Source organism: Methylobacterium sp. 1030, assembly GCF_040544715.1.
GTDB lineage: Bacteria > Pseudomonadota > Alphaproteobacteria > Rhizobiales > Beijerinckiaceae > Methylobacterium.
This window is the reverse complement of the sequence record NZ_JBEPKM010000012.1, coordinates 1-113,654: the sequence shown is the minus strand read 5'-3', so window position 1 is coordinate 113,654 and position 113,654 is coordinate 1. Positions and strand designations below refer to the sequence as shown.

Genomic DNA, 113,654 nt, shown 5'->3' with positions numbered 1-113,654 from the left:
CGCAGCGACACGTAGCGCAGGCCGAGGCCGTTCGCAGCCAGCGCCGCCGCGACGGCGCCCGCGGCCTGCCCGTAGGCCTGGCTCATGTAGCTGAAGCCGAGGAGCGCCAGCGCCAGCATCGCGCCGCTGGCGACGAGACCGCGCAGCATGTTGACGAGGGCCACGCCGCGGAAATTGCCGTGCCGCTCGATCATGGCGGCCGGGCGGAACTCCAGCGCGCCGACCAGCGGCACGACTGCGAGGATGGCCAGGGCGCGCTGGACCTCCGGCTCGCCCAGGAGGACGCTGCCGAATACGCTGAAGGCCAGGATCAGGATCGCCGCCGCGCCCGACAGGATCAGGTTCACCGTGAACACGCTCGCCAGCAGGGCCCCGTCCACCCGGTCCGCCCGGACGATGTAGCTCGACAGGCCGCAGGAGCGCAGCGTGGACAGCAGGCCCGCGATCGCGGCGGCGAGGCTGAAGATGCCGGTCTCGTGGGGCGTCAGCAGCCGCGCGAGGGCCAGCGAGGTGCCGAACTGTGCCAGGAACAACCCGCCCTGGCAGAATCCCATCCAGGCCAGGCTCCGGCGCTTCGAGAACGCGGGCGGCGCCGTCGCTTCCGGCCCCTCTCGGAGTTCTGCCATGGGATCCTTCGGACGCGACAGGGTGGCGGCGGCGCTGGCGGCGGCCAGGGCGCGATCGATCGGGACGGCTTAACAGTGCCCGGTGGACCGCGGCAGCTGGCCAATCGGAGGACCGTGCCCACGCCCGATGGCCGAGGTCAGGTCGGGCCGCCGTGCAGATCAGGCGCTGCAGAGAGGCCCGAGAACTCGCCCGCTCCCGAGTCCGGGAATCCGATTTGACTGTATCGGACGCACATATCCGTGTTTTGCCCGCGTCATGAACCAGCACGTAATATATTCATCTTACCGAACGCACTTCGAGCCCCGTTCACGCTGGCAGCACCGTATGCCGAGGCCGAACGAAGATATCCAAATGTGCAAGCGGCGCGCGGCACGGTCGGGATGATCCGATGTTTCGGCCGAAGACCTCGCGGAACAACTTGAAGGTCCGGTCGAAAGGCTAAACGGGTCGCATTCCGTCACGGCGTGCGCGTGCCCTATTCCGCGTTATCGTCGATGGAACAGTAAATCTCCGCAAGATTTTCCCGGCTTGACGGGTCGGTGGGATCGAATACCCGAGATCATCGTCCGATGCCGGCGCGGATCCGGACTTTTCTATAGCCCGTCAGAGGATCCAAGCGGCCGTCGCTGTGCGTCGAGGACGCCGGATATTGCGCCGCCACAACTGCACGACATTCGGTTCCGCATCCAAAAGGCGTAGCCGCCCCTACGGCGCACGGATCGAGAAAGTGCAATAACATTACTATACATTGTCTGTGACTCGTTTTAGAAGGTCGCAATTCTGGCAGTATTTATGGAATAATGCCAAATGAAAATCAGCTTCACCGTATGTACTCGCAACCGTGTAGCGTCCCTTATGCAGACGCTCGACTCGGTGGTCCGCGCGATCGAGGCCGCGCCCGAAGCTGAGGCCGAGATCATCGTCGTCGATAACGGGTCCGAGGACGGCACGGACGCGGCGTTGAAGCGCTGGTCCGCGTCAATCTCGATCGATCGACGCGACGTTCTGCTCCTCACGCAGGCGCGCCCAGGTGTCGCCGGGTCTCGGAACGCCGCGATCGCGCGCGCGTCCGGAGACATCATCGCGTTCATCGACGACGATTGCGTCGTGTCGGACCAGTATCTGCGAGATCTGATCGCGCACTATGCCGGCGACACGGAAAGCGTCATCCGCGGTGGCCGCGTCGAGCTGGGATCTACCCAGGACATCGACTTCACCACGAAGACCGAGGCCCTGGCCAGCCGGCTGACGTACCCGGCTCATCCCGGCGGCTTCGTCCACGGCTGCAACATGACCTGCAGCCGGGCCGTCATCGAGCGGATCGGCGGGTTCGACGCGGCGTTCGGCCCCGGGGCGACGTTCCGCGCGGCGGAGGACACGGACTTCATCTACCGCGGCTGGGCGGCCGGCGTGGCGGTCGAGTACGTGCCCGACATGAGCGTCAAGCATTTCCACGGGCGCCGGGACCCGCGCACGATCGACCGGCTGCACTGGAACTACCAGTTCGGCAACGGCGCGCTCTACGCCAAGCACATCGGCCGCAGCCCGTGGCTGATCAAGCACCTGTACTGGTCCGCCCGCAACGCCGCCCGCGAACTGGTCGGGGGCCCGTGCTTCGACGCGCAGCTCGGCCTGACGTGGCGCGCCATCGTGACCGCCAATCTGAGCGGCGTCCTGGCCTTCGCCTGGCACAGCGCGCGGACGCTGCTGACGCGCCCGCCCGCCCGGGCCTAGGGGGCGGAACGCGCCGGCGGGAGGCGCGGGAGTGCCGCCCGCTCAGCGGGCCGGCGCGCCGCCGGGCCGCGCGAGGCGCGTCCGGCCGAGCATCCGGAGCGTGACGCGCCGCCCGAGCTTCATCGCCGGGTAGAGAAGCCGCGCGCGTCCGGGGCTGCGCAGCAGCCGCGCCAGGAGCCGGCTCGCCGCGCCCCGGTCGTCGCTGAGGCGCGACAGCAGGACGAGGGCGTCCGCGCCGTAATAGAGGTCCGGGCCGTGCCGGACGACCATGCCCTCGTCGAGGTCGTACCCGCGCCGCGCGATCTCGTCGACTAGGGGACCCCCGCTCCGGGCGTCCACCAGGGCGACGGTGCCGACCGACCGGCGCAGGGCCATGAGGTGCACGTAGTTGGAGCAGAACGGGCATTCGCCGTCGTAGACCACCGTCAGGGCGGCCTCGGTCGAGGGGGCGGTCATGGCGTCAGGTCGATCCTGTGCTCGGCTTCGGACACCACGCGGCGGACGGGGACGCCGTCCTGCAGGCTGAAGCAGACGGATTCGCGCCGGTACACGTAGGCGACGATGTCGGCCATGGCGAGGGTGTCGAAGCCGGCGGCGTACTGGAGCGGGACGAAGAAGTGGTGCGGATAGACCGCGTAGGGGAACAGGCCCGTCCTGTCGCGGATCGCGCTGACGAGGCGGTGGTAGCCCCGGACGTAGGCGTCCAGCGCCGGACCGTCGATCTCCGACTTCGAGTATTCCTGACCCAGGCCGTCCGGTGCGGTCAGGACGGGAACGTCGCAGGTCGTCGAGGCCGTGACCTTGCGGAAGACCTGCGTGCCGCCGTTCGGGTTGTCGAGGGCGAAGGCGTTCGCCGCGTCGGGCGCGCCGTAGGCCATGTGGGCGAACGGGTAGGAGTAGAAGGTGAAGAAGTTGGTCGGCACGTAGTGCCGCTGGCCGGTCCGGTCGACCGCCTCGAAGTACATCTTGTTGTTGGCCAGGGTGTCGTACCAGCCGAGCCAGGCCTGGGTCATGAACGTGTTGCCGGTCAGGATGAACAGCACCGACAGGATCCCGACCGAGACCGGGGGCCGCTCGTAGTGCCGGCTCACGACGACGGCCGCGATGGCGAGGTTCAGCATGATCCAGGGGGCGAAGTTGGCGCCCATGAGCACGATGATCGACAGGTGCATCACGTCGAAGCCGAGGAGCAGCAGCAGCAGCCAGCGGCGCGGCATGAGGATCCCCACCAGGGCGATGCCCTGACCGACCAGGATGAGCGTGTTGGTCAGCGCGCTCGAATGGCTCAGGATCGTGCGCATCGCCTCCACCAGCACGGGCCAGCCGGCGTAGGGGACGTGGTTGTTGTCGAGGCCGACGATGAAGATCTTGCCGGGATCGTTGTTCAGCAGCCAGGAGAACGGCCCGTCGTCGAGCGTGACCTTGGCCAGGAATGACGAATAGTAGTTGCCGAGGTGGATGCTGATCGCCGCCGCGATCAGCACTTTCGAGAACATCGCGCTGGCCGACGCGACGTCCGACCGCGCCGCGGCGCCGAGCCCGCGCCAGTCGCGCAGACGCGCCGTCCCGTGGGCGATCAGCAGGCCCGCGACGAGGCAGAAGCTCACCTCCGCGAGCGGCACCACGTCGATGATGTGCCCGTGCCAGAGGCCGGTCACCCGGATGACCGCCTGCTTGCTCCAGACCAGGTAGGTGGCGCTGATCAGGGCGAGCGAGGGCCAGCGCAGGCAGAGCACGCCGCCGGCCACAGCCGCGACCCACAGCGCCGCGATGGCCGTGACGGCGACGGTCGCCTTCGCCCCGGGCAGAATGACGGGGAAGAGCGGGTAGTGGATCAGCGCGTAGCCGCCCGCGATCACGCCGATCATCTGCAGCAGCCGGACCGACGCGAGATCGGCGGCGGCGAAGCGCACCCGCGTCATCGCGAGGGCCAGCGCCACGGGCAGCACCACGCCGTAGTAGTTGTTGATCGCCGTGACGCCGTGCGAGATCTTCAGCAGGACCAGCAGGGCGCCGATCTGCGCGAGCAGGATCAGGTAGTAGCGCGCCCGCTCCGCCACTGGTCGCACGAGGCGTCGCAGGGCGGTGTCGAGGGCCTTGTCCGGGCCGGTGATCGGGAGCGTGCTGCTCATCGTCTGTCTTCCGCCGCGCTGGTGCGACCGCCGCTGCGCGCAGCGACGACCTCTCATCCTCAAGGGCCCGCTTTGACGGGGCGGCCAGCGGCCGAACGGGGTCCGCCGTCATGCGGGCGTCTCGAGGAGGACCCGCCGCGGACCTGTCCTGCCGCCCCGGGTTCCTGCCTCGCCGGAGAGCTTGGCACTTCACGGGGGTGTGAGAGGCTGCAAAGAGGGCGATCGCCCCTACGCCTTTCGGCTACCCCGACCGTCCCGGCCCCCGGGCTCTACCCGCCGCTGCGCGCGGTGGGACGGGCGTCAGCGCGGCGCCTGTCCCGCCAGCGGTGAGGTCTCGTCGACGAATGTCAGCTTGGCGGCGACCCGTTCCGCCAGGACCCGGCGGCGCGCGGCGAAGAGGGGCTTGAGGATCGGGTTGCCTTTCAGGAAGGCCGCGATCCTGGAGCGGGACGTGAAGATGGTCGATTCGAAAGGTTTCCGCGAGACGGCGTTCGGGACGAGCGCGCGACCGCATGTCAGAGCGCCGCGCTCGAAGAAGTAGGCCCAGTTGTCCGACGTCACCGCGACCGGGCGGTTGGCCCGCAGGATCCCCTCGGCCGCCGACCGGGTGATCACGTAGGCTGCGGCCGTGCCGAGGCTGCTCATGTCCATGGGCAGGCACAACCGGTATTCGCCGATGGTGACGGTGTCGACTGAGCTGAACGGCCCGACCGTCTCGGCCCAATTGAAGAGCAGGACGACGTCGCCCGGCCGCAGGGCGGCCTCGATGCCGGCCACGATCTGATGGATCTGCGGCGGCAGAACGACGTCATCCTCGACGATGAGCGCGTGCGGCAGGTCGAGCGCGATCATCCGCTCGTAGGCGCTCATGTGGGACAGCGCGCACCCGATCTGACCGGCCGTCAGGTCGGGTTGGAACGGGGCGTTCGGATCCGGGACCGGGCCTTCATAGCCGGTGATCTCGCAGCGCGGCCCCCACACCTCGGCGAGGTGCCGGGATAGGTAGGCGTGCCGTTCGCGGAACCGGGGCAGGGAGATCCCGAAGCAGTACATCGTAGTCACCTCTGATGGGGCCCGTCGGGCCGGCCGCGTTCGGCGGCCGTGATCCTTCCCGACCGCGTCCTCCGGCTCTGGCCGTCCGGATCTGCGCCGGGGTCCGGACGGCGCTCCGGCCTGCGAGCTCAATCGCGGGCGGCCGGGTCGCTCCCGTCGACGGTCGGCGACCGCACCACCGGCAGGATCGCCGCCAGCAGGAGTTGGTGGAGACCGTGATTGACGAAGAGCGGGCACTCGAAACAGACCAGGACGAAGAGCTGGCTCATGAACAGGATCGGCCACGCCTCGACGTAGCCGGAGGAGCGCGCGAAATGGGCGATCACCCGGCGCGCGGTGTCGAGCAGCGCGGCCGTGAAGAGGACCAGGCCGACGATCCCGAACGCTACGGCCGTGTCGATGAAATTGTTGTGGAAGAACCACAGCTTCTGCTTCGTGACGAAGTGCAGGTAGGCGGCCGTGGTGAGCGGGCTCTCCCAGTAGGCCTTGTAGCCGATGCCGATGAGCGGCTCCCGCCAGAACTGGTCGAGGCCGAACTGCCAGAGGATGGTGCGGCCGGTCAGCGTGGTGTCCTTGCCGAGATCCGACAGCACGCTCGCCGAGATGTCGGCGCCCCGCGCGGCGACGACGAGGATCCCGACGCCCGCCAGGGCGATGGCGATGCCGAGGCAGAAGCCCGTCACGTGCTTTCCCTGGCGCCACGCGAAGATCGCGGCAAGCGGCAACAGCCCCGCGGCGGCCGCTACCAGGGCGGTGGCCGAGTGCGTCGACACGAGGAGCGCCAGGGCCAGGCAGAATCCGAACGCGGTCAGGAGACGGTTCCAGCCCTGCAGGAACAGGCAGGCCGCGCAGAGGATCTGGAGGCTCGACAGGGATCCGAGGACGTTCTTGTGCGAGTAGATCCCGGCCCAGTTGCCGTCCGTCCCGCGCGTCAGGGCGGGCGCCGCCACCGTGAGAAAGGCCGACAGGAGCTGTCCCGCCAGGAGGCCCAGGAAGACGATCCTGACGAGGCGGGACAGGCCCATCGTCGTCCGCAGGGTGATGCCGGCCACGATCGTCGCGAGCAGCTGGAGCCCGTGATAGGCCGAGAGGCCGGGCGTGAGGGACCACAGGGCGGACGCGATCGCGAGGAGCGGCCAGCTGAGCAGCAGCAGACGGCTGCCGAACAGGGTGGCGGCGAGGTCGCGGCGCATGACCAGGAACGCGAAAGCGATCAGGTCGCTGCCGATCCAGATCGCCTTGTCGACGCCCGGCAGCTTGATCTGCTCGCCGACCACCGGGGCGAAGAGGAACAGGACGATCCACGCGGCGGCGGCCACGCCGAGCCGCGGCATGGCCTCGGCCCCGCCATCGCCCGGTGCGCCCGAATGGGCCCAGCGGTGATCCGTTCCGTACGGCCCGCCCGGCGACCAAGCGAGACCGCCGGCAGGACCGTGTCCGAGGCCCGTCAAGTGTCGTGGAAACGCCATCGCTCGATCTCAGACGCCCCGGGTGAGGCGGTGTCCCATCCGCCCCGCGGCCTGACACCGCTCGAGGCTGCCGCGGACACGCCCCCTCGCGAGTCGACGCTATCCCGGGCATCCCGGACTCAAGAACTCGACCAAACGAGGTAGCGGCGGCGCGGCGCTCGGTGACGACCGGATCGATGCGCGGTCCCGCCGGGCCGATGAAACAGCTCGGCCGGGCCTCGTGGGATAAGATGCCGCACCGAAGATCGGCCGCCGCGACGTGAGCGGCCCGGTATCTTCGGCACCAATGTCTGAATTCATACATTTCTCCACGTTGAGGGCACCGAAATCCGGTGTGCGGCCCGCTCTCAATCGAAGATCTGGGCAGTCGCGACGGAACTCACGGGACGATTAGGCACTTGGGAGATCGATAAATCCTGGAGGAGCGTTTGATGAAGGTCTCTCATCTGGCCGGCGCGGTTGCGCTTCTGGCCCTCGCTGCCGGGCCCGCCCTCGCGGCCCCGTGCAACACCGGAACCACGAAGTCGAACAGCCCCGATCAGCAGGCATCGAATCCCAAGAGCTCCGACGTCGACAAGTCGAGCAAGAATCTCGCTGGCGGCAACCAGCCCGCGTCGCCCGGCACGGTCGGTGCCATGAACAACGTGGGAGCCAACCAGACCGCCGACCGTCAGGCGCAGACGGACGCCGGCTCCAAGTCGAACTCGACCGATCCGGCCGCCGCGAACCTGGCCGGCGGCAACCAGCCCGCGTCGCCCGGCACGGTCGGCGCCATGAACAAGGCCGCCGCCGATCGGCAGACCGCCCCGGTCTCCGGCAACGATTGCTGATCCGAACCGACATAATCCCAGCAGACCGGAAGCCCGCCTCGCACCGTCGAGGCGGGCTTTCGCGTTCCCGAGCACCCCCGAGGCCCGACCCACGACCGGAACCGAGCGTGACAGTTTGAGCTGGTCGAGTTCGGCTGTATTTGGCACCGAAACCGGGTAGATTCGGCAATCGGTTCGGGGGAGGAGAGCGACGTGCGTGGTCGCCGGGCGCTGCTGCTCATCGGAGGGGTCCTGCTCGCTGCGGCCGGTCTCGCGGTCACGCCGACGGGCGCGCGCCTCCGGGCCGATGCCGGCCCGATCGTCGCCGAGGTACGGGCGCGCGTCGCGGCGCTGATTCCCGAGCGGCGAGAGAACCTGTCGGCGGCGGCGCAGCTTCCCGCGCCGCGCACCGCCATCGAGGACGGCCGGACCCTGGTCCGGCTGACGCCGGCCGAGCGCGCCCGGATCGGTCTCGTCGCCGAGGCGCGTCCCGCCGTCCTGCACCCCCAGGAATTGACCGCCTACGGCAGCGTCCTCGACCTCGCCCGCATCACCGAGCTGACCAACAGCTACGCCGGCGCCGTGGCGGCGCTCCAGACGGCCCGCGCCCGGGTCGAGGTCTCGGCCAGCGCCGCCCGCCGGGCGCGGACCCTCGGCGCCGGCGTGGTGGCGGTGGCGCAGATCGAGACCGCCGAGGGCACGCTCCTGACCGATCAGGCGTCGGTCACGGTGGCGGAATCGCAGTTGCGCACCTTCGCGGCGACGGCGCGCCAGGAATGGGGGCCGGTGCTCGGAAAGGCGATCATCGAGCGGTCGCCGCTGGTGACGCGCCTGATCGAGCGGGCCGATTTCCTCATGCAGGTGACGTTGCCGCCGGGGGAGACCCTGCCGGAGGCGCCCAAGGCCGCTTTCGCCGAGGTGCCGCCGCAGAGCGAGCGGGTCGCTCTCCGGCTGGTCTCGCCGGCGACGCGGACCGATCCGCGGATCCAGGGGCAGAGCTTCTTCTATCTCGTCTCCGGCGACAGCGGTCTCCTGCCCGGGACCAGCACGATGGCGTTCCTGCCGGCGCCGCGCGCGGTGAAGGGCGTCCTCGTGCCGGAGGACGCCGTCGTCCACGGCGAGGGTGGCACCTGGGTGTATCGCGGGACCGGCGACGGCGCCTTCGTGCGTCACCCGGTGCGGCCGGACGCGCCGATGTCGGCCGACGCCTTCGTGGTCGAGGATCTGGCGGATGGCAGCGAGATCGTGCTGCGGGGCGCGCAGGCGCTCCTGTCCGAGGAGATGAAGAGCCGCATCCGCGTCGTGGGCGACGACGATGATTGAGCCGCCCGCTGCCGCCGGTCGCGGCGGTCCGCAGGCGGCCCTCGTCGGTTTCGCCGTCCGGCTGCCCAGGGTGGTCCTGGCCCTCGCCTGCGCCGTCCTCGTCTTCGGGCTCTACGCCCTCTCGGGGGCGCGCTACGACGTGTTCCCGGAATTCGCGCCGCCGACCGTGACCATCCAGACCGAGGCGCCGGGCCTCGATTCGGAGCAGGTCGAGGTGCTGGTCACGCAGCCCGTGGAGGTGTCGGTCGGCGGCCTGCCGGGCCTGGAGACCCTGCGCTCCACCTCGATCCAGGGCCTGTCGGTGATCACCGCCGCGTTCCGGTCCGGCAGCGACGTCGACCGCATCCGCCAGCGGGTCAACGAGCGCCTGGCGGCGCTCGCCGGCCGCATGCCGGCCGGCGTGGCGGCGCCCGCCATGACCCCGTTGACCTCCTCGACGCTGACCGTGCTCCTCGTGGGTCTCACCTCCGAGACCCGCGACGCCATGGATCTGCGCCAGGTCGCGGAGTGGACCGTGCGGCGGCGGCTCCAGGCGATGCCCGGCATCGCCCAGGTCTCGATCTACGGCGGCGGCGTGCGCGCCCTGCAGATCCAGGTCCGCCCCGACGACCTGATCCGCTTCCAGATCGGCCTCAACGACGTCCTCACGGCCGCCCGGAAGGGGACCGGCGTGCGCGGGGCGGGCTTCGTCGACACGCCGAACCAGCGCGTCCTGCTCCGGACCGAGGGGCAGTCGCTCACCCCGGAGGCGCTCGGGCAGATCGTGCTCCACAACGACGGCGGGGCGAGCGTGGTGCTCTCCGACGTGGCGACCGTCACGGCCGCGCCCGAGCCGGCGATCAGCGCGGCCCTCGTAGACGGCAGGCCCGGCGTGCTGCTGATGGTCGGCGCGCAGGTGGGCGTCGACACCCGCGCCGTGACCGCCCGCCTGGAGGCGGCCCTCGACGAGCTGCGCCCGGTCCTGAAGCGCGACGGCGTGAGCCTGCGGGCCGACCTGTTCCGGCCGGCGAACTTCGTGGACGTGGCCACCGGCAACGTGATCGAGGCGCTGGCGCTCGGCGGCGTGCTGGTGGTGGTCGTGCTCCTCGTCTTCCTCGCGGACTGGCGGGCGGCCCTGATCAGCGCCACGGCGATCCCGCTGTCGCTGATCGCCGCCGCCCTCGCCCTCCAGGCCTGGGGCGAGAGCCTCAACACGATGACCCTCGGCGGCCTCGCCCTCGCCATCGGCGAGGTCGTCGACGACGCGGTGATCGGCGTCGAGAACGTCGCGCGCCGCCTGCGGGAGTCGCGGGGCGGACGCCGCGGCCTGCCGCGCGTGGTGCTCGCCGCGATGCTGGAGGTGCGGACCTCGGTCGCCTACGCGACCCTCGCGGTGATCCTGATGTTCCTGCCGGTCCTGGCGCTGACCGGCGTCGCCGGCCGCCTGTTCGGGCCGCTGGCGCTCGCCTACATCGCGGCCGTCGTCGCCTCGCTCCTCGTGGCGCTCACGGTCACGCCGGCCCTGGCGCTCCTGCTCCTCGGGGGCCGGATGGGGCGCGACGCCGGCGCCGCGCCGCCCGATCCGCCCGTGGTGCGCTGGAGCCGCGCCGCCTACCTGCGGCTGCTCGCCGGGATCGGGCGGGTGCCGCGGGTCGCCATGGCGGGCGCCCTGCTGGTCACCCTCGCGGGCGCCGCCGTCCTGCCGACCCTCGGCGCGGTGTTCCTCCCCGACCTGAAGGAGGGGCACATGATCCTGCACATGGTCGCCATCCCCGGCACCGCGCTGCAGGAATCAGAGCGGCTCGGGACGCTGATCACCGGCGACCTGAAGGAGATCCCCGGGGTGCGCGCCGTGGCGGCGCAGATCGGCCGGGCCGAGGCCGCCGAGGACACCGCCGGGCCGCACTACAGCGAGATCCACATCGATCTCGAGCCCGGGCTCGACGGCGCCGCCCAGCGCCGGGTCGAGGGCGCCATCCGGCAGCTGATCGCCGGCTTCCCGGGGGCCGCCTTCTCGCTCAAGACCTTCCTCACCGAGCGCATCGAGGAGACGGTCTCGGGCTTCACCGCGCCGGTCGTGGTCAACGTGGTCGGCAGCGACCTCGACCGGATCGAGGCGGCCGCCCGCTCGGTGGCGCAGGAGCTCTCGGAGGTGAAGGGCGCCCGGGACGTCCAGCAGGCCTCGCCGGCCGGGCTGCCGCAGGTCACGGTGGCGCTGCGGCCGGTGGATCTGCGGCACTGGGGGCTCGACCCCGTGGAGGTGCTGGAGGCCGTGCGCACCGCCTACCAGGGCGACACGGTCGGCCAGACCTATCGCGGCAACGCCGTGTTCAACGTGCTGGTGATCCTCGACGCCCGCGTGCGGGACCGCCTCAGCGCGGTGGGCGACCTGCCCCTGCGGACGCCGGGCGGGCGCTACGTCCGGCTGTCGCAGGTCGCCGACGTCTACGAGAGCGCCGGCCGCTACCAGGTCCAGCATCTCGGCGCGCAGCGGGTGCAGGCGGTGACCGCCAACGTCGCCGACCGCGACGTCGCGGGCTTCGTGGCGGCGGCCAAGCGCAAGATCGCCCGCGAGGTGCGGCTGCCGGAGGGGGTCTACGTGACCTTCTCGGGGGCCGCCGAGGCGCAGGCGGCCGCCCGCCGCGACCTGCTGGTCCATGCCGGGATGGCCGGCTTCGGCATCGTGGTCCTGCTGGCGATCGTCACCGGCTCGGCGGCGAACCTGCTCCTCGTCCTCGTCAACCTGCCCTTCGCCTTCGTGGGCGGCGTCGCGGCCGTGGCGCTCACCGGCGGGGTGCTGTCGCTGGGTTCGATCGTCGGCTTCGTGACCCTGTCGGGCATCTCGCTGCGCAACAGCGTGATGCTGATCGCCCATTACGAGCAGATGGTCACCCGGGACGGGCGCGCCTGGGACGCCGCCACGGCGGCGGCGGGCGCCGCGGACCGGATGGTGCCGATCCTGATGACGTCCCTGGTGACGGGCCTCGGCCTGCTGCCGCTGGCGCTCGGTGCCGGGGAACCCGGCCGCGAGATCGAGGGCCCGATGGCCCTCGTGATCCTCGGCGGCCTGATCACCTCGACGGTGCTGAACCTGCTGGTCCTGCCGGTGATGGCGCTGCGCTACGCCCGGTTCCGGCGCGCGGACCCCGCGGATCTGGAACTGACCGCGGTCGGGTCCTGAGGTCGCGGTTCGCCGGCGGCCCTACCACCAGCTCGCGCGGGTCTCGGGCGCGGGCGGCCGGCTGCTCGCCGCGGGGCGCAGGGAGTGGTCGAGGGCGGCGAGCACGCGGCGCACGGCCTCCTCGTAGGTCGCCGCCACCGGTTCGCGCGGCCGGGCGAGCGCGACCGGGACGGTCTCGTCGAGGCGCCCGGGCCGCGGGCGCATCACCACCACCCGGTCGGCCAGGGTGACGGCCTCCCCGACATCGTGCGTGACGATCAGGATCGTCGGCTTCGACTCGGCCCAGAGACCGAGGAGCTGGTCGTGCAGCCCCTTGCGGGTGAAGGCGTCGAGGGCCGAGAACGGCTCGTCGAGGAGCAGCACCCGCGGCCGCGCCACGAAGGCGCGGGCGATCGCCACGCGCTGCTGCTGGCCACCGGACAGCTCCCGCGGCCAGCGACCGCCGTGCTCGGCGAGCCCGACGCGCTCCAGGGCGTGGGCGACGCGGGCGCGGCGCTCGGACCGGGACAGGTCGGCGAGGCCGAAGCCGACATTGCCGGCCACGTCGAGCCAGGGAAGCAGGCGCGGCTCCTGGAAGACGACGCCCACGCTCGGATGGGGCGCGCGGATCGTCTCGCCGTCGACCGCGACGGCGCCCGCGCTCGCGTGGTCGAGCCCCGCGATCAGCCGGAGCAGGGTCGTCTTCCCGCAGCCCGAGCCGCCGATCAGCGCGACGATCTCGCCCTGCTCGACCGACAGGTCGATGCCCGCGAGCGCCTGCGTGCCGTCCGCGTAGGTCTTGGAGAGGTCGTCGACGGTCAGCACGGGCGTCTCTCGGCGGGCGTGGCGTGGGGATCGCGGCGCGGGGCGGCCTCCCGGTCCGCGGCGCGCGTCCGGGCCGGAGACGCGGTCACAGGCTGTCCCGCACGGTATCCTGCCACCGGGTCAGGGGAGCTGTCAGCGTGACCAGGGCCATGTCGGCCGCCTTGCCGACGAGGGCGAAGGCGATGATCGCCGCCACGATCTGATCGGGCTTGCTGAACTGCTGGCCGTCCACCAGCAGGTAGCCGAGCCCCTCCGAGGCGCCCATCAGCTCCGCCGCCACGACGAACAGGAAGCCGAGGCCGAGCCCCGTGCGCAGGCCCACCAGGGTCGCCGGCAGCACGGCCGGCAGCAGGATCCGGCGGGCGAGGGCGAGGCGGGACAGGCGGAAGATCCGGCCGACCTCGACCAGCTTGCGGTCGACCGAGGCGATCGCGCCCGAGACGCCGACATAGACCGGGAAGAACACCCCCACGGCGATCAAGAGGACCTTCGGCGTCTCCAGGATGCCGAACCACAGGATGAAGAGCGGCACCCAGGCGAGCGACGGGACGGCCCGCAGCGCCTGCAGGCTCGGGTCGAGGAGCCAGCGCAGCGGCGGGACCGTGGCCACGAGGGCGCCGGCCAGGATCCCGGCCGCCGCGCCGCAGAGGAAGCCGAGGCCGACCCGCACGAGGGTCGCCTCGACATGCATCCAGAGATCGCCCGAGACGGCCAGGGCCCAGAGGGTCGCGGCGATCCGGCTCGGCGGCGGGAGCAGCCGCCCCGACCCCGCGCCGCTCGCGACCGCGATCTCCCAGCCGATCGCCAGGACGAGCGGCAGCAGCAGACCCAGGCCGGCGCGACCGCCCCGCCGCAGAAGCGGCACGCGGCCGCTCACTGTCCGGCGACGGGATTGAAGCGCGTGTCGAGCAGCCCGTCGACGGCGGCGGACACGTCGGTGCCCGCCGGGATGATCCCGGCCTGCTGCAGGGCGGTGCCGGCCGCCTTGATCGACTGCGCCTGGGCCGGGCCGATCGCCGGTTGGGAGAGGTCGGTCCGCTCGAGCTGCCGGGCGATCACCGGCTCGGGCAGCTTGGTGGCCGCCACGAGGGCCGCTGCGAGCGCCTGCGGGTTGGCCAGCGCGTAGGCGCGCGCCCGCTCGTAGGCCGCGATCACCGTCCGGACGAGGTCGGGATGGGCGGTGGCGAAGTCCTCCCGGACGTCGAGCAGGCCCCAGGTGTTCGCCGCGGCGTCGCGGTAGACCAGCACGTCGCCGTTCTCGATCTCGGCCGCCGCCATCATCGGGTCGAGGCCGGCCCAGGCATCGACGTCGCCGCGGTCGAGGGCGGTCCGCCCGTCCGCGTGCTGCAGCAGCACGAGCTTGGCGTCGCGCTCGGTGAGGCCGGCGCCCTGGAGCGCGCGGATCAGGAAGATGTGCGGATCGGTGCCCCGGGTGACGGCGACGCGCTTGCCCTTCAGGTCGGCGGGCTTGGTGATGCCGCTGTCCTTGCGGGTCACGAGCGCCGTCCATTCGGGGCGCGAGTAGGCGTAGATCGCCTTGATCGGGTTGCCGTTGATGCGCGCCACGAGGGCCGCCGCGCCGGCCGCCGACCCGAAATCGATGGCGCCGGCGTTCAGGAACTCGAGGGCCTTGTTGGAGCCGAGCGACTGGACCCAGCGGACCTTGATGCCGCGCGGCGCCAGCGCCTCCTCCAGGAAGCCCTTCTCCTTCAGGAGCAGGCCGACCGGGTTGTAGGTCGCCCAGTCCAGGCGGATCTCCTTCGGGTCGTCGGCGCGGGCCTCGCGCGGCGCGAGCGCGCCGAGGCAGGCCAGGGCGAGGCCGGCGGCCAGGAGGGATCGGCGGGTGGAGCGCATGGTCGGGCCTGATGTCGTGGCGAAACGGAGGGCGGGGTGCGGGGCCGGCGCGGGGCAGGGGATCCGCGCCGCGGCGCGGTCCCGAGCGGTCTCGTCCGGGCGGCTGGGTTCAGGGGCGCGGCGCCGTCGGCGAGACGATCGGCCGGGCGCATCCGGCGCGTCCGAGACCCGGGACCGCCCCGATCGCGCGATCCGCGCCGACACATCCCCCGGCTGCGGGATCACGCCCGGTCCGCCCCTGCGTCTTCATCGTACCTGCGCGGCCCTCGGCGTGACTGTGAATACAAGATCCTGTCGGCCGGTCGCGGAGTCAACAAAAGGGCTTTCTCTACTTCGCGGCGTCGAAGCAAGAATTTTCGGTCGGCCGACCCAGGACGAGAAGAAATTACGCGTCCGCGCGCGCGAGGAGCGGCGTCTGTCCTCCCGGGCCGCGCCGCGGCCACGCTGGAGCCGCGCGGCCCGCACTCACGTGAGACCGCGGCTTCGGGCTGACGGGTCCTTCCGGCGCCCGAAGGCGTGCCAGGGTGGCGGCTGCCACGACGGTTGAACCGCCGGCGCTCGACTGTCGGAAGCGATCCGCGCCCGCGCCAGGACTGTAACCGTTGCCGCATCGCCGAGCGACGTGCAGAGTTCGATGTCTCCGGCACGGGGGGAACTCTGTCATGGTCTCGAGAATCGTCGTGATCGGCGGCGGCTTCGCCGGTCTGTGGGCCGCCGCCGCCGCGGCGCGCGCCCGGACCGAGTTCGGCCTCGGCGACCGCGTCGCGGTCACGGTGATCGCGCCGGACCCGTTCCACGTCATCCGGGTCCGCTGCTACGAGGCCGATCTCGGCGCCCTGCGCGTGCCCCTCGACGACGTTCTCGGGCCGATCGGCGTGGAACGCCGCGAGGCGCGCGCGATCGACATCGACCCCGCGGCGCGCACGGTCACGGTCGAGTCCGCGGCGTCGTCCGCCGCGTCGTCTGCCGCGTCGTCTGCCGCGTCGTCGGGCGTCGTCGAGACGCTGGCGTACGACCGCCTCATCCTCGCCGCCGGAAGCCTGCTGTGGCGTCCCGAGATCCCGGGGATCGCGGGCGCCTTCGATGTCGACACCTTCGCGGGGGCCCAGGCCCTCGCGGCGCATCTCGATCGTCTCGGTGACGCGGGCGGGCCGGATGAGGCTGGCCGCTGGACCGCCGTCGTCATCGGCGGCGGCCTGGTGGGACTGGAACTCGCCTGCGAGCTGCCCGCCCGGCTCGCCGCTGCCAGGGACCGGGCCGGGGCCACGGGTCCGGTGCGGACCATCCTGATCGATCACGCGCGCGAGGTCGGGAGCGCCATGGGCGCGGCGGCCCTGCCGGGGATCCGCGAGGCCTTGCGCGATGCCGGCGTGACCTGCATCGGCGGTGCGCGGGTCGGTGCGGTCGATCGCGCCGGGGTAACGCTGGCGGACGGGACGCGCCTGCCGGCGTGGACGAGTGTCTGCGCCACCGGCATGCGGGCGAGCCCGCTAGGCGGCACGCTCGGCCTCCCCCTCGACCCGCTCGGGCGCCTGCCCGTCGACGCCTTCCTGGCCGTCCAGGGGCTCGCTGGCGTCTACGCGGCCGGCGACATCGCCTCGGCTGCGGCGGACGATGCCGGTCATCGCACGGTGATGTCGTGCCAGCACGCCCGGCCGATGGGTCGGTTCGCGGGTTTCAACGCCGTCTGCGATCTCGCCGGCCGGCCGGAGCGGCGGCTGCGCTTCGCCGCGCCCGACTACGTCACCGTGCTGGATCTGGGCGCCTGGGGGGCGGTCTACACCGCCGGCTGGGATCGCGGCACGCTGGTCTCGTCGGGCGCCGCCGCGAAGGCGACGAAGCGGATCATCAACGGCACGCGCATCTATCCGCCCCTCGACCGCGACGCCGCGTCCATCCTGGCCGCGGCCGCGCCGATCATCCAGGCCGCGCCCGCGACGCAGGCCGCGCGATGACGTCGGCCCGATCGCGGCCGGTCCGGGAGTCCGGTCGTCGGCGGTCGATATCCTGCCGAAACCGCTCGAAGTGCCTCGGAAACTGGAACCGAACCGGCGGAAGATTGTCGAGCCTTCCCGTCCGGGCCTGCCGAGACTGATCGGGCCGCCACGAACTGTCCGGGATTGGCGCCGCCGCGCCGCCGATTAACCACCCATTAACCATACCGGAGATTGTATTAGCTATTGCCAAAATCCCGCCAGGGTAGAGCCATCATGGTCGCGGCCCCCACAGCCACGTGGTCCCACATCCTCTCGCAGGTCGCCGACAGCCTGGACCGCTTCGTCGAGGGACCGTCCGCCGAGATCCTGAAGCTCAAGCCGTCCTTCGACACGGTCGAGGGGCCGGCCGCGCTGTCCGCGCCGCGCATCGAGCCCGTCGCGCACCCGCCGATCCTGCCGGAACCCGCGGTCAACGACGCGGGTCCCGCGCCGGTCCCCTGCGAGTCCGAGGCGGTGTCGGACTGGATGAGCACGCTCGACATCATCACCGGCATGGCCGGCCGCGCCGAAGCGCAGAAGCAGCGCCTGCAGGAGCAGAGCATGTCGCACGAGGCCGCCCTGGCCGCCGCGCAGCGCGCGCTGGCAGAGACCCGGCACCGCCTGCAACTGTCCGAGATGCGCGTCCGCGAGGTCGAGGCCCGCGCCGATATCCGGCTGCAGCGCGTCCAGGCCGAGGCGGACGCCCAGGTGCAGGACATCCGCGCGGAGGCCGAGGCGCGCGTCCGGACGATCCGCGCGGAGGCCGAAGCCTGGGTTCGGGCCGCCGAGGAGCAGGTCCGCGTCGCCGACCTGCGCGCGGAGACCGCGGAGAAGTGGCTCGGCCGGATCGACGCGGCCGCCAAGGCGCTCCTTCTGGGCGGCCACGTGAGCCGCGGCCCGGCGGGCGCCTGAGGCCGAGTGCCGGGGCCGGGCCATGTCCGCGTCGGGCACCCGGCCCCTCCACGGCGCCGCTTCAGGCCGTTCGCCGGGACCCGTTTCCGGACGCGCTCCGCGCCGAGGACGGAGCGCCGCGGTCTCCCGCGCGGTCGAGGCCGGATCGCCGATCCGCGGGTGGACCGTACCGATCCGGTCTGTCGCCGTCGCGGCACTCGCCCTGGCGCTGCCCCTCTGCGGCTGCGTCTCCGGCCGCGCCCCGTCCGCCGACATCGCCGTGGCGGAGCCTCCGACGGCCGCGCCGGCCGCGGCGCGGCCGCCCGATCCGGCCCTCGACCCGGCCATCGTCGCGGATTCGTCCGGGTGGCGCCTGCGGCTCACCCGCCTCTGAGGCGCGGCCTTCCCGGCACGGCCGATCTCTCGGCGGCCTCCGCGCCCGCTCAGAGTCCGAACGTCACTCGACCGCTTTCATCGATCCGCCAGGCCGGGTTCCAGGCGATCTCCCAGGCATGTCCGTCCGGATCGCTCAGATATCCGCGGAATCCGCCGTGGGGCGGTTCGTCGGCCGCGCGCAGGAGCGTCCCGCCCGCCGCGACGAGCCGCGCGATGGTGGGCGCGACGTCGCCGCGGTTCGGGACATTGTGGGCGAGGCAGAACGCGCTCGGGCTCGGTTCGCTCGCGCGCCGCATGTCCTGGTCGAGGTTGGGGTTCTGCCAGGTTCCGAGCATGAACCCGTTCATCTGGTAGAAGACGATCTCGTCGTTCTCGAACACGGGAGCCCAGCCGAAGCCGTCGCCGTAGAAGGCGCGCGACCGGCCGAGCGATGAGACGCCGAGCGTGATGACCGAGATCTGCTGCTGCATCGTCGGATCCTAGCATCCGACACGGGCGCGTCGCGCGAAATGTCGAAGGCCTTGCGCCGTCGACACGATGCCAGTCGGCCAGCGCACGCGGTGGACGGGCCCATTGTCCGGCCGCGCGCTCGGCGCCGACGCGCCGCTCTCTCGATCCTCAGTCTTACAGAATGTTCACGTCGTCGAAGGGCAATTGTCAGCCAGGCAGCGCAACCCGGGAAGCGATCAGGGATTGACGAGGGAGAGCAGAGTTGAAGAGCTCTCAGGCCCCGGCAGGGGCGATTCACTTCAGGGAGTCGAGACGATGATCGATCCTGGCACTTTCCGCGAAGCCATTCTCGCTGTGGTTGTTCTTGGAGGAGGGGCTCTCGTGGTCGAACAGTACATCCGCACCCGCGCCTGGCCGCGCTCCCGGCAGAATGGCCCGGATTGCGGGGCGCGCACGCGCTGAGCCGCGCACGATCCCGAACGATCCGGCGACGGAGCGGAGATCTCCGAGGCGGTCGGCACGAACCTCGAGGATCTCCGCGGCGGCGCGCGCGGGAGCGTCCGCCCGGATCGCGGCTGCCGCGCGGCGGCCGTGACGGAGGTCGACCGGGTTCGTCCGATACTGCCGGACGTCGCAGGTCGTAAGCAACGCGGTCCACGAATATTGCTCGCCGACCGCGTCGTCGCCTATTCTCGACGCTGAAGGCCCGCCAGGACCGGCCGGCGAATGAGGGCGCGATCATGGGCGCGAACCGGCGACACGCGGTCCCGGACTTCTCGGGCTACCCGGACCTCGTCGTGATCTATCTCGGGATGAAGGTCCGCACCCTGGCCGGCGTGAAGACCCTGCTCGGCTTCGGGCCGCGGATCGACAGGGTCGGCGCGGCGCGGCCAGAGGGCCTCCTGCACTACGAGAACAACATCATCTTCAGCCTGCGCCCGCTCCATGTCGGCATGCGCTGGTACTGGCGGGACATGGACAGCATGGTCGCGTGGTCCAAGTCCGAGCCGCACCGGATCTGGTGGCGGGATTTCCTGCGCGACACGCGCGGCGTCGGCATCTGGCACGAGACCTACCACATGCGCGGCGGCATGGAGGCGATCTACCACGACGTGGCCGAGCCGGTCGGATTCGCGGCCTTCATGCCGATGCAGGAGGCGAGGGGCTCGCTGGCGGCCCGGCACGGGCGTTACGCCTCGTCCGACCTGCGCGACCTCCCCGCCGACAACGCGCCGGACGCCGCAGTCCCGCGCTGAGGCTCCGGCCGCCCGGCCGGAGTTCCGGTGCGGCGGATGAGCCGTGCGCGACGCGGGGTCCGCCCGTGCGCACGGTTCGGCTGGACACCGGCCCGCGCGGAAGGCACGGAGCGGATCAGGCACGATGACGGTCGGTTCGATGAGACAGGGTACCCTGCGCCTCGGCGCGTTCTTCTACGCGACCGGCCACCACGTCGCGGGCTGGCGCCATCCCTCCAGCGAGGCCGACGGCGGGCTCGTCCTGGAGCGCTACGTCGGCTGGGCGCAGCGCGCCGAGGCCGCGAAGTTCGACCTCATCTTCCTGGAGGACGGGAGCGGGATCCGCGACCTCGACCTGCGGTCGAGCGAGCGCACCGCGCGCTCGACCCATTTCGAGCCGCTGACGCTGCTGTCGGCCCTCGCGGCGGTGACGCGCCGGATCGGTCTCGTCGCCACCACCTCCACCAGCTTCAACGAGCCCTTCAACGTCGCGCGCCGGTTCGCCTCCCTCGACCATCTCAGCGGCGGGCGCGCCGGCTGGAACCTCGTGACCTCCGCGACCGACGCGGAGGCGGCGAATTTCGGCGGCGACCGGATCGGCCGTCACGCCGACCGCTACGAGCGCGCCGAGGAATTTGCGGACGTGGTCCTCGGCCTCTGGAACACCTGGGACGACGGCGCCGTGATCATCGACCGCGCGAGCGGCCAGTTCTCGAAGCCGGACGGCTTCCGCCCGCTGGATCACCGGGGCAAGCATTTCGAGGTCCGCGGTCCGCTCAACATCTCGCGGACGCCGCAGGGCCAGCCCGTGCTGGTGCAGGCCGGCGCTTCCGGGCCCGGCAAGGACCTCGCGGCGCGGACCGCCGAGATCGTCTTCACCGCGAACCAGACGCTGGAGGAGGCGGTCGAGTTCTACGGCGATCTCAAGGGGCGCATGCCAGGCTTCGGTCGTGCGCCGGATGATCTGAAGATCATGCCCGGCCTGTTCCCCGTCGTCGGGCGCAGCGAGGCCGAGGCGCGGGCGAAGTTCGAGGCGCTGCAGGACCTGATCGACCCGGTGGTCGGGCTGGCGCTGCTCGGTCGCATGATCGGCGGCCACGATCTGTCGGGCTACGATCCCGAGGGGCCGGTGCCGGAGTTGCCCGAGACCGAAGGCATCAAGTCCCGCCAGCAGCTCATGTTCGACCTCGCCCGCCGCGAGGGCCTGACCCTGCGCCAACTCTACCTGCGCATCGCCGGCGCGCGCGGCCACTCGCAGATCGTCGGCACGCCGGCCCAGATCGTGGACGAGATGGAGGCGCGGTTCCGGGCCGGCGGGGCGGACGGCTTCAACATCATGCCGCCGACGCTGCCCGGCGGCCTCGACGACTTCATCGCGCTGGTCCTGCCGGAGCTGCGGCGGCGCGGCCTGTTCCGCACCGAGTACGAGGGCCGGACGCTGCGGGACCATCTCGGCTCGCGCCCGCCGGCCGGGTTCGGCCCCGGTCGGGCCGCGGTGTAGCGGCGGGCCTCTTCCCGGGTCCGATCGGGCGAGGCGTCGCGACCCCCTGCGGCGTCTCGGACCGCATCATGATTGCGCACAAGCTATCCCCGCTGTGGTACAGCCACGCCACGAGGGCCGAAGGCCGCCATCGGCGAGTCGTGACAGGGGCGACCGGGCATTGACGGATCAGCAGGAACGCACGCGTTTCGAGGCGGAATTCGCCCGGACCGACGCGAGCACCGACCCCTTCGTCTCCGCCGTCCGGGCGACGCGGATGCCGATGCTGATCACCGATCCCCATCAGCCGGACAACCCCATCGTCTTCGTCAACGCCGCCTTCTCCAAGCTGACCGGGTACGGCCACGACGAGATCATCGGCCGGAACTGCCGGTTCCTTCAGGGGCCTGAGACCAGCAAGGCCGACATCGCGAAGATCAGGGCGGCGATCGCCCGCCGCGTGCCGATCGAGATCGAGCTCCTGAACCACAAGAAGAACGGCGAGCTCTTCTGGAACCGGCTGCTGATCTCGCCGGTCTTCGATCGCGCCGGGGAGCTCACCTACTTCTTCGCGTCGCAGTTCGACGTGACGCTGGAGCGGGAGAAGCTCGCGCGGATGCAGCGCGACCGGGAGGCGCTCGAGCAGGAGATCGAGCGCCGCACCAGCGACCTCACCCGCAGCGAGGAGCGGCTGCGATTCATCCTGAAGGCCGGACGTTTCGGCTCGTGGACCCTCGATCTCGCCGACATGCGGCTCGTGGCCTCCGAGACCTGCAAGGAGAATTTCGGGCGGGTGCCGGGCGAGGCGTTCAGCTACGAGGACCTGATCGCCGCGATCGAGCCCGAGGACCGGCCGCGCATGCAGGCCGCGGTGCAGACCTCGATCCGCGAGCACAGCGACTACGACATCGAGTACCGGGCGCGCACGCCCGGCGGCGAGCTTCGCTGGCTGCAGATCCGGGGTCAGACCTTCTACGACTCGGTCGGGCAGCCGCTGAGCATGGCCGGCGTCTCCATCGACGTGACCGAGCGCAAGCGCGCGGAGGAGCACCGCGCCCTCCTGGCCGACGAGTTGAATCACCGGGTGAAGAACTCGATGGCGACTATGCAGTCGATCGCGCACCAGACCCTGCGCAACGCCGCCTCCCTGGAGGAGGCGCACAGGACCCTCGACGCGCGGCTGCACTCGCTCTCGGCGGCCCACGACGTCCTGACCCGCCAGAGCTGGATCGGGGCCACGCTCGACGTCATCGTGGAGGGCACCCTCCAGGCGTTCCGGGGCGGGGCGGGACAGCGCTTCCTGATCAACGGACCGGAGGTGTGGCTGACGCCGCGCCTGACGCTCGCCTTCACGATGGCGCTGCACGAACTGGCGACCAACGCCGTGAAGTACGGCGCCCTGTCGAACGACCGGGGGCGAGTGGTCCTGAACTGGGACGTGGTCGACGGGGCGACGCCGGCCCGTCTCTGGTTCCGCTGGGAGGAGGTCGGCGGACCCGCGGTGACGGCACCGGCCCGCGGCGGGTTCGGCACGCGCCTCATCGAGCGGGCGCTGGCCGCCGAGATGGGCGGCTCGGCCGAGATCGAGTACCGCCCCCGCGGCGTGGTCTTCACGCTGGACGCGCCGCTGCCCGACCGCGCGCCCGCCGCGGCGGAGGCGACGGGCTGAGGATCGCGTCCCGCGGGCCCGCCGCCGGTCAGGTCATGCGGGTCAGGACGGTCTCGTTCCAGAGCCTGCGGTGCAGGAACGCCATCGCGGCGTGGCCGAGCACGACGACGAGGAGCGTGAAGCCCAGCCAGTAGTGAAACAGGTCGGCGGGCAGCATCATCCACTCGATCTTCGTTTCGCGCGCCGGCATGACCGGGATGCCGTAGGGCGCGAAGGGCTTGCCCGATCCGTACTGGCGCAGCAGCGCGAGGCTCGGGACCAGGACCATCAGGAGATAGATCAGGCCGTGACCGGCCGCGACCGCGCGCCCCGGCGCGCCCGGATGGGCGGGGCGCCGGTGAAGGTTCGCGAGGCCCCACACCCCGCGCAGGAGCACGAGCACGAACAGGGTGAAGCCGAGGGTGAAGTGGCTGCCGCCGACGAGGCGGGTGAGCGCCGCATCGCCGATCGTGACGTAGAGCAGCGCCCCGGTGAATTGCCAGGCGAACAGGGCCGCCATCACCCAGTGGAAGCCGCGGCTGACGCGACCGTACCGCTCCGGCGTGTCCAGCCAGACGGTCCGCGATGCGGTGGCGTGGCCGCTCTGCTCCGTCACGCGGCGTTCTCGGTCCAGAGGTCACCGGCCAGGCCGTCCCCGCGCAGGATCTCGGAGGCCGCGCTGGTGAGCGCGTGATCCGGTCCGGGCTGGCGCAGGTAGGTGGCGAGATCGCGCGACAGCCGCTCCAGCGGATGGCCGCGCAGGAAACCCTGGAGGCCGACCGAGCGCTGGGCCAGCTGGAGGATGTCGAGGCCGGCGCGCTCGACCGCGAGGCGGACCAGGTTGATGTAGGCGACGACGCGCTCCGGCGGCATCGCCGCGTCCGACGCGACCTGCGCCCCGCGCTCGACCCACAGACGCGCGCCCTCGACCGCGATAGCGCCCTCGCCGAGGCGCGCCAGCTGGTGCGGATCGCTCCCCCGGCCGAGGCGGCGCAGATGGCCGCGCCAGGCATCGAACACGGCCTCGATGCCGCCGAGCTGCACCGCCGCGAAGCGCCACGCGCCGCCCGAGAAGGCCGGCTGCCGGAAGTAATCGTCGGGCTGGCCGAGGATATCGTCGGCCGCGAAGGCGAGGCCGGTGAAGTCGATCGTGCCGGTCGCCGAGGCGCGCATGCCCTGCGCCCGCCACGCCGAGAGATCGGACCGCGTGCCGGCGTCGAGCGGCACCACCATCATCGCCGTGCCGCCCTGTCCCGGATGCCGGGCGGTGACGAGGGCGCGGGTGACGAAGCCGGCGCCCGACGCGTAGGTCTTCACGCCGCGGAGATGGCCGTCGACGTCCGAGGCCTCGATCGTGAGGCCGCCTTCCCCCGGCTCGGTGTTCCAGACACCGAACAGGTGGCCGGCGCGCGCGTCGGCGAACAGGCGGACGCGCTGGGCGGGTGAGCCGTAACGGGCGACGAGCTGGAGGGCGTTGACGTGACCCTCGTAGAGCCGGCCGAGAGCGAGGCTTCCGTAGCCGACCAGCCGCAGAACCTCCGCCAGGGCACCGGCGCCCGGCTCCGTCCCGAGGCCCGCGCCGCCGTGATCCACCGGTACGGGCGCGGCGAGCAGCCCCAGGCGGGCGAGATCGGCGATATCGTCCTGTGGGAAGCCGTCGTCGTGATCCTGGGCGTCGGCGCGCGCGGGCGCCGACGCGGCGATCGCGCGCGCGGCCGCCTCGGAATCGTAGACGGGATCCAGGCGGGTCCACTGATCCATGCGCCTGACTCCTCTCAGAGCGCCACCGCGTCGACATCCAGGCGAATGGCCGCTGAGGGGCGGTTGCCCACGGTCGCGCGCTCGGGTCTCGTCACGTATGGGCCCCCATTGCCCGCAGAAGATGCGGAAGATCCTAAAAAACTAACCTAAGACTGAGCCATCCTTTCCCCGGCCGCGGCTGCGACCAATGCGACCGTCGTCGATCCGGGCTGCTCTCAGTTCAGCGTCCGGTTGGCGCGCAGCCGCGCCACGGCCAGGTCGACGAACGTCCGCACCTTCGCGGGCGCGTGCCGGCCTTCCGGGTACAGGACGTGGACGGGCAGCGGCGCTTCCTCGTAATCGGCGAGCACGATCTGCAGCCGGCCGTCCCGCAGGTCCGGGCCGATCTGGTAGTTCAGGACACGCGCCAGCCCCCAGCCCGACCGTGCGGCGCCGATCGAGACCTCGTTGGTGTTGCCCTCCAGAGTGGGGCGGACGACCACCCGCTCGTTCCGGCCGAACCGCCACTCCGGCGACGCGAAGGCCCCGGTGGAGACGGCGATCCGGTGGCGCTTGAGATCTGCCGGGGTCGCCGGCACGCCGTGCCGCGCGAAGTAGTCCGGGGCGCCGCAGATGACGTGGCGCACCGACCCGACCCGAGCGGCCGTGAACCCGGAATCGGTCAGGTGGCCGATGCGGATCGCCACGTCGATTCCCTCCTCCACCATGCTGACCGGCCGGTCGACGAAGAGGGTCCGCGCCACCATGGTCGGGTAGGTGTCGAGGTAATCGGTGACGATCGGGAGCACGTGCATCCGTCCGAACAGGACCGAGGCCGTCACCGCGAGCGTGCCCGACGGTGTCGCGTTGGAGCCGGCCGCCGCCGATTCCGCCTCGGCGATGTCGGCCAGGATCCGCCGGCAATCCTCGTAGTACCGGCTGCCCGCTTCCGTGAGCTTCACGGAGCGGGTCGTCCGGATCAGGAGGCGGGCGCCGATGGTCTCCTCGAGCGCCGCCACGGCGCGCGTCACGGCCGGCGGGCTCATGTGCAGGAGGCGGGCGGTCTGCGCGAAGCTCGCCGTCTCGGCGACCTTCGCGAAGATGCGCATGGCCTGCCACCGATCCATAGCCTCGCTCCGGGTTCTCGCGGCCGTGTCGCGACGCTCACGCCCGATCCGGCCCGCCGCGTCGGCGTCCCGGCCGATCGGTCAGAAGCCGAATTGGCTCAGGTCCGGATGGTCGTCCGGCCGGCGCCCGAGGGGCCAGTGAAACTCGCGGTCCGATTCCGCGATCGGCAACGCGTTGATGCTGCTGTGCCGATAGCGCATCAGCCCGTCCTCGGCGAGGCGGACCTTCGTGATCGTGCTCTGCGCGTCGAAGGGCGGCAGCGGCGGACGGACAGGATGGGCTCCTTGTCCTCGGGGAAGGTTCAGCCCGGCTCCGGTAGCGGCGCAGGATGATCCGCCGGCGCCGGTCCCGCGAGGCGGAACACGGCGCGCGCCGTGCCGTCGCGCGCGTCAGAGCGCCAGCTGCACCCGGTCCGTGCCCTCCGCGGGCACCGCGGAGCAGATCAGCACCTCGTCCTCAGCCACCGGTGCGCTCGGTTCCCTCAGATAGGTCACCGCGCCGGCCAGTAGCTTGGTGCGGCAGGTCCCGCAGCTGCCCTCGCGGCAGCTGAACTCCGGTGCGAGACCCCGCGCCTCGGCGAGGTCGAGGAGGCTGCCCGAATCCGGCGTCCAGCGCGCTTCCTTGCCGGTGTCGAGGAAGGCGACCGGCACCGTCTCCGTGGAGGCCGGTGGCCGCGGAGGCACGGCCGCCGCCGTTCCGGTGTCGCGGATGAGCCCCGATGGACCGAACGCCTCCGCGTGGATCCGGTCGTCCGCCACGTTGTAGCCGCGCAGGCCGTCATAGAGCGCCTGGGTGAAGGCCGACGGGCCGCACAGGTAGAAATCGTAATCCGCGAAGGCCAGGAACCGCGTGAGCAGGGCCATGTCGATCCGGCCCGCGGCCTCGTAATCGACGCCAGCCGCGGCATCGGAGACATCGCTCAGGACGCGCACGATCCGCACGGCTCCCTGCGCCGCCGCGGCGAGTTCGGACAACTCCCGGTCGAAGGCGCGCTCGGCGCGGGTGCGGGCAGCGTAGACGAGCGTGGTCGGCCGGATCTTGCGGGTGCGCAGGCCCTCGTAGACCACGTGCCGGAGCATCGCGAGGAGCGGCGTGATCCCGACGCCGCCGGCGAGCAGCACGGCCGGGCGCGCCGCGCTCGCATCGAGGGTGAAGCCGCCGCCGGGGGCGCGCGCCTCGACGATGTCGCCGACCTGGACTCGGTCGTGGAGGTGCCGCGAGACGGTGCCGTCGCGCTTCACGCTGATCCGGTAGGTCGGGTCCGAGGGCGCGACCGAGAGCGTGTAGGTTCTTATGACTGGCGCGTCTGCCCCCGGCAGCGTGACGCGGATCGGCAGGTGCTGGCCCGCGCGGTGCGGGAGCCGCCCGGCCCCGTCGTCCGGGGTCAGGTGGAAGGACCGGATCGTGCGGCTCTCGTCGACGATCTCGGCTACCCGGAACGGCCGCCACTGCGTCGCGCGCTCGGCCGCCCGGACGCGGTCGGCGGCCTCCGCCCAGTCGCCGGTCATCAGCGCGTTCGGCGACCAGCCGTCCGGCCGGAACGACCAGCGCAGCGGCAGGGCACCGCGTCGGCGGATCACCCGGCGCGGCCGGAAGCTCCAGAGCCGCTCGGCGCCCTGGAAGGCCGCGATCTCGGGCGAGTCCAGGATCACCGCGGCGTCGCCGGTCAGCTGCAGGAGATCGCCCGTCTCGAAATCGGTGAAGACCAGGCCGGCCCTGCTGTTCAGGAAGATGTTCCCGAGCGTGGCGAAGAACAGGTTGCCGGCGAAGTCGGGGATGGTCAGCGTGCCGTCCGCGGCGATGCGGACGAACCCCGCCTTGCCGCCGCGATGCGAGACGTCGACCTGCCGCCGGCCCTCCCGGTCGGCGTAGGAGGCCACGAAGAACGTGTCCGCCGCCGCGATCAGGCTGCGGGCTTCCGGGTCGAGCTCCGCGCTCTCCTCGGCGGGGGCCGGAGCGGGGGCGCCCGGCTCGCGGACGAAGCTCATGTCGCGCAGCTGGATGTATTGCGGGCAGTTCCCGAAGCTCTGGTCGACGGCGAAGTGCAGGACGCCGCCGGCCGTGGAGCGGACGAGGCCGTTGACGCGGTTGCGGCGGCGGCTGTCCAGCGCGATCCCGAGGAGGCCGATTGCGTCGCCGTCGCCCGTGCCGTCGAACGCGGGGTCGGCCGGGTCCGGCCGCGCGGCGATGTCGAGGGTCGTGGCGGTCGGCGAGGAGATGAAGCCGGGACGGCCGGCCAGGAGCGTGGCCCAGGCGTCGCCCTGCCGGTCGACGCTGCCCAGCACGATGAAGGGGATCTCCGCGAAGAAGGCGCGGTGCTGATCGGGCATGAAGTCCCGCACCACCCGCTGGCCGACCACCGCCATCCGGTCGGCGGCGCCGACCGTCTCCTGGATGGACGTCTCGCCGGCATGCCAGGTCGGCAGCGTCGCAAGGGTCTGACCGTCAGCCATCTTCGCGCCCTCCATCTGCATCCGCTCCCGGGCGCGGGTGCGCCCGGGGCCTTCCGGTCACGCCGCGGCCGTGAGGCCCGCGGGGGTCTGGGCGAAGGGGACGAAGCCCGGCAGGCCCTCGATCCGGCGCAGGAAGGCCTCGACCCGCGGGTAGCCCGACAGGTCCACGTTCCCCTCCGGGGCGCGGGCGAGGTAGCTGTAGACCGCCACGTCCGCGACGGTCGGCCGCTCGGCCGCGAGCCAGTTCCGGCCATCGAGATGCGCCTCGAGCCGCCCCAGGAGCGTGTGCGCCCGGGCGATCACCTCCTCCGGATGGAACGTGGCGCCGAACACCGTGATCAGCCGCGCGGCCGCCGGCCCGTAGGCGAGTTCGCCCGCCGCGACCGAGAGCCAGCGCTGGACCGCCGCCGCGGCGCGCGGATCCTCGGGCAGCCAGTCGGATCGGCCGAGCCGCTTCGCCACGTAGACGAGGATGGCGTTGGAATCGGAGACGATCACGCCGTCGTCGTCGAGCACCGGCACCTGACCGAACGGGTTCATGGCCAGGAAGGCCGGCGTCTTGTGTCCGCCCGCCTTCAGGTCAACCTCGATCAGCTCGTGCGGGGCCTCGACCAGGGAGAGGAACAGGCGGGCCCGATGCGCGTGGCCCGAGAGGGGATGGTGGTAGAGCTTCATGACCGTGGATCTCCGTCGGGGGCCGGGATCGCCCCAGGCCGTGTGAGGAGAATGCCGCCGCGTTCGGGCGAGCAGAATAGGCGTTCTCCGCAGTTCATAATTCCGGAAATCGGAATAATCGCGCGGGCCAAAGGTGCCGAGCGATCCTGCGCCGGCCTGGCGCGGCCGTTATCCGCCTCGCCTCCGCGGGTACAGGCGCCGCGGAGGGGCCTGGCGCGGGCGCCGATCCGCGACCCGGGAAGCAATCATCAAGACGCCGGTTCCGAAAAGACTGCGCGGGACTTGACACCGAGGCCATTACCGAGGAGCCTAGTTTTCAGGCGCGGGGCAAAGCTGCCCAGTTTCGCGCCAATACGTCACCATCTTTCACGGCGATGCCGCCCGCAGTGCTTCCGCACTGGCGGGCTTTTTGCGTTCTGAAGGATTGCATGGGCCTCAGCCATCACCGCATCGGAATCCTGTTCTCCGCGGACGGACCCTACGGTCTCGTCGGGCGGGCGATGCTGAACGGCGCGCTCCTGGCGGTCGACGAGGTGAACGCGCGGGGCGACTGCGTCCTGGAGCCGGTGATCCGCGATCCGCAGGGCGCCCTCGCGGGCTACGTCGCCGGCGCCGAGCGGCTCCTCGACGCGGGGATCCGCCACGTCGTCGGCTGCTACACTTCGTCGAGCCGCAAGGAGATCATCCCGATCTTCGAGAAGCGGGACGCGTTGCTCTGGTATCCGTCGCATTACGAGGGCTTCGAGACCTCGGCGAACGTGGTCTACACCGGCGCGGCGCCGAATCAGCACATCGTCCCGCTGGTGCGGCACCTCCTCGCCCGGGGCGGCCGCACGGCCTTCTGCGTCGGCTCCAACTACATCTGGGCCTGGGAGAACAACCGGATCCTGCGGGAGACGCTGGCGATCGCCGGCGGCGACGTCGCGGGCGAGCGCTACCTCGCGGTGGGCGAGACTGCCTTCGATCAGGTGATCGCGGCGATCCTGGCCGCGAAGCCGGACTTCGTCTTCAACACGCTGATCGGCATCTCGGCGTACCGGTTCTTCCGCGACTTCCGGAGTGCCTGCGCGGCGCGCGGCATCGACCAGGCGCGGACCATGCCGGTGGCGAGCTGCAGCCTCGCCGAGCCGGAACTGGAGGCGATCGGGCCGGAGGCGGTCGACGGCCACCTGTCCTCCAGCGTCTACTTCACGTCGATCGACACGCCCCGCAACCGCGCCTTCATGGCGGCCTACGCGGCGCGTTTCCCCGAAGGCCCGACCCCCTCGGCGGATGCGGAATCCTCGTACATCGCGGTGCATCTCCTGGCGCGGGCGCTGGCGCGGGCCGGGACCGAGGAGGCCGCGACGGTGCGCCGGGCAGCCTGCGCCGACGAGTTCGAGGCGCCCCAGGGACCGGTGCGCCTCGACGAGACGACCCTCCACGCCTGCCTGACCCCCCGGATCGGCCTCTCGACGGCGGCGGCCCGCTTCACCATCGTGGCGCAGGCCGAGGCGCCGGTCGCGCCGGACCCCTACCTGGTGCGCAGTGATCCGCGCGTCGTGCCGGTGAGCCGGCGCCCGCACCTGAAGGTGGTGCCATGACGACGCCCCGGCTGATCCAGAATTTCAGCGGTGCGCAGGCCCTGCTGATCGCGCCGCCGAGCACCGCCACGGACGTCCTGGCGGGCACCCTGATGAAGCTCGGGCTGACCGTGGCCTCGGTCCTCCCGGCCGGCGAGGCGCCGTGGCTCGATTTCGAGATCCTCGACCCCGAGCACCACATCGTCATCGTGGACGGCGACCTGCCGCTGCCGGGCCTCGCGGCGAGCGCCGTGCCCGACCTGCCGCCGGTCCCGGTGGTCGGGCTCGTGGGCGTCGAGGCGCCGAGCCGGCTCAAGGGGCTGCTCCAGCTCGGCGCGACCGGCCTGCTGCGCAAGCCGATCCACGGCGCCTCGGTCTACGCCGCCCTGTTCCTGGCGGTGAACGAGCACAACCGGCGCCGTCTCCTCGAAGAACGGCTTGCCCGCCACGAGGAGCGGCGGCGCGGCCGGCGCCACGTCGTCAAGGCGATCCTCCGGCTGATGCAGGAGCATGGCCTCGACGACGACGCGGCCTACGAGACGCTGCGGCGCGACGCCATGCGCGCCCGGCAGCCCCTGGAAGCCTACTGCGAGGCGCTGGTCCGCGCCCGTCCGTCCGTCGCCGCGCCGGCCCTCTCGCCGCGGCTGGCCCGATCCTGAAGCACGCACTCCACCCCGTAGACGAGGACGACCCGATGACGAGAACGCCCCGCGGATCCCGCCTGTCCGCCCTCGCGGCCGCCCTGCTCGCGAGCGTATCCCTGGCCGCCCCGGCGGCGCGCGCCGCCGACCCGATCAAGCTCGGTGTCCTCGAGGACCAGTCCGGCGACTTCGCGGTCGCCACCATCGGCAAGGTCCACGGCATCCAGCTCGCCGCGGACGAGATCAACGCCGCGGGCGGCATCGCCGGGCGCAAGCTGGAGCTCGTGATCTACGACACGCAGTCCGACAACACGCGCTATCAGGAATTCATGCGTCGGGTGCTCCAGCGCGACAAGGTCAACGCCGTCTTCGCGGGCTTCTCCAGCGCGTCCCGCGAGGCCTACCGGCCGATCGTCGACCAGCTCGACGGCTTCGCGTTCTACAACAACCAGTACGAGGGCGGCGTCTGCGACGGCCACATGGTCGTCACGGGCGCGGTGCCGGAGCAGCAGTTCTCGACGCTGATCCCGTGGATGATGGAGAAGTTCGGCAAGCGGGTCTACACGATCGCGGCCGACTACAATTTCGGTCAGATCTCGGCCGAGTGGGTGCGCAACATCGTCAAGGAGAACGGCGGCGAGATGGTCGGGGAAGAATTTATCCCCCTCGGCGTGTCGCAATTCTCGCAGACGATCCAGAACATCCAGAAGGCCAAGCCCGACATCCTGATGACGCTGCTCGTCGGGACGGCGCAGGCCTCCTACTACGAGCAGGCGGCGGCCGCGAACCTGAAGGTGCCGATGGGCTCCTCGGTCAATATCGGCCAGGGCTACGAGCACAAGCGCTTCCAGCCCCCGAGCCTCGCCAACATGTACGTGACCACGAACTACATCGAGGAGGTCGACAGCCCGTCGAGCAAGGCGTTCCTGGCCAAGTGGAAGGCGAAGTTCCCGAACGAGCCGTACGTGAACCAGGAGGCAGAGAACTCCTACCTCGCGGTCTACCTCTACAAGCAGATGGTCGAGCGGGCGAACGGCTCGACCAAGCGCGCCGACCTGCGCAAGGTCATCGCGGCGGGCGACGTCTGCGTGGACGCGCCGGAGGGCAAGGTCTGCATCGATCCGAAGAGCCAGCACGCCTCCCACACGATCTACCTCGCGAAGGTCGACGAGAAGCACGCGATCTCCTTCCCGAAGACCTGGGACAACATCCAGCCCTACTGGCTCGGGAAGGCCGGCTGCGACCTGACGCAGAAGGATCCGATGGCGCAGTACACGCCGAGCAACCCGCCGAAGCCCTGACCTGCCGGGTCGGTCATCCGCGCGCCGCGGCCCCGGGCCGGAGACGACGCGACATCGCCGGGGCCGAGGCCCCGGCCCACAGCCATCACGATCGGGCCTCCGGATGGATCTGCTGACTCACGCCTTCACGTTCCTCTACCAGATCGGCGATGCGTTCTCGTTCCTGGTCCTCTCCGCCTGCGGCCTCGCGGTGGTGTTCGGCATGATGGGCGTGATCAACCTCGCGCACGGCGAGCTGATCATGTGCGGCGCCTACGTCACGGCGGCGTCCACGCGGGCCGGGCTGCCGCTGCCGCTGGGCATCCTGGCCGGCGCACTCGTCGCCGGGGCCGTCGGCATGGTGATGGAGCGCCTCGTCATCCGCCATCTCTACGGGCGGCCCCTCGACACGATCGTGGCGACCTGGGGCATCAGCCTCGCGGCGACGCAGGGCACGCTGATCCTGCTGGGCTCCAGCATGCCGGGGATCGGCACGCCGCTCGGCAGCTTCACGGTCGGCGGCTACTCCTACTCGACCTACCGCGTCGTGCTGATGGTCGCCGCCGTGGCGGTGCTGGCCGGGCTCTACCTCGCCTTCAACGCCACCCGCTTCGGCACGCTCGCCCGCGCCACCATCCAGGTGCCGCACATGGCCGAGGCCCTCGGCGTCGACACCCGCACGGTCTACGCCCTGACCTTCGGCCTCGGCGCGGCGCTGGCGGGCCTCGCGGGCGGGCTCTACGCGCCGACCATGACGATCGTGCCGACCATGGGGACGACCTTCATCATGGAGGCGTTCGTCACCGTGGTGGTCGGGGGCGCCGACATCTTCCTCGGGACGGCACCGGCGGCCCTGGTGCTCGGCACGGTGCGGGCGCTGCTCACCACCTGGCAGGGCCAGCTGTTCGGGCAGATCGGGCTCCTCGTCGCGGTCATCCTGGTGATCCGGGTGCTGCCGCGGGGCATCTCGGGCCTGATCCTGCGCGAGCGGGCGTGAGGCCATGGCGATGACGCTGCTCCGCCGCCTCGAAGGCCCGCAGACCCTGGGACGCGGGCCCGCCTTCTGGACCGTCTTCGCGGTCGCGGTCGCGGCGGCCGTCGCTTACCCGTGGTTCGCCGACGGCTACACGGTCGGCAACACCGCCTACTTCTTCTGCTGGGTATTCATGGCCCTCGGCCTGTGCCTGATCTGGGGCTACGGCGGCGCGCTCAGCTTCGGCCAGACCGCCTTCTTCGGCCTCTCCGGCTACGCCTACGGCGTGCTCACGCTGAACGTCGGCGCCGCCTACGGCTTCACCCTGGCGGCGCTGGTTCTGGCGGTGGCGCTCTCGGCCGTGATGGCGGCGCTCCTCGGCTACTTCCTGTTCTTCGGCCGGATCGGCGGGGTCTTCCTCGGCATCATCACCCTGTCGGTGACGCTCGCCCTGGAGCGCTTCATGGCGCAGACCGCCGGCCCGGAATGGAAGATCGGGGCGGCACGCCTCAACGGCTACAACGGCATGAGCGGCATGCCACCCCTCACCGTGCCGTGGTTCGACGGCGACCTCGTGCTGTTCCCCGACGTGGCGCTCTACTACGGGCTGCTGGCTCTCCTGATCGTCGTCTACCTCGCGCTGCGCATCCTGGTGAACGCGCGGTTCGGCAACGTGCTGGTGGCGATCCGCGAGAACCCGGAACGGGCCGAGATGCTGGGCTACGACGTGCGGCGCTACCAGCTCGCCGCCTTCGTGATCGGCTCGGGCCTCGCGGGGCTGAGCGGCACGCTCTACACTGCCTGGGGCCAGTACATCACGCCCTCCAGCATGGGTCTCACCGCCGCCGCGCTGCCGGTGATCTGGGTCGCGGTCGGCGGCCGCGGCGACCTGACGGCGACGCTCATCGGCACGCTCCTGGTGCTCGGCGGCTTCCAGGCGCTCACGATCTACGGCAGCCAGTATGCCCTCGTGGTGATGGGCCTGCTCCTCGTCGCGGTGGTGCTGGCGGCGCCCGACGGCCTCGTCGTGGCGGCCCTGCGCGGCCTCGGCCGCCTGCGTCGCCGGGAGGCGGGCCGATGACGCCGCTCCTCGAGACCCGCAACCTCAGCAAGCATTTCGGCGGGCTGCACGTCACCAACGACGTGAATTTCGCCCTCGCGGCGGGGGAGATCCACTGCCTGATCGGACCGAACGGCGCCGGCAAGAGCACCTTCTTCCGCCTGCTGCTGGGCGAGTACACGCCGGAGCGGGGACAGATCCTCTACGCCGGCGAGGACATCACCGCGCTCAAGCCCTTCGCGCGGATCCGGCGGGGCATGAGCGTCAAGTTCCAGGTGCCGGGCATCTTCCCGAGCCTGTCGGTCGCACACAACCTGGAGATCGCCCTGCAGCACCACCTGGAGGGCGCCTCGCTCGGGACGGAGATCCGGCGGCTGCTCGCATTCCTCAACCTCACCGCGGCGGCCTCCGACCGGGCCGGCGCCCTCAGCCACGGGCAGAAGCAGTGGCTGGAGATCGGCATGGCGATCAGCCTCAAGCCGCGCCTGCTCCTCCTCGACGAGCCCACAGCCGGGATGTCGCCGGACGAGACCTTCGCCACCGGCGAGATGGTGCAGGCGCTCAACCGCGACGGCGTCGCGGTGCTGGCCATCGAGCACGACATGGCCTTCGTCCGGCAGATCGCCCAGCGGGTGACCGTGCTCCATGTCGGGCGCATCTTCGCCCAGGGCACCACCGAGGCGATCATCGCGGACGAGCGGGTCGCCGCGATCTACCTCGGGGAGGCGGACGCGCCGCCGCTGCGGAGCGTCGCCGATGCCTGAGCCGCTCCTCACGACGACCGGCCTCCGCGCCGGCTACGGCGGCAAGCCCGTGCTGCAGGGCGTCGACCTCGCGGTCCAGCCCGGCGAGATCGTGGCGGTGATCGGCCGCAACGGCGTCGGCAAGTCGACGCTGATGCGCAGCCTCGTCGGGCTGCTGCCCGCCTCCGCGGGCGGCATCGCGTTCCGGGGCGCGGCCGTGGAGGGGCTCGCCGCCCACCGCCGCGCCCGCCTCGGCATCGGTTACGTGCCCCAGGGCCGCGACGTGTTCCCGCGCATGAGCGTCGCCGACAACCTGACGGTCGGCGCCTCCCTGCTGCCGAAGGGCGAGCGGCCGGATTACGAGCGCGCCTTCGGGCCGTTCCCGATCCTGCGGGAGCGGCGCGGGCAGCGCGCCGGGACGCTCTCGGGCGGCCAGCAGCAGCAGCTCGCCATCGGCCGCGTCCTCGTCGGCGGCCCCGCGCTGATCCTGCTCGACGAGCCCTCCGAGGGCATCCAGCCCTCGGTGGTGCAGCAGATCGGCCGCACCCTGGTCGATCTCAACCGCCGCACCGGGGTGACGATCGTGTTCGTGGAGCAGAACCTCGACCTGATCCGCGCCATGGCCCAGCGCAGCTACGTCCTGGACAAGGGCCGGATCGTCGCGGAGCTGACGGCCCGGGATCTCGACGACCGCGACCTCGTGCGGCGCCACCTCGCCGTCTGACACCAAAGTCCGACAACCAAGGGAGAGACGACCATGCAGTGGCTCGACCAGTCCATCATGGCCCGCAAGGGCGTCGCGGGCGGCAAGCCCGGCCAGGAGCACACGATCACCGAGGCCGAGCAGGGCCGCTACCACTACGTCTACGGGCCCTTCGCCGAGCCGGTGCTGACCGTCGATCCCGGCGCCGTCGTCACGGTCGAGACCCACGACGCGTTCGAGGGCAAGATCCGCCACGAGACCGACAGCCCGACGCAGATTCTGAACTTTCCCTACCTCAACCCGCAGAACGGGCCGATCTACGTGAACGGCGCGGAGAAGGGCGACTGCCTCGCGGTGGCGATCCGCTCGATCCGGCCGCGCGGCCCGCAGCCCTGCGGCACGACGCTGATCATGCCGGAATTCGGCGGCCTCGTCGCCACCGGCGACACAGCGCTCCTCAACCCGTCCCTCCCCGAGCGGGTGCGCAAGCTCGAGGTCACAGCCGAGACCGGCGTGCGCTGGAGCGACCGGATCACGCTGCCCTACCAGCCGTTCATCGGCACGATCGGCACCTCGCCGGAGATCGAGGCGATCTCGTCGCTGCAGCCGGACTATTACGGCGGCAACATGGACCTGCCGGACGTGGGCGTCGGCGCGGTGATCTACCTGCCGGTGAATACCGCGGGCGCGCTCCTCTATCTCGGCGACTGCCACGCCGCGCAGGGCGACGGCGAGCTCTGCGGCGTCGCGGTGGAGCACCCCACCCACACGACGGTGCAGATCGACCTGATCAAGGGCTGGACTTTCCGCTGGCCGCGGCTCGAGACCGCCGACTTCTACATGACGATCGGCTCGGCCCGGCCGATGGAGGACGCCGCGCGCATCGCCTACCGGGAGCTGGTTCGCTGGCTCGCGGCCGATTTCGGGTTCGACGAGATCGACGCCTACATGCTGCTCACCCAGTGCGGGCGCGTCCGGCTCGGCAACATGGTCGATCCGAAATACACGCTCGGCGCCTCGATCACGAAGGCGATCGCCCACGCCTGATCGGCGACGGAGGAGGACGGCATGGATCTCGGGCTGAGAGGCCGCCGCGCGCTGGTGACCGGCGGCACCAAGGGGATCGGCGCGGCGATCGTCGACCTGCTGGCCGACGAGGGGGCCGCGGTCGCCCTCTGCGCCCGCAACGCCGCGGAGGTCGCCGCCAAGGTGGCGGCCCTGCGTGCCAGGGGCGTGGCGGCGACCGGGCGCGCCGTCGACGTCGCCGATTCCGCGGCCCTGCGCGGCTGGGTCGCGGAGGCCGCGGAGGAGCTCGGCGGCCTCGACATCGTGGTGCCGAACGTCAGCGCCCTCGCGGTCGGCGGCGACGAGGCGGCGTGGCGGAGCGGCTTCGCCGTGGACATGATGGGCACCGTCACGGCGGTCGAGGCGGCGATGCCGTACCTCGAGCGCTCCGAGGCGGGCGCGATCGTCGTCATCTCCAGCGTCTCCGGGCGCGAGATCGACTTCGCGGCCGGTCCCTACGGCGCCTTCAAGGCCGCGCTGATCCACTACGCGCAGGGCCTCGCCTTCCAGCTCGCGCCCCGGAACATCCGCGCCAACTCGGTCGCGCCCGGCAACACCTACTTCGCGGGCGGCGTCTGGCACCAGATCGAGACCGGCAACCCGGCGCTGTTCGCCGAGGCGCTCCGGCTGAACCCGACCGGCCGGATGGCGCGGCCCGAGGAGGTGGCGCGCGCGGCCGTCTTCCTGGCGAGCCCGGCCGCCAGCTTCATCACCGGAACCAACCTCGTGGTCGACGGCAGCCTGACCCGCGGCGTGCAGTTCTGACGCCGATCGGCCTCGCCCCGCGCCGGGACACCTGGGGCTTCCGAAGCACACCCGGCGCGTTCAGCACGGTCGTTCAGCGAGGAAGTCCGGAGATCGCGAGGACTCACCACACTTGCGACGCATTTCGGCCGCTCTCAACCCGGTAAAGACAAGCTTGCCACGCGCGCTGGCACGCGGCACTCTCAAGCTTGGCCGTTCGCGCGGCGGTGGCACGCCGCGCGGTCGCGCCGGGCTGCAGGACAGGGAAGTCCAGGGCGATGATGACGGACGATCGCGAGGCCGGCGGGCTCGACGGGCGCGGGCGCCTCGGAAGCGAGGCGGGAGTTCTCAGCCGCCGGTCGTTCCTGGCCGGCTCGGCCCTCGGGATCGGCGCGCTCTCGCTCGGCGGGTGCGGGACGACCGACACCCTGCTCATGGCCGAGGCGGCGAAGACCTACGGGCCGATGCCGAACGAGAAGTTCCCGATCCCGGCGGTCGACGTCAGCAAGGTCAACCCGAAATACTACCGGCGGACCGTCCAGTACGCCTCGTCGGAAGCGCCCGGCACGATCGTGGTCGATCCCGCCAACTACTACGTCTACCGCATCGAGGGTGACGGCACCGCCACCCGCTACGGCGCCAATGTCGGCCGCCAGGGCTTCCTGTGGAACGGGAACGCCTATGTCGGCCGCAAGTCCGAGTGGGCGACCTGGACCCCGCCCAAGGAGATGATCCGGCGCCAGCCCGAGGCCGCGAAATACGCCCGCGGCATGCCCGGCGGCCTCGACAATCCGCTCGGCGCGCGCACGCTGCACCTCTACCAGAACGGCGCCTATACGCTCTACACGATCTACGCCAGCAGCGACGCCGAATCGATCGGCACGGGCATCACCAGCGGTTGCGTCGGCCTGCTCAGCCAGGACATGATCCACCTCTACGCGCGCACGCCGGTGAAGACGAAGGTGGTCGTGCTGCCGGCCTGAGGGCCGGCCGCGCCCGCGCCGTCCCCGCTTCCCGGCGGCCCCGACATCCTGCAGGATCGGGGTCCCTGAGGTCCGACAGCGCGCCGGGAGCGCCCGCATGGCCTACGCGACGACGATCGAAGGCACACGCTTCACCTTCCCCGACCTGCGCAGCCTGCTCGCCAAGGCCACGCCGGAGCGCTCGGGCGACCAGCTCGCCGGGCTCTGCGCCGACGGGCCGGTCGAGCGCCTGGCCGCGCAGATCGCCCTCGCCGACCTGCCGCTCAAGACCTTCCTGGCCGAGGAGCTGATCCCCTCGGACCAGGACGAGGTCTCCGACCTCATCGCCCGCCGGCACGACCCGGCGGCCTTCGCGCCGGTCTCATCCCTGACGGTCGGCGCCTTCCGCGAGTGGCTGCTCGCGCCCGCCGCCGACGCGGACGCCCTCTCTGCCCTCGCGTCCGGCCTCACGCCCGAGATGGTCGCGGCGGTCTCCAAGATCTGCCGCCTGCAGGACCTCGTCGCGGTGGCCGCCAAGCGGCCGGTGGTGACGCGCTTCCGCTCCACGATCGGCCTGCCCGGGCGCCTCGCCACCCGCAACCAGCCCAACCACCCGACCGACTCGTCCGAGGGCATCCTGCTCTCGGCGCTCGACGGACTGCTGATGGGCTCGGGCGACGCGGTCATCGGCGTCAACCCGGCCACCGATTCCCTGCCGGACTACATCCGCATCGTCGAGCTGCTCGAGACCCTGCGCTTGCGCCTCGACGTGCCGACCCAGCACTGCTGCCTCGGCCACGTCACCGTGGCGATCGAGGCCATGGCCCGCGGCGCGCCCGTCGACCTCGTGTTCCAGTCGGTGGCGGGCTCGCAGAAGGCCAATGCCGGCTTCGGCGTCGATCTCGCCGTCCTGCGCGAGGCCTCGGACGCTGCCCGCGCGCTCGGCCGCTGCCCGGAGGGCGGGCAGCTCATGTACTTCGAGACCGGCCAGGGCTCGGCACTCTCGGCCGACGCCCACTGGGGCGTCGACCAGCAGACCATGGAGGCGCGCGCCTACGCGGTGGCGCGGGAGTTCGACCCGCTGCTCGTCAACACGGTCGTGGGCTTCATCGGTCCCGAGTACCTCTACGACGGCAAGCAGATCATCCGCGCCGGGCTGGAGGACCACTTCTGCGGGAAGCTGCTCGGCCTGCCGATGGGCGTGGACGTCTGCTACACCAACCACGCCGACGCCGACGGCGAGGACATGGACGCGCTCCTGACCCTGCTGTGCGCGGCCGGGGTCAACTTCGTCATCACGGTGCCGGGGGCGGACGACGTGATGCTGAACTACCAGTCATTGTCGCACCACGACGCGGTCTACGCCCGCGAGACCCTGGGTCGCCGTCCGGCCCCGGAATTCGAGGCGTGGCTGCGGGCCGTGGGCATCACGGACGGGCAGGGCCGGCTGGCCAGCGCGACGGGCGCGCTGCCCCCGGCCCTGGCGGAGGCGTCCCGGCTCCTGCCCGGGCGGGCGGCATGAGCGGCGAGCCGGCCCGTCCGGGCCCGCCGACGCTGCGCGACCTGCGCGGGCTGACCCAGGCGCGCGTCGCGCTGGGCGCGCACGGGGCCGGCCTGCCGACCGGCGCGGCGCTCGCCTTCGGGCTCGACCATGCCCGCGCCCGCGAGGCGGTGTGGACGCCCCTGGACGCGGCCGCGATCCGCGAAGGGCTGCGGGCGCAGGGCCTCGACGCGGTGGAGGTCCGCTCCGCCGTGACCGACCGGGCGGAGTACCTGCGCCGGCCGGACAGGGGCCGCACCCTCGATCCGGAATCCGGGTCGGTGCTCGACGGGCACGGGGCGGGCTTCGACGTGGCGATCGTGATCGCGGACGGGCTGTCGGCGACGGCGGTCGCGCTGAACGCGGTCCCGGCGGCGGCGGCGCTGGCGGGGCGGGTGCGTCGGGCCGGCTGGCGCCTCGCGCCGGTGGTCGTCGCGAGCCAGGGACGTGTAGCGATCGGCGATCCGATCGGTGCGCGACTCGGGGCGCGCTGCGTCGTGGTTCTGATCGGGGAGCGGCCGGGCCTGTCGGCCTCCGACAGCCTGGGCTGCTACGTCACGTTCGGCCCGGCGCCGGGGCTGCCCGATTCCCGGCGGAACTGCATCTCGAACATCCGGGAGGGCGGCCTGGCGGTCGAGGCGGCCGCCGCGCAGATGGAGGCGCTGCTGCGGGCGATGCTGGCCCAGGGCACCAGCGGCGTCGCGCTGCGCCGGGACGATCCCGCAGACCCGAAGGCGCTGCAGGCCGCGCGGGACTGACCGCTCGGACGACCCGGGCGGACGTCACGCGCGCTCCGCGGACGGGCTGCATCCGAACTGGGACCGGTAGCAGCGGGCGAAATGGGCCGCGCTCGTGAAGCCGCAGGCCGTCGCGATCTCCCCGATCCTGAGCGGGCTCTGGCGCAGAAGGCGGCGTCCGTGGGCGAGGCGAATCGCCCTGTACTGGGCCGAGAAGCTGAGCCCGAGCTTGTCGAGGAACAGCCGGTCGAGGTGGCGCGGGCTTATCGCCGCGAGGCGCGCCATGGCGAGGCGGCCGAGCGGCGCCTCCACGGTCTTCTCCATCGTCTCCAGCACCGCCAGCAGAGCCGGATGGTGGATTCCGTAGCGCTCGACCGCGGAGGCCCGCTGCGGGTCGTCGGCGGCGCCGATGGCGGTGTGGAGGAACCAGTCGGAGACGCGCCGGGCGAAGGCCTCGCCCATGCGTTCGGCGATCAGGGCGTGGGCCATCTCCAGGGGCGCGACGCCGCCGCCGCAGGTCAGGCGATCGCCGTCGGCGACGTAGCGCGCCCGGCTCAGGCGCGCCTCCGGGAAGGTCTCGACCGTGGCACCGGCATATTCCCAGTGGAGCGTGAACGCGCGATCGGCCAGCAGGCCCGCTTCGGCCATCAGGTAGGGACCGCCCGAGATGCCGCCGATGCGGACGCCGAGCCGGGCCATCCGCCGCAGGGTCGCGTGGATCTCGGGCCTGTCCCACCCGGTCGGCTCGCCGCCCGCGCAGACGAAGAGGGTGTGAAGGTGGCCGCGCTGGCGCGGCAGCGCCTCGGTGGGGACCTCGGCGCCCGACGAGGCGGCCACTGAGCCCTCCGACTCGCCGAAGTAGCGCAGGCGGTAGAGCGGGCGCCCGGCAAGTTCGTTGGCCGCCCGGAACGGCTCGCACCCCGAAGCGAAGGACAGCAGCGCGAAGCCGGGCACGAGGATGAAGCCGATCTCCTGCGGGCGGTCCCCGGTCTCCGCCTCCATCTCGCACGCCCCCTCCGCTCCTCGATGGCTCAAACGTGCAGGAAGCCGTCCGTTTCAGTCAAACGCCCGCCTCGGCATTGATCATGCTGCGTGCCGTTACCCCGTCCCGCGCGAGATCGCTTCCGGATGCCTCGACCTGCCGATCTTCCTCCGTTCCGCGCCGCCGCGGCGGCCCGTCCCGGAAGCGAGCGGGAGTGTCGGCCGTGAGCCGCCGCTACGACGTCGCCGTGCTGGGTCTCGGCGCGATGGGCAGCGCCGCGCTCTATCAGATGGCGAAGCGGGGCGCCGCGGTCATCGGGCTCGACCGCTTCGCGCCGCCCCACGCGCTCGGGTCGAGCCACGGCGAGACGCGGATCACCCGTCAGGCGGTCGGTGAGGGCGCCGACTACGTCCCCTTCGTCACCGCCTCGCACCGCATCTGGCGCGAGCTGGAGGCCGAGACGGGCGAGACCCTGCTGAACGCCTGCGGGGCGCTCGTCATGGCCCCGGGCCACGGCGTCTCCTCGCACCACGGCAAACCGGACTTCGTGGGCCGGTCCATCAGCGCTGCGGAGGGCGCCGGCATCGTCCACGAGGTGCTGACAGGGGCGGAGGTGGCCCGCCGCTTCCCGCAATTCCTGAACCTCGCGGGCGACGAGAAGGCCTATTACGAGCCGGGCGGCGGCTACGTTTTCCCGGAGCGCTGCCTCGCGGCGCAGCTCGGCCGCGCGGGTGCCGCGGGCGCCGAGATCCGCACCAACTGCACCGTGGTCGGGTTGCAGCAGGACGGGAGCGGCGTCCGCATCGAGACGGCGGAGGAGACCATCCTGGCCGACCGCGCCGTCGTGGCCGCGGGCGCCTGGACGGCCCCCCTGCTCGGGAGCCCGTTCGACCGGCTCCTGACCGTCCGTCGCCAACTGCTGCACTGGTACGCGCTCGCGGACGAGACCGCCTACGGGCCGCACGCGCCGGTCTTCATCTGGATGTACGGGACGAGCGACACGGAATACCTCTACGGCTTCCCGCCGCTCGACGGGTCCATCAAGGTCGCGACGGAGCAGTACAGCACCACCACCACCGCCGACGGGGTGGAGCGCCGCGTCGATCCGTCGGAATCCGACGACATGTACCGGCTGCGCGTCGCGAACCGGCTGGCCGGCGCGACCCCGGAGGTCGTCCAGGCCGCCGCCTGCGTCTACACGGTGACCCCCGACCGCGGCTTCATCATCGACCGGCATCCCGCGATGGAGCGGATCCTGGTCGTCTCCGCCTGCTCGGGGCACGGCTTCAAGCACTCGGCCGGCATCGGCGAGGCCGTCGCCGCGGAGCTGGCTGGGACCGGTAGCACCGTCGATCTCAAGCCCTTCGCTCTGGCACGTTTCAGTTGATGCGCCGGCCAATGGCTCGTGGATTGCTTGAAACCATGCCAAGATCCGTCGACCCGAGCAGGAAAGATCCGATGCGTCTCACCGTCCGCACCCTTCTGACCACCGGTGCGCTGGCCGCGCTCGCGGCGTTCTCGACCGTCGCGCTGCCCGGCCGGGCCACGGCCGCCGACGGCGTCGACGCGATCAAGAAGCGCGGAACGCTGATCGTCGGCGTGAAGGCGGATTACAAGCCGTTCGGCTTCCGCGACCCGAGCGGGACCATCATCGGCCTGGAGCCCGACCTCGCCGCCGACCTCGCCAAGCGGCTCGGCGTGAAGCTCGAGCTCGTGCCGGTCGTCTCGGCCAACCGGATCGAGTTCCTGCAGCAGGGCAAGGTCGATCTGCTGATCGCCACCCTGTCGGACAAGCCGGAGCGCCGCCGCGTGGTGCAGGCGATCGACCCGAACTACTATTCCGACTTCGTGAACGTCCTGCTGCCCAAGTCGTCCGGCATCACCGACTGGGCGCAGCTCAAGGGCAAGCCGCTCTGCGCCACCTCGGGCGCTTGGTACAACAAGGACGTCGCGCGGACCTACGGGGCGGAGATCGTCGCCTTCGACGGGTCCGAGAAGCCGCTCTTCGCGCTCAAGCAGGGCAACTGCATCGGCTACGTCTACGACCAGAGCATGCTGCAGGGTAAGCTGCTCGACGACGACTGGAAGGCCAACTACGCGCTGCCGCTCAAGGGCATCCTCGACGCCCCGTGGATGATGGCGGTGGCGCAGGGCAACACCACGCTCCAGGCCGCGGTCGAGGACGCCACCAAGGACTGGATGAAGACCGGCTTCATCGTCAACGAGGAGAAGAAGTGGGGCATCGAGCCGACCGCTTACTCGAAGGCGATGCACGAGAAGTACAAGAACGCGACCAACTGATGCGGTTCTGCGCGACAACACCGAGCGTTAGCCCGCGATGATCGCCACGATCCAGGCGTGGTTCCAGCAGCTCTACGAGACCACGGGCTTCAACTTCACGGTCTTCTACGATCCCTACGACTGGGGCCGGTACGTGGCCGGCCTGCGGATGACGCTGCTCCTCGGGATCAGCACGATCCTGGCGAGCCTCGTCATCGGCGCCGTCGGCGCGCTCCTGCAGAGCGGGCCGTCGCGCGTCCTGCGGGCGCTGGTCAACGGCTTCGTGGTGGTCTTCCGGAACACGCCGCCGCTCGTGCAGATCTTCTTCTTCTATTTCGGCCTCGGGACGCTGCTGCCGGACATCCGCTCGGCGGACGGGCTGCGCGCGCCGATCCTCAACAACGTCCAGTGGGCGATCATCTCGCTGTCGCTGTTCGCGGGCGCGTTCAACGTGGAGATCTTCCGCTCCGGCATCGAGGCGGTGCCGCGGACCACGGTCGAGGCCGCGGAGGCCCTGGGCTACACCCGCTTCAAGGCCTACCGGTACGTCGTCCTGCCGCTGGCCCTGCGCGTCTGCCTGCCGGCGCTCAACAACAACCTGATCAACCTCCTCAAGACCACCACGCTGGCCTACGCCATCGCGGTCCCGGAGACGCTGTACGCGGTCAAGCAGATCTGGTCCGAATCGCAGAACGTGCTGGAGATGATGCTGGTGCTGCTCGCGACCTACGCGGTCCTCGTCGGCGTGCTCGTCTGGATCATGCACCGCTGGGAACGCGCCCTGCGGATCCCGGGATACGGCCGATGAAAGCTGCCGATCCGCGGGGCGGGCGACCGGGCGACCTGCCGGTGCTGCTGCCCTTCGCGCTCCCGAGGGACCGCGCGGCGGCGCGCCTGCGCCCGGCCCATCTCTGGCTGCTCACCGCGCTCGCCCTCGTCGCCGTCCCGGCCTGGGCGCAGGGCGGGGCCGCCGCGCTGTCGCCGCTGGAGGTGGTGATCAAGTGGGCGCCCCTCCTGCTCACGGGCTTCGCCTTCAACGTCGCGATCTCGCTGATGGCGATGGCGATCGGCACGGTGGCGGGCATCGGGCTCGGTCTGGCCATGCTGGCGGAGGGCCGGGTCCTGCCCCGTCTCGCGTGGTGCGCCACGCAGGTCTTCCGCAACGTGCCCTGGCTGGTCCTGCTGTTCTTCGTGATGTTCCTGGTCCCGTTCCAGGTCACTGTGTTCGGCGTCCGCGTGCCGCTGCCCGACTGGGTCAAGGCGACCTTCGGCTTCAGCCTGCCGGTCATGGCCAACGTCGCCGAGATCGTCCGCGGTGCGGTGCGCTCGGTGCCCAACACCCAGTGGGAGGCCGCCGAATCCCTGGCCTTCACCCGGCGCCAGACGATGTGGCGCATCATCCTGCCCCAGTGCGCGAAGCGCATGCTGCCGCCCTGGATGAACGTCTACTCGCTCATCGCGATGGCCACCGTGCAGGCCTCCATCGTCGGCGTCACCGAGATGCTGACGCTGACCGCGCAGGTGCACGCCGCCGAGGGCGGCCGCCCCGAGCTGTTCGCGCCGCTCTACGGCTTCGCGCTGCTCTGCTTCTTCCTCTACTGCTACCCGATCGACCGGTTCACCGCCGCCCTGGAACGCCGCTTCGAGACCCGCTGAGACCATGACGCGCGCGACCCTGGCCGCCACCCCGTCCCCGAGCTGGACCCCCGATCAGCCGATCGTCCGCGTCGTCGACGTGCACAAATCCTTCGGGACGTTCGAGGTGCTGAAGGGAATCAGCTTCGACGTCCGCAAGGGCGAGGTGGTGTGCATCATCGGCCCCTCGGGCTCGGGCAAGTCGACGCTGATCCGCTGCGTCAACGCCCTGGTGCCGGTGAGCGCGGGCTCGATCCAAGTCGAGGGGATCGAGGTGACCGATCCGCGGCTCGACAAGCTGGCGCTGCGCCGCAAGGTCGGCATGGTGTTCCAGCAGTACAACCTGTTCCCGCATAAGACCGCGCTTCAGAACGTGATGATGGCCCCCATCCACGTCCTCGGGCAGGAGAAGCGCGAGGTCGAGGCCCGGGCGCGGGCGCTCCTCGCCAAGGTCCGGCTCGCCGGCAAGGAGAACGCCTATCCGGGCGAATTGTCGGGCGGCCAGCAGCAGCGCGTGGCCATCGCCCGCTCGCTGGCGATGCGGCCGGACGTGATGCTGTTCGACGAGGTCACCGCCGCCCTCGATCCGGAGACGGTCAAGGAGGTGCTGGTGACGATCCGGGAACTCGCCGAGGAGGGCATGACCTGCATGCTCGTAACGCACGAGATGAACTTCGCCCGCGACGTCGCCGACCACATCTACTTCACCGACCGCGGCGTCATCGTCGAGCACGGCCCGCCCGCGACCTTCTTCGCCTCCGCCCAGGACGAGCGCACGCGCCGGTTCCTGTCGCAGGTGCTCTGAGCCCGCCGGGGTCAGGGCCGCGTCAGCGCGGCGCGGCCTCCCGCGCCACGATGTGGTCGGCGATCGCCCCGGCGGTGGTGAGCCAAATGGCGTCGCGGCGGTCTGCGATGTGCCGGAGCGCCTGCCGCAGGGGCCGCAGCCGGTGCGGGCGCCCGACGATGTAGGGATGGAGCGCGATGCCCATCACCAGCGGCGCGCCCCGAGACTGCTCCAGCATTTCTTCGAAGGCGTCGACGATGGCTTCGGCGAACTGGCGGCCCGTCTCCTTGCGGGCGACGATCGCGGGGATGTCGTTGAGTTCCTGCGGGTAGGGCACCGTCAGGATGCGGCCGCCGCCGCGGGTCTTGAACCAGGTCGGCTGGTCGTCGTGGTCCCAGTCGAGCAGGTAGCGGTACCCGGCCTCGGCGAGGAGATCGGGCGTCACCCGCGACTGCGAGATCCACGGCCCGAGCCACCCGGCGGGGGGGCGGCCCTCCCGCGCGGCGATCTCGCGGGTCGTCTCGGCGATCAGGGCCCGCTCCGCGTCCTCGTCGAGGGTACCCTGCCGCTCGGCGTTGGTGCGTCCGTGGCCGACGATCTCGTCGCCCCGCGCCCGGAACGCCTCGATCAGCCCGGGGCAGTCCCGGTAGAGGTTGCTGTTGACGAGCACGCTCGCCGGCATCGCCAGAGCGTCCAGCATCTCGGCGATCCGCCACGCGCCGACCCGGTTGCCCCAGTCGCGCCACGCGTAGTTGAGCACGTCCGGCTGCGGGCCGCCGGGCGCCAGCTCGGCGCCCAGGCCCTCGCCGAACGCGAAGGTCTCGAGGTTCAGCCCGACATAGACGGCCAGCCGCTTGCCCTCCGGCCAGTCGTAGACCGGGCGGTCGGGGAGGGCGCTGTAGCCGTAGCGACCGTGTCCGGCATTCGTGTCCATCAGAGCCCCCGTTACGCCGCACCGAGATAGGCCGCTTCCAGCCCCTTGTCCGCCGACAGCTCCGCGGCGGTTCCGCGCGCGACGACCCGGCCCTGCTCCAGCACGTAGCCGCGGTCGGCGACCGTGAGGGCCAGCGCCGCCATCTGGTCCACGATCAGGATGGTGACGCCCTCGTCGCGCAGCTCGGCCACGGTCGCGTAGAGGGCGTTGATCATCGCCGGGGCGAGGCCCAGCGACGGCTCGTCGAGGAGCAGGATGCGCGGGTGCGCCATCAACCCGCGGGCGATGGCCAGCATCTGCTGCTCGCCGCCGGAGAGCAGGCCCGCCCGGCTCGCCGCCCGGTCGCGCAGCCGCGGGAACCGGTCGAGCAGGCGCTCGACCTCGGCCGGGTCGATCGGCGACCCGCGCCCGAAGGCGCCGAGGCGGATGTTCTCGACGACGGTGAGCTCCGGGAAGACCTGCCGCCCCTCTGGCACCAGGACGAGGCCGCCGCGGGCGATCCGGTGGGCGGGCAGCGCGTCGACGCGCCGGTCGTCGAACACGACCGATCCCGCGACCGGGCGCAGCAGCCCCGCCAGCGCCCGCATCGCCGTGGACTTGCCGGCGCCGTTCGCGCCCAGGAGCGCGACGGTCTCGCCGGGCCGCACGTCGAGATGGACGCCGTCGAGGACGGGCGCGGCGCCGTAGCCGGCGGTCAGGTCGAGGACCGAGAGGACGGCGTCCGCCGGTCCCTGCCACGGCGCGCTCCGCGGCCGGGCCGGGGTGTCGGCGCCGCCGAGATACGCGCGCAGCACCGCCGGGTCGCGCCGGATCTCAGCGGGCGTGCCGCGCGCGATCGGGCGGCCGGCATCCATGACGAGGATGTGGTCGGAGATGCCCATCACCAGCGGCATGTCGTGCTCGACCAGCACCACCGCGACGCCGCTGTCGGCGATCCGGCGGATCAGCCGGGCCAGCCGGTCGGTGTCGGCCCGCGACAGGCCGGCGGCGGGCTCGTCGAGGAGTAGCACCGCGGGGCTGCCGGCGAGCGCTCGAGCGATCTCCACGAGCCGCCGGTCGACGTGGGGCAGCTCGGCGGCCGGGCGGTCGAGGGCGCCCCGGTAGCCGACGAAGGCGAGGAGCGCGGCGGCCGTCGCGCGGTCCCGCGCCCGCGCGCGGCGCCACAGCCGGCCCGGCGCGAGGCCGAGGGCGACGTTGTCGGCCACCGGCAGCGAGCCGAACAGGCGCGTGGTCTGATAGGTGCGCGCGATGCCGGCGCGGGCGACGACGTGGGCCGGCCGCCCGGCGAGGTCGCGCCCGCCCAGCCGGATCGCCCCGGCGCTCGGGCGGTAGAAGCCCGAAACCATGTTGAGCACGGTGGTCTTGCCGGCCCCGTTCGGGCCGATCACGCTGGTGACGGCCGCCGGCCGCGCCGTGAGGTCGACGCCGTCCGCCGCCGTGATGCCGCCGAAGCGGATGCCGAGGCCCTCGAGGACGAGGGCCTCGCGCGCCGCCGTGCCGGGCAGCGGCACCTCCTCGCCCTCGGCGGCGGCCGGCGCGTCCCGGCCCCGGGGCAGCAGGCGGGCGAGGCTGCCGACCAGCCCCGAGGGCACCAGCCACAGCACCGCGAGGGTCGCGACGCCGAAGAACAGCAGGCGGTACTCGGCGAGGCCGGACAGCGCCTCCGGCAGCAGCACGGTGACGAGGGCCCCGAGGAGCGGGCCGAGCACCGTGCCGGCGCCGCCGACGATCACCGAGAGGACGAACAGGATCGACTGCGAGAACGGGAACGAGCTCGGCGCGATGAACAGCATCAGCGGCGGCAGGACAGCCCCCGCGAGGCCGGTCAGGGCGGCGGAGATCGCGAAGGCCAGGGTCTTCACCCGGACCGGGTCGAAGCCCAGAGCCGCCGCGGCGACGTCGGCGTCGCGCACGGCGCGCATCGCCCGGCCGAGGCGGCTGCGGGCGAGGATGTCGAACACGGCGAGGCTCGCCCCGGCGGCGAGCACCGCCAGCACCGCGAGGCCGGCCGGCGAGAGCGGCTCGCCGAGGAGGCTCGGCGCGTCGGTCACAACGAGGCCGTTCTGGCCGCCGGTCAGCTCGCCGCCCTCGATCAGGCCGTGCTCGACGATGAAGCCGAAGGCGATCGTCAGCATGGCGAGGTAGGGGCCCTTCACCCGCATCGCCGGCACCGCCACGAGGCCGCCGACGAGCGCCGCGATCAGGGCCGCCGCCGGGAGCGCCAGCCAGAAGCTGACGCCGTGGAGCGTCAGGATCGCGCTCGCGTAGGCGCCGATCGCGTAGAAGCCGGCCTGGCCGAAAGAGATCAGCCCCGTCAGGCCGAGGAGCACGTTGAGGCCGACGCCCGCGACCGTGGTCAGCGCCATGAGGGCGATCACGAAGTGGCTGTAGCCGGCGGTCAGCGCCACGAGGCCGAGCGCGGCGGCGGTGAGGCCGGCGATGCCGAGCCGCATCGCCGGGCCTGAGCGCAGGTACGGCATCGCGTCAGACCTTGTTGACCGCGGCGCGGCCGAGCAGGCCGTCGGGGCGCAGGGTGAGGGCCAGGATGATCACCGAGAACACCACGAGCTGCGTGTAGGTCGAGCCCAGGGTCGCGGTGACGCCGGCCTCGACGAGGCCGTAGAGCAGCCCCGCCAGGATCACCCCGGTGGCGGAACCGATGCCGCCGAGGATCGCGACCGCGAAGGCCTTGATGCCGAACAGCGTGCCGAGCTCGGCCGAGACCGAGAAGAGCGGCGCGATCAGCAGGCCCGCGATGCCGGCGAGCACTGCCGAGAGCGCGAAGGCGCAGGCCACGGTGCGGCGCACGTCGATCCCCATCAGCCGGGCGGCGTCGGCGTTCTGCGCCACGGCGAGCAGGACGCGGCCGAGATCGGTCTTCCGGAACACCGTGCGGATCGCGAAGGCAAGGGCGATCCCGACCACCGGGATCACGAGCTGCAGCGGGTAGATGCCGGTCCCGAGAATTTCCACCGGCTTCGTGGCCAGCGGCGAGGGCAGGCTGCGCGGCTCCTTGCCGAAGGTGAACAGCACGGTGTTGTCGAGCACGATGCCGCCCGCCACCGTCGCCAGGAGCCACGCGTCCGAGCCGCGCGCAACGAACGGGCGGACCAGCGCCCGCTCGACCACGAGGCCGAACAGGGCGCAGCCGGCGAGCGCCAGGACGATCGCGGCCGGCATCGGCCAGCCGAGGGTGACGCCGAGCGCGTAGGCCAGGACCGCGCCCAGGGTGACGACGCTCCCCTGCGCGAAGTTCACGGTCCCCGACACCGCGTAGGTCACGTGGAAGCCCAGGGCCACGAGCCCGTACATGCTGCCGAGGCCGAGGCCGCTGACGAGGATGGAGGTCAGCATCGCCGGGCTCAGTTGGTCACCGCGACGATCTCACCGTCCTTGAAGCGGGTGAACACGTAGTCGTTCGGCCCGAGCGCGTCGTGCTGGCCGGGCGCGAAGGGCGTGGCGTAGGTTTTGATCAGGCCCGGATAGGTGCCGATCTTGTAGAAGCCGTCGCGGACCTTCGGGCCCTCGGTGGAGCCGGCGGCCTGGATGGCGAGGGCCAGCAGGTGCGTCGCGTCGTAGGCGTTGGCGATGCCGACGGCGGGGGTGACATCGGCCATCGACTTGATCGCCGGGTACTTGGCCTTGAGCGCGTCGAGCACCGCGCTCGCCTTCGGCGACGCGTTGCCCGCGAAGGTGAAGGTCTGGATGAAATGGACCTTGCCGGCGCTCGGGCCGGCGAGCTCGTCGAAGCGGCCGCCCGCCGGGCCCCAGTGCGAGACGACCGGCACCGACCAGCCCATCCGGTCCAGCGACTTCACCACCTGGGCCGAGGGCCCGACATTGCCGACGAGGAACAGCGCGTCGGCCCCGGCCTCCTTCAGCCGGGACAGCTGGGGCACCATGTCGACGTCGTTGGCCTCGTACTTCTCGATGCCCGCCGCCGGGAGGTTGGCCGCCTGCAGGGCGTCCTTGAGGCCCTTCTGGTTCGACTCGCCCCAGGCGTTGTTGACGAGGATCATGCCGGGCTTCTTCGCCCCGTAGGTCTTCACCGCGTAGGCGACCAGCGCCTCGTCGACGAGGGCGTCGACCGCGGAGACCCGGAAGGCGTAGTTGTCGGCGGCGCCGTTGCGGGTGATGCCGGTGCCGGCCGCCCAGGGGCCGATGAACGGCACCTTCATCTGGTTGGCGATCGGCACGATCGCCATCGAGACCGGCGTGTCGAGGCCGCCGACCACCGCGACGACGCCGACCCGCTGGATCAACTCGCGGGTCGCCAGCACGCCCTTGGACGGGTTGGCCTCGTCGTCGCGGGCCACGAGCTCGAGGGGGCGTCCGAGGACGCCGCCCCTGGCGTTGATCTCGTCGATGGCGAGCCCGATCCCGCGGGAGATCGCCTCGCCGGATTTCGCGGACTGGCCGCTCAGGGCGGTCACGAGGCCGATCTTGACGGTGTCGGCCGCCTGCGCGGTCGAGACGGCGAGGCCGAGCAGCGCGCTCGTCGTCACCGCGAAGCGGCGCAGGGTCGGGGGCAGGAAGGAGGCCATGGCATGTCTCCGAGGGCGGGGCGCAGCCTGCTTTGCGCAACCTCCATGCCACCAGGAATTGGCCGCTTCGGCCGCTGCACAGACCGGTGCCTGTATCCTCGGAGGCAATCTGTGCTCAATCTGGCGTCAAAGTGCATACACTTCCTGCATGCACGGGCCGGCCTTTTGCGGCACGTTGGGCCGACAGGAGGCCTGCATGACCGACATGACCCACGATGCGGCGACCGCCCGCGATGCCGCCAACGTCACCGCCTATCTCGAGGCCTCGATGGTGCCCGATCCCGAGACGGCCGCACGCTACATGGCCCCGGGCACCCGGATCGTGTTCACCGGCGCCCGGGTGTTCAACCATCCGTCCGAGGTCACGGCCTTCAATGCCGGCCGCTACGCCTGGGTGAAGAAGCGGATGGAGCGGCTGGACGTGGTGCCGGGCGACGGCGTCACCACGGTCTACAGCCTCGGGACCCTGTACGGCGCGTGGCCGGACGGCACGCCCTTCGAGGGCAACCGCTACGTCGACCGCTTCACCGTGCGCGACGGGCTGATCGTCGGCATGGAGGTCTGGAACGACAGCGCCGAGCGCCTGCTGACCAAGCACGGCCTCACGGCCTGACGCGGCGGGCTCAGGCCCCGCCGCCCGCGACGTAGGGCGCCAGCAGGCGTGCCAGATCGCGCTCGCGCGGGGCCGGGGGCACGATCCGCGCCCGGTCGGCGACCGCGTCGAGGTGGTGGTCCATGAGCGCGGCGGCGCGCTCGGCATCGCCCGAGACCAGGGCGGCGACGATGTCCCGGTGCTCGCTCACGGCGCAGTCCGAGGAATGCGGGCGGCTGTAGAGGGACAGAATCAGGGCGCAGCGATAGCCGAGTTCCGCGACGTACCGGATCAGCACGGCGCTGCCGGTCATCTCGGCGAGCATCAGGTGGAACTCCGTGGCGAGCCGGATCGACAGCGCCTCGGGGCCGCCCCGTGCGGCCTCCTCGCGCGCGATCTGGTCCAGCAGGACCTGACGCTGCTCCGCGCTGAGCCGCCCGGCGAGGCGGCGGACCACGAGCCGCTCCAGGCCGAGGCGCACGTCGAAGGTGTCGCGCGCCTCCTCCCAGCTCGGCGTCGCCACGACGGCGATGCGGTTGCGGCGCAGATCGACCAAGCCTTCCCCGGCCAGCCGCAGCAGGGCCTGCCGGGCGATGGTGCGGCTCACCCCGAACCGCTCGCCGAGGGCGTCCTCCGGCAGCCGGTCGCCGGGGGCGAGCGCCCGTTCCACGATGGCCCGCCTCAGGGCCTGGCAGATCGCCCCGACGCGATCGCCCTCGTCTCCCGCCTTCATGGACGGCGTCCGGACTCTGTCGCCCGTGTCCGTGCGGATTGATCCGTCATGATCCTCTCTCGACGCGATCCGGCGCCCCGCATCCGGTCCCGTGCCGGCTGGGCTCTTCGCAGACCTGGGACCCGAGGTGCAACGGTCGCGCCAGCGTCGTCGGCGACCGTCCGCCGTGCGCGAACTCCGCCGATCGCGCTTCCATCCGCGTCCGTGGGCGTCCCGTGCGGGACCGGCGCGATCGCTTCCGACAAAGTCGCCGCCACGGACGTCTCGCAGATCCAGTCCAGCAACCTGTTCGGTACCCAGATCAGCGGGGAGGATGGAGCCACTTTCTGGTTGAGAAATTTTGTAGCCACTGTTTCTATAAGTAGAATAGTGGTCACGATGTTCTTTTTTGAAGCTCAATCAAGATGAAGGATTGACATGCGAAAATTGATATACAACTCTCGTGAGGTGCGTTTAGAGGGAGAATGGCAGGTATGCTACCTGAGGTTGGTGCCGGTGCGGGAGAATTTTCTGACTCGTCCTTGAGAAATTCAATCAAGATCGTCTGCGCCTACGTGATCCGGAATCCGGTATCCCCTGTCCAACTCTGTGAGATTTTAGCCAGTACGTACGAAATGCTTAGCCAGATCAGCGCGGGACCGGCGCGCGCGGTCGCGACGCCCGAGGCCGCCACCGCGCGGGAGATCCGCGCGTCCATCCAGGCCGAGGGCCTGATCAGCTTCATCGACGGCAGGTCCTACAAGACGCTCAAGCGTCACCTGACGGCTTACGGGCTGACACCGGAAGAGTATCGCGCCAAGTACGGGCTGCCGCGCGACTATCCGATGGTGGCTCCGGGTTACGCCGCCAAGCGCTCGGAGATCGCGCGATCGCTGCAGCTGCGACACAGGGCGGGATAGGCCCTCTCAATCGCGTCCGGAGCGGTTCGCCGCGATACACGCGGTCAGGCGGGGATCGGGCGACCCGGATCGATCACGGAGTCCGGCCAGGGATTCTGCCCGTCGCTCAGCCAGCGCAGCGTGTCGGCCCAGAATCCGCCGCTCCTGCGCGCGTGGAACAGGCCGAAATGGCCGGGCGCCTCCGCGCCGATCGCGGACGGGGTCAGCTGTACCTGGATGCGCGGGCTCGACACGTAGTAGCCGAGGGCCCGGCGGATCGCCGCCGGCGTGCCGAACGGGTCGTCCGGCGTACCGACCGCCAGGATCGGGGCGCGGACGGCGGCGAAGCGGGCGAGGAGGGCGGGGCGCTCGGCGGCCGGGTAGCTCGCCTCCATGCGCCGCCCGCGGAATGCCCACTCGTAGGCCACGCCGGCCGGCAGATCCTCGAGCCATCCGAGCCGACGGCCGGGAAAGTAGCCGACGACGGCGGTGACGCACGGCATCAGCAGGTGCCACTTCGCGATCATGCTGAGCCTCTCGCGGGCGCGATAATCGCGGCGATAGGCGAATTGCGCGCCGACGGTGAGGATGCGGTCCACCGCGCCCGCGGCCTCGGCGAAGCCGGGGAGGAAGCCGCCGATGCTGTGGCCGACGACCGTGAGCGGCCCCGCCTCGCGCTGCCGAATCCATCGGACGGCGGCGTCGAAGTCGAGCTCGCCCCAGTCCCGCCAGCGGATGCCGGATCCCCTCAGGCGCGCGGGCCGCGATTCGCCGATGCCGCGGTAATCGTAGGTGAGCACGACGAAGCCCCGCTCGGCCAGGAACCGCGCGTAGGCGTAGTAGTAGCGCGCGCGGACGCCGGTCGCCGGGTTGACGACGATCGTGCCCCGGCCCGGCGACCCGCTCGCGCCCGGGCGCCAGAGGTGACCGCGGAGCCGGTAGCCGTCGCGGCAGGCGATCGCCACGGGTCGCGCGTCGACACCGGCGGTCGCGGCGGGCGCGTGGCGGACGGGCGTCATCGGACCCCCTCGGCGGTGGCCGCCGGGACCGGACGATCGTCGATCGGGAGGTGGAGGAGCGCGGCGATCAGGCCCGCGAGGGCCGTGGCGAGCCAGACCCCATCGTAGGATCCGGAGACCTCCAGAACCACGCCCCCCAGCCACGCCCCGAGGAACGAGCCGATCTGGTGGCTGAGGAAGACGATCCCGAACAGCGTCCCGAGGTGACGGATCCCGAAGACCCGCGCCACCAGGCCGCTCGTCAGCGGGACCGTGCCCAGCCAGGTCAGGCCCATCACGGCCGCGAACGCCAGGACGACAGCCTCGGATTTCGGCGCGACGAGGAAGGTGCCGATCGCGGCGGCGCGGATGAGGTAGAGCCAGACCAGGACGTGCTGCGGCCGGTACCGGCCGCCGAGCCAGCCGCACCCCCAGCTCCCGGCCATGTTGAAAAGGCCGATCAGCGCCAGCGCGGTCGCGCCCAGGCCCGCCGGCATGTGGCAGAGGGCGAGGTACCCCGGAAGGTGGGTCGCGATGAAGGCGAGCTGGAAGCCGCAGGTGAAGAAACCGAGCGTCAGCAGCCGGTAGCCCGGGTGCCGCCACGCCCGCAGGAGCGCCTCGGACAGGCTGCCGGCCGCCGAAGAGCCGTCCGGCACGCCGGCGCGGGGCGCGCGGTCGAGCGCGACACCGAGCGGCGCGAGCGCGACGATGATCGCCGCGAGCGCGAGGAGCCCCGCGCTCACGCCCGCGACCGCGGTCACGGACTGCGCGAACGGGACGAGCAGCACCTGGCCGAGCGAGCCGCCGGCGCTCGCGAGGCCCAGAGCCGCGCTGCGACGCTCCGGTGCGGAGGCGCGACCGACCGCGGTCAGGACGACGCCGAAGCTGGTACAGCTGATCCCGATCCCGACCAGCAGCCCCAGGCCGAGCAGCAGCGTCGGCGCCGCCGGCGCGAGCGCCGTCAGGACGAGGCCGCCCGCGTAGACCAGTGCGCCGAGGGCGACGACCGGCGCGGCCCCGTAGCGGTCCGCCGCCGCGCCCGCGAAGGGCTGCGCGAAGCCCCAGACGAGGTTGTGCAGGGCGATGGCGAGGGCGGTCGTCGCCACCGGGATGCCGGTCTCGAGGGAGAAGGGCCCGAGGAACAGCCCGAAGGTCTGCCGGATGCCCATCGCGCCGCTCAGAACCAGGCCGGCCGCGACCGCCACCGGCACCACCGGCAACCCGCCCCGTCGCCCTGCGCGCGCGCGCCCGATCGTTGCCATCGCGGCCTCCGTTGGCTGTCGCCTTCGGAGACGGTCGCAGCCGGTGGCCGGCGCGACAAACGAGAAGATTTCCACGGGCAGTGAACGCCGCTCACGGGCGGGGCGCGCCGTCCCGGTCCCGTCGGGCCCTCAGGCGGCGCCGGTCGGGAAGCGCCGCTTCTGCTCGGCCGCGAACCGGCGCGCCTCTGCCAGCAGCCAGGTCCGGAACAGGTCGGGCTCCGGCCGGTCGTCGTCGCCCTCGGCGCTCACGAGCCAGTGGGAGGTCGCCGCCGGGACGGCGGGGCCGACCCCGACGAGCGTACCCTCGCGCAGCTCCCGGTCCATGAGCGCCCCCCGGCCGAGGGCGATGCCGAGGCCCGCGGCCGCGGCCTGGAGCGCCATCGCGAACGTGTCGACGTGCAGGGTGTCGGCCGAGGCCAGCTCCACCGCCCCCGACGCGTCGCTCCAGGCCTGCCAGTCCTCGGTCGCGGAGGTGACGTGGATCGTCGTCGCGCGCCGGAGGTCGAGGGCGCCGTCCGGACCGGTGACGGCCCCGCGCTGGGCCGGGCTGCAGACGGGGAGCAGCCAATCCTCGAACAGGCGGACGCTGCGGTGGCGCGGAGTCGGAACCCGGCCGAGACGGAGGGCGAAGTCGAAGCCGTCGATCGGGAAGCCGACCTGCCGGTGGGAGGTGTCGATCCGGATCGCGATCTGCGGGTGGCGGCTGCGAAAGGCCGGGAGCCGGGGCAGCAGCCACCGCGTCGCCAGGGTCGGTGCGCAGCTGATGGCCAGGGTCCTGCCGGACCGCGGCGTGGGCAGGCGGCGCGTGCCGATCAGGATGAGGGACAGCGCCTCGGACACGTAGGTCAGGTACTCGGCCCCCTCGCGCGTCAGCGCCAGCCGGCCCGGCTCCCGGACGAACAGCTTGACGCCCAGCGCCTTCTCGAGGCCGACGATCCCGTGGCTCACGGCGCTCGGCGTCAGGTTCAGTTCGGACGCCGCGCGGGCGAAGCTGAGATGGCGGCCGGCCGCTTCGAAGAGCCTGAGCGTGGAGAGGGGAGGCGTGCGGGGCCGCATGGGATCGTCGGGGTGAGCCTGCCGGTCGCCGGGGCAGCGACGTCGTCGTCCGACGGGGAAGCTAGCCCGGATGGTGTCGCGTGCCCAAGGCGGTGCGTGCGCCCGGCCGGTCAGATCAGGCGCAGGATCACCTGTCCGGTGACGGTCTCGAACACGATCAGGCGACCCCGCCCGTCGAAGACGGCCGCGGCGTCGCCCTCGGGAGCGAAGCGCGCGCGCAGGCTCCCGCTGCCCTGCCACAGGACGGCCGGTCCGCGGATCCGGTTCGCGCCGGGCACGCTGGCCCAGAGCGTCCCCTCCTCGGTGGCGGTCGCGGCCCAGAGGCGGCCGTTCTCCGCCGCGACTAGGCGCGGCGGGTCCGCGGGCTCCGCGCGCGCGGCGGCCTCGATCAACGCGCGCTCCTGCTCCCGGGAGGCCGTCGTGAAAGCGTGGGGATGCGCCCGCAGGTGCGGATGCGCGCCGGTCCCCTCGAGGGACCAAGCGACGGCCTCGGTCAGGCCGAGCACGCCGACGCCGCGATCGGGCGGCGTCCAGAACCGGCACGTCACCGCAAGGGTGCGGGAGGACAGGCTCCACCACTCGATCAGGCCGTCGTGCCGGGCGTAGATCAGGGCGCTCGCGTCCGCGAAGGCGGCGAGCAGCAGCGGCCGGCCCGGTTCGGTCATGGGCAGGCGCCAATGGTGCGCCAGGGCGCCGTCGGAGCCGGGCGCGCCGCCCGCGCGACCGAGGAGCGAGGCGGTGTCCAGCCGGACGAGCGCCTCCCCGTCGAAGACGAGCCAGCCGGTCTCGTCCGCCTGACCATGCCAGTGCGTGATCGGCAGCGGACCGAGCGGCAGGAGCCGTCCGGTGCCGGCGTCGAAGAGCTGGACGTCGGGGCCGTCGAGCGTCTCGCGCAGAACGAGGGCCCGGTCGCCCGCGCCGAGACGCGCGAAGCCCGTCAGGCCATCCACCTGTCCCCGCCAGCGCTCGCGGCCGGCGCGGCCGAGGAGGCGCACGAGCCCGGAGCGGTAGCCCAGGAGCAGCCGCCCGCCCGACAGGAGCGCGGCATCGGCGATCTCGGAGAGCGCCGGGCCGTCAGGGACGACGAGCGGGCCCGCCAGGCGGGAGGCGGACGGTGCGGTGCGCGTCCTGAGCTGCCGGAGATGCTGGCGCAGGGCGACCTGTCCACCGGCTTCCGCGAAGCGCCCGGCGAGCCGGGCGCGCTCCGCATCGTGGCCGAGGATGCCGTCATCCGCGGCGAGGCGGCGCGCGAGGCCGCGGCAGAGGAGCGCGAAGGCGGGCGTCGGCGGCCGCTCCGGACCGCCCTCGAACTGCGCGTCGAGCAGGAGCGCGGCCACCGCGCTCCGGCGCGCCGCCGCCTCGGCCCCGGTCGCGCTCACCAGGTCCGCGAAGGCGGCGTGCAGCCGGTCGCCGTCCCGTCCCTCCCAGGGCAGGGCGCGCAGGGCCCGGGCGAGCGGCGCGGCCGGCACCGGCGTCTCGGCGTCGAGGGCTTGCCGGATCCAGTCCAGTCGCCGCTCGGCCAGAGCCGGCAGGCCGAAGGTGACCGCGGCGGCGCGATCCAGGGCGCCGATCCCGACGAGGCGCGCGGCCCAGGCCTCGGCCAGGACCGGTCGGAACGGATCGTCGGCCCCGAGTTCCTTCCAGAGCTCCGCGTGGGCCTCGTGGCGGGCGGCGAGTGCCAGGGCCCGCTCGGTCTGCCCCGCCCGGAACCAGAGCGGGACGGTCGTCGCGGGCGGGAGGCGGCGCGCCTCGGCCAGACGGGCGGCGGTCTCCAGGCGCCCGGATTCCGCGAGGAGGCGCACCGCCTCGTGCGGGTTCCCGACCAGGCTGTCGAGCACGAAGGCCGCGCGATCCGTGTCGCCGCGTCCGGCCATCGCCACGGCCTGCGCGCGGCAGAGCGCCGCGAGCCGGATCTCGTCCGCGGGCGCGAGGCTCAGTCCGCTCGCCCGCTGCGGCCCGAGATCGAGGTCGAGGCTCCTGCGCAGCCCGGGCCCGGTCAGCGGCAGGTCGGCGAAGGCGCTCCCGCGCCGCGCCGCGCCGCCGAGACCGATCGCCCGGTACAGGGCCTCGTCGACGCGCCCCGCCGCGAACAGCCGCTCGACCTCGGTGAGCCGCCGGGCATAGAGGCGGCGAAGATGGACCGCGTAGGGCGAGCGCCACGCGAGCCACGCCGCCGCCCGGCACCAGATGGGCGTGCGTCCGCTGCCGGTTCCGGCGGGCTGGCTGGCCGAGGGCGCGGCGCCCTCACGCCCGGCCCGCGCTCCGCGGCGCCGGAACGCGAACCACGCGATGACGAGAAGGACCAGCACCGGCAGCGCGAGGCTGCCCCAGTGGGCCGCGGCGGCCCCGTGCTCCGCCGTCGTCCGGACGTTCTCGGCGAAGCCAAGCACCATGGCGCCGACCATGATGGAGGCCAGCAGGACGACGTAGGCGGTCCAGAGGAGCCCCAACGCGCCGCCGATCAGGCGCCGGAAGCGGGTGACGAGATCGCCGAGGATGTGCTTCGTCCGGCGCCGCGGCCGCCGGGTCACGGCGTCGCGGACCGGCGCGAGGGGGTCCGCGTCGGCGACGAGGGCGGGGGCGCTGACGAGGCGGCGCGCCGGCGCCGCCGGTCGCAGGACCGGCAGGCGTTCGGCCGGATGTACCGCGATCGCGTCGAGATCCCACCAACCGGCGATGTCGAGACTAGCGAAGGCCGCCAGCGGCTCGGCGGCGAGGCGTCCCCCCGTCATGTGGACGACATGGTCCCGCAGGGCCGCGGCGACGGGCGGCTCCGGCTCGGCGAGGGGTACGGCGGTCAGGATCCCGGCACTGCGCACGACCGGCAGGACCGGTCCGAGGGCCGCGCAGTCCCGCGTGACGGGCGCGGCGAACAGCACGAGCACGCGATCGCCGCGTGATCGCACCTCCGCGGCGTGCTCGAGCCAGGGAAGGAGCCGGGCGCGCCAGTCCGGCCCCGCGGAGCCGCGCGCCATCAGGATCCCGTCGAGGGGGATCGTGCCGGCATGCATCCAGCCGCGCGGGCGCAGGGCCGCGAGCGGCTCCCGGGCATCGGGGACCGGCGGCGGCCTCAGGCGCCCAGGCACGGGACGGTTTCCGCGAACGCGCCGAGATCTCTCAGGTGGGACCATCCGCGGTCGAGCTGGCCGAAGGCGAGCGCGTCGACGAAGCCCGCGGCGTCGCACCGCGCGGCCGCGATGCACGGGACGGCATCGGCATCGACGGCGACGCGCACCGCCTCGAGGGTCGCGTCCGGAAGCGTCAGGGGATCGCACGCCGCCGCGCCGTCCGGGGTCCGGAACGTCAGGCGCGCCGAGCCCGCCTCGTCGCGGTCGAGATGGAGGGCCAGGGGGCCCTCGACGGCCTGGGCGCTCACGCCGTCGTACGGGGGCACGATGCCGATGATCCGGCCCTGCGGCCCGAGGTGCGCGACCGCTCCGTCCGCGGCGCTCACCACGTGCCAGTGCCCGCCCGCCTGCTCGATCCCCAGGGTGGGCTGCCCGCGCACCGCGCAGAGGGCGAGGCCGCCGCCCGGCCGCAGCGATCCGGCCCGGCCGGGGAACCGCGCCACGACCTTCCCGTCGGACGGCCGCCGCGCGATCACCCCATCCGCGCGATCGCGCATCAGCAGACCGGCGGGCGTGACCGCGAGGGGAAGCTCGCCCGCGAGCGGCGCGTAGTCGATCAGCCGCGTCTCCGAGACCAGGAAGGCCGTGCCGTCGGCCGCCAGGAGCCAGGACCGGTTGCGGCGTTTCAGCGTCCCGAGGGGCGGCAGAACCGCCTTCGGCAGGCGCGGGCTCACCAGGGGATGGTCCCGCGGGATCCGCCGGTCGAGCGTCGCAGCGGCGCCCGAGCGGTCGAAGGTCCAGCTGCGGAGCGTCAGGCGCGCGTCGTCGGCGTAGACGTTGAGGCACGCGGCCCGGATCCGCGACCGGCCGACGGCGAGCCCCACGAGGCGCTCGTGGGGTGCGACCGGCAGGCGCAGCGCGCCGGAGGTGCCGGTGACGGGGACGATGAGAATGCCGTCGGGCCGCGCCACCAGGAGGTGCTCGCCGCAGGGCGCGAAGGCCAGCCCGCGGGGCGCCCAGTCCGGAGGCGCCGCGCTCCGGTCGGGCGCGGACCGCCGGGGCGGCGGGCGTCCGGGAGCCGGACGGGGCCGGAACGGGTCGCGCAACAGCGCCACCGCCTCGCGCTCCGGCGGGAGGTCGAGGCGCGCGGCGGCGACAGGGCCGGTGGCGTCCAGCACGGTGACGTCGGCGGCCACGGCGAGGCCGTCCGGCCCGAGACGCGGCCGCTCCTCGATGGTGATCCGCCGGCACGGTCGCGCCGCTTCGGGCAGGTCGGACCCGCCGATGAGCCAGAGGCTGGCGCCGGGCCGCCCGGCCGCGCGGGTCGCGACCGGCTCGGCCACGACCCGTTCGAGTTCGACCGCGTCGAGGGATGTGGCGGCGCTCTCGCGGAGAAGGACCGCGGCGTCGGACCGCTTCAACGCGCCGAGCCAGCGCCGCTCCGGCGTGGCGGTCGAGGCCCAGAGCAGGCGCGCGCCGCGCCGCCGGGCGAGACCGGCCAGGCAGAGCAGCGCCGCGAAGGCCACGAGGCGGGGGGCGCCGAGAAGTTCCGGCCCGGCATCGACCACGACCAGCACGGCGCCCGCATCCGCCGCCTGACGGTAGACCGGCTCCAGGGTCAGCAGGTCGCGCTCGGCCGCGCGCTGCAGGAAGGCGTCCGAATCGAGGTCGCGCCAGAGCCACTCCGAGGCGACGAGGCGCTCGATCCCGCCGCGTGTTCCGAGGCCCCCCAGCCCGTCGATCTCGCCCTGCGGTTGCCCGCCCGCGCCGTCGGCCCGCTCGACGAGGGGCCGCAGCGCCTCGACCAGCGCCGCGAGGATCCGCAGATCCGGTTCCGCCATGTCGGAGAAGAGCGTCGTCCAGGATGCCAGCGCCGGCGGAAGGGTCGTCCGCGGACCGGTCGATGCGGCGCTCACGCCGCCTCTCCCAGGCGGCCGGTATCGATGTCCGGCACGGCGCGCGAACCGGCGAGGTCGAGCAGGCGCAGGGTTTCGCCCTCGGGGACGAGCAGGGCCGGACCGCCCAGACCGTGCCGGTCGAGCAGGCGGCGCGCGACCTCGGCGCGCCAGGGCGCCGGCACGGCGAGGCGGCACCCGAAGGGCAGGAGCAGCGGCCCGTCGGCCGCCAGCCACCCGAGCGGCGTCGCGCACCAGGGCAGCGCCGGCCGGCCCGAGCCCGTGTCGGGGGCGAACAGGACGGCCTCGCCGCCCGCCAGCGCCAGGCGCAGGGTGGCGTAGCGGCCGATCCGCGGGGCGATCCGCGCCAAGAGACCGGCCGCGTCGCTGCGGGTGAGGCGCAGACCCACCGGCGAGCCGCCGGCCGCCGGCATCAACCGCAGGGGAAGACGCGCCGGATCCGGGATCACGCCGGGGTCACGCCCGCGACCGGTGCCCGGCAGCGCGTCAGCAGCGCGTCCCGCGCCGCGGCGAGGGCCCGCGGGCGCTCCTCCGCCCCGAAGGCGGCGTCGATCTGCACGAGGAAGGATTCGGCGCGGACCAGCCAGGCCTCGAAGGCGGGGGCGGTGCGGTCGTCCGGGGCGGAGGCGGCCAGAGCCTCCCCCTCCTTGGCGAGGTCCGCGGCCCGTGCGGCCGGACCGTAGCCCGCCGCCTTGGCGGCGGCGGGCAGGACGGGGCTCGCCGCGGCGCCGAGCTCGACGCGCAGCAGGTCGCGGGCCTCGTCCTGCGCGATCCGGTCCTGGACGAGGTGGATCATTGGCCACAAGTCGGCCTCCTCCGCAGCCGTCCGGCCCGCGATGAGCGCCGCCGCCGCGACGAGCGACTGGCCCCGCACCACGCGCCGGTCGCTCAGCCGCACGCCGCGGGCGCGCAGCTTGCGCACCACCTGCGCGTAGGCGGGCCGGACCGGCGCGAGGTCGATCCGCGCGGCGGCCTCGGCGAGGGCGTCGATCTCCGCGAGCGTCAGCGGCGCCTCCCCGTCGCCGGGTTCGACGGACGCGACCGGGTCGCCGGCGAGCAGGGCCTCCAGGTCGGTGTCGGCCAGGGGATCGACGAAGGCCGTGACGAGGAAGCGGTCGGCGAAGGCCGCGAGACCGGGATCCTCCGGCAGGGCGTTGCTGGCGCCGACGCAGCAGCGCAGCGGGACGGCGGTGTCGAAATGCCCCCGGCGGTAGCGGCGCTCGTTCAGCACGCCGAGAAGCGCGTTCAGGATCGCGGTGGAGCCGAGGAAGACCTCATCGAGGAAGGCGAACTCGGCCTCCGGCAGCATGCCGGAGATGTCCGGCCGCAGCTTGCCCGCGCGCAGGGCTTCGAGGTCCAGCGGGCCGAACAGTTCGGCCGGTTCCGTGAAGCGTCCGATCAGGTACTCGAAGCAGCGCGCCCCGGTCCCGGCGGCGCAGGCCCGCACCGCGGCCGACTTGCCGGTGCCGGGCGGTCCGATCAGCAGGAGATGCTCGCGCGCCACCAGCGCGAGGTGCACCAGCTCCACCACGTGGCGACGCCCGACGAGGCCGCGGGCCGCGCGGCCGATGGCGCGCTCCAGGCGTGCGATCGCGGTATCGATACCCCCCTCCCGTCAGGTTCGGCCCGCTCGCCGCGACAGGGCGATCGGTCGCGGTGCCGTCCCGCGCCGCGCCGTCGAGCCGGCGGCGGGCGCCTCGCGGAGCCCGTCCCGTGACGTGAGGCGCGGTTGGACCGAAGACTTTCCTGCGCGGCCGCGCGTCCCGATCACCGGCATCCGCCGAGATGCCAAATCTGCCCGTGCACGCTTCCCACTATCGTCGCGCAACCCCGGCGCCGGGACGATCAGGCGAAACATTCTGCCCACGAGACATCCCGGAATACTCTGATTCCGCGAGGCTAGCCCGGCGGTCGACTTCCGGTCAACGTGCCGCGACCGTCGCCTGACCATCGCGGCCCCGCCCGCGCACCGGCGACGCGGTCAGTCCCGCGACGTCGGACCGGAGACCGGCGCCTTCGGGACCGCGAGGCGTCCCTCCTCGGCCTTGTTGATGTACTGGCTGGCGATGAAGAGCCCCTTCAGCGGCCGGATGATCGGCACGCAGGCCAGGAGCAGCAGCGGCAGCGTCACCACGGCGTGGACCCAGAGCGGCGGATCGTAGGTGAGTTCCAGCCAGATCCCGAAAGCGGTGACGGGGAACGCCATCGTCATCATGATGAAGAAGGCGGGCCCGTCCGCCGGATCGGCGAAGCCGTAGTCCAGCCCGCACGCCTCGCAGCGCGGCCGCAGGGTGATGAAGCCGTCGAACAGGCGTCCTGTCCCGCAGCGCGGGCAGCGGCAGCGCAGGCCGACGGACATGAGCGATTGGTCGGTGGTCCTCTGCATCATCGACGGTCCTGAGCAACAGGCCGGCGCCGATCCCTGATCGACCGGCCTTGCGCCTGCCGATTGTATGGCATATTGAGCCATACAATCGCGGTTGAGACTGAGCCATCCGACAGGTTTCCGGCGGATCGCGGCCGGTTACGAACACTGAGCGCTCTGGCCGCACGCTCAATGTATGCATACAGTGGTGGGATTACAGGGGTCAATGATGGAATCCTGGAGCCCGACAATCGCCGGCGGCACGGGGCCCAAGTACCTCGCCATCGTCCGGGCGTTGGCCGAGGACATCCGGGCCGGCCGGCTCTCGCCGGGAGCGCGCCTTCCGCCGCAGCGCGCCCTGGCGAAGCACCTCAACGTCGATCTCACGACGGTCACGCGCGCCTTCAACGAGGCGCGCCGAACGGGCCTGATCGACGCGACCGCGGGGCGGGGCAGCTTCGTCCGGGCGTCCCGATCGCCGGCCGGGGAGATGCGCAGGCCCGATCCGTCCGGAAGCGTCGATTTCAGCATGAACATGCCGCCACAGCCGGAGGCGGCGCGGCTGGCGGAGCGCCTGGAGGCGGGTCTGTCGCGGTTGGCCGGTTCGTCCGCCTTCCTGGCCCGGATGCAGTACCAGGACAGTGCCGGGAACCTCGCCGACCGGGCGGCGGCGGCCCACTGGCTCGGTCAACGGCTCGGGGCGCTCCCGATGCAGCGCGTCCTCGTGGCCGGCGGTGCCCAGGTCGTGCTCGCCGCCGTGCTCGCTGCCGTCCTGAAGCCGGGCGACGCCCTCTGCGTCCCGGCGCTCACCTATCCCGGGCTGCGCGTGGCCGCGGAGCGCCGCGGCGTCCGCCTCCTGCCTGTGGCCGGCGACGCGGAGGGGCTCGACCCGGACGCCCTGCTCGAGCGGTGCCGATCCGATCGGCCGCGGGCCCTGTACCTCGTGCCGACCCTCGACAACCCGACCACCGCGACCCTGCCGGCAATCCGGCGTCGGCGGATCGCCGAGATCGCCCGCACGCACGGCGTCGCCATCATCGAGGACGACGCGTACGGCGCCTTGCCCCACGACGCGCCGGCTCCCATCGCGTGCCAGGCGAGCGACATCACGTGGCACATCGCGACGCTGTCCAAATGCGCGAGTCCCGGCCTGCGCATCGCCTACGTCGCGGTCCCGGGAACGAACGAGGCGGTGCGGCTGGCGGCCGAACTGCGCGCGATCAACATGATGGCCTCGCCCCTCGCGGCCGCGCTCGCCTCGCACTGGATCGCCGAGGGCGAACTCGACGGCATCGTCGCGGCGATCCGGCAGGAGAACGAGCTCAGGCAGGCGGTCGCGCGCGAGACGCTCCGGGACCTGGACGTCTGGGCGCATCCGTGCGGGCACCATCTGTGGCTCCGGCTGCCCGATCCCTGGCGTCGCGGCGAGTTCGGCGCCCACGCGCGCCAGCTCGGCGTGTCGGTCGTCCCGAGCGACGCCTTCGCGGTCGGGGCCGCCCCGGAAGCGATCCGCGTTTCCCTGGGCGCGGCGCCGGACGCCGAGACGCTCCGGTACGGCCTCAGCCTGCTCGCGACGCTGCTGGCGCACCCGCCCGGCGCGATCTCCACCGTTGTCTGAGCCGGCCGAGGCGGCGCGTGCCGGTCCGACCCCTCTGACCGCGAAGGGAACGCGATGCTCCGGTGTCTCAGGCGGACGCGCCCGCGGATCCCGCGTCGTCCCTCGCGCGTCTCGGCACTGGCGCTGGTACTGCTCGCCTCAGCCTGCTCGGACGATGGACGGGAGCGCCGCCGTGCCCTGGGCGAGACCCCGACGTTCGACGACGTCATGCGGGTGGCCGACGCGGAGCGCGGCGGCCGGCTGTTCGGTCAGTGCGCCGCCTGCCACACGATCAGCCCGGGGGCGGGCGATCGGAACGGACCCGAACTCTACGGCGTGCTCGGCAAGCCGGTCGCCAGCAACAGCCGGCGCTACGGCTATACCGGAGCGCTCCGGGCGCTGGGCGGCGTCTGGACACCGGAGCGGATGGACCTCTGGCTCGCCGCCCCGGCGAAGCTGGCGCCCGGCACGAGCATGACCTTCCGCGGCCTTCCCGATCCCCTCGATCGGGGGGATCTCATCGCCTATCTCCGGACCCGGTCACCGGGGGACGGTGACGCAGAGGCGCGCCCGTCGCGGCCCTGAGCGGCTCCCCGGCGGCATCGCGCGTCCTTCGCGACGCGATCGGAGCCGGGATCGTCCAGCCGGTCCGACGAAGCGCGCGGGCAGGGCGACGCCGTGCGCGTACTGGATCAGAGCCGGTGCGAGACCCGCGATCATCGACCAAGCGACGAGCCGGTCGGATCCGGACGCGGTGTTCGTCATCCTGCGCGTCGCCATCGGCCGTCTCCTCGCGGTCGCGGCCGGTGATCGGCCGCCTCGGAGCGGCGTCGTGGTCAAGCTCCTCTGCCGCCGGATTGCGCGACGTCTCGCGTGGCGGCACGGACTGACCCGGCGATCCCTCAGATCAGCCCGACGGATTCTTCCGGGAAGCGGATCGCGAAGACCGCCCCCAGCCCCGGACCGGCGCTCTCCGCCGTGGCGCGGCCGCCGTGAAGCTCGGCGATCCGACGGACGATCGAGAGCCCGAGACCGGTCGAGTTCTCGCCGCCGGTGGGCTTGGCCGACAGGCGCTGGAACCGCCCGAACACGCGGGCCGAATCCTCCGGCGAGAGGCCGGGCCCGTGGTCGGCGACGGCGCAGATCAGTTCCGCGCCGCGCGGGCCCGGCTCGCGGCTGACCCGGACCGTGATCGCCCCGCCCACCGGGCTGTACTTGATGGCGTTCGAGACGAGGTTGTCGAGGGCCTCGCGCAGGCGCTCGGCGTCGCCGCAGAGGAACAGCTCGTCCGGGCCTTCGCAGACCAGGGTCTGGTCCTTCGCGTCGGCGAGTGGCCGGTCGGCCTCGCAGACCTCCCGGGCGAGGCCCGCGAGGTCGACCGGTTCCCGGCGCAGGCTGATGTCGAGGGCGTCGTTCATCGCGTCGGCCATGAGGCTGTCGATCATGGTCGTCAGCCCTTTGGCGCTGGTGCGCACGTGCTGCACCTGCGCCCGCATCTGCTCCCGGTCGCCCTGCATGTCGATCAGGTCGGACAGCATCTCGGCGCGGCCGAGGATGACTGCCAGCGGGTTCTTCAGATCGTGCGCGATCGTGCCGAGGATCTCGGTCTTCAGGCTGTTGGCGCGCCGCAGGTCCGAGCGCTGCAGGTCCAGCCGGCGATTCGCCCGGATCAGCTCGGCGGTCCGCTCGACGACCCGCCGCTCGAGGTCGGCGTTGGTCAGCTGCAGCCGCTCGTAGAGGATGACGTTGTCGAAGGCGATCGACAGCCGGCTCGTAAACAGGGCGATGAGCGACCGGTCGGTCTCGGACAACTGGCGGTCGGCCTCGATCAGCGCGACGATCTCGCTGCCGCTCGCCGTGTGCAGATACAGGGTCGACCAGTGCTCGCCGAAGCTGTGCCGGCGCTCGGCGAAGGCCCGTTCGACGAGCGGTTGCACCCGCTCCTCCAGCGGCCAGCACGGCTCGCGCCCGGCGTAGTGGCCGTAGCAGCCGGATCCGGCCAGGACGCAGAAGCGCTCCTGCGGGGCGGCGGTCTCGCGTAGGACCAGGATGCCGGCGCAGGCGACGTTCAGGAGCGAGGCGACCTGGGTGAGGACGCCCTCCGCCAGGCGCTGCATCGACTTGTGATCGAGGAGCATCGGCGCGGCGTCGATGATGATCTCGAGCCCGCGCCGGGTCTCGTCGAGGCGCTTGAGCTGCTGATGGGCGCGCAGGGCCGCGGTGAGGCTGGTGAACAGCTTGTCGGCGGTCAGCTCGGTCTTCGCCTTGTAGTCGTTGATGTCGTAGTCGACGATGATCCGCCGCTCCGGCGCCTGCCCGGGCTGGCCGGTCCTCAGGATGATGCGCACGGTCTCCTGCCGGAGCTCGCGCCGGATGTAGTCCACCAGCTCCAGCCCGGCATTGTCGGTCTCCATCACCACGTCGAGCAGCACCACCGCCACGTCGCGGCGCTCGGCGAGCAGCACCCGCGCCTCCGCGGCCGAACGGGCGGTGAGGATCTCCAGGCCGCGCCCGTCGAGGGTGTAGCTCGCCAGCGCGTAGCGCGTGCCGTCATGCACGGCCGGATCGTCGTCGATCACGGCGATCACCCAGGCTCCCGCGGTCGGCTGCGCCTCGTCGAGGTCGTCAGGGATCAGCGTGAGGGTGTCATCGTCCATGGCTATGACCTGAAATGCTGCTCGCAATCGGACGACTACGCTAGAAATCGTGTTGAAAACTTGTCACGCTACCGTGAGCCGATACGATTCCTGCATTCGTTCAAGAGCGAACCCGGAAAGTGCGCACCGCTGCGATGACCATACCAGACAGCCCCGCCCCCGGCGCCGCCCGCGGCGGTGCGGCGATCCCGTCGATCGCCGTGGTGGACGACGAGGCGGCGACCCGCGAGATGGTCGGGGATTACCTGAAGCTCCACGGGTTCTCGGTGGTCTTGTGCGACGGCGGGCGCTCCTTGCGGGAGCACCTCGCCGGCCACAGCCCGGACCTGATCGTGCTCGACCTGAACATGCCCGAGGAGGACGGGCTCTCCATCGTGCGCGACCTCAAGGCCCGGACCGCGATCCCGATCATCATGCTCACCGCCACGGCGAGCGCGATCGACCGCGTGGTCGGGCTGGAGCTCGGGGCCGACGATTACTTGCCCAAGCCCTGCGAGTTGCGCGAGCTGGTCGCCCGCGTGCGCTCGGTCCTGCGCCGCGTGCAGACGCCGACCGCCGCGCCGGCCCCGGTTCCCATGAGCGGGCGCCGCATCCGGTTCGGCACGAAATGGCTGGAGCTCGACGCCCTGCGCCTCAGCGACGATGCCGGTCTGGAGCAGGCGCTCACCCGCTCGGAATTCGACCTGCTGAAGGCGTTCGCCGACAATCCGCGGCGGGCGCTCTCGCGCGAGCGCCTGCTCGACCTCGCGGACGCCCGCGACCCGGACGCGTTCGACCGCGCCATCGACGTACGGATCAACCGCATCCGCAAGAAGGTCGAGCCGGACCCCGGCAATCCGCGCTACATCCGCACCGTGCGGGGCCTCGGATACATATTCCGCCCCGAGGGAGACTGATGCGACCCGGATCAATGTTGCGTCGTGATGGGGTGACGCAACAATTCACGCTCCAGATCTGGCTGGAAGCAATATCCGCGGTACGGAGCGTCCCTATCAGCGTGGCAGGACCGAGGGCCGGAGGTGCCCGGAGGACGGGCCATGCGACACGTGATCGGTACCTCGTCGGCCGCGGCTTTCGGCACGCTCTGCGTCCTGGCGCTCGTCGGCTGGACCCAAGCGGCCAGCACGGTGCCGATGCAGGCCAGCGGGGGCGCAAAAGCCTCCGCGGCGGCCCGTGACGGCGCCGCCTGTGGCGGGGCGGCCTGGCCGTACCCGCCCGGCGCCTGCGCGGGCGCCGGCCCGGTCGGCGACCCGGCGGGCCGTCGCGTCCGGCTCATCGCGGTCGACGCCGCGCCCGGCCGTCGGTGAGGGGCGCGAACCGCCATGCCGCACTTCCGCGACGACCCCGGTGCCGACGAAGATCCCGACCTGCTCGGTGCGCTGCGCCGCATGCTGCGCGCCGGAGAACGCGCTCCGCGGCGCCTGCCGACCTGCGCCGAGCGGTTCGGCGTGCCGGCGCCGCGCGATCGCGCGCGTGACGCGCAGGATGCCGTGCTGGCCGGCCCGGACCCGCGGCCGCCCCGATCCCGACATCGCTGAGACCGCCCGTGGCGGATGGCTTCGACGCCGTCTCTGCGCGCGCAGCGAAGCGACCCGGCGGCGCCGTATCGGCCGGGGGCGCGCAGTTCTGGGTCGCTCCGCTGCGCGCGCGATGACGGAGCGGGCGGCAGCGACCGAAGACTGCGCGCGGACATCGGGTGATCCGGTCGCCGGAACGCCGTCCGATTGCACCGCTCTCCGGCACGGCCTTAAGTTGCTGCCGGACCCCTATGTCGGGACGCGGATGCGGGTTGGACCCAAGATCGCCCTGGTCGGTGGCGTGCCGATCCTCGCCGCCGGCGCGATCGCCATGGCCGGCTGGCTCCTCCTGGCGCAGGAGGAGCGCGCCCGGCGCGGCGCGGTCCTGGCCGCCGACGTTTATCACGACATCGCCACCGCCCGCCTGGTCCGCGACCAGTACGCCGCCGCGGACGCGCAGGACCGGCCCGCCTACGCCGAGCGCTTCGCCAGCCTGACGGCACGGGCCGAGGCCGGCCTCGGCCGGCTCGCCGGTTTCGCCCGCATCGACGAGCAGCGCGCGCGGACCGCCTCGGTGGAGCGGGCGCTGGCCGGCTACCGGGGCGAGATGGACGCCTTCGTCCGCCGGACCCGGGAGAATGACGGCCTGATCCGCGAGATGACGCAGCGGGCCGACACCCTGATCGACCTCACCGACCGGGCGCGTCTGCGGCAGCAGGCCTCGAACGCCGACCTCGCGCGCTCGACGGCCGAGAAGGTCGAGGCGCTGCGGGTCGCCCGGGGCCTCGTGGCCCGCCTCAACGCCCTGAGAGCCCGCAGCGCGGAGAGCGCCGTGCTCGCCGCCCAGGCCGCGGCCCGGAGCGAGGCCCCCGCGGCCGGCCCCGCCGGAGCGGCGGTCTCGGAGGGCGATGGCCCGCGCGCGCAGGGCCTCTTCCGCGCCGCCAGCCGCGACCTCGCGGCGGCGCTGCGGGCCGACGGCCGGGACGCCGACGCGGAGGCCCTCGACGCGCTCACCGCCGAGACGGCGGGGTCGAAGCCGGACCTCCGCGCGAAGCTCGACGCCTGGATCGAGCGCACCTTGAAGATCGAGACGTCCGGCCAGGAGAGCCTGCACGACGAGGTGGCGCAGCTGCTGGCCTATTCCGTGGAGGCCAACGAGATCGAGCGCGCCACCCAGAACGTCGCGATCGGCACCCTCAAGCTGGGGCCGCGCACCGCGGGCGCCCTCCTGCACCGGGACGCGGCCCTCGCCGAGCGGATGCGCGACGAGGGCGAGCGCCTCGCCCGGAGCGCCGCCTCGCTGCCGATCTCGCCTCTGATCCAGGCCGAGATGGTCCAGGCCCTCGACGGGTGGCGCGGGCGCCTCACCACCACCATCGGGGGCCTGCGGCAGCAGAACGCCATGATCGTCGCGATGGACGGGCTCGCCGCGACCATGATCGACAGCGCCAAGGCGCTCAACGACGCCTTCGTGGAGGACGCCGACCGGTCCGGCATCGTCATCCAGCGGATCCTGCTCGCCGGCGCGGCCGGGCTCCTGCTGTTCGGCGCGCTGGTCGTGATCCTCGTCGCCCGCTCGATCCTGGTGCCGTTGCGCGCCCTCCAGGGCGACATGGTCATGCTGACCGGTAACCCGGCGGGGGCGGCCGTGCGGGGCACGGCGCGCCGGGACGAGCTCGGCGACATCGCCCGCGCCACCGCGGTGTTCGTCTCCGAGATCACCCGCCGGGAAGGCGCGCTGCGCCGGGCCAAGGATCAGGCGGACGTCGCCCTGGTCGAGCTGCGCCGGACCCAGGACAACCTCGTCCGCGCCGAGAAGCTCGCCTCCCTCGGGCAGCTCGTGGCCGGGGTCGCCCACGAGATCAACACGCCGCTGGGCATCGCGCTCACCACCGGGACGCTCATGAGCGACGAGGCGCGGACCTTCCGCACAGGCCTGTCCGCCGGCACGCTGTCGCGGTCCCGGCTGAACCACTTCGTCGACCGGGTCGAGGAGGGCGCCACCCTGCTCTGCACGAATCTCACCCGGGCCGCCGACCTCGTCCAGGGCTTCAAGCAGGTCGCGGTGGACCGCGTCAGCGACGAGAGCCGCAGCGTCGTGCTGGCGACCTGGCTCGACGACCTGCTGGCGAGCCTCAGGCCGATGCTGCGCAAGGGGGGCCATACGGTGGAGCGCGCCTGCCCCGCGGACCTCGTCATCGACACCAATCCCGGCGTGCTTGCGCAGATCGTGACCAACCTCATCGCGAACGCGGTCGTGCACGGGTTCCGCGCGGGTGAAGCGGGCCGGATCACCGTGGACGTGTCGGAACGGGAGGGCGGCCTCGTGCGGATGGAGGTCCGCGACACCGGTCAGGGCATCCCGCTGGAGCACCTCGACCGGATCTTCGATCCGTTCTTCACGACGGCTCGCAGCGCCGGCAGCACGGGGCTCGGCATGCACATCGTCCACAATCTCGTGACCGCCAAGCTCGGCGGCCGCATCGCGGTCAGCAGCGAGCCCGGCCAGGGGACCGTCGTGCAGGTCGACTTCCCCGCCCAGGGTGCCGGAGCGGCCGCGCGGCCGCGGACCGGCGCGATCCGGACGCCGTGAGGCCGGCCGCGGCATACCGCGCCGGCCAGCGCGCCCTGGCGGTCGCCTTCATCTCGGCGCTGATCCTGGGTCACGGCCCGGCATCGGCGCGCACCTTCGTGTTCTGCTCGGAAGGCAGCCCGGAAACCTTCGATCCCGCCCGCGCCACGACCACCACCACGATGAACGCCGCGTGGCAGGTCTACAATACGCTCGTGGAGTTCGTGCCCGGCACCACGACGATCCGCCCGGCCCTCGCCGAATCCTGGACGGTCTCGGAGGACGGCCGGATCTACGTCTTCGCTCTGCGGGACGGCGTCCGCTTCCACGCCAACGCGCGCTTTACCCCCACGCGCGCCCTGAACGCCGACGACGTGGTGTTCTCGTTCACCCGGCAGCGGCGCTCCGGGCCCGACGGCGCCGCGCAGGGCTTCACCTACTTCCACGATCTCGGCCTCGCCGACCTGATCGAGACCGTCGACGCCCAGGATCCGCGCCACGTCCGCTTCCGGTTGCGCGAGGCCGACACCACCTTCCTCGCCAACATCGCGCAGGCCTTCGGAGCCATCCTGTCCGCCGAGTACGCGGCCGCCCTCGCGGCTGGCAACGCGTCGGACGACCTCGCCCGGGCGCCCGTCGGGACGGGCCCGTTCGTCTTCGAGGGGTACCGGCCGGATCAGGTCCTCCGCTACCGCGCCTTCCCGGATTACTGGCGCCGCGCCGCGGACAGGAACGAGCCGGGCGAACGCCCCGACGGTCTCGTCTTCACGATCACGCCGAACGCGGCGGTCCGGCTGAACAAGCTGCGGGCCGGCGAGTGCCACGCCATGGCGTTTCCGGCGACCGGCGACCTCGACGCGATCCGGGCGGAGCCGGGCCTGACGCTGCTCGCGCTGGCCGAGCTGAACGTCGCCTATCTCGCCCTCAACACGACCCGTGCGCCCTTCGGCGACGTCCGGGTGCGGCGCGCGGTCAACCTCGCCATCGACCGGCGGGCGATCGTGGCGGGCGTCTACGGCGACGCGGGGATCCTGGCGAAGGGGCCGCTGCCGCCCGGGATCTGGGCCCACGACGCGGACCTGCCGGACACCCCCTTCGACCGCGGCGAGGCGCTGCGCCTGCTGGCCGAGGCCGGGCTCGCCGACGGCTTCGACGTTGACCTGTGGTATCCGCCAGTCAGCCGACCCTACAACCCGAACGGCCGGCGCGTCGCCGACATGATCCAGGCCGACCTCGCGCAAGTTGGCATCCGCGCGCGCCCGGTCACGCGTCCCTGGAACGCGTACCGCGCCGCCCTATACGGCGGAGAGCCCACGCTGATGCTCTACGGCTGGACGAGCGACAACGGCGACCCGGACAACTTCCTGAACGTCCTGCTCGGCTGCAAGGCCGCCCAGACCGGCGGCGCCAACCTCGCCCGCTGGTGCGACCCGGCCTACGACCGGCTGGTCGAGGCCGCCCGCCGCACCGGCGACCGGGAGGCGCGCCAGGCTCTGTACCGACAGGCTCAGGCCATCGCCCGGCGCGCGATGCCCTGGGTGCCCCTGGCCCACACCAAGGTGCATCTGGCGCTCCGCGACGACGTGCTCGGCCTGACGATGGATCCCCTCGGCCGCCACCTGTTCGAGACGGTACGGTTCCGCGACCCGCGCTGACGGCAACGACAGCACCGTCCTCGCGAGCGGAGCGAAGCAATCCAGCAGCGCCACGTCCACTACGGCGCGCATCCCTGGGTCGCTTCGCGGCGCTCGCGATGACGATGTGGGCCGACCGACCGGCCACGCTCACTTCTTGGTCCGCTGCTGGAAGACCCGCAGCACCTGATTGCCCCGCGCCACGGCGTCGTCGAGGGCCCGCTGCGGCGCCTTCGCGCCGTCGAGCGCCGCCTCCAGCTCCTCGGCCCAGATGTCCCGGATCTGCAGCATGTTTCCCAGGCGCAGACCGGCGGTGTTGCGCGTCGGCGGTCGCCGGGTGAGTTCCTGCACGGCGACGTGGAGCTGAGGGTGCCGCTCGAAGAAGCCCTCCGCCACCGCGTCGTCGTAGGCGGCGCGCGTGGTGGGGATGTAGCCGGTGTTCCGGTACATCGCGGCCTGCTGCCGCCCGTCCATCAGGAAGGCCAGGAACCGGGCGACGCCGCGGTACTCGTCCGGCGTCTTGCCCTGCATCACGTAGAGCGAGCCGCCGCCCAGGATCGCGTTCTGCGGTTCCGGCACGACGTCGGGATAGAAGGGCATGGGCACGACCGTCCAGTCGAACCGGGCGGCGGTGGCGACCTTGCCGTACAGGCTGGACGAGGTGAGGAAGATCGCGCAGTCACCCGAGACGAACCGGCTCTCGCCGCGATTGACGCGGTCGTTGTACTCGAACACGCCCGCGCGCTTCAGGTCGACGAGGTTCTGCAGATGGCGGACCTGGAGCGGGCCGTTGAAGACGAGTTCGGCATCGTAGCCGTCCAGGCCGTTGGAGCGGGTCGCGAGCGGCCGGTCGTGCCAGACGGACAGCTGCTCGAGATGCACCCAGGTCGGCCAGGCGGAGGACAGGGCGCACCGCTTGCCGTCCGCCGCCTTGAGCCGCCGCGCGGCCTCGAAGACCTCGGGCCAGGTCGCCGGGGGCTGCTTGGCGTCGAGTCCCGCCAGACGGAACCGGTCGCGGTTGATCCACATCACCGTCGAGGAGACGTTGAAGGGGAGCGACAGCATCCCGCCCTCGGCATCCCGATAATTGGTGGCGACGACCGGCAGGAAGTCCTCGGGCGTCACCGAGAGCCCGGCCTCCCGCATCACGGTGGCGACGGATCTGACGGCGCCGACGGCGGCCGCCATGGTGCCGTTGCCGACCTCGAAGACCTGCAGCAGGTGCGGCGCCGCGCCGGTGCGGTAGGCCGTGATGCCGCTGCTGATCGTCTCGGCGTAGGAGCCCTTGTAGACCGGCACGACCCGGTAGTCCGGCTGCGAGGCGTTGAAGGTGTCGGCGAGGCGGGTCACCAGCTCGCCGTTCGGCCCGTCCAGGGCGTGCCAGAACTGGATCTCGGTGAGGGCCGCGGCGGGCAGCGGGCGCAGCGCGGCGGGCAGCCCGACGAGTAGCCCGACGAGCAGCGGCATGAGCAGGCCGGTGCTCGGCAGCCTCGAGCGGCCGACGCCGCGCCGGATGGGTTGCGTCGCGCCGCTCATGCCAGCCGCTCCGGGAGCCACAGCCGCAGCACCGTGCCGGCACCCGCGCTGCTCTGCAGTTCGACCCGCCCCTGGAGGCGGTTTACCACGAGGTTGTGGACGATGTGCAGGCCCAGGCCCGTGCCGCCGCGGGCGCGGGCCGTGGTGAAGAACGGGTCGAACACGCGGCCGAGGTCGGCCCCGTCGATGCCGCGCCCGTCATCGGCGATGGAGAGGCCGATGCCGTCCCCGGACCGGATCCCCGTGATGGTGATGCGGCCGCCCTCCCGATCCTGGAAGCCGTGCTCGATCGCGTTCTTGACGGCGTTCGAGACGACCTGCGCCAGGATCCCCGGCAGGGTGTCGACGACGAGATCGGGCGGGCAGTCGACCTCGAAGACGTGGCGGCCCGGCCGCGCCAGGGCGCGCAGGCTCTTCAGGAGCTCGTCGATCCAGTCCGCGAGGTTCAGCGGGCGGCGGTCCTCGATGGCCTGATCGGCCGCCACCTGCTTGAAGCTGTAGAGGAGATCGGCCGCGCGCATCAGGTTGCTGGTCAGGAGCTGCGCGCCCTCCCGCATCCGCCCGGCATACTGGGTCAGCCGCGACCGGGAGAGCTGGTTGTCCCCGACCATGCGCGCGAACGCGGCCGAGTCGGACTGGACCTGCGTCGCCGTGGTCAGGGCGATGCCGAGCGGGGTGCTGATCTCGTGCGAGACGCCCGCCACGAGCTGCCCGAGCGAGGCGAGCCGCTCGGCGCGGATCAGGTCCTCCTGGGCCTGCCGCAGGGTCGTGAGCGCGTCGTCGGCGCGCTGGGAGGCGTTGCGCCGGTCCGCCTCGCGGCGGCGGATCTGCTCCAGGAACGCGTTGGTCGCCCTGGCGATGTCGCCGAGCTCGTCGCGTCGGGTGAGCAGGTGACTGTCGCGGCCGATATCCTCGGGGGCGGGCGCGGCGGCGGCGGTGACGATGCTGTGCTGGAGCGCGTGCAGCGGCCGGGTGATCGAGCGCGCCACCGCGGCGGCGGCGCCGATCCCCAGGCACAGGGCGCCGACCGCCCCCACGACCAGCAGCTGCCGGATCACGCTGCCGAACTGGTCGGCATCGTCGATGAAGGCCCGGCTCAGGGTCTGCGCGTTGGCGCTCATCGTGGCGGCGCGGCTGTCCATGTCGGCGATGGTCTCGTTCTGCTCGCCGATCTTCTCGATCGTCGCGCCGAGCTGCGTGCGCCACCCGTCGATCGCCTCCGCCATCTCGTCCCGGATGCTCACCGGGATGAGCAGCGTCCGGGACGTGCCCGACAGCTCCGCGCCCGCCTCCAGCACCCGCGACGCTTCCGCAGTATCCCGGCGCGCCAGGGCCGCATCCGTCCGCCGGGCCAGGCGCAGGGCCGTGAGGGCGATGTCCTGGGCGGAGAGCTCGGCCTCGTTCGAGAGGACCGAGTGACGGATCAGGAGCGCGACCTCCTCGTACAGCCGGTTCTGCCGGGTGACGTTCACTTGGACGAGCTGGTCGCACCACTCGACCAGGACGCGGCCGGCCTGGGTCGCGCGGGTCAGTTCGAAGCCCTCGGAGAGCACCCTGTTGAGGCCGTCCTCGGTCCGGCTCCGGTCGCGGTACGCCTTCAGGAGTTCCGTCGCCCGGTCCGCCGCCCCCGCCTCGCCGTCGACCCGCAGGACGCGGCGCAGCTGGTCGCCCACCGCATCGAGCTGCCGCAGGTCGGCGGCGAGCTCATCGAACTCGATCGGGAAGACCGGACGGCCGATGCGCGCCCGGTTCAGCTCCGCGGTGCTGATCGCCTCCCGGAGCTCCCGGAGGGCCGTGACGACGCCCTGGTTCCGCTCCAGCTCGGCATCCTTGACGGCCAGGACGGCGATCAACTGGGCGTTGTCCTGCTGCTGGCGCCGGCGCGCGACGTCGGTCAGCGCCACCAGGGCGTCCGCCCGCCGGGCCATATCGGCGATCGTCGCGTTCGCGGTCCGCTCGGAGAGCAGGAGCGAGCGCATGCGCGTCACCTGCGAGTTCAGATCGCCCGTGACGGTTGCCACGAGAGCCGACTGGCCGCGCGTGCGCGCGAGACCCTCCAGGCGTTCGAGCTGCCCGGCCGCCGTGGCGGCCCGCTCGTCGAAGCGACGCTCGGCCTCGTCCCGCCGCGCGGTGCCGCCGCTGACGGCATCCGCCCGCGCCCGGTTCATCGACGTCAGCGTCTGTGCGGTCTCCGTCGCCACCACGGCGCCGGTCCGGGCCCGCTCGGCCTCGTAGAGCAGGATCCAGGCGCCCAGCGCGATGGCGGCCGCGACGAGAATCGGGATCGCGCCGACCACGAGGACGCGGCGCGCGATGCCGGACCTCCCGAACCCGCGGGTCATCGCGCCTCGCACCGTGTCCCGCGCCCCGTCACCCGTGCGGCCTCCCGATCGGTCGCCGATTCCGCGACGACACATTCCGTTATTGTGCCATCGCCGCGATGACTTCCCGAGAGCGCTGAAGCAACACGGGACGCAATATTCCCGCAGCACGGCTTGCGTAGATACCGCCCCGCACAACGGTCCTCGAAGACCGAACGAGGGGAAACACCATGCTCGACGTCATCGCCCGCCTCCTGCTCTCGGCCGGCATCATGGTCGGCACGACCTACCTGCCGGCGCTCTCGCAGGCCGTCACCGGGCAGCCGGCCGGCACCCGGAGCTACGCCGCGGACGCGCCCGCCTGCCCGGTCAAGCCCGCGATGGCCGGGATCCGCGCCCGGTCCTGCCTGGGCTGACCGGTATGGAGACGCTTCCTCTGATCCTGCTCGTCGGCGGGAATGTCCTGCTCGCGATCGTGATCCCGCTCCTCGTCTGAGCGCGCCGCGATCATGCTCCGCGAGGCCGCCGGAAGGCCGGTCGACCAGGGCCCGCCGCGAACCGCCGCCGCGGTCGGCAGTTGCCCGCCGGTGAGGCCTCGATTAGCCGGTCGATGCGGCCGGCTCGGGCCGCGCCCCGTGTCACGATGCGCCGCCGCCCATGCCCGCGTCTCCAAGCCTCGCCCGGGACCGATCCCGCATCGCGGCCCTCGCTCTGGCGACGCTGATCGGCGTCGGCGATCCCCGCCCGGGCTGGTCCCTCGACATGCCGGACAGCCCGCGTCCCGCCCGGCCGTCCCGGCCGGTGCCGCCGGAGCTGGCCGCGGCCCTCGCGGCCTACAGGACCTACGTCGTGGCCCAGGCCGACGCCTTCGTGCGCGAGACCGCGCGCTTCGTCGCGGCGATCCAGGCCGGGCAGCTCGCGGAGGCGCGCCGGCTCTACGCCCCGGCGCGCGCGCCCTACGAGCGTATCGAGCCGGTGGCGGCCCTGTTTCCCGAGCTGATCAAGCGTCTCGACGTGCGCAGCGACGAGTTCGAGCTGCGCGAGCGCGATCCCGCCTTCGTCGGCTTCCATCGGCTGGAGATGGCGCTGTTCACCCTCGGCACCACGGAGGGGCTCGGCGAGGTCGCGGAGCGGCTCACCGCCGAGACCGTGACCCTGCGCGACCGACTCGCGGCGCTCGCCATCCCGCCCGCCCGGGCGGTCGGGGCGGCCTCGGCCCTGATCGAGGGGATCGCCGCCACCAAGATCAGCGGCGAGGAGGAGCGCTACAGCCGCACCGACCTGTGGGACTTCCAGGCCAATATCGAGGGCTCGAAGGTGGTGTTCACGCTCCTGCGGCCGCTGCTGACGGACCGGGACTTCGTGGCCCGGGTCGAGCGCAGCTACAAGCGGGTCGAGGACCTGCTCGCGCGCTACCGCAGTCCGGACGGCGGCTTCCAGAGCTACGACAACCTTACCGCCCGGGACCGCAACGCCCTGAAGGGGCCCATCACCCTTCTGGCTGAAGATCTGTCGACGCTGCGTGGCCGGCTCGGTCTAGACTGATATCATTGCCGAGGTGCCGCGCTGTGGCCTCTCTTCGTGGCTAAAGGCGGCAGCGCGACCAGATTTTGCCGAGCGACGATGCGCTTCCTTTCACCGGTTCCCACCCGCCGCCGGTTTCTCGGCGGCCTCGGCGCCGCCGCGCTCCTCGGGCCCGCCCGGGCCGAGGACGCGACGCCGACCATCGCCACGGAAGGGACGCTCGTCGCCCAGCCCTTCTACGGCCCCCACCAGGCCGGGATCGTCACCCCGCAGCCGGCCGCCGCCCTGTACGTCGCCTTCGACGTGCTGGCCGAGCGGCGCGGCGAGCTGCCCCGCCTGTTCCGGACGCTCACCGAGCGCCTCGCTTTCCTGACGCGCGGCGGTGCCGTGCCCGATCTTCACCCGCAGCTCCCGCCGCGCAATTCCGGCATCCTCGGGCCGACCATCCTCCCGGACAATCTCACCGCCACCGTCTCGGTCGGCGCGAGCCTGTTCGACTACCGGTTCGGCCTGGGTCGCGCCCGCCCGCGCCATCTCGGGCCGATGGAGCGCTTCCCCAACGACGCCCTCGACCCGGCGCAGTGCCACGGCGACCTGCTGATCCAGTTCTGCTCGAACACCGCCGAGACCAACATCCACGCCCTGCGCGACGTCATCAAGGCGACGCCCGGCCTCCTCACGCCGCGCTGGAAGATGGAGGGCTTCCTCCCGCCCCACGTGGTGAAGACCATGGGGGCCGACACCGTGCGCAACATGCTCGGCTTCAAGGACGGCACCGCCAACCTCGACGTGCGGGACCTCCGGATGATGGACCGTTACGTCTGGGTCGGAGCGGGGCAGGACGAGCCGGCCTGGACGACGGGCGGAAGCTACCAGGTCGTGCGGATCATCCGCACCCTCGTCGAGCGCTGGGACCGCACGCCGCTCGGCGAGCAGGAGGCCATCATCGGGCGGCACAAGGGCAGCGGCGCGCCGCTCCGGCAGGGACACGAGCGCGACGTCCCCGACTACGCCGCCGACCCGGACGGCGAGGCGATCTCGCTGGCGGCCCATATCCGTCTCGCCAATCCGCGCCTGCCGGGCACCGAGGGCAGTTTGATCCTGCGCCGCAGCTACAACTATTCCCGCGGGCTGACCGCCGCCGGCCAGCTCGACATGGGCCTGCTGTTCGTCTGCTACCAGGCCGACCTCGCCGCCGGATTCGTCACCGTGCAGAACCGTCTGTCCGGCGAGGGGCTCGAAGAGTACATCCGCCCGATCGGCGGCGGCTATTTCTTCGCTCTGCCCGGCGTGCCGGGGCCCGGCTCCTTCCTCGGGGAAGGAATGCTGGCCACGACCTAGACGGCGTCGACGCGGATTCCGGCTCGGACCACCGCCCCCGGATGCTGCGCCCGGGGCGCCCGAGAGACCGGCCGCCCGCGGGACCGCTCCCGCGCTCAGTCGCCGTCCGTCTGCCCCGCGATCAGGGCCATGCGGACGAGTTCGGAAAGGCTGCCGGCCTGGAGCTTGGACATGACGTTCGCCCGGTAGATCTCCACCGTCCGCGGGCTGATGCCGAGATCGAGGCCGATCACCTTGTTGGCCTTGCCGGCGATCAGTCCCTCCAGCACCTGCCGCTCGCGCTCGGTCAGTTCGGCCAGGCGCGCCCGCACCGCGTCGCGCTCGGACGCGCGCTTGGCCGTCCGGTCCGAGCGCGCCAGGGCCGAGCGGATGCTGGCGAGGAGCACCTCGTCGTCGAACGGCTTCTCGATGAAGTCGACCGCGCCGGCCTTCATGGCCGCGACCGCGAGGGCGACGTCCGCGTGGCCCGTCATGACGATGACCGGCGGCAGGCTACCCCGCTGACGGAGGCGGTGCAGGAGCTCGACGCCGTCGATGCCGGGCATGCGCACGTCGGTGACGACGCAGCCGACGCGCTCGGGCTCCGCCGCCAGGAAGGCGGTCGCGGAATCGTGGACGCGGACGGTCAGCCCGTCGGTCGCCAGCAGGAAGGCCAGCGCCTGACGCACCGCGAGATCGTCGTCCACGATGTGCACGGGCGCGTCACTCGACATGAGCCATCTCCTCGCGGTCGAAGGTGCGCAGGGTGAAGCGGAAGGTCGTCCCGCCGTCCGGACCGGGTCCGGCCTGGATCTTGCCGCCGTGGGCCTCGACGATGGTCCGGCAGATCGACAGGCCGACGCCCATGCCGTTCGCCTTCGTCGTCACGAAGGGCTGGAAGAGCTGCTCGGCGATCTCGGGCGCGATGCCGGTCCCGGTATCCGACACGCGCACCTCGACCAGGCCCTCGGCGGGCAGCGCCCGCGTGGCGACGGTCAGGTCGCGCCGGGCGACGTCCTGCATGGCCTCGATCGCGTTGCGGATGAGGTTGAGCAGGACCTGCTGCACCTGGATCCGGACCGCCATCACGAGGGGCGCGTCCGGGTCGAGATCGAAGCGGACGCGCACACCCTTCTCCTTGGCGCCGACGAGGGCGAGGGCGCTCGCTTCCTCGATCAGCTTCGGCAATCCCTCGATGTGCCGCTCGCTCTCGCCGCGCGACACGAAATCCCGCAGGTGCCGGATCACCTGCCCGGCTCTCAGGGCTTGGTCGGCCGCCTGGTTCACCGCGTCGGCGAGCAGGGGCACCTCGGGACCCTCCATGCGCCCGAGGAGGCGGCGGCAGCCCTTCAGGTAGCTCGCGATCGCCGTCAGGGGCTGGTTGATCTCGTGGGCCAGGGTCGAGGCCATCTCGCCGAGGGCGGTGAAGCGCGACATGTGCACCAGCTCGGACTGCAGCTCCTGCAGGCGCGTCTCGGTCTCGTTCCGCTCGGTGAGGTCCCGGATGAAGCCGGTGAAGTAGCGCTCGCCGCCCGAGCGCATCTCCCCGACCGACAGCTCCATGGGGAAGGTGGAGCCGTCCTTGCGCTGGCCGACCACGACGCGGCCGATGCCGATGATCCGGCGCTCGCCCGTCCGGAGGTAGCGGGCCATGTAGGCGTCGTGCTGGCTGCGGTACGGCTCCGGCATCAGCACGCTGACGTTCCGCCCGACCATCTCGTCCGAGCCGTAGCCGAACTGGCGCACGGCGGCCGCGCTGAACGACTTGATCTGCGCCTGCTCGTCGATGACGATCATCGCATCGGGGACCGTGTCGAGGATCGAGCGCAGGTGCGCCTCGCGCGCCCGCAACTCCTCGTCGGCCTGCTTCTGCGCGTGGATGCTGAAGACCACGCCCCGGTGCCGGCACGGCCGGCCGCCGGCATCGACCTGCACGCGCCCGCGCGAGCGCAACCAGTGAACGCGTCCATCGGGATGCACGGCGCGGAAGTCGATCTCGTAGCTTCCGCCTTCCGTCAGCGCGCGCCCGATCGCCGCCGCCCGGGCGGCGCGGTCGTCCGGGTGAACGCGCGCTTGGATCTCGTCCAGGGTGGTGAGACGGTCCGGCGGCACGCCGAACAGGCGGATGCAAGACGGGAGGATCGTGACGCGCCCGGTCGGGATGTCGAGGGCCCAGCCGCAGATGCCGGCCTCGTCCAGCGTCAGCCGCAGGCCGTCGGCGTCGAACGGGCCGCCGTCGCCGGTGGCGGGCGCGTATGGGTGTTCAGGCGTCGTCATGTCAGTCGCGCGCGGGGGGACGGCACCGTCATCCGTCCGGGTCGTCGGCGCCCGTCTTACACCGCCGGTTGCATCAGCAAACAGCCGGGGGGCGCGCGTGCGCGCCGCAGCAGCTCACGGCGTCGCCGTCGCGCCCTGCTTCCGCGCGGTGACTTGCCGGAGCAGGCGTCCGAGCTGCTCGGCCGAGTAGGGTTTGTGCAGGACCGAGAATCCGTGCGCGCCGTCCTGCGCGAGGACGTGGCTGTAGCCTGAGGCCAGGAGCACCGGAAGCCGCGGCATCCGGCGCCTCAGTTCCTGCGCGAGGGCCAGCCCGCCCATCCCCGGCATCACTACGTCCGAGAACACGACGTCGAACTCCGTTCCCTCGGGTCCGAGCCGGTCCAAGGCTTCCTCGGCATTCGCGGCCCAGGTGGTCTCGTAACCGAGATCTTCCAGAATCTGCGTGGCGAAGGTGCCGACCTCGACGTTGTCCTCCACCACCAGAACGCGCTGGCCGGAACCGATGGGGGAGGCCGGCTCCGCGGGGGCGACGGCGGCGTACGGCGCGGACTCGGCCGCGACTTCGGGCAGGTAGAGCGTGAAGGTCGTCCCCGCGCCGAGCACGCTCTCGACCGCGACATCGCCGCCGGACTGCTTCGCGAATCCGAATACCTGGCTCAGGCCCAGGCCCGTCCCCTTGCCGACCTCCTTGGTGGTGAAGAACGGCTCGAAGATCCGGTCCAGCACGTTCGGGGCGATGCCGGAGCCGGTATCGGTGAGCGCGATCGCCGCGAACGGCCGCGCACTCGCCGCGTGCCCGCGGATCGCCGGCAGAGGGCAGGTGCAGGTCAATCGCAGCGTGAGGGTGCCCTCGCCGTCCATCGCGTCGCGCGCGTTGACGGCGATGTTCACCAGCGCCGTCTCGAACTGGCTCAGGTCGGCGCGCACGGCGCAGGAGACTTCCGGGATCGCGGTGACGACCCGGATCCGCGCGCCCGTCACCGTGTCGAGCAGCTCGGCCACGGCCCGCAACCGGTCGCCGAGGTCGAAGACCTGCGGGTCCAGGGTCTGGCGGCGGGCGAAGGCGAGAAGCTGGCCGGTCAGCTTGGCGGCGCGATCGACCGTGTCGGACACCGCGTCGAGGTAGCGGGCCTTGCGCGCCTCGGGCAGCTCGGGCCGGCGCAGGAAGTCGACGGACGAGCGGATGATGGTGAGCAGGTTGTTGAAGTCGTGCGCCACGCCGCCGGTGAGCTGGCCCACGGCCTCCATCTTCTGCGACTGGCGCAGCGCCTCCTCGGTCTTGAGCAGCTCTCCGGTGCGCTCGGCGACACGGCTCTCCAGGGTCTCGTTCAACTCGCGCAGGCCGTCTTCCGCCAGCTTGCGGTCGTGGATGTCGGTCGATGTCCCGAACCAGGCGGTGATGGTCCCCCCGGGATCGCGCAGCGGTTCGGCCCGGGCCATGTACCAGCGATACGCGCCGTCGTGCCGCCGATAGCGCACCTCGATCTCGTAGGTGACACCGCACTCGCGCGCGTCCGCCCAGACCGCCGCCGTCCGCGCGCGATCGTCCGGATGCACCGCCTCGATCCAGCCATCGGGCAGCGACGCCTGCGTGTCGAGGCCGGTATACGCGCACCAGCGGTCGTTCAGGTAATGCAGCCGGCCGTCCGGCGAGGCGAACCAGACGAAGGCCGGCACGACGTCGGTCAGCGTGCGCAGCCGCGCCTCGGCCTCGCGGCGCTCGTCGATGTCGATGACCGAGCCGAAATAGCCGAGGAACGCGCCGTCGGAGGCGAACCGCGGCGACGCGGCGTCGAGCGCCCAGCGGTACCGGCCGTCCCCGTCCCGGAGGCGGTATTCGAGGCGGAACGACGCTCGGTCGGCGTTCGCCGCCAGGAACACCTGCTCGGAGTGGGCGCGGTCGTCGGGATGGATCGCGTCCAGCCAGCCGAGGCCGAGCGCCTCGGCCTCCGCCTGCCCGGTGAACTCGTACCAGCGCCGGTTGAGGTAGATGCACGCCCCGGTCTCGTCGGTGATCCAGGTCATCACCGGCGCGTCGTCCGCCATGGCGCGGAAGCGGGCCTCGCTCTCCCTGAGCCGCGCGTCGGCCTCGTGGCGGAACGTGACGTCGCTGGCCATCCCGAACCACTCGGTGACGGTCCCGTGCCGATCGATCAGCGGCACCGCGCGCGACAGCGTCCAGCCGACGCCGCCGTCGGCGCGCCGGACCCGGTGCTCGAGTTCGAACAGGCCCTTGCGGCTGACCGCGTCGTTGACGGCGGCCATGACCTCAGGCCTGTCGGCCGGATCGACGTAGCGGTCGAGCCAGCGCACGCTCGGCTCCGCCATGTCGGACAGGAAGCCGCGGCCGTCGAGCTGGCGCATCTCCTGCCAGTCCGGGCTCATGCGGTAGACCACGTCGGAGGTCGCGTGGACCAGGGCGCGGAGCCGCGCCTCGCTGAGCCGCAGGCTCGCCTCCGCGCCGACACGCTCGATATGCGCCCAGCAGCGCTCGGTCGCTTCGCGGATGAGCGCGAGCTCGGCGCGCGACCAGCGGTGAGGCCGCGCGTGGTGGACGGCCATCAGGGCGGCGAGCCGTCCGTCCTTCACCAGCGGCATGCAAATGGTGGCCGCGATCCCGATCGCCCGGAAGGCCTCGGCCTCGTGCGGGGCGAGCTCGGCGGCGTTGTCGTTGATGATGAGCGGCCGGCCGGCATTGAGTTCCTGGACGGCCAGGGCGCCGAAATCGGCGAGGCTGTAGCGCCCGAGGATCGAGGGCGCCGTCGGCACGTGCCAGTTGCCGCGGATGGTGAAGCCGTCGCCGTCCGGATCCATGTCGGCGTAGGCGCAATTCGACAGGTTCAGGTGCGCGCCGACGCAGCGCGTGGTGATCTCCAGGATCGTGCCGGCGTCGCGGGCGTTCGCGGTTGCCTGGCCCAGCTGGTCGAGGAAGCCGAGGCGGCTCTCGTTCTCGGCGATCCGACGCTCGCTGAGGACGCGCTCGGTGATGTCGCGCACCGTGGCGAGCGTGCCGATCGGCGTCCCGTCGTCGTCCAGGATGGGCGTGTAGTCGAGGTCCATCCAGACCGTCTCCGGACGCCCGTGTCGCCAGAGCTCCAGTTCCTGGGCGCGGAAGCTGAGCGGGCGACCGGCCAGGCCACTCGCGATCACGTGCGCGTTGAAGGCGCGGGCTTCCGGCCAGAGTTCCAGGAGACGCCCGCCGAGGGCCTCCGGATGGCGCGGGCCGCAGACCTCCGCGTAGCCCCGGTTGTAGACCAGGATCCCGTCGCTTCCCCAGATCGCCACCGTCGGGACCGGCGAGAGCAGCAGGGTCTGGACGATGGTCCGGACGGGCGCGGGCCAGGAGGCGATGGCCCCGAGCGGCGTCGCCGCCCAGTCATGACCGCGGATCAGGTCGCCGAGATCCCCGCCTCCAACCGGAGACCAGTTCTGCGGGACGGCCGCGCGCGTCATCGATGCGAATACCGAAACCGTTCCATCGCGGCGCTTGTCGACGCGCGGGCGCGCATCGTCAACATCCGCCGGGCCGGGCCGCGGGGTCCGGACGTTTCCTCCTGGAGGTGAATCCGCTAGGCGTGAAGGCCGGTTCAGAGCGCGCCTTCGCTTTTCGACATCGTTCGCGCGTTCGCACCGAAACCGGTTTCGTTTTCGCCGCGCGGAGGTCTGAAGGCATGCTCTCGGAGCGTCAGAATGCGATCATGGACGTCGCCCGGACCGAGGGGCGCGTCTCGGTCGATGCCCTGTCCGGCCGGTTCGCGGTCAGCGTGCAGACCATCCGGAAGGACCTGAATGACCTGTGCGACGCGCGCCTCCTCTCGCGCATCCACGGCGGGGCGGTGCTCGGCGCGGGCGCCGAGAACCTCGACTACGAGGCACGCAACGCGATCGCGGCGCCCGAGAAGGCGGCGATCGCGCGCGCGGCCGCCGACCTGATCCCGGACCGCTCCTCGCTGTTCATCAATATCGGCACCACCACCGAGGCCGTCGCCCGGGCGCTGCTGAGCCATTCCGGCCTCATGGTCATCACCAACAACCTCAACGTCGCGCTCGCCCTGCGGCCCAGCCCGGAGATCGAGTGCATCGTGGCGGGTGGCCTGATCCGCCGCTCGGATGGGGGGATCGTCGGGGAGGCGGCGGTGGATTTCATCCGCCAGTTCAAGGTCGATTTCGCGGTGATCGGGGCCTCGGCGATCGACGAGGACGGGGCCCTCCTCGACTTCGACTATCGCGAGGTCCGGGTCGCGCAGGCGATCATCGCCAATGCCCGCCACGTCGTGCTGGTCGCCGATTCCACCAAGTTCGAGCGCAGCGCGCCGGTCCGGCTCGCCCAGCTCAGCCAAGTCGGCACCTTCGTGACCGATCGCTGCCCCAGCGATACGCTGCGCGACCTGTGCCGCGCGTCCGGAGTGCGGCTCGTCGAAACCGGTCGCTGAGCGTATCGGTTTCGATTGACTTTCCTTTGGTTTCGTATTCAATTCCTCTGCTTTCGCAGCCGCGCGTCCGACGCCGCGGCACGAGAGGGGGAGGATCATGCGGACGTTCGACGTTGCCGTCATCGGCGGGGGGATCAACGGCTGTGGCATCGCGCGGGACGCGGCCGGCCGGGGATACTCGGTGTCGCTGACCGAGCAGAATGACCTGGGCAGCGGCACCTCGTCATGGTCGACCAAGCTGATCCACGGCGGTCTGCGCTACCTGGAGCACTACGAGTTCCGCCTTGTGCGGGAGGCGCTGGCCGAGCGCGAGGTGCTCTGGGGGATCGCGCCCCACATCGTGCGCCCGCTGCGTTTCGTCCTGCCGCTCCACGCGGGCCTGCGTCCGGCCTGGCTGCTGCGGATCGGCCTGTTCCTCTACGACCATCTCGGCGGCCGCAAGCGCCTGCCCGGCACGCGCCCCGTGGACCTCTCCGGCCCCATCGGCGCCCCGCTCAAATCCGATTTCCGGCGCGGCTTCGAGTACTCTGACGCGCGCGTCGACGACACGCGCCTGGTGGTGCTCAACGCGCGCGACGCCGAGGCGCGGGGCGCCGAGATCGCGGTGGGGACCCGCGTCGTCTCGGTCCGGCGCGAGGGCGATCTCTGGCGCATCGTCCGGCGCGAGCTTCGGACCGGCCGCGAGGAGGAGATCGCCGCGCGCTTCCTCGTCAACGCGGCCGGCCCCTGGGTCGACCGGGTGATCCAGGGCCCGCTCGGCCGGAGCGAGGCCAAGCACGTGCGCCTCGTGCAGGGCTCGCACATCGTGATGCGCAAGCTCTACGACCACGACCGGGCCTTCATCTTCCAGAACGCGGACGGGCGCATCATCTTCGCGATCCCCTACGCGAACGACACGACGCTCGTCGGCACGACGGACCGTGACTTCTCCGGCGATCCCGCCGACGCGGCGATCACCGAGGAGGAGATCGCCTATCTCCTGAGCGCCGCCAGCGAGTACTTCGCGACGCCGCTTCGCCGGGAGGACATCGTCTGGACCTTCTCGGGGGTGCGCCCCCTCTACGACGATCACGCCTCCGCGGCGCAGGAGGCGACGCGCGACTACGTGCTGAAGACGGACGGCGCGGCCGGCGAGGCGGCGGTGCTGAACATCTTCGGCGGCAAGATCACCACCTACCGCAAGCTAGCCGAGGATGCCCTGAAGGAGATCGGTCAGCGCCTCGGGGCGCGCGGCCGCTCGTGGACCGGAGGCGCCGCGCTGCCGGGCGGCGACTTCGCGGTGGACGGGGTGGCCGAGCTCGAGGCGCGCCTCGCCCGCACCGCGCCCCGGCTCGGCGCCGCCACGGTCCAGCGCATGGTGGCCGCCTACGGGACGGACGCGCTGCGCATCGCCTCGAATCTGGGACCCGATCTGGGACACGGCCTCCACGAGGGCGAGCTGCGCTGGATGATGGACCGGGAATGGGCCCGCACCGCCGAGGACGTTCTCTGGCGCCGGTCGAAGCTTGGTCTCGCCTTCTCGCCCGACGAGGTCGCGGCGCTCCGAGCGCGGATCGCGGCCATGACCGGCCGCACCGACGGCGCGATGGCCGCCGCCGTCTGAGACCGGCAAGGACGCAGCGAGACCGAGAGACGGCGACCCGGCCGAGCCGGAGAGGCGCCGCATCACAGGAGGAAACGATGCCGCGACCGGACCATGCCGTCCACCATCGCCACAGGTCGAGACCGGACGCGCGGATCGCGCGTCGGCGCGTCGATACGGCACGACGCTGAGTGCGGCACCTCAGCACCCCGTCCAATCCGAGATGCGCCCGGGATGAGCCCGGGTCCATCCGCGGTCTCAAGCACCAAGGCGCGCCATGATCGGCTTTCTCGCTCCCGCGGCCCACAGGCCACCCATTCAGACGGATCGCGTCGATCCGACCTACCGCAAGCTGCGCTGGCAGATCTTCGCGGGCATCTTTCTCGGCTATGCGGGCTATTACCTTCTGCGCAAGAACTTCTCGCTGGCGATGCCCTACCTCGTCGAGCAGGGCTACAGCCGCGGTGAGCTCGGCACCGCGCTCTCCGCCGTCGCGATCGCGTACGGCCTGTCCAAGTTCCTGATGGGCATGGTCTCGGACCGCTCCAACCCGCGCTACTTCCTGCCGATCGGCCTCGTGCTCTCGGCGCTGGTGATGTTCTTGTTCGGCTTCGTTCCCTGGGCGACCTCCAGCGTCGGCATCATGTTCGTGCTGCTGTTCCTCAACGGCTGGTTCCAGGGCATGGGTTGGCCGCCGAGCGGCCGCACGATGGTGCACTGGTGGTCCCAGAAGGAGCGCGGCGGCGTCGTCTCGGTCTGGAACGTGGCGCACAACGTCGGCGGTGGCCTAATCGGCCCGCTCTTCCTGCTCGGCTTGGCCTGGTTCAACGACTGGCACGCGGCGTTCTACGTGCCCGCCGCCGTGGCGCTCGGCGTCGCGGTCTTCGCCTTCATCACCATGCGCGACACGCCGCAATCCTGCGGGCTGCCTTCCGTGGAAGCCTGGAAGGACGATTATCCGGACGGCTACGACGCGAACCACGAGCGCGAGTTCTCCACGCGCGAGATCTTCGTCGAGCACGTGCTGAAGAACCGGATGCTCTGGTACATCGCCTTCGCCAACGTCTTCGTCTACCTGCTCCGCTACGGCGTGCTGGACTGGGCGCCGACCTACCTGAAGGAGGCCAAGCACTTCTCGGTCGACAAGACCTCCTGGGCCTACTTCCTCTACGAGTGGGCCGGCATTCCCGGTACCCTTCTCTGCGGCTGGCTGTCCGACAAGCTGTTCCGCGGCAACCGGGGTGCGACGGGCGTGGTGTTCATGTTCGGCGTCATGGCGGCGACGCTGGTCTACTGGCTCAATCCCGAGGGCAATCCGGGCGTCGACCTCGCGGCCCTGATCTGCATCGGCTTCCTGATCTACGGGCCGGTGATGCTGATCGGCCTTCAGGCCCTTGAGCTCGTGCCGAAGAAGGCGGCCGGAACGGCGGCGGGCTTCACGGGCCTGTTCGGGTATCTCGGCGGCTCCGTCGCGGCGAGCGCGCTGGTCGGCTACACGACCGACCATTACGGCTGGAACGGCTGCTTCATTCTCCTGCTGGCGGCCTGCGTCCTCGCGATCGTCTGCCTGTCGCTGACCCTGCGGCACAGCAGCACCGCGGTCGCGCAGCCTGCCTGAGCGGCGGTTTCCGGACACGGCAGGGATGCTCAGGCTTCCTGCCGGCCCGTGCCGGTGCGATCGGGACGGGCGCCCGGAGCGGCCGTCCCGGCGCCGAGCGTGACGATCGGATCCTTCCGCCGGTCGTCAGGCCGTCACATCGCCCCGAGCGCCCGCGGGAGCCACAGGGACAGGGCGGGCCAGTAGGTCACCAAGACCAGGAAGGCCAGCATCGTCAGCAGCCAGGGCAGCACCGCGACGGTCAGCTCGGAGATGCCCATATGGGCGATCCCGCTCGCCACGTAGAGGTTGAGCCCGACCGGCGGGTGGCACAGGCCGACCTCCATGTTGACCGCCATGATGATCCCGAAATGGATCGGGTCGATCCCGAGCTTGACCGCGATCGGGAACAGGATCGGCGCCATGATCAGCAGGATCGAGGACGGCTCCATCACGTTGCCGGCGATCAGCAGGATGATGTTGACGACGAGCAGGAAGACCAGCGGGCTGAAGTTCATGGCGATCAGCCACGCCGCCATCGTCTGCGGGATGTTCTCCGACGTCATCAGGAACGAGAACAGCACCGCGTTGGTGATGATGTATAGCAGCATCGCGCTCATGTTGGCGGACGCGAGAAGCACGCGGGGCACGTCCGACAGCTTCAGGTCCCGGTAGACGAACACCGCGATGACGAAGGCGTAGACGGCCGCCGTCGCGGCCGCCTCGGTCGGGGTGAAGATGCCGGCGTAGATGCCGCCGATCACCATCACCACGAGGAACAGGCCCCAGGCGCTCTCGCGGAAGGCGCGCAGGCGCTCGGCCCAGGACGCCTTCGGCATGCGCGGATAGCCGCGGCGCTTGGCGATGACGAAGGTGACGCTCGCCAGCATGGCCGACAGGACGATGCCGGGCATCACACCGGCGAGGAACAGGTTGCCGATCGAGGAATTCGTCGACACCCCGTAGAGCACGAGGATGATCGAGGGCGGCACGAGGATGCCGAGCGCCCCCGAGGTGGTGATCACCCCGGCGCCGAAGCGCCGTGGGTAGCCCTCCGCCACCATGGCGGGCAGGATGATCGAGCCGATCGCCACCACGGTCGCCACGCTCGACCCCGACACGGCGGCGAACAGCGCGCAGGCGACCACGCCCGCGAGGCCGAGGCCGCCCGGCCAGTGCCCGACGAGGGAGGTCGTGAAGGCGATCATCCGCCGCGCCACGCCGCCATGGGCCAGGAAGTTGCCGGCGAGGATGAAGAACGGGATCGCCATGATCGAGAAGTTCTCGATCCCGGTGAACAGCTTGAGCGCGACGCTCTCGATCGGCACCTGCGTGAGGGTGAACAGGAAGGTCAGCACCGTCAGGCCGAGCGCGATCGAGATCGGCATGCCAGTGAGCATGAGGGCGATGAGCAGCCCGAAGATGATCAGGCCGCTCATGCGGGGCCTCCCTCGCGGCCGAGCTGGATCGGGTCGACACCCTCGACGGTCGGGACGCCGTCGACATGGGCGTGATCGCGGGCGGGCAGATGCCCGGTCTTCCAGTAGCTCCACGCGACCTGCAGGAAGCGGAAGCACATCAGGTAGGAGCCGAGCGGGATCGCGAGGTAGACGATCCAGACCGGGATCTCCATGTCGGGCGTCGTCTGGTCGGTGTGGCCGATGCGCCAGACGAAGTTCGTGCCGAGCGTGCCGACGATTCCGGTGAACAGCGCGCCCGCCGCGAGGCTGACCAGGACCATCACCCGGCGCGCGCCCGGCGGCAGGCGGTTGACCAGCACGTCGACGCCGACGTGGATGCCGGTGCGCACGCCGTAGGCCGCGCCGAACTTCGCCACCCAGATGAACATGTAGATGCACAGTTCCTGCGACCAGCCGAAGTCGATCCGGTCGGTGTAGTCCTGCAGCGCCGGGATGCCGGAGAGGAACCGGTGCACCACCGTGGCGAAGGTGATGACGGTCGCGGCCGCCATCAGGGTTCCGATCAGCACCTCTTCGAGCCGATCGAGCAGTTTCAGCAACATGGTCGGTCCGGACGCGGCGGCGGGATCAGTTGTTCGGCGCCGCCTCGGCTTCCTTGTTGAGCGCCGTGACCAGATCCTTGCCGACGCGGGAAGCCATCTCGCGCTGGACCGGCGCCAGGGCCTTGCGCCACGCGGCGTTCTCGGCCTCTGTCGGCGTGTAGACCTCGGTCTTGCCGGTGGCGCGGATATCGGCGAGCGCCTTCTCGTTCTGCTTGTCGGCGATCTCGTGCTCGTAGGCGGTCGCATCCTTGATGGCGCCCTCGAGCGTCGCGCGGATGTCGGCCGGCAGCCCGTCCCAGAAGCCCTTGTTCACGATGACCGCGTAGCCGATGTAGCCGTGATAGGTCAGCGTGGCGTGCTTCTGCACCTCGTTGAGCTTCTGGGTCGTCACGTTCGACGGCGGGTTCTCCTGGCCGTCGACCACGCCGGTCTGCAGCGCCTGGTAGAGTTCGGAGAAGGCGAGCACCTGCGGCAGCGCCCCGAGCTGTTTGAACTGCGCCTCCAGAACCTTCGAGGACTGGATCCGGAACTTCAGGCCCTTCACGTCCTCGGGGGCGTGCATCGGCTTGTTGGCGGTGAGGATCTTGAAGCCGTTGTCCCAGTAGCCGAGCCCCTTGATCCCCTTGGTCTCGAGCTTCTTGAACAGGCCCTGGCCGATCGGTCCGTCCTGGACGCGCCGCAGCACCTGCTCGTTGGGGAAGATGTAGGGCAGGTCGAAGGCCTCGAACTCCTTCACGCCGAGGGGGCCGAATTTGCTCGTGGACGGCGCCAGCATCTGCACGGCGCCGAGCTGGAGCATCTCCACCTCCTCCTTGTCCTTGTAGAGCGTGCTGTTCGGGTAGATCTCGACCTTGACCGCGCCCTTGGTGCGCTCCTCGGCGAGCTGCTTGAACCGCTCGGCCCCCTGGCCCTTGGGCGTGTCGGTGGTCACGACGTGGCTGAACTTGATGACGATGGGGGTCTGCGCCGCGGCCGGGGCCGCGAGGGCGAGTGCACACACGAGCGCACCGAGAATCCGAGCCGTCATCGCGTCCTCCCAGACCTGAGCCCGCGTCGTTGCGCGGATTGAATTTTGGATAGACTTGCAGGTGAGCGCGGTGGCGACAAGCGCGAAAGTGCGACGCCGGGGGGAAGATGTCGCCCGCACAAACGTTTCAGTCTTGATGCGGGCGGCAATGAGACCGGGCCCCGACGCGTCAGGTCCTGTCGCGCCCCCCGATGAAAGCCTGCACGGCCTCCCGATGCTCGGGCGTCGCGGTGACGACGGCGTAGTGCGAGGAGATCAGGTCTAGGTTGGTGCGCAGGTCGTTGCGCATGCCCTGATAGACCGCCCGCTTGATCAGGCTCAGCGTCAGCGGCGGCGCCTTGGCGATTTTCCGCGCCAGCGCCGCCACGGCCGGCATCAGGTCCGCGTCGGCGTGGACGCCATTGACGAGGCCGATCCGTAGGGCCTCGTCGGCATCGACGAAATCGCCGGTGAAGAACAGCTCCAGCGCCTTTGCGGTCCCGACAAGGCGGGGCAGGAAATGGGCGCCGCCCGCGCCGGGGACGAGGCCGACCCGCACGTAGGTCTCGGCGAAGCGGGCGCTCCTGGCGGCGAAGCGCAGGTCGCACATCAGGGCGAGGTCGAGGCCGGCGCCGGTGGCCACGCCGTTCAGGGCGGCGATCACCGGCTTGTCGAGATCCTCCAGCGTCAGCGGGATGCGCTGGATCCGCCCGTAAAGCTCCTCCTTGCGTCGGGCCGGCGGCTGGTCGAGGCGCTCGCCCATCTCGACGATGTCGCCGCCGCTGCAGAAGGCCGAGCCCGCGCCGGTCACCACCACGACGCGGATCGCCGCGTCGGTGCGGCAGCGCTGCAGGGCCGCCGTCCAGGACTCGATCATCGGGAAGGTGAAGGCGTTCTTCCGCTCGGGCCGGTTCAGCGTGATCGTCGCCACCCCCTCCGCGACGGAGAACAGCAGGTCCTCGCCCGCGTCGCGGACCTCGGATTCAACACTCATCGGGCAGCCTCCAGGGGCGCGGTGTCGGGCTTGTCCGGCGCGTCCATCAGGGCGGCGATCTCGGCCGGTTCGAGCCCGGCCTCGGCCAGGACCTCGGCGGTGTGCTCGCCGAGCCGCGGGGCGTGGCGGCGGATCGCGAAGCGGCTGCCGCTGAACGAGACCGGCCGGCGCATGGTGCGGTAGCGCCCCTCGCTCGGGTGCTCGGCGCTGCCGAAGAAGCCGACCGCCTTCAGGTGCGCGTCCTCCGGCAGGTCCTCCAGGCCGAGGACCGGCATGCACGGGATGCTCACCGAGTCGCAGAACGCCACCCATTCGGCGGTGGTCCGGCGCGCTGCCTCCTCCTCGACCAGGGCGTAGAGGATCTCGATGTTCTCCACCCGCACGGCGAGCGGCGCGAAGCGGGGATCGTCCACGAATTCGAGCCGGCCGGTATGGATGAAGAAGTCGCGCCAGTTCCGGTCGGAATAGGGCAGGATGCAGGCGTGGCCGTCCCGGGTCCGGTAGGGCTTGCGCCGCGGGCTCAGGACCCGGTTGAAGCCCGGCGGCCCCAGCGGCGGCTCGAAGGCGTAGCCGACCATGTGCTCGACGAAGTTGAACTCCACCATGGTCTCGAACATCGGCACCTCGACCGCCTGCCCGCCGCCGCCGGCCCGGCGCTCGTAGAGGGCGGCGAGGATCGCGCAGGCGATGGCCTGTCCGGCGATCTTGTCGCACAGCACCGTGGGCAGGTAGCCGGGCTGGCCATAGGCGGCGGTCTGGAGCGCCGCGAGGCCCGAGCCCGCCTGGATCAGGTCGTCGTAGGCCGCCTTGTGGGCGTAGGGGCCGTCGGCCCCGAACCCGTAGGCGCCGCAGAAGACGATGTCGGGCTGGAGCGTGCGCACCCGCGCGTAGCCGTAGCCCAGGCGCAGGATCGCGTCGGGCCGCATGGAGTGGACGAGGACGTCGGCCGTGGCGATCAGCCGGTCGAGGGCGGCCCGCGCCGCCGCCCGCTTCAGGTCGAGGCGGACGCTGCGCTTGTTGCGGTTGAGGTGCAGGAAGTTGCCGCCCATCCCGGCGCCCCGGGCCGGCCGGTAATGCCGGAAGGAATCGCCCTCCGGCGTCTCGATCTTGATCACGTCGGCGCCGAGATCGGCCAGGATATGCGTCGCCGACGGGCCCATGATCACGCTGGTCAGGTCGACCACCCGCACGCCCGCGAGCGGGCCGGCCGTGTTCGTCTCGGTGGAGTGAGTTTCGGCGGAGTGATCCGGCACGCCTGTCTCCCCTGTCACCCGGCGCCGCCGCGCAGGCGGACCAGCATCGGCCAGAGGGCCGCGCCGCCGCCCGCGCAGACCGCGCGCCCGATCCGCTCCTGCCAGAGGGCGTCGGATCCGAACTCGTCGCGCCAGGACCACAGCCGCCGGGTGGCGCGGTGGAGCGGGTGCTCCTGGGTGAAGCCCATCGCCCCGTGGATCTGGTGGCCGATCGCCGCGACGTGGCCCGCCGCCTCGCCGCAGCGCGCCTTCGCGATGGCGGTGGCGAGGACGAAGCGCGGATCGCCCCAGCAGGCGGAAGCGAGGTCGGCGGCCGCGCTCGCCGCCGCGACCTCGCCCGCCGCCTCGGCCAGCATGTGCTGGATCGCCTGGAACTTGGCGAGCGGCCGGCCGAACTGCTGCCGCTCCTGCGCGTGAGCGAGGGCCGAGCCGAGGCAGGTCTCCAGGGCGCCCACCATCTGCTGCGCCCGGACCCAGGCGCCGACGGATTCGACGGACGGCGCCCCCGCTCCGGCAGCCCAGCCCGGCGCGGCCCGGACGTCGGCGGCCGGGACGATGCAGCCGGTCAGATCGAGGGTGTCACGCGGCTCGCCGGCGAGGTTGTGGTGCGTGTCGCGGAGCGTCCCGGGCGCGGCGATCCGCACGAGGTGCGGGATGCCGGCCGCGTCGACGGCGTCGAGGAGCAGGGCCGCGACCGAACCGCCCCAGGGCACCTGCGCGACCCGGCCGTCCAGGACGAACCCCTCCGCGTGCGGCGCGATCCGCACGGGGCCACCGCCCGGGACCAGCGACAGGGCGTCTTCGGCCACCTGTCCCCCCGTGGCAGCCCAGAGCGCCGCGCCCGCGACGGTCTCCGGCAGGGGCAGGGGGAGGGCGGCCCGGCCGCAACGCCGGATCAGCCGGGCCGCGGTCGTGGCGGCGAGACCGATCCCGCCCTCCGCCTCGGGCACCAGCGCCAGCGGCAGGCCGCTCTCGGCGAGCGCCGTCCAGAGATCCGCCGGCCAGAGATCCGCCGCCCTTGCGGTCGCGCCCGCGGCCCCGTCGCAGGCCGCCAGCAGCGCCGGCGTGAGGTGCTGGGCGAGCAGCCGCTCGACCTGATCGAGGACGATCCCGTCGACCGGGTCGCCGGCCTCCGCCGCGTGGTCCATCCGACTCATCGCAGCCCCAGCCCCCGGGCGATGACGCCGCGCAGGACCTCGCGGGTCCCGCCGCGCAGGGTGAAGGAGGGCGCCCGCAGGGTCACGCCGCCCAAAGCCTCGCGGAAGGCGTCGCCCTGCGCGGTGAGACTCGGCTCGACCGGCACGAGCCGCCGGGCGATCTCCGGCACGGCGCGCTCGAAGCCGTTGCCGACATCCTTGACCAGCGCCGCCTCGACGCCCGGCACGACGCCCTGATCGAGGAGGCGGGCCACCGAGGCCGACATGCCCAGCAGCGCGGTGAGCTGGGCCACCATCCGTCCGGTCTCGACCGCCTGGAACCGGTCCGGCTCCGGCCCGATCCGGTCGACGAGTTCGACGAGCAGCCGGTAATCCGACAGGAACCGGTCGGGCCCGGAGCGCTCGAAGGCGAGTTCCTCCGTGACGAGGCCCCAGCCCGCGCCCTCGGCGCCGACCCGCATCGCGTCGGCGACGCGGTAATCGGTGAAGAACACCTCGTTGAACTCGTGATGGCCCGACAGGTCGAGGATCGGCCGGACCGTCACCCCGGGGGCCGCCATGTCGACGATGAACTGGGTCAGCCCGCCGTGCCGGTCCGGCCCGGGCTCGCCGGTCCGGACGAGGGCCAGCAGGTAATCGACCTGATGGGCGTTCGTCGTCCAGATCTTGGAGCCGTTGATCACCCAGCCGTCGCCGTCGCGCACCGCGCGGGTCCGGACGGCGGCGAGGTCCGAGCCGGAATTCGGCTCGCTCATGCCGATGCCGAAGGCGCATTCGCCCCGGCAGATTCGCGGCAGGATCGCCCGCTTGGCCGCCTCGGTGCCGTGCCGGTGGATCTGCGGCCCCGACTGGCGGTCGGCGATCCAGTGCGCGCCGCAGGGCGCGCCGGCCGCCAGCATCTCCTCGGTGACGACGAAGCGGACGAGGCCGGAGCGGCCGTGGCCGCCATAGGCCTCCGGCAGGGTCAGGCCGATGAGGCCCGCGGCCCCCGCGCGCCGGCTGAAGGCGGCGTCGAAGGTCGTCCACGAGGTCCGGTGCGGGACGAAATGCCCGGCCGCCCGTTCCGCGTCGAGGAAGGCGCGGACGGACGCGCGGGCGGCCTCGGCCTCGGGCGGGAGCGGCTCGGCGCTGAAGCGGAAACTGTGCATCGGGGCTCCCTGAGCGGCGGGACGGGCTGGCGGTGCCGAATCCGCGGCGCTCAGCTGCCGTCGCGGCCCTCGAGGCCGGGGAAGAAGATCTCCTGCCAGTCGCCCGGCACCTTCCGCAGGAAGCCCTGCGTCGCCATCGCCTTGGCGAGGGCGACCATTCCCTTCGGGGCCACGTCGTAGACGATGGAACCGTCGGTCAGGATCGCCTCAACTTGCGCGCGGTCGATCTGAACCTGCTCCGAGGCGAGATAGATCGACGCCGCGCGCTTGGGGTCGCTGCGGATCAGCGCCACCGCATCCTCCATCCCGGCGCGGATCGCCTGCGCGACCTTCGGGTTCGCGTCGACGAACCCCTGCTTCGCGTTCAGGGTCGCGGCGGTGATGTCGCCGCTGCCGATCAGGCCGGTCGAGGTCATGACCGTCCGGATCTTGGGATCGGCCTGCAGCACCTGCGTGAAGGGTGGCGTCGCGAAGTAGCCGGCGATCCCCTGTCCGGCGCGCATCGCCGCGGTGGCGTCCGGATGGGGCAGGCTCACCATCAGCGCGTCGGCCTTGGCCGATCCGCCGAGCTGCTGGGCCGCCGCAACTCGCAGCAGGATCGCCTGGGGCGAGTTGAAGGCCGGGACCGCGATCTTGTCGCCGAAGGTGAAGTCCTTCAACGCGGCGACGCCGGGCTTGCCGGTGAACAGCGTGTAGACGACCGAGCTCAGGGCGGTGAGGCTCTTGATCTGCTGGCTCCCGCGGGTCTTGTCCCAGGCGATCAGGGCACCGGCTGAGCCGAGGGTGCCGAGTTCGACGCTGTCGGAGAGCAGCGCGTCGTTCATCGCGGTCGAGCCGCTGAAACGCGTCAGCGTGACCGACAAGCCGTCGAGCCCCGCGGCCTTGGCGCGCTTGTCGAAGAGACCCTCGCTCTGCGCGATCATCACCGGCAGGTAGACGAGGCCGTACTGGAGGCCGATCCGGACGGAGGTGGTTTCGGCCCGGGCCGCGCCGCCGAGGGCCGGGAGCAGCAGCGTGGCGGCGAGGAGGCGCGCGGCGACGGCCGCGTGGCGGATCGACATCGGCATTCCTCCCGAGCAGGGCCGCGCTTGCCGCGCGGTCTCCCGGTGCCGGTCGGTCAGGCGGGACCGACACCGCGGGCGAGTAGGGCAGAGCGCGCCCCCGGCATCAACCGCCATCGCCCACCTGCTGTACAATATCACATGTGTGATGGATCTCCACGATCGTGCAGGTTCTATAATGCTGTTGAGCGGCACGCGGTCTGGCGCCGCGGCAGATGGGGGAACGTGCCGGCGATGCGCCGCGATCACCACGGATCCGCGCGTGGGCGACCAGGGCCGTTGCGAACCGTGCGGCTTCCGGGGCCGCCGTTTCGCGCGTCGCGGCATGGGTGAGCGCATCGGCGCTCGGGGGGGCGCGTCCACGGACCTGACGGTGGGGGCCGATCCCGCCGGTTCGGATGTGGCCCTGGTGAAGTCCGCCGGACGGGTGCTCCAGATCCTGGAGCTGTTCGACGAGATCCAGCGGGAAGCCAGGGTCTCCGAGATCGCCGAGCGGCTGAGCGTCCCGCAATCCTCGACTTCGGTGCTCCTGAAGAGCCTCGTCCGGCTCGGCTATCTCGACTACGACCCGGCGAGCCGCAGCTTCCTGCCGTCGCCCCGGGTGGCGCTCCTCGGCGCGTGGCTCGACAAGGGACCGGTGCGCGACGGCAGCCTCGTGCGCATGCTCGAGCACCTGTCGGAGCGCACGGGCGGGACGGTGATCCTCGCCGCGCGCAACGCGATCTTCTCGCAGTACGTCCACGTCCTGCAGGCGCGCACCGCCATGCGCTTCCACGTTCCGCCCGGGACGCGCCGCCTCGTCGTCTGGTCGGCGACTGGCACCGCGCTCCTCGCCGACAGCCCGGAGGCCGAGATCGGTCCGCTGGTCCGCCGCACGAACGCGGAGGCGCCGGCCGAGCAGCCGCCGATCGCGGTCGCGGCCGTCCTGACCAACCTGGCGCGGCTGCGGCGGGACGGGCACTTCCTCTCCCGCGGGCTCGTCACGCCGGGCGCCGGCTCGATCGCGGTCCCGCTGCCCCGGCGCATCGACAGCAAGGGCCGCCCGCTGGCGGTCGCCGTGTCCGGCCTGCTCGACGAGTTCGAGCGTCGGGAAGCGGAGATCGCCGCGACGATCCACGACGCGGTGGCGCGGTTCCTGCCGGAGGATCCGTCGCGGCCCTGAGGCCGGTCGCCGTCGACCCCGCCGTCACCTCCGAACCCCGCGCACGGCTGCAGATCGAGGATTGCGGGGCTGATCGGCCCGGTAGCGCGCTAGTGAGGCTCGAGGCCCTGCAGCCTCGAAGACGACCACTGGGAGACATCATCATCGTGCCCGGCGCCCCAACCGCGCGCGGCTCAGAGCCGCCCGATACGCTACCGCGTCCGACCATCGCCGGCAACGTCGCCCTCGGCGTCACGCAGATCGTCCTGTGGGGCGGCACGTTCTTCCTCACCGCCGTCGTCTCGGACCCGATCGTCGCCGAGACCGGCTGGCCGCAGGCGATGGTGGTGGGCGCGCTCTCGCTCGCGATCTTCGTGTCGGGCCTGCCCGCGCCGTTCGTCGGCCGCATGATCCGGCGTCACGGCGGGCGGCCGGTCCTCGTAGCCGGCGCCACGATCATCGCGGCGGGCCTCGTGCTGATGGCGGTCGCGCAGTCCCTCCCGGTCTTCCTGCTCGCCTGGATGGTCGCCGGCCTCGGCATGTCGGCCGCGCTCTACGACCCGCTCTTCGCGGCGATCGGCCAAGCCTACGGCGCCGCCGCGCGCGGGGCGATGACCCAGATCGCGATCTCGTCGGGCTTCGCGGTCTCGCTCTGCTGGCCCGCCACGCGGTTCCTGGTCGATCATGTCGGCTGGCGCGGGGCCTGCCTCACCTACGCGATCCTGTCTGTCGCCCTCGTGGTCCCACTCTTCGCCTGGGCGCTGCCGGCCCGGAGCCGGGGCGCGGTCGAGCCCGCCGCGGCGCCCCGGCCCTACGAGCCGACCGGCTCGACCGAAGCGGCGCGCCTGCCGGCGGAGCGCCTGCTCGCCGTGACCTTCACGATGGCGGCGATGATCATGACCGCCACTTCGGTGCAACTGCTCAACCTGCTGCAGACGCTGGGCGTCGGCGCGACCGCCGCGGTGGCCCTGACCGGCCTGATCGGTCCCGCCCAGGTCGGCGTGCGCGTCGTCGAACTGGCCCTCGGCCGCCGCGCCCACCCGGCCTGGTCCCTGCTCCTGTCGAGCGCCAGCGTCGGGCTGGGGCTCCTGCTGCTAGCGACGATCCCGTCCCTGACGTGGCTCGCGATGGTGCTCTACGGCGCCGGCAACGGCATGCGCACCGTCGTGCGGGGCACGCTGCCGCTGGCGCTCTACGGACAGGGCCAGTACGCGGCGGCGATGGGCCGGCTCGCCCGCCTCCCGCTCCTCGGCCAGGCGATCACGCCCCTGGCCTGCGGCTACGTCGCCGAACGGCTCGGCCTGCTGCCCCTGCTGGAGGTGATGCTGGCCGTGGCGGCGATCAATCTCGGCCTGTCCCTGTGGGTGTTCGGCTTCGCGATGCGTCGCCCGAGGGCGCCGGCCTGATCGGCGGATGCGGACCAGATTTTGCCAGATTGACAGATTGTCGGACGATGTGCTCCATTCGGCCCGCGGATGAGAGGCATCCGCGAGGATGAGCCGGGTCAACCGGCCGCCCGAAGGAAACGCCCGCATGGACGCAGAGATCTACGAGATCTACGCGATCAAGTACGCGCATCATCACCGTATGGCCCGCGAGAACTTCATCGGCGGGGACATCCACGACGGCCCGATGCCGATCGATTACTTCGTCTGGGTCGTCGTCGGCGGTGGCAGGACGATCGTCGTCGATACCGGCTTCGACCGCGCGATGGCGACGAAGCGGGGCCGCAGCATCGTGCGGCCGGTCGAGGAGGGCCTGGCGCGGATCGGTGTCGACCCGCTGCGGGTTGAGGACGTCGTCCTGACCCACCTGCATTACGACCACGCCGGCAACCACGACCTGTTCCCGACGGCCCGCTTCCACGTCCAGGAACGCGAGATGGCGTTCTGCACCGGCCGGTGCATGTGCCATCCGGAGGTCCGCCACCCCTTCGCCGCCGAGGACGTGAAGGCGATGGTGGACCGCCTGTTCGAGGACCGCGTCCGCTTCCGCGAGACGACCGACACGCTGTATCCGGGGATCACCCTCCACCGGGTCGGCGGCCATTCGGACGGCCTGCAGATCGTCCGAGTCCGGACCGCGCGCGGCTGGGTCGTACTGGCCTCCGACGCCGCGCACTTCTACGCCAATATCGGTCGCCGGCTCGCCTATCCCATCGTCTACAATGTCGGCGACATGTTCGAGGGCTACCGGACGGTCCGGCATCTGGCCGAGTCCGAGGATCACATCGTCCCGGGCCACGATCCGCAGGTTCTCGCGATCTACCCGCCGGCGTCCGCGGATGTCGCCGGCTGGATCGCGCGCGTCGACCTGCCTCCGACCGCTTCACCGACCTACTGACCGGAGGATTCCATGATCGTCGAGATGCGCGTTTACTACTGCGCCCCGACCCGATTGCCGGCCCTGCTGGAGCGGTTCCGCTCCACCACGCTCGGCTTCTTCCAGAAATACGGCATCGAGCAGGTCGGCTTCTGGACTACGCTCGTCGGTCCCGACAACCACGCGCTCACCTACCTGCTCAAGTGGGAGGACATGGCCCAGCGCGAGGCGCGCTGGAACGCCTTCCAGGCCGATCCGGACTGGATCGCCGCCCGCGCCGAGACCGAGAAGGACCGGCCGATCGTCGCCCGGATCGAGAACACCTTCCTCGCCCCCACGGACTTCTCCGCCCTGCGCTGACGGGGACACGCGGCGCCGGGCCAGTCCGGCCGTCGCCCAGAGGGATATTCACGGCATGGAACAGAGAACCATCGGCGTCATCGGCCTCGGCATGATGGGCGATCCCATGAGCCGGTGCCTGGCCCGAGCGGGGCACGCGCTCCGCCTGCTGGACGCGGATGCCGGCCGGACCGACGCGCTCGCCCGGGATCTCGGCGCGGCGACGCTCACGCGGGAGAACGCGTCCGAACTCGACCTGCTGATCACGATGCTGCCGAACTCGGCCATCGTCGAGGCGGTGCTGCTCGACGAGGGCTGGGCCGACGCGCTCCCGGCCGGCGCCACCGTGATCGACATGAGCTCGTCGGAGCCGGTGCGCTCCCGCGCCCTCGGCGAGACGCTCGCCGGGAAGGGGCTCGGCTATCTCGACGCGCCGGTCTCGGGCGGCGTGCGGCGGGCCGTGGACGGCACGCTCGCGATCCTCGTCGGCGGCGAGGCGGATCTCCTCGCCCGCTGGCGGCCGGTGCTGGAGGCGATGGGCTCATCCGTCCTGCATATCGGCCAAGCGGGATCGGGCCACGCCGCCAAGGCGCTGAACAACTTCGTCTCCGCCGCGGGCCTGCTCGCCACCGTCGAGGCGCTCCACGTGGCGCAGCGCTTCGGCATCGCGCCGGAGGCCATGACCGACGTGCTCAACGCCTCGTCCGGGCGCAGCAACACCTCCGAGAACAAGGTCAAGCAGTTCATGCTCAGCGGCAGCTTCGCCTCGGGCTTCTCGCTGAAGCTGATGGACAAGGATCTCGGCATCGCTGGGGCTTTGGCTGACTCGGTCGACTACCCGCTCGGCTTCGGCCGGCACTGCATCGAGACCTGGCACGCCATCGCCGGCGAGGTCGGGCCCGCGGCCGACCACACCGAGATGTACCGCCTGCTGGCCGAGGGAGCCTGAGACCATGGCGCTTACGGACCTGAGCCGCTTCTACATCGACGGCGCCTGGGTCGAGCCGGTTTCGGCTCAGCCGTTCCCGCTGATCGATCCCGCCACAGAGACGGCGTTCGGCACCCTCGCGCTCGGCGATGCCGCGGATGTCGACCGGGCCGTGCGCGCGGCCCGCGCCGCCTTCCCGGCCTTCTCGGAGACGGCGCCCGCCGAACGCGTCGCGCTCCTCCGCCGGATCCTCGCGCTCTTCGAGGAGCGGTTCGAGATCTTCGCGGAGACGATCCGGCAGGAGATGGGCTCGCCCATCGGCTTCGCGCGCAAGGGGCAGGCGGCGCGGGGCCCGGCGCACCTCAGCGCGCTGATCGCGGTGATGGAGCGCTTCGCGTTCGAGGAGGATCGCGGCACCACCCGGATCCGGCGCGAGCCGATCGGCGTCTGCGGCCTGATCACCCCCTGGAACTGGCCGATCAACCAGATCGTCGTGAAGATCGCCCCGGCGCTCGCGGCCGGCTGCACGATGGTGCTCAAGCCCAGCGAGTACTCGGCCGTCAGCGCGATGCTGTTCGCGCAGGTCCTGCACGACGCGGGCGTGCCGCCGGGCGTGTTCAACCTCGTGAACGGGGACGGCTCCGGTGTCGGCGCCGCGATCGCCGCGCATCCGGGGATCGACATGGTCTCGTTCACCGGGTCGACCCGCGCCGGGATCGAGATCGCCCGGGCGGCGGCCCCGACCATCAAGCGCGTCGCGCAGGAACTCGGCGGCAAGTCCGCCAACATCCTGCTGGAGGACGTCGACTTCGATCAGGCGGTCCGGCGCGGTGTCGCGGCCTGCTGCACGAACTCGGGCCAGTCCTGCTCGATCCCGACGCGGATGCTCGTGCCCCGGGCCCGGATGGACGAGGCGGCCGCCATCGCGGCCGAGGCGGCGGCGGGCTTCCGGCTCGGCCCGACCGCCGACCCCGAGACGGATCTCGGCCCGGTGGTCAACCGCACCCAGTACGAGCGCGTCGTCGGGCTGATCCGCACCGGCATCGCGGAGGGCGCGCGGCTCGTCGCCGGCGGCCCGGAGCGGCCGGACCACCTCGACCGCGGCTTCTACGTCCGCCCGACAATCTTCGCCGACGTGACTCCCGACATGACCATCGCGCGGGAGGAGATCTTCGGCCCGGTCCTGTCGATCCTCGCCTACGACAGCGAGGACGACGCGATCGCGATCGCCAACGGCTCGCGCTACGGGCTCGCCGCCTACGTGCAGGGACGGGACCGCGACCGGGCGCGCGCCGTGGCGCGGCGGCTCATCGGCGGCCAAGTCCACATCAACTACCCGCCCCCGGACGTCCACGCGCCGTTCGGCGGCTACCGCCAGTCCGGCAACGGCCGGGAATGGGGCGAGGCCGGTCTCCAGGAATACCTCGAGACCAAGGCGATGATCGGCTTCGGCCTCGACTGAACCGTCCCGCGCGATGCGGCCGGCGCCCGCGCGCGTCGGCCCCGACCAGGAGAACCAGATGTCCGACGAGAGCGAGCTGTTCGGCCAGGGTTTCGAGAACCGCAAGACCGTCCTCGGCGCCGCCCATGTCGAGAAGTCCTGGGCCAATGCCGACGCGTTCAACCGTCCGGTCCAGCGGCTCGTGACGGAGTATTGCTGGGGCGCGGTCTGGGGCGACGAGACGCTGCCGTTCAAGACCCGCAGCATGCTCAACATCGCGATGCTGACCGCGATGAACCAGCACCACGAGCTCGGCGTCCACGTCAAAGGCGCGCTCAACAACGGCGTGACGAAGGACGAGATCCAGGCCGTGCTGATGCAGGCGCTGGTCTATTGCGGCGCCCCGGCGGCCCTGGCCGCCTTCCGGACCGCCTCCGCGGCGATCGCCGCGTGGGACGAGGAACACGCCGGCGGGCGCTGACCCGCGAACCGATGCGCGGGCGCGAGCCCGCGCCTCAAGAACCGACGCAGTCAAAAACATGCGCGGCACGATCACAGCGAGGGAAACGCCATGACGGTCACGTCGGCAACCTTGGCAACGGACGCGGCGGGCGCGCGCTCGGCCGCGTCTCAGTCGATCGAGGAGAAGCGGAAGAGCGCCATTCGCGGCGCGTTCTTCTCCGAATACATCGACATGTTCGACATCTACCTGCCGGTGGTCGCGCTGGCGCCGGTGATGTTCATGTTCCAGCCGAAGAACCTGTCTCCCCAGATGGAGACGGTGCTGGCCTCGCTGGTGTTCATCACAACCCTGCTCGGCCGCCCGATCGGCGCCCTCATCTTCGGCCTGATCGCCGACAAGGTCGGGCGTCGGGCCGCCTCGATCTACTCGGTGGCGGGCTTCGGGGTGATCACGCTGCTGATCGGCCTGCTGCCCGGCTACGAGACGCTCGGCCTCGCCTCGTACATCATGCTGGTGCTGCTGCGCTTCCTCGACGGGATCTTCCTCGGGGGCGGCTACACCGGGGCGATGCCGCTCGCCATCGAGTATTCCAAGAAGGAGAAGCGCGGCTTCGTCGGCGGCCTGATCATCGCGGGCTTCCCGGCCGCCTACGTCAGCATCAACCTCATCACGATGCTGATGTTCTACCTGTTCCCGCTCGACGGGCCCGGGTCGCCCTACACGGTCTGGGGCTGGCGCATCCCCTTCATCGTCGGCGCGGCGCTGGCCGGCCTGCTCGCCCTCTACTACGTCCACAAGGTCTCGGAATCGGAGGTCTGGAAGAAGGAGGCCGCCGCCGGGGCCGAACAGGCCGAGGCATCGCCCATGGCGGGCCTGTTCACCGGGAAGGGCGGGCGCGACCTCCTACAGGTCCTGCTGCTGATGACCGGCTTCTGGACGACGCAGAACATCATCACGATCTACATGCCGACCGGTCTGCTGGTGAAGACCCTGCACCTCAACGGCTTCGCGCTGACCGCGACGCTGATGATCTGCTACACGATCCTGTTCTTCAGCTACATCGGCTCCGGCCTGCTCGGGCAGGTCATCGGCCGCCGGCGGTTCTTCGTGATCGTCGGCCCGCTGATCGCGACGGTGGGCGCGTACATCCTCTACACGCTGACCGTCACGCCCGAGATGGCGTTCGGCACCCGCGTGCTGCTGGTCAGCCTCCTGGCGGTGATCGTGACCTCGCCCTGGGGCGTCATCGTCACCTACATCAACGAGCGCTTCGCCACGGATGTCCGCGCCACCGGCTTCGGCATCGGCTTCAGCCTCTCGGTGGTGATCCCGTCCTTCTACGCCTTCTACATGGACTGGCTAAGCGCGCTGATGCCGCTCGCGCTGACGCCCGTGGCCCTGCTCATCGTCGGCGGCCTGATCGGCACCGTGGGCGCGCTCATCGGGCCGGAGACCAAGGACGTCGATTTCGGCACCGGCCACTGAGCCGGACGCCGCGCGGAGGACGCAGCATGAACGGGAACCGGATCGGCTTCATCGGGCTCGGCAACATGGGCGGCCGCATGACACGCCGCCTGACCTGCGCGGGGATCGATGTGGTCGGCTTCGACACCGACCGGGAGGCCGCCGCGCGCTGGGGCGCGACGGACGCGGCCTCGATCGCCGCGGTCGTCGGTGAGACGGACGTGGTCCTGATGTCCCTGCCCGACAGCAAGGTGGTCGAGCGCGTCGTGCTCGGCGCGGGCGGGGTCCTCGCGGGCTGCCGGGACGGGCAGATCGTCGTCGACCTCAGCACGGCCTCGGCCAGCTCGACGCGCCGCATCGCCGCGGCGCTGGCCGAGCGCGGCGTCGCCTACGTCGACGCGGGCATTTCTGGCGGCGCCGCCGCGGCCGAGAAAGGCACGCTGACCTTGATGGTCGGCGGCGATCCCGCCGTCATCGACCGGCTGGACTGGGTGTTCGCGCCGATCGCCCAGAAGGTCGTCGTGATGGGCGGATCGGGGGCCGGCCACACGACCAAGCTGCTCAACAACTTCCTGAACGCGGTCAGCCTCGCCGCCACCGCGGAGGTCATGGTCGCGGGCCGGAAGGCCGGGCTCGACCTGCACCGGCTCCTGGAGGTGCTGAACGCTTCCAGCGGCGTCAACTTCGCGACGCTGAACCGTTTCCCGAAGATCGTCGACGGCGACTACCTGGAAGGCGGCCTGACCGGCAAGCTGATGACCAAGGACGTCGTGCTCTACACCGATCTCCTGCACGAGCTCGGCGTCGCCTCCCTCAACGCGTCCGGCCCGATGGCGAGCTTCGGCCTCGCCACGGCGCTCGGCTATGGCGACGTCATCTCCAACCGCGTCGTCGACGCCATCGGCGACGTCTCCGGCGGTGTCCGGCTCCACGGCAACCGACACGAGAACTGAGAGGATACGATGCAGATCTTCCACGGTCGCGAGAACAGCGCGAAGTCCGAGAGCCGCGGGCCGACCTTCACCGGACAGGTCTGGGCCGACCCGGTGATGCCGTCGACGGGCGGCGTGATGATCAACAACGTCTTCTTCACGCCCGGCGCGCGGACCTTCTGGCACGCGCACGCGCAGGGCCAGATCCTGCAGGTCACCGCCGGCAAGGGCTGGATCTGCGTCGCGGGCCAGCAGGCGCAGCCGATCCGCGCGGGCGACACCGTCTGGATCCCCGCGGACGAGCGGCACTGGCACGGCGCGGCCGCCGACAGCTACCTGCTCCACACGGCGATCTCGCTCGGCAAGACCGACTGGCAGGACGAGGTGGTCGAGGCCGACTACGCCGGAGCCACGGCATGACCGGGCCCGCGCCGAGCCCGGAGAGCCTCCGGCACACCGTGCAGGGCGAGCTCGGTTACTGGGACGCGGAGCAGGCGGCCCTCGCCGAGCTGGCCCCGGGCTTCCTCGACGCCTGGGCCCGGCTGGCGATGGTCCCCGTGCGCAAGAACCATCTCGGCGCCAAGGACCGCGCCCTGATCGCGCTCTCGGCCGCGACGGCCGCGACCCACCTCTACGCGCCCGGGACGCGCCGCCAGATCCGCAACGCCCTCGACGCGGGCGCGACGGCCGAGGAGATCACGGAGGTGCTCGCGCTCACGGCGACCCTCGGCATCCACGCCTGCAACATCGGCGTGCCGCTGCTGCTGGAGGTGCTGGAGGAGGCCGGTCAGCGGAGCGGCCCCGCGCCGCTGACGCCGCGGCAGGAGCAGCTGAAATCCGACTTCACCCGCGACCGGGGCTACTGGCACGCGTTCTGGGACGGTCTCCTCGAACTCGATCCCGACTTGTTCGAGGGCTACCTCGACTTCTCGGCCTGGCCCTGGCGCCACGGCGTGCTCACGCCGAAGATGAAGGAGTTCGTCTACTGCGCCTTCGACGCGGCGGCGACGCACCTCTACGTGCCGGGCCTGAAGATGCACATGAAGAACGCCCTCGGTTACGGGGCGACCAAGGAGGAGCTGATGGAAGTCCTCGAGATCGTCAGCCTGATCGGCATGCACGGCGCGGAACTGGCCGCGCCGATCCTGCGCGACGAACTGGCCGTGCGGGGCCGGGGCTGACCGACGCGCGCCGGGGCACGCCTTGCCACCCGAGGCTGCGCCATGCCACCGCTTCGGCTCGCCAGCGATCCCCGAATCCCCAGCGATGAACAAGATCAGGGCCATCCAGCCGGACACGCTCCGGCAAAAGGTCGAGGACGCCGTCCGCGAGGCGATCACGTCGGGCGTCTACGCCCCCGGCGAGCGGCTGATCGAGCGCGAGTTGTGCGAGGGGCTCGGCGTCAGCCGCGCCTCCGTGCGCGAGGCCCTGCGCCGGCTCGAGGCCGAGAAGCTCGTCCACACGGTGCCGCATCGCGGCCCGGTCGTGGCCTCGATCTCGGTGGAGGAGGCGCGTCAGCTCTACGCGCTGCGGGCCGTGCTGGAAGGCTACGCGGCGCACGAATTCGCCACCCAGGCCACGGACGCGGCGATCGCCGAGTTCGGACGCGCTGCCGGTGATCTGCGCGAGGCCGCCGGCAGCGGCGACACGGACCGCGTCCTGCGCGCCAAGGGCGTCCTGTACGACGTGATGCTCAGCCATTGCGGGAACGATCTGGTCCGCGAGACCCTTCGCGGCTTCTACTCGCGGATCAACCTGCTGCGCGCGACATCGCTGATGCATCCCGAGCGTCTGCCGCACAGCCTCGCCGAGATCGACGCCCTCGTCGCGGCCTTCCGGGCCCGGGACGCCGCGAAGGCCGAGCAGCTGGCCCGCCTCCACGTCACCAACGCGTGCGCGGTCGCCCTCAAGCAGCTCGCGTTCCGCATCGCGCAGACGTCCCTCGACGCGGTGAGCTGAGCGCGCGGTCCGCGGGCGCGCAGACCCTGCGCGGGGGAGGGCGGCGAGGTCGCCTCCGCGGCGACGCCCGTGGCCGAGGCGGTCCAGGGGATCGCCGCCCTGTTGGCAATGTCGGGCGCCCTGCGCCGAGCGACCGGCGGCGACACGCCTTGCGGTCCCCCGGCGGAAGGCCCAGAACCGCACGGTCCTTGCTTCCCCATGCTGGCGCCACGGGAGTTCGTCGCTTGGTCCGGACCGTCTGCCCGCACGATTGCCCCTCCGCCTGCAGCCTCGACGTGGAGGTCGCGGACGGGCGCGTCGTCTCGGTCCGGGGCGGCGACAACCCCTACACGGCCGGGGTGATCTGCGCGAAGGTCAGCCGTTACGGCGAGCGCGTCCACCATCCGGACCGGATCCTCCACCCCATGGAGCGCGTCGGGCCGAAGGGCGGCGGGGCGTGGCGCCGGATCTCCTGGGACGCGGCGCTCGACCGGCTGGCCGCGGCCTTCTCCGAGACGGCGGACCGTTGGGGGCCGGAGGCGGTCTGGCCGTACAACTCGGGCGGGACCATGGGGCTCGTCCAGCGCGACGGCATCCACCGGCTGACCCACGTGATGGGCTACTCGCGGCGCAAGCGCACCATCTGCACGGCGGTGGCGATCGCGGGCTGGAGCGCCGGGGTCGGCCGGATCGCCGGGCCGGATCCCCGCGAGATGGCGCTGTCCGACCTGATCGTGGTCTGGGGCGGCAACCCGGTCAGCACGCAGGTCAACGCGATGACCCACATCAGCCGCGCCCGCAAGACGCGCGGCGCCAAGCTGGTGGTGATCGATCCGTACCGCACCGGGACCGCGGCGGCGGCCGACCTCCACCTCGCGCCCCGGCCCGGGACCGACGGGGCGCTGGCCTGCGCGGTGCTCCACGTCCTGTTCCGCGACGGCCACGCGGACCGGGCCTATCTCGCCGCGCACGCGCAGGACACGGCCGCGCTGGAGGCGCATCTGGCGTCGCGCACGCCCGAATGGGCGGCGGCGATCACCGGCCTGGAGCCCGCCGCGATCGAGGCCTTCGCGGCCCTCTACGGCAACACGCCGCGCAGCTACATCCGCTGCGGTTTCGGCTTCACCCGGAGCCGCAACGGCGCGGTGAACCTGCACGTGGTGACCTGCCTGCCGACCGTCACCGGCGCGTGGCAGCACCCGGGCGGCGGCGCCCTCTGGCAGCACGCCGCGATCTTCAACTGGGACAAGACCCTGACGGAGGGTCTCGACGCCCGGGCGCCGGGCGTGCGCGAGCTCGACATGAGCCGGATCGGCGCCGTGCTCGCCGACGATCCCGAAGCCCTGCAGGGCGGGCCCCCGGTCCGCGCCATGCTGATCCAGTCGGCCAATCCCGCGGTCTCCGCGCCCGACAGCGCCCGGGTGCGCGCCGGGCTCGCGCGGCCGGACGTGTTCGTGGCCGTGCACGAGCAGTTCCTGACGGAGACGGCCGCGCTCGCCGACCTCGTGCTGCCGGCCACCACCTTCCTGGAGCACGACGACATCTACGGGGCCGGCGGCCACAGCCACATCCAGGCCGGCCCCGCGATCCTGGAGCCGCCCGGCGCGTGCCGCTCGAACCACGCGCTCCTGTCGGCGCTCGCCGCCCGGCTCGGCGCGGACCACCCGGGCTTCCGCCTGAGCGCCCGGGACCTCGCCGACGCGACCCTGGCGCGCTCCGGCTGGGGCGGGCTCGACAGGCTGGGGGCGGAGGGCTGGATCGACGCGCAGCCGGACTTTGCCGAGAGCCACTTCCTGAACGGGTTCGGCCATCCCGACGGGCGCTTCCGCTTCGCGCCCGACTGGGCGTCACTGGGCCCGCGCGCGGCCGGGATGCCGTCCCTGCCGGATCACTGGCCGGAGGCCGAGCCCGCCGACGCGGAGCACCCGTTCCGCATGATCGCCCCGCCGGCCCGCCAGTTCCTCAACGCGACCTTCACCAACGTGCCCGAGTCGCTCCGCCGCGAGGGGCGGCCGACCTGCCTGATCCACCCCGCGGACGGCGACCGGCTCGGGATCGGCACGGGGGACGCCGTCGAGGTCGGCAATGCCCGCGGCCGGGTCCGGCTGCACGCGCGGCTCGCCGAGGGGCAGCAGCCGGGCGTCGTCGTGGTCGAGAGCCTGTGGCCGAGCGCGGCCTTCATCGGCGGGGGCAGCGGGATCAACGCGCTGATCGGGTCCGCGCCGGCCGCGCCCAACGACGGCGCCGCCTTCCACGACACCGCGGTCTGGGTTCGCGCAGCCTGAATTCCGGACCGCACCGGGCTGAGGCCGAACCGGCCTGCGCGGGTGCGCTATTTCTCGACGAAGGCCTTCTCGATGACGTAGTGGGCGGCCTCGCCGTGGTTGCCCTCCTCGTAGCCGC

Annotated in this window: 96 protein-coding genes and 1 pseudogene (1 of these 97 running past the window's edge); 54 read left to right on the top strand and 43 right to left on the bottom strand. The window is 72.0% G+C overall.

Annotation, left to right across the window (positions count from 1 at the left end; genetic code table 11):
- Positions 1 to 626, bottom strand: partial view of an oligosaccharide flippase family protein gene (locus tag ABIC30_RS18770; protein WP_042672444.1) — the 5' portion only. 883 nt of this gene lie to the left of the window's left edge; the window shows 626 of its 1,509 coding nt (coding positions 1-626); its start codon is at positions 624 to 626; its stop codon lies beyond the left edge, outside the window.
- Between the two features lie 808 nt (positions 627 to 1,434).
- Between ABIC30_RS18770 and ABIC30_RS18765 the strand changes: the two genes are divergently transcribed.
- Positions 1,435 to 2,361: a glycosyltransferase family 2 protein gene (locus ABIC30_RS18765; protein WP_026604916.1), complete on the top strand. Its 927-nt coding sequence runs from the start codon at positions 1,435 to 1,437 to the stop codon at positions 2,359 to 2,361.
- 42 nt (positions 2,362 to 2,403) lie between these two features.
- Here ABIC30_RS18765 and ABIC30_RS18760 read toward each other — a convergent pair whose 3' ends face one another.
- From ABIC30_RS18760 to ABIC30_RS18745, 4 genes are all read right to left on the bottom strand, one after another.
- A complete protein-coding gene (locus ABIC30_RS18760) occupies positions 2,404 to 2,817 on the bottom strand; it encodes a DCC1-like thiol-disulfide oxidoreductase family protein (protein ID WP_020093073.1) in 414 nt (137 codons plus the stop codon).
- Positions 2,814 to 4,493 (bottom strand): hypothetical protein, encoded by a 1,680-nt coding sequence (locus ABIC30_RS18755; protein WP_020093074.1) that lies wholly within the window; start codon positions 4,491 to 4,493, stop codon positions 2,814 to 2,816. The genes ABIC30_RS18760 and ABIC30_RS18755 overlap by 4 nt, the downstream gene beginning before the upstream one ends.
- A gap of 300 nt (positions 4,494 to 4,793) precedes the next feature.
- Positions 4,794 to 5,546: a glycosyltransferase family 25 protein gene (locus ABIC30_RS18750; protein ID WP_020093075.1), complete on the bottom strand. Its 753-nt coding sequence runs from the start codon at positions 5,544 to 5,546 to the stop codon at positions 4,794 to 4,796.
- Positions 5,547 to 5,674: 128 nt separating this feature from the next.
- Positions 5,675 to 6,880 carry an O-antigen ligase family protein gene (locus ABIC30_RS18745; protein ID WP_020093076.1) on the bottom strand — a complete coding sequence of 402 codons (1,206 nt, stop codon included), beginning with the start codon at positions 6,878 to 6,880 and terminating at the stop codon, positions 5,675 to 5,677.
- A gap of 566 nt (positions 6,881 to 7,446) precedes the next feature.
- Here ABIC30_RS18745 and ABIC30_RS18740 point away from each other — a divergent pair.
- From ABIC30_RS18740 to ABIC30_RS18730, 3 genes are all read left to right on the top strand, one after another.
- The gene (locus ABIC30_RS18740; protein ID WP_020093077.1) at positions 7,447 to 7,845 is read left to right on the top strand and encodes a hypothetical protein; all 399 of its coding nucleotides are present in this window, start codon (positions 7,447 to 7,449) and stop codon (positions 7,843 to 7,845) included.
- A 192-nt stretch (positions 7,846 to 8,037) separates the two neighbouring features.
- Entirely contained in the window at positions 8,038 to 9,147 is a 1,110-nt protein-coding gene (locus tag ABIC30_RS18735; protein WP_354455927.1) for an efflux RND transporter periplasmic adaptor subunit, read from the top strand.
- Positions 9,140 to 12,307, top strand: a complete 3,168-nt coding sequence (locus ABIC30_RS18730; RefSeq protein WP_354455926.1) for an efflux RND transporter permease subunit — start codon at positions 9,140 to 9,142, stop codon at positions 12,305 to 12,307. The genes ABIC30_RS18735 and ABIC30_RS18730 overlap by 8 nt, the downstream gene beginning before the upstream one ends.
- 21 nt (positions 12,308 to 12,328) lie before the next feature.
- On the opposite strand, the gene ABIC30_RS18725 is transcribed toward ABIC30_RS18730, so the two are convergent.
- The 3 genes from ABIC30_RS18725 to ABIC30_RS18715 form a co-directional block, all read right to left on the bottom strand.
- Positions 12,329 to 13,111: an ABC transporter ATP-binding protein gene (locus ABIC30_RS18725; protein WP_354455925.1), complete on the bottom strand. Its 783-nt coding sequence runs from the start codon at positions 13,109 to 13,111 to the stop codon at positions 12,329 to 12,331.
- 85 nt (positions 13,112 to 13,196) lie between these two features.
- A complete protein-coding gene (locus ABIC30_RS18720; RefSeq protein WP_354455924.1) occupies positions 13,197 to 13,976 on the bottom strand; it encodes an ABC transporter permease in 780 nt (259 codons plus the stop codon).
- Between the two features lie 8 nt (positions 13,977 to 13,984).
- Positions 13,985 to 14,965: an aliphatic sulfonate ABC transporter substrate-binding protein gene (locus ABIC30_RS18715; RefSeq protein WP_020093082.1), complete on the bottom strand. Its 981-nt coding sequence runs from the start codon at positions 14,963 to 14,965 to the stop codon at positions 13,985 to 13,987.
- A 662-nt stretch (positions 14,966 to 15,627) separates the two neighbouring features.
- Here ABIC30_RS18715 and ABIC30_RS18710 point away from each other — a divergent pair.
- Positions 15,628 to 16,920 carry an NAD(P)/FAD-dependent oxidoreductase gene (locus ABIC30_RS18710; RefSeq protein ID WP_354455923.1) on the top strand — a complete coding sequence of 431 codons (1,293 nt, stop codon included), beginning with the start codon at positions 15,628 to 15,630 and terminating at the stop codon, positions 16,918 to 16,920.
- Positions 16,921 to 17,175: 255 nt separating this feature from the next.
- A complete protein-coding gene (locus tag ABIC30_RS18705; protein WP_056533247.1) occupies positions 17,176 to 17,853 on the top strand; it encodes a hypothetical protein in 678 nt (225 codons plus the stop codon).
- A 422-nt stretch (positions 17,854 to 18,275) separates the two neighbouring features.
- Here the strand turns inward: ABIC30_RS18705 and ABIC30_RS18700 are convergent, their stop codons facing one another.
- The gene (locus ABIC30_RS18700; RefSeq protein ID WP_132368376.1) at positions 18,276 to 18,698 is read right to left on the bottom strand and encodes a VOC family protein; all 423 of its coding nucleotides are present in this window, start codon (positions 18,696 to 18,698) and stop codon (positions 18,276 to 18,278) included.
- Between the two features lie 720 nt (positions 18,699 to 19,418).
- Between ABIC30_RS18700 and ABIC30_RS18695 the strand changes: the two genes are divergently transcribed.
- From ABIC30_RS18695 to ABIC30_RS18685, 3 genes are all read left to right on the top strand, one after another.
- Complete coding sequence (locus ABIC30_RS18695) at positions 19,419 to 19,934, top strand: DUF4188 domain-containing protein (RefSeq protein WP_020093087.1); 516 nt, start codon at positions 19,419 to 19,421, stop codon at positions 19,932 to 19,934.
- A gap of 139 nt (positions 19,935 to 20,073) precedes the next feature.
- Positions 20,074 to 21,414, top strand: coding sequence for an LLM class flavin-dependent oxidoreductase (locus ABIC30_RS18690; protein ID WP_026604917.1), 1,341 nt, complete (start codon positions 20,074 to 20,076; stop codon positions 21,412 to 21,414).
- Between the two features lie 160 nt (positions 21,415 to 21,574).
- On the top strand, positions 21,575 to 23,062 hold the full coding sequence (locus tag ABIC30_RS18685) for an HWE histidine kinase domain-containing protein (RefSeq protein WP_020093089.1): 1,488 nt from the start codon (positions 21,575 to 21,577) through the stop codon (positions 23,060 to 23,062).
- A gap of 28 nt (positions 23,063 to 23,090) precedes the next feature.
- Here ABIC30_RS18685 and ABIC30_RS18680 read toward each other — a convergent pair whose 3' ends face one another.
- From ABIC30_RS18680 to ABIC30_RS18655, 6 genes and pseudogenes are all read right to left on the bottom strand, one after another.
- On the bottom strand, positions 23,091 to 23,657 hold the full coding sequence (locus ABIC30_RS18680) for a cytochrome b (protein ID WP_020093090.1): 567 nt from the start codon (positions 23,655 to 23,657) through the stop codon (positions 23,091 to 23,093).
- Entirely contained in the window at positions 23,654 to 24,802 is a 1,149-nt protein-coding gene (locus ABIC30_RS18675; protein WP_020093091.1) for an acyl-CoA dehydrogenase family protein, read from the bottom strand. Before ABIC30_RS18675 ends, ABIC30_RS18680 begins: the two co-directional genes overlap by 4 nt.
- A 215-nt stretch (positions 24,803 to 25,017) precedes the next feature.
- Positions 25,018 to 25,908, bottom strand: a complete 891-nt coding sequence (locus ABIC30_RS18670) for a LysR family transcriptional regulator (protein ID WP_020093092.1) — start codon at positions 25,906 to 25,908, stop codon at positions 25,018 to 25,020.
- An 81-nt stretch (positions 25,909 to 25,989) separates the two neighbouring features.
- A pseudogene (locus tag ABIC30_RS18665) lies at positions 25,990 to 26,124 on the bottom strand (DUF1348 domain-containing protein); the annotation flags it as partial.
- A 174-nt stretch (positions 26,125 to 26,298) separates the two neighbouring features.
- On the bottom strand, positions 26,299 to 28,362 hold the full coding sequence (locus ABIC30_RS18660; protein WP_042674776.1) for a 2Fe-2S iron-sulfur cluster-binding protein: 2,064 nt from the start codon (positions 28,360 to 28,362) through the stop codon (positions 26,299 to 26,301).
- Positions 28,363 to 28,419: 57 nt separating this feature from the next.
- Positions 28,420 to 29,037, bottom strand: a complete 618-nt coding sequence (locus ABIC30_RS18655; RefSeq protein WP_020093095.1) for a glutathione S-transferase family protein — start codon at positions 29,035 to 29,037, stop codon at positions 28,420 to 28,422.
- Positions 29,038 to 29,465: 428 nt separating this feature from the next.
- On the opposite strand from ABIC30_RS18655, the gene ABIC30_RS18650 reads away from it, so the two are divergent.
- From ABIC30_RS18650 to eutC, 12 genes are all read left to right on the top strand, one after another.
- Positions 29,466 to 30,620, top strand: coding sequence for a transporter substrate-binding domain-containing protein (locus ABIC30_RS18650; protein ID WP_020093096.1), 1,155 nt, complete (start codon positions 29,466 to 29,468; stop codon positions 30,618 to 30,620).
- A complete protein-coding gene (locus ABIC30_RS18645) occupies positions 30,617 to 31,258 on the top strand; it encodes an ANTAR domain-containing response regulator (protein ID WP_020093097.1) in 642 nt (213 codons plus the stop codon). The genes ABIC30_RS18650 and ABIC30_RS18645 overlap by 4 nt, the downstream gene beginning before the upstream one ends.
- A 35-nt stretch (positions 31,259 to 31,293) precedes the next feature.
- The gene (locus ABIC30_RS18640; RefSeq protein WP_020093098.1) at positions 31,294 to 32,541 is read left to right on the top strand and encodes an urea ABC transporter substrate-binding protein; all 1,248 of its coding nucleotides are present in this window, start codon (positions 31,294 to 31,296) and stop codon (positions 32,539 to 32,541) included.
- Between the two features lie 103 nt (positions 32,542 to 32,644).
- A complete protein-coding gene (locus tag ABIC30_RS18635) occupies positions 32,645 to 33,517 on the top strand; it encodes an ABC transporter permease subunit (RefSeq protein ID WP_020093099.1) in 873 nt (290 codons plus the stop codon).
- Positions 33,518 to 33,527: 10 nt separating this feature from the next.
- Entirely contained in the window at positions 33,528 to 34,574 is a 1,047-nt protein-coding gene (locus ABIC30_RS18630; protein ID WP_012320262.1) for a branched-chain amino acid ABC transporter permease, read from the top strand.
- On the top strand, positions 34,571 to 35,317 hold the full coding sequence (locus ABIC30_RS18625) for an ABC transporter ATP-binding protein (RefSeq protein ID WP_354455922.1): 747 nt from the start codon (positions 34,571 to 34,573) through the stop codon (positions 35,315 to 35,317). The genes ABIC30_RS18630 and ABIC30_RS18625 overlap by 4 nt, the downstream gene beginning before the upstream one ends.
- Positions 35,310 to 36,020 carry an ABC transporter ATP-binding protein gene (locus ABIC30_RS18620; RefSeq protein ID WP_012320260.1) on the top strand — a complete coding sequence of 237 codons (711 nt, stop codon included), beginning with the start codon at positions 35,310 to 35,312 and terminating at the stop codon, positions 36,018 to 36,020. The genes ABIC30_RS18625 and ABIC30_RS18620 overlap by 8 nt, the downstream gene beginning before the upstream one ends.
- A 33-nt stretch (positions 36,021 to 36,053) precedes the next feature.
- The gene (locus ABIC30_RS18615; protein ID WP_012320259.1) at positions 36,054 to 37,046 is read left to right on the top strand and encodes an acetamidase/formamidase family protein; all 993 of its coding nucleotides are present in this window, start codon (positions 36,054 to 36,056) and stop codon (positions 37,044 to 37,046) included.
- Positions 37,047 to 37,067: 21 nt separating this feature from the next.
- Positions 37,068 to 37,829 (top strand): SDR family NAD(P)-dependent oxidoreductase, encoded by a 762-nt coding sequence (locus ABIC30_RS18610; RefSeq protein WP_287080023.1) that lies wholly within the window; start codon positions 37,068 to 37,070, stop codon positions 37,827 to 37,829.
- A gap of 257 nt (positions 37,830 to 38,086) precedes the next feature.
- Positions 38,087 to 38,791 (top strand): L,D-transpeptidase, encoded by a 705-nt coding sequence (locus ABIC30_RS18605; protein WP_354455921.1) that lies wholly within the window; start codon positions 38,087 to 38,089, stop codon positions 38,789 to 38,791.
- A 97-nt stretch (positions 38,792 to 38,888) separates the two neighbouring features.
- On the top strand, positions 38,889 to 40,292 hold the full coding sequence (locus tag ABIC30_RS18600) for an ethanolamine ammonia-lyase subunit EutB (protein ID WP_354455920.1): 1,404 nt from the start codon (positions 38,889 to 38,891) through the stop codon (positions 40,290 to 40,292).
- Positions 40,289 to 41,068, top strand: coding sequence for an ethanolamine ammonia-lyase subunit EutC (eutC, locus tag ABIC30_RS18595; protein WP_354455919.1), 780 nt, complete (start codon positions 40,289 to 40,291; stop codon positions 41,066 to 41,068). Before ABIC30_RS18600 ends, eutC begins: the two co-directional genes overlap by 4 nt.
- Positions 41,069 to 41,092: 24 nt before the next feature.
- Here eutC and ABIC30_RS18590 read toward each other — a convergent pair whose 3' ends face one another.
- On the bottom strand, positions 41,093 to 42,049 hold the full coding sequence (locus tag ABIC30_RS18590) for a GlxA family transcriptional regulator (RefSeq protein WP_056533280.1): 957 nt from the start codon (positions 42,047 to 42,049) through the stop codon (positions 41,093 to 41,095).
- Positions 42,050 to 42,243: 194 nt separating this feature from the next.
- Here ABIC30_RS18590 and solA point away from each other — a divergent pair, with 194 nt between their 5' ends.
- From solA to ABIC30_RS18565, 5 genes are all read left to right on the top strand, one after another.
- On the top strand, positions 42,244 to 43,416 hold the full coding sequence (solA, locus tag ABIC30_RS18585) for an N-methyl-L-tryptophan oxidase (RefSeq protein ID WP_502915847.1): 1,173 nt from the start codon (positions 42,244 to 42,246) through the stop codon (positions 43,414 to 43,416).
- 71 nt (positions 43,417 to 43,487) lie between these two features.
- Entirely contained in the window at positions 43,488 to 44,330 is an 843-nt protein-coding gene (locus tag ABIC30_RS18580; protein ID WP_020093110.1) for a transporter substrate-binding domain-containing protein, read from the top strand.
- Positions 44,331 to 44,367: 37 nt separating this feature from the next.
- Positions 44,368 to 45,117 carry an amino acid ABC transporter permease gene (locus tag ABIC30_RS18575; protein WP_020093111.1) on the top strand — a complete coding sequence of 250 codons (750 nt, stop codon included), beginning with the start codon at positions 44,368 to 44,370 and terminating at the stop codon, positions 45,115 to 45,117.
- The gene (locus ABIC30_RS18570; RefSeq protein ID WP_020093112.1) at positions 45,114 to 45,965 is read left to right on the top strand and encodes an amino acid ABC transporter permease; all 852 of its coding nucleotides are present in this window, start codon (positions 45,114 to 45,116) and stop codon (positions 45,963 to 45,965) included. The genes ABIC30_RS18575 and ABIC30_RS18570 overlap by 4 nt, the downstream gene beginning before the upstream one ends.
- 4 nt (positions 45,966 to 45,969) lie before the next feature.
- Positions 45,970 to 46,749 (top strand): amino acid ABC transporter ATP-binding protein, encoded by a 780-nt coding sequence (locus tag ABIC30_RS18565; protein ID WP_042674771.1) that lies wholly within the window; start codon positions 45,970 to 45,972, stop codon positions 46,747 to 46,749.
- A 22-nt stretch (positions 46,750 to 46,771) separates the two neighbouring features.
- Here the strand turns inward: ABIC30_RS18565 and ABIC30_RS18560 are convergent, their stop codons facing one another.
- The 4 genes from ABIC30_RS18560 to ABIC30_RS18545 are packed head-to-tail and all read right to left on the bottom strand — an operon-like array spanning position 46,772 to position 52,206.
- Positions 46,772 to 47,662, bottom strand: a complete 891-nt coding sequence (locus tag ABIC30_RS18560) for a polysaccharide deacetylase family protein (protein ID WP_020093114.1) — start codon at positions 47,660 to 47,662, stop codon at positions 46,772 to 46,774.
- An 11-nt stretch (positions 47,663 to 47,673) separates the two neighbouring features.
- Positions 47,674 to 50,142, bottom strand: coding sequence for a branched-chain amino acid ABC transporter ATP-binding protein/permease (locus ABIC30_RS18555; protein WP_026604921.1), 2,469 nt, complete (start codon positions 50,140 to 50,142; stop codon positions 47,674 to 47,676).
- Between the two features lie 4 nt (positions 50,143 to 50,146).
- On the bottom strand, positions 50,147 to 51,016 hold the full coding sequence (locus ABIC30_RS18550) for a branched-chain amino acid ABC transporter permease (RefSeq protein ID WP_020093116.1): 870 nt from the start codon (positions 51,014 to 51,016) through the stop codon (positions 50,147 to 50,149).
- A gap of 8 nt (positions 51,017 to 51,024) precedes the next feature.
- A complete protein-coding gene (locus tag ABIC30_RS18545) occupies positions 51,025 to 52,206 on the bottom strand; it encodes an ABC transporter substrate-binding protein (RefSeq protein ID WP_354455917.1) in 1,182 nt (393 codons plus the stop codon).
- 196 nt (positions 52,207 to 52,402) lie between these two features.
- Between ABIC30_RS18545 and ABIC30_RS18540 the strand changes: the two genes are divergently transcribed.
- Positions 52,403 to 52,819 carry a nuclear transport factor 2 family protein gene (locus tag ABIC30_RS18540; protein WP_020093118.1) on the top strand — a complete coding sequence of 139 codons (417 nt, stop codon included), beginning with the start codon at positions 52,403 to 52,405 and terminating at the stop codon, positions 52,817 to 52,819.
- A 10-nt stretch (positions 52,820 to 52,829) separates the two neighbouring features.
- On the opposite strand, the gene ABIC30_RS18535 is transcribed toward ABIC30_RS18540, so the two are convergent.
- Positions 52,830 to 53,531, bottom strand: a complete 702-nt coding sequence (locus ABIC30_RS18535) for a GntR family transcriptional regulator (RefSeq protein WP_020093119.1) — start codon at positions 53,529 to 53,531, stop codon at positions 52,830 to 52,832.
- Between the two features lie 473 nt (positions 53,532 to 54,004).
- On the opposite strand from ABIC30_RS18535, the gene ABIC30_RS18530 reads away from it, so the two are divergent.
- Positions 54,005 to 54,430, top strand: a complete 426-nt coding sequence (locus tag ABIC30_RS18530) for a Ros/MucR family transcriptional regulator (RefSeq protein WP_103985256.1) — start codon at positions 54,005 to 54,007, stop codon at positions 54,428 to 54,430.
- A gap of 44 nt (positions 54,431 to 54,474) precedes the next feature.
- Here ABIC30_RS18530 and ABIC30_RS18525 read toward each other — a convergent pair whose 3' ends face one another.
- The 8 genes from ABIC30_RS18525 to ABIC30_RS18490 all read right to left on the bottom strand — a co-directional run bounded on the left by ABIC30_RS18525 (position 54,475) and on the right by ABIC30_RS18490 (position 65,095).
- Positions 54,475 to 55,428, bottom strand: a complete 954-nt coding sequence (locus ABIC30_RS18525) for an alpha/beta hydrolase family protein (RefSeq protein ID WP_020093121.1) — start codon at positions 55,426 to 55,428, stop codon at positions 54,475 to 54,477.
- Positions 55,425 to 56,669, bottom strand: coding sequence for an MFS transporter (locus ABIC30_RS18520; protein WP_043712583.1), 1,245 nt, complete (start codon positions 56,667 to 56,669; stop codon positions 55,425 to 55,427). Before ABIC30_RS18520 ends, ABIC30_RS18525 begins: the two co-directional genes overlap by 4 nt.
- A gap of 129 nt (positions 56,670 to 56,798) precedes the next feature.
- Positions 56,799 to 57,725, bottom strand: a complete 927-nt coding sequence (locus ABIC30_RS18515) for a LysR substrate-binding domain-containing protein (protein WP_020093123.1) — start codon at positions 57,723 to 57,725, stop codon at positions 56,799 to 56,801.
- Between the two features lie 110 nt (positions 57,726 to 57,835).
- Positions 57,836 to 60,811, bottom strand: coding sequence for a hypothetical protein (locus tag ABIC30_RS18510; RefSeq protein WP_354455916.1), 2,976 nt, complete (start codon positions 60,809 to 60,811; stop codon positions 57,836 to 57,838).
- The gene (locus ABIC30_RS18505; protein ID WP_354455915.1) at positions 60,796 to 62,709 is read right to left on the bottom strand and encodes a hypothetical protein; all 1,914 of its coding nucleotides are present in this window, start codon (positions 62,707 to 62,709) and stop codon (positions 60,796 to 60,798) included. The genes ABIC30_RS18510 and ABIC30_RS18505 overlap by 16 nt, the downstream gene beginning before the upstream one ends.
- A complete protein-coding gene (locus ABIC30_RS18500; protein WP_158684213.1) occupies positions 62,706 to 63,158 on the bottom strand; it encodes a hypothetical protein in 453 nt (150 codons plus the stop codon). Before ABIC30_RS18500 ends, ABIC30_RS18505 begins: the two co-directional genes overlap by 4 nt.
- On the bottom strand, positions 63,155 to 64,291 hold the full coding sequence (locus ABIC30_RS18495) for an AAA family ATPase (RefSeq protein WP_354455940.1): 1,137 nt from the start codon (positions 64,289 to 64,291) through the stop codon (positions 63,155 to 63,157). Before ABIC30_RS18495 ends, ABIC30_RS18500 begins: the two co-directional genes overlap by 4 nt.
- Positions 64,292 to 64,690: 399 nt before the next feature.
- A complete protein-coding gene (locus tag ABIC30_RS18490; protein WP_085986796.1) occupies positions 64,691 to 65,095 on the bottom strand; it encodes a DUF983 domain-containing protein in 405 nt (134 codons plus the stop codon).
- Positions 65,096 to 65,300: 205 nt separating this feature from the next.
- Between ABIC30_RS18490 and ABIC30_RS18485 the strand changes: the two genes are divergently transcribed.
- Positions 65,301 to 66,692: an aminotransferase-like domain-containing protein gene (locus ABIC30_RS18485; RefSeq protein ID WP_354455914.1), complete on the top strand. Its 1,392-nt coding sequence runs from the start codon at positions 65,301 to 65,303 to the stop codon at positions 66,690 to 66,692.
- 54 nt (positions 66,693 to 66,746) lie between these two features.
- Positions 66,747 to 67,256 (top strand): c-type cytochrome, encoded by a 510-nt coding sequence (locus tag ABIC30_RS18480; protein WP_091680604.1) that lies wholly within the window; start codon positions 66,747 to 66,749, stop codon positions 67,254 to 67,256.
- A 317-nt stretch (positions 67,257 to 67,573) separates the two neighbouring features.
- On the opposite strand, the gene ABIC30_RS18475 is transcribed toward ABIC30_RS18480, so the two are convergent.
- Positions 67,574 to 69,328 carry an ATP-binding response regulator gene (locus ABIC30_RS18475; protein ID WP_091680607.1) on the bottom strand — a complete coding sequence of 585 codons (1,755 nt, stop codon included), beginning with the start codon at positions 69,326 to 69,328 and terminating at the stop codon, positions 67,574 to 67,576.
- Between the two features lie 134 nt (positions 69,329 to 69,462).
- Between ABIC30_RS18475 and ABIC30_RS18470 the strand changes: the two genes are divergently transcribed.
- The 5 genes from ABIC30_RS18470 to ABIC30_RS18450 all read left to right on the top strand — a co-directional run bounded on the left by ABIC30_RS18470 (position 69,463) and on the right by ABIC30_RS18450 (position 75,072).
- Positions 69,463 to 70,224: a response regulator gene (locus ABIC30_RS18470; RefSeq protein ID WP_354455913.1), complete on the top strand. Its 762-nt coding sequence runs from the start codon at positions 69,463 to 69,465 to the stop codon at positions 70,222 to 70,224.
- A 141-nt stretch (positions 70,225 to 70,365) separates the two neighbouring features.
- A complete protein-coding gene (locus ABIC30_RS18465; protein WP_020093134.1) occupies positions 70,366 to 70,635 on the top strand; it encodes a hypothetical protein in 270 nt (89 codons plus the stop codon).
- Between the two features lie 15 nt (positions 70,636 to 70,650).
- Positions 70,651 to 70,866, top strand: a complete 216-nt coding sequence (locus tag ABIC30_RS18460) for a hypothetical protein (RefSeq protein ID WP_091928027.1) — start codon at positions 70,651 to 70,653, stop codon at positions 70,864 to 70,866.
- Positions 70,867 to 71,110: 244 nt separating this feature from the next.
- Entirely contained in the window at positions 71,111 to 73,438 is a 2,328-nt protein-coding gene (locus ABIC30_RS18455) for an ATP-binding protein (RefSeq protein ID WP_354455912.1), read from the top strand.
- Positions 73,435 to 75,072, top strand: coding sequence for an ABC transporter substrate-binding protein (locus ABIC30_RS18450; protein WP_354455911.1), 1,638 nt, complete (start codon positions 73,435 to 73,437; stop codon positions 75,070 to 75,072). Before ABIC30_RS18455 ends, ABIC30_RS18450 begins: the two co-directional genes overlap by 4 nt.
- Before the next feature lie 129 nt (positions 75,073 to 75,201).
- On the opposite strand, the gene ugpB is transcribed toward ABIC30_RS18450, so the two are convergent.
- Positions 75,202 to 76,587 carry a sn-glycerol-3-phosphate ABC transporter substrate-binding protein UgpB gene (gene ugpB / locus ABIC30_RS18445; RefSeq protein ID WP_354455910.1) on the bottom strand — a complete coding sequence of 462 codons (1,386 nt, stop codon included), beginning with the start codon at positions 76,585 to 76,587 and terminating at the stop codon, positions 75,202 to 75,204.
- On the bottom strand, positions 76,584 to 78,929 hold the full coding sequence (locus tag ABIC30_RS18440) for an ATP-binding protein (RefSeq protein ID WP_354455909.1): 2,346 nt from the start codon (positions 78,927 to 78,929) through the stop codon (positions 76,584 to 76,586). Before ABIC30_RS18440 ends, ugpB begins: the two co-directional genes overlap by 4 nt.
- 209 nt (positions 78,930 to 79,138) lie before the next feature.
- Here ABIC30_RS18440 and ABIC30_RS18435 point away from each other — a divergent pair, with 209 nt between their 5' ends.
- The 3 genes from ABIC30_RS18435 (at position 79,139) to efeB (ending at position 81,773) form a co-directional block, all read left to right on the top strand.
- Positions 79,139 to 79,324, top strand: a complete 186-nt coding sequence (locus ABIC30_RS18435; protein ID WP_020093140.1) for a hypothetical protein — start codon at positions 79,139 to 79,141, stop codon at positions 79,322 to 79,324.
- A gap of 241 nt (positions 79,325 to 79,565) precedes the next feature.
- Positions 79,566 to 80,453 (top strand): iron uptake system protein EfeO, encoded by an 888-nt coding sequence (gene efeO, locus ABIC30_RS18430; protein WP_020093141.1) that lies wholly within the window; start codon positions 79,566 to 79,568, stop codon positions 80,451 to 80,453.
- Between the two features lie 78 nt (positions 80,454 to 80,531).
- The gene (gene efeB / locus ABIC30_RS18425; protein ID WP_020093142.1) at positions 80,532 to 81,773 is read left to right on the top strand and encodes an iron uptake transporter deferrochelatase/peroxidase subunit; all 1,242 of its coding nucleotides are present in this window, start codon (positions 80,532 to 80,534) and stop codon (positions 81,771 to 81,773) included.
- 95 nt (positions 81,774 to 81,868) lie between these two features.
- Here efeB and fixJ read toward each other — a convergent pair whose 3' ends face one another.
- From fixJ to ABIC30_RS18410, 3 genes are all read right to left on the bottom strand, one after another.
- Positions 81,869 to 82,486 (bottom strand): response regulator FixJ, encoded by a 618-nt coding sequence (fixJ, locus tag ABIC30_RS18420; RefSeq protein WP_091978125.1) that lies wholly within the window; start codon positions 82,484 to 82,486, stop codon positions 81,869 to 81,871.
- The gene (locus ABIC30_RS18415) at positions 82,476 to 84,029 is read right to left on the bottom strand and encodes a PAS domain S-box protein (protein ID WP_354455908.1); all 1,554 of its coding nucleotides are present in this window, start codon (positions 84,027 to 84,029) and stop codon (positions 82,476 to 82,478) included. The genes fixJ and ABIC30_RS18415 overlap by 11 nt, the downstream gene beginning before the upstream one ends.
- Before the next feature lie 114 nt (positions 84,030 to 84,143).
- Positions 84,144 to 87,482: a PAS domain S-box protein gene (locus tag ABIC30_RS18410; RefSeq protein WP_354455907.1), complete on the bottom strand. Its 3,339-nt coding sequence runs from the start codon at positions 87,480 to 87,482 to the stop codon at positions 84,144 to 84,146.
- 218 nt (positions 87,483 to 87,700) lie between these two features.
- Between ABIC30_RS18410 and ABIC30_RS18405 the strand changes: the two genes are divergently transcribed.
- From ABIC30_RS18405 to glpT, 3 genes are all read left to right on the top strand, one after another.
- Positions 87,701 to 88,462 (top strand): DeoR/GlpR family DNA-binding transcription regulator, encoded by a 762-nt coding sequence (locus tag ABIC30_RS18405; RefSeq protein ID WP_020093146.1) that lies wholly within the window; start codon positions 87,701 to 87,703, stop codon positions 88,460 to 88,462.
- A 97-nt stretch (positions 88,463 to 88,559) separates the two neighbouring features.
- Entirely contained in the window at positions 88,560 to 90,065 is a 1,506-nt protein-coding gene (glpD, locus tag ABIC30_RS18400) for a glycerol-3-phosphate dehydrogenase (RefSeq protein ID WP_042669578.1), read from the top strand.
- Between the two features lie 256 nt (positions 90,066 to 90,321).
- Entirely contained in the window at positions 90,322 to 91,662 is a 1,341-nt protein-coding gene (glpT, locus tag ABIC30_RS18395) for a glycerol-3-phosphate transporter (protein WP_020093148.1), read from the top strand.
- Positions 91,663 to 91,796: 134 nt separating this feature from the next.
- On the opposite strand, the gene ABIC30_RS18390 is transcribed toward glpT, so the two are convergent.
- The 8 genes from ABIC30_RS18390 to ABIC30_RS18355 form a co-directional block, all read right to left on the bottom strand.
- Positions 91,797 to 93,080, bottom strand: coding sequence for a TRAP transporter large permease (locus ABIC30_RS18390; RefSeq protein WP_056533341.1), 1,284 nt, complete (start codon positions 93,078 to 93,080; stop codon positions 91,797 to 91,799).
- Positions 93,077 to 93,664, bottom strand: coding sequence for a TRAP transporter small permease (locus ABIC30_RS18385; protein WP_020093150.1), 588 nt, complete (start codon positions 93,662 to 93,664; stop codon positions 93,077 to 93,079). Before ABIC30_RS18385 ends, ABIC30_RS18390 begins: the two co-directional genes overlap by 4 nt.
- Before the next feature lie 25 nt (positions 93,665 to 93,689).
- Positions 93,690 to 94,691, bottom strand: coding sequence for a TRAP transporter substrate-binding protein (locus ABIC30_RS18380; protein ID WP_354455906.1), 1,002 nt, complete (start codon positions 94,689 to 94,691; stop codon positions 93,690 to 93,692).
- Between the two features lie 169 nt (positions 94,692 to 94,860).
- Entirely contained in the window at positions 94,861 to 95,664 is an 804-nt protein-coding gene (locus tag ABIC30_RS18375; RefSeq protein WP_042675316.1) for an enoyl-CoA hydratase/isomerase family protein, read from the bottom strand.
- Positions 95,661 to 96,917, bottom strand: coding sequence for a CaiB/BaiF CoA transferase family protein (locus tag ABIC30_RS18370; RefSeq protein WP_042675315.1), 1,257 nt, complete (start codon positions 96,915 to 96,917; stop codon positions 95,661 to 95,663). The genes ABIC30_RS18375 and ABIC30_RS18370 overlap by 4 nt, the downstream gene beginning before the upstream one ends.
- A 14-nt stretch (positions 96,918 to 96,931) precedes the next feature.
- Positions 96,932 to 98,065: an acyl-CoA dehydrogenase family protein gene (locus tag ABIC30_RS18365; RefSeq protein WP_049961978.1), complete on the bottom strand. Its 1,134-nt coding sequence runs from the start codon at positions 98,063 to 98,065 to the stop codon at positions 96,932 to 96,934.
- 5 nt (positions 98,066 to 98,070) lie between these two features.
- The gene (locus ABIC30_RS18360; protein ID WP_020093155.1) at positions 98,071 to 99,222 is read right to left on the bottom strand and encodes an acyl-CoA dehydrogenase family protein; all 1,152 of its coding nucleotides are present in this window, start codon (positions 99,220 to 99,222) and stop codon (positions 98,071 to 98,073) included.
- A 50-nt stretch (positions 99,223 to 99,272) separates the two neighbouring features.
- On the bottom strand, positions 99,273 to 100,283 hold the full coding sequence (locus ABIC30_RS18355; RefSeq protein WP_103985272.1) for an ABC transporter substrate-binding protein: 1,011 nt from the start codon (positions 100,281 to 100,283) through the stop codon (positions 99,273 to 99,275).
- Between the two features lie 409 nt (positions 100,284 to 100,692).
- Here ABIC30_RS18355 and ABIC30_RS18350 point away from each other — a divergent pair, with 409 nt between their 5' ends.
- From ABIC30_RS18350 to ABIC30_RS18290, 13 genes are all read left to right on the top strand, one after another.
- Positions 100,693 to 101,445 (top strand): IclR family transcriptional regulator, encoded by a 753-nt coding sequence (locus ABIC30_RS18350; RefSeq protein WP_234081165.1) that lies wholly within the window; start codon positions 100,693 to 100,695, stop codon positions 101,443 to 101,445.
- Between the two features lie 146 nt (positions 101,446 to 101,591).
- Complete coding sequence (locus ABIC30_RS18345; RefSeq protein ID WP_354455905.1) at positions 101,592 to 102,830, top strand: MFS transporter; 1,239 nt, start codon at positions 101,592 to 101,594, stop codon at positions 102,828 to 102,830.
- Positions 102,831 to 102,957: 127 nt separating this feature from the next.
- Entirely contained in the window at positions 102,958 to 103,767 is an 810-nt protein-coding gene (locus ABIC30_RS18340; RefSeq protein ID WP_020093159.1) for an N-acyl homoserine lactonase family protein, read from the top strand.
- A gap of 12 nt (positions 103,768 to 103,779) precedes the next feature.
- Positions 103,780 to 104,106: an NIPSNAP family protein gene (locus tag ABIC30_RS18335; protein WP_020093160.1), complete on the top strand. Its 327-nt coding sequence runs from the start codon at positions 103,780 to 103,782 to the stop codon at positions 104,104 to 104,106.
- Between the two features lie 55 nt (positions 104,107 to 104,161).
- Positions 104,162 to 105,034: an NAD(P)-dependent oxidoreductase gene (locus ABIC30_RS18330; protein WP_020093161.1), complete on the top strand. Its 873-nt coding sequence runs from the start codon at positions 104,162 to 104,164 to the stop codon at positions 105,032 to 105,034.
- A gap of 4 nt (positions 105,035 to 105,038) precedes the next feature.
- Positions 105,039 to 106,475: an aldehyde dehydrogenase family protein gene (locus ABIC30_RS18325; RefSeq protein ID WP_354455904.1), complete on the top strand. Its 1,437-nt coding sequence runs from the start codon at positions 105,039 to 105,041 to the stop codon at positions 106,473 to 106,475.
- A 58-nt stretch (positions 106,476 to 106,533) separates the two neighbouring features.
- Positions 106,534 to 106,935: a carboxymuconolactone decarboxylase family protein gene (locus ABIC30_RS18320; RefSeq protein WP_042672632.1), complete on the top strand. Its 402-nt coding sequence runs from the start codon at positions 106,534 to 106,536 to the stop codon at positions 106,933 to 106,935.
- Positions 106,936 to 107,025: 90 nt separating this feature from the next.
- Positions 107,026 to 108,402 (top strand): MFS transporter, encoded by a 1,377-nt coding sequence (locus tag ABIC30_RS18315; protein WP_354455903.1) that lies wholly within the window; start codon positions 107,026 to 107,028, stop codon positions 108,400 to 108,402.
- 26 nt (positions 108,403 to 108,428) lie between these two features.
- Complete coding sequence (locus ABIC30_RS18310; protein WP_354455902.1) at positions 108,429 to 109,334, top strand: NAD(P)-dependent oxidoreductase; 906 nt, start codon at positions 108,429 to 108,431, stop codon at positions 109,332 to 109,334.
- A gap of 9 nt (positions 109,335 to 109,343) precedes the next feature.
- A complete protein-coding gene (locus ABIC30_RS18305; protein WP_020093166.1) occupies positions 109,344 to 109,733 on the top strand; it encodes a cupin domain-containing protein in 390 nt (129 codons plus the stop codon).
- Positions 109,730 to 110,494: a carboxymuconolactone decarboxylase family protein gene (locus ABIC30_RS18300; RefSeq protein ID WP_042672624.1), complete on the top strand. Its 765-nt coding sequence runs from the start codon at positions 109,730 to 109,732 to the stop codon at positions 110,492 to 110,494. The genes ABIC30_RS18305 and ABIC30_RS18300 overlap by 4 nt, the downstream gene beginning before the upstream one ends.
- 85 nt (positions 110,495 to 110,579) lie before the next feature.
- Entirely contained in the window at positions 110,580 to 111,272 is a 693-nt protein-coding gene (locus ABIC30_RS18295) for a GntR family transcriptional regulator (protein WP_042672622.1), read from the top strand.
- A 224-nt stretch (positions 111,273 to 111,496) separates the two neighbouring features.
- Positions 111,497 to 113,536: a molybdopterin oxidoreductase family protein gene (locus ABIC30_RS18290; RefSeq protein ID WP_354455901.1), complete on the top strand. Its 2,040-nt coding sequence runs from the start codon at positions 111,497 to 111,499 to the stop codon at positions 113,534 to 113,536.
- Positions 113,537 to 113,654 lie beyond the last annotated feature (118 nt).

What these genes read in the sequence shown, in the direction of transcription:
- ABIC30_RS18765 (WP_026604916.1), top strand. Translation starts at nt 1,435, where the DNA reads ATGAAAATCAGCTTCACCGTATGTACTCGCAACCGTGTAGCGTCCCTT.
- ABIC30_RS18760 (WP_020093073.1), bottom strand. Translation starts at nt 2,817, where the DNA reads ATGACCGCCCCCTCGACCGAGGCCGCCCTGACGGTGGTCTACGACGGC.
- ABIC30_RS18755 (WP_020093074.1), bottom strand. Translation starts at nt 4,493, where the DNA reads ATGAGCAGCACGCTCCCGATCACCGGCCCGGACAAGGCCCTCGACACC.
- ABIC30_RS18750 (WP_020093075.1), bottom strand. Translation starts at nt 5,546, where the DNA reads ATGTACTGCTTCGGGATCTCCCTGCCCCGGTTCCGCGAACGGCACGCC.
- ABIC30_RS18745 (WP_020093076.1), bottom strand. Translation starts at nt 6,880, where the DNA reads ATGCCGCGGCTCGGCGTGGCCGCCGCCGCGTGGATCGTCCTGTTCCTC.
- ABIC30_RS18740 (WP_020093077.1), top strand. Translation starts at nt 7,447, where the DNA reads ATGAAGGTCTCTCATCTGGCCGGCGCGGTTGCGCTTCTGGCCCTCGCT.
- ABIC30_RS18730 (WP_354455926.1), top strand. Translation starts at nt 9,140, where the DNA reads ATGATTGAGCCGCCCGCTGCCGCCGGTCGCGGCGGTCCGCAGGCGGCC.
- ABIC30_RS18715 (WP_020093082.1), bottom strand. Translation starts at nt 14,965, where the DNA reads ATGCGCTCCACCCGCCGATCCCTCCTGGCCGCCGGCCTCGCCCTGGCC.
- ABIC30_RS18710 (WP_354455923.1), top strand. Translation starts at nt 15,628, where the DNA reads ATGGTCTCGAGAATCGTCGTGATCGGCGGCGGCTTCGCCGGTCTGTGG.
- ABIC30_RS18705 (WP_056533247.1), top strand. Translation starts at nt 17,176, where the DNA reads ATGGTCGCGGCCCCCACAGCCACGTGGTCCCACATCCTCTCGCAGGTC.
- ABIC30_RS18700 (WP_132368376.1), bottom strand. Translation starts at nt 18,698, where the DNA reads ATGCAGCAGCAGATCTCGGTCATCACGCTCGGCGTCTCATCGCTCGGC.
- ABIC30_RS18695 (WP_020093087.1), top strand. Translation starts at nt 19,419, where the DNA reads ATGGGCGCGAACCGGCGACACGCGGTCCCGGACTTCTCGGGCTACCCG.
- ABIC30_RS18690 (WP_026604917.1), top strand. Translation starts at nt 20,074, where the DNA reads ATGAGACAGGGTACCCTGCGCCTCGGCGCGTTCTTCTACGCGACCGGC.
- ABIC30_RS18675 (WP_020093091.1), bottom strand. Translation starts at nt 24,802, where the DNA reads ATGGATCAGTGGACCCGCCTGGATCCCGTCTACGATTCCGAGGCGGCC.
- ABIC30_RS18670 (WP_020093092.1), bottom strand. Translation starts at nt 25,908, where the DNA reads ATGGATCGGTGGCAGGCCATGCGCATCTTCGCGAAGGTCGCCGAGACG.
- ABIC30_RS18660 (WP_042674776.1), bottom strand. Translation starts at nt 28,362, where the DNA reads ATGGCTGACGGTCAGACCCTTGCGACGCTGCCGACCTGGCATGCCGGC.
- ABIC30_RS18655 (WP_020093095.1), bottom strand. Translation starts at nt 29,037, where the DNA reads ATGAAGCTCTACCACCATCCCCTCTCGGGCCACGCGCATCGGGCCCGC.
- ABIC30_RS18650 (WP_020093096.1), top strand. Translation starts at nt 29,466, where the DNA reads ATGGGCCTCAGCCATCACCGCATCGGAATCCTGTTCTCCGCGGACGGA.
- ABIC30_RS18645 (WP_020093097.1), top strand. Translation starts at nt 30,617, where the DNA reads ATGACGACGCCCCGGCTGATCCAGAATTTCAGCGGTGCGCAGGCCCTG.
- ABIC30_RS18640 (WP_020093098.1), top strand. Translation starts at nt 31,294, where the DNA reads ATGACGAGAACGCCCCGCGGATCCCGCCTGTCCGCCCTCGCGGCCGCC.
- ABIC30_RS18635 (WP_020093099.1), top strand. Translation starts at nt 32,645, where the DNA reads ATGGATCTGCTGACTCACGCCTTCACGTTCCTCTACCAGATCGGCGAT.
- ABIC30_RS18630 (WP_012320262.1), top strand. Translation starts at nt 33,528, where the DNA reads ATGACGCTGCTCCGCCGCCTCGAAGGCCCGCAGACCCTGGGACGCGGG.
- ABIC30_RS18625 (WP_354455922.1), top strand. Translation starts at nt 34,571, where the DNA reads ATGACGCCGCTCCTCGAGACCCGCAACCTCAGCAAGCATTTCGGCGGG.
- ABIC30_RS18620 (WP_012320260.1), top strand. Translation starts at nt 35,310, where the DNA reads ATGCCTGAGCCGCTCCTCACGACGACCGGCCTCCGCGCCGGCTACGGC.
- ABIC30_RS18615 (WP_012320259.1), top strand. Translation starts at nt 36,054, where the DNA reads ATGCAGTGGCTCGACCAGTCCATCATGGCCCGCAAGGGCGTCGCGGGC.
- ABIC30_RS18610 (WP_287080023.1), top strand. Translation starts at nt 37,068, where the DNA reads ATGGATCTCGGGCTGAGAGGCCGCCGCGCGCTGGTGACCGGCGGCACC.
- ABIC30_RS18605 (WP_354455921.1), top strand. Translation starts at nt 38,087, where the DNA reads ATGATGACGGACGATCGCGAGGCCGGCGGGCTCGACGGGCGCGGGCGC.
- ABIC30_RS18600 (WP_354455920.1), top strand. Translation starts at nt 38,889, where the DNA reads ATGGCCTACGCGACGACGATCGAAGGCACACGCTTCACCTTCCCCGAC.
- eutC (WP_354455919.1), top strand. Translation starts at nt 40,289, where the DNA reads ATGAGCGGCGAGCCGGCCCGTCCGGGCCCGCCGACGCTGCGCGACCTG.
- ABIC30_RS18590 (WP_056533280.1), bottom strand. Translation starts at nt 42,049, where the DNA reads ATGGAGGCGGAGACCGGGGACCGCCCGCAGGAGATCGGCTTCATCCTC.
- ABIC30_RS18580 (WP_020093110.1), top strand. Translation starts at nt 43,488, where the DNA reads ATGCGTCTCACCGTCCGCACCCTTCTGACCACCGGTGCGCTGGCCGCG.
- ABIC30_RS18575 (WP_020093111.1), top strand. Translation starts at nt 44,368, where the DNA reads ATGATCGCCACGATCCAGGCGTGGTTCCAGCAGCTCTACGAGACCACG.
- ABIC30_RS18570 (WP_020093112.1), top strand. Translation starts at nt 45,114, where the DNA reads ATGAAAGCTGCCGATCCGCGGGGCGGGCGACCGGGCGACCTGCCGGTG.
- ABIC30_RS18565 (WP_042674771.1), top strand. Translation starts at nt 45,970, where the DNA reads ATGACGCGCGCGACCCTGGCCGCCACCCCGTCCCCGAGCTGGACCCCC.
- ABIC30_RS18560 (WP_020093114.1), bottom strand. Translation starts at nt 47,662, where the DNA reads ATGGACACGAATGCCGGACACGGTCGCTACGGCTACAGCGCCCTCCCC.
- ABIC30_RS18555 (WP_026604921.1), bottom strand. Translation starts at nt 50,142, where the DNA reads ATGCCGTACCTGCGCTCAGGCCCGGCGATGCGGCTCGGCATCGCCGGC.
- ABIC30_RS18550 (WP_020093116.1), bottom strand. Translation starts at nt 51,016, where the DNA reads ATGCTGACCTCCATCCTCGTCAGCGGCCTCGGCCTCGGCAGCATGTAC.
- ABIC30_RS18545 (WP_354455917.1), bottom strand. Translation starts at nt 52,206, where the DNA reads ATGGCCTCCTTCCTGCCCCCGACCCTGCGCCGCTTCGCGGTGACGACG.
- ABIC30_RS18540 (WP_020093118.1), top strand. Translation starts at nt 52,403, where the DNA reads ATGACCGACATGACCCACGATGCGGCGACCGCCCGCGATGCCGCCAAC.
- ABIC30_RS18535 (WP_020093119.1), bottom strand. Translation starts at nt 53,531, where the DNA reads ATGAAGGCGGGAGACGAGGGCGATCGCGTCGGGGCGATCTGCCAGGCC.
- ABIC30_RS18530 (WP_103985256.1), top strand. Translation starts at nt 54,005, where the DNA reads ATGCTACCTGAGGTTGGTGCCGGTGCGGGAGAATTTTCTGACTCGTCC.
- ABIC30_RS18525 (WP_020093121.1), bottom strand. Translation starts at nt 55,428, where the DNA reads ATGACGCCCGTCCGCCACGCGCCCGCCGCGACCGCCGGTGTCGACGCG.
- ABIC30_RS18520 (WP_043712583.1), bottom strand. Translation starts at nt 56,669, where the DNA reads ATGGCAACGATCGGGCGCGCGCGCGCAGGGCGACGGGGCGGGTTGCCG.
- ABIC30_RS18515 (WP_020093123.1), bottom strand. Translation starts at nt 57,725, where the DNA reads ATGCGGCCCCGCACGCCTCCCCTCTCCACGCTCAGGCTCTTCGAAGCG.
- ABIC30_RS18490 (WP_085986796.1), bottom strand. Translation starts at nt 65,095, where the DNA reads ATGCAGAGGACCACCGACCAATCGCTCATGTCCGTCGGCCTGCGCTGC.
- ABIC30_RS18485 (WP_354455914.1), top strand. Translation starts at nt 65,301, where the DNA reads ATGATGGAATCCTGGAGCCCGACAATCGCCGGCGGCACGGGGCCCAAG.
- ABIC30_RS18480 (WP_091680604.1), top strand. Translation starts at nt 66,747, where the DNA reads ATGCTCCGGTGTCTCAGGCGGACGCGCCCGCGGATCCCGCGTCGTCCC.
- ABIC30_RS18475 (WP_091680607.1), bottom strand. Translation starts at nt 69,328, where the DNA reads ATGGACGATGACACCCTCACGCTGATCCCTGACGACCTCGACGAGGCG.
- ABIC30_RS18470 (WP_354455913.1), top strand. Translation starts at nt 69,463, where the DNA reads ATGACCATACCAGACAGCCCCGCCCCCGGCGCCGCCCGCGGCGGTGCG.
- ABIC30_RS18465 (WP_020093134.1), top strand. Translation starts at nt 70,366, where the DNA reads ATGCGACACGTGATCGGTACCTCGTCGGCCGCGGCTTTCGGCACGCTC.
- ABIC30_RS18460 (WP_091928027.1), top strand. Translation starts at nt 70,651, where the DNA reads ATGCCGCACTTCCGCGACGACCCCGGTGCCGACGAAGATCCCGACCTG.
- ABIC30_RS18455 (WP_354455912.1), top strand. Translation starts at nt 71,111, where the DNA reads ATGCGGGTTGGACCCAAGATCGCCCTGGTCGGTGGCGTGCCGATCCTC.
- ugpB (WP_354455910.1), bottom strand. Translation starts at nt 76,587, where the DNA reads ATGAGCGGCGCGACGCAACCCATCCGGCGCGGCGTCGGCCGCTCGAGG.
- ABIC30_RS18440 (WP_354455909.1), bottom strand. Translation starts at nt 78,929, where the DNA reads ATGACCCGCGGGTTCGGGAGGTCCGGCATCGCGCGCCGCGTCCTCGTG.
- ABIC30_RS18435 (WP_020093140.1), top strand. Translation starts at nt 79,139, where the DNA reads ATGCTCGACGTCATCGCCCGCCTCCTGCTCTCGGCCGGCATCATGGTC.
- efeO (WP_020093141.1), top strand. Translation starts at nt 79,566, where the DNA reads ATGCCCGCGTCTCCAAGCCTCGCCCGGGACCGATCCCGCATCGCGGCC.
- efeB (WP_020093142.1), top strand. Translation starts at nt 80,532, where the DNA reads ATGCGCTTCCTTTCACCGGTTCCCACCCGCCGCCGGTTTCTCGGCGGC.
- fixJ (WP_091978125.1), bottom strand. Translation starts at nt 82,486, where the DNA reads ATGTCGAGTGACGCGCCCGTGCACATCGTGGACGACGATCTCGCGGTG.
- ABIC30_RS18415 (WP_354455908.1), bottom strand. Translation starts at nt 84,029, where the DNA reads ATGACGACGCCTGAACACCCATACGCGCCCGCCACCGGCGACGGCGGC.
- ABIC30_RS18410 (WP_354455907.1), bottom strand. Translation starts at nt 87,482, where the DNA reads ATGACGCGCGCGGCCGTCCCGCAGAACTGGTCTCCGGTTGGAGGCGGG.
- ABIC30_RS18405 (WP_020093146.1), top strand. Translation starts at nt 87,701, where the DNA reads ATGCTCTCGGAGCGTCAGAATGCGATCATGGACGTCGCCCGGACCGAG.
- glpD (WP_042669578.1), top strand. Translation starts at nt 88,560, where the DNA reads ATGCGGACGTTCGACGTTGCCGTCATCGGCGGGGGGATCAACGGCTGT.
- glpT (WP_020093148.1), top strand. Translation starts at nt 90,322, where the DNA reads ATGATCGGCTTTCTCGCTCCCGCGGCCCACAGGCCACCCATTCAGACG.
- ABIC30_RS18390 (WP_056533341.1), bottom strand. Translation starts at nt 93,080, where the DNA reads ATGAGCGGCCTGATCATCTTCGGGCTGCTCATCGCCCTCATGCTCACT.
- ABIC30_RS18385 (WP_020093150.1), bottom strand. Translation starts at nt 93,664, where the DNA reads ATGTTGCTGAAACTGCTCGATCGGCTCGAAGAGGTGCTGATCGGAACC.
- ABIC30_RS18380 (WP_354455906.1), bottom strand. Translation starts at nt 94,691, where the DNA reads ATGACGGCTCGGATTCTCGGTGCGCTCGTGTGTGCACTCGCCCTCGCG.
- ABIC30_RS18375 (WP_042675316.1), bottom strand. Translation starts at nt 95,664, where the DNA reads ATGAGTGTTGAATCCGAGGTCCGCGACGCGGGCGAGGACCTGCTGTTC.
- ABIC30_RS18365 (WP_049961978.1), bottom strand. Translation starts at nt 98,065, where the DNA reads ATGGACCACGCGGCGGAGGCCGGCGACCCGGTCGACGGGATCGTCCTC.
- ABIC30_RS18360 (WP_020093155.1), bottom strand. Translation starts at nt 99,222, where the DNA reads ATGCACAGTTTCCGCTTCAGCGCCGAGCCGCTCCCGCCCGAGGCCGAG.
- ABIC30_RS18355 (WP_103985272.1), bottom strand. Translation starts at nt 100,283, where the DNA reads ATGTCGATCCGCCACGCGGCCGTCGCCGCGCGCCTCCTCGCCGCCACG.
- ABIC30_RS18340 (WP_020093159.1), top strand. Translation starts at nt 102,958, where the DNA reads ATGGACGCAGAGATCTACGAGATCTACGCGATCAAGTACGCGCATCAT.
- ABIC30_RS18335 (WP_020093160.1), top strand. Translation starts at nt 103,780, where the DNA reads ATGATCGTCGAGATGCGCGTTTACTACTGCGCCCCGACCCGATTGCCG.
- ABIC30_RS18330 (WP_020093161.1), top strand. Translation starts at nt 104,162, where the DNA reads ATGGAACAGAGAACCATCGGCGTCATCGGCCTCGGCATGATGGGCGAT.
- ABIC30_RS18325 (WP_354455904.1), top strand. Translation starts at nt 105,039, where the DNA reads ATGGCGCTTACGGACCTGAGCCGCTTCTACATCGACGGCGCCTGGGTC.
- ABIC30_RS18320 (WP_042672632.1), top strand. Translation starts at nt 106,534, where the DNA reads ATGTCCGACGAGAGCGAGCTGTTCGGCCAGGGTTTCGAGAACCGCAAG.
- ABIC30_RS18315 (WP_354455903.1), top strand. Translation starts at nt 107,026, where the DNA reads ATGACGGTCACGTCGGCAACCTTGGCAACGGACGCGGCGGGCGCGCGC.
- ABIC30_RS18310 (WP_354455902.1), top strand. Translation starts at nt 108,429, where the DNA reads ATGAACGGGAACCGGATCGGCTTCATCGGGCTCGGCAACATGGGCGGC.
- ABIC30_RS18305 (WP_020093166.1), top strand. Translation starts at nt 109,344, where the DNA reads ATGCAGATCTTCCACGGTCGCGAGAACAGCGCGAAGTCCGAGAGCCGC.
- ABIC30_RS18300 (WP_042672624.1), top strand. Translation starts at nt 109,730, where the DNA reads ATGACCGGGCCCGCGCCGAGCCCGGAGAGCCTCCGGCACACCGTGCAG.
- ABIC30_RS18295 (WP_042672622.1), top strand. Translation starts at nt 110,580, where the DNA reads ATGAACAAGATCAGGGCCATCCAGCCGGACACGCTCCGGCAAAAGGTC.